General features: G+C 57.3%; 100 protein-coding genes and 9 tRNA genes (2 of these 109 cut by a window edge). 55 read left to right on the top strand and 54 right to left on the bottom strand.

Translation table 11 applies throughout. From position 1 onward, the window contains the following. On the bottom strand, positions 1 to 749 hold the 5' portion of the coding sequence (gdhA, locus tag ACYVB2_RS07810) for an NADP-specific glutamate dehydrogenase (RefSeq protein ID WP_382429862.1). The gene continues 595 nt to the left of window position 1, outside the view; 749 of the gene's 1,344 nt are visible here — the first part of the coding sequence; its start codon is at positions 747 to 749; its stop codon lies off the left edge, out of view. A 125-nt stretch (positions 750 to 874) separates the two neighbouring features. Further along, positions 875 to 2,797 (bottom strand): DNA mismatch repair endonuclease MutL, encoded by a 1,923-nt coding sequence (gene mutL, locus ACYVB2_RS07805; RefSeq protein WP_382429864.1) that lies wholly within the window; start codon positions 2,795 to 2,797, stop codon positions 875 to 877. 88 nt (positions 2,798 to 2,885) lie between these two features. On the opposite strand from mutL, the gene ACYVB2_RS07800 reads away from it, so the two are divergent. After that, entirely contained in the window at positions 2,886 to 3,545 is a 660-nt protein-coding gene (locus tag ACYVB2_RS07800; RefSeq protein WP_382429866.1) for a DedA family protein, read from the top strand. Beyond that, complete coding sequence (locus ACYVB2_RS07795) at positions 3,542 to 4,501, top strand: asparaginase (protein ID WP_382429868.1); 960 nt, start codon at positions 3,542 to 3,544, stop codon at positions 4,499 to 4,501. Before ACYVB2_RS07800 ends, ACYVB2_RS07795 begins: the two co-directional genes overlap by 4 nt. Positions 4,502 to 4,595: 94 nt before the next feature. On the opposite strand, the gene adk is transcribed toward ACYVB2_RS07795, so the two are convergent. From adk to ACYVB2_RS07745, 10 genes are all read right to left on the bottom strand, one after another. Further along, on the bottom strand, positions 4,596 to 5,252 hold the full coding sequence (adk, locus tag ACYVB2_RS07790; RefSeq protein WP_382429870.1) for an adenylate kinase: 657 nt from the start codon (positions 5,250 to 5,252) through the stop codon (positions 4,596 to 4,598). Between the two features lie 108 nt (positions 5,253 to 5,360). Further along, entirely contained in the window at positions 5,361 to 6,164 is an 804-nt protein-coding gene (gene kdsB / locus ACYVB2_RS07785) for a 3-deoxy-manno-octulosonate cytidylyltransferase (RefSeq protein ID WP_382429872.1), read from the bottom strand. Then, complete coding sequence (locus ACYVB2_RS07780; RefSeq protein WP_382429874.1) at positions 6,161 to 6,358, bottom strand: Trm112 family protein; 198 nt, start codon at positions 6,356 to 6,358, stop codon at positions 6,161 to 6,163. Before ACYVB2_RS07780 ends, kdsB begins: the two co-directional genes overlap by 4 nt. Before the next feature lie 13 nt (positions 6,359 to 6,371). Then, positions 6,372 to 7,376, bottom strand: a complete 1,005-nt coding sequence (gene lpxK, locus ACYVB2_RS07775) for a tetraacyldisaccharide 4'-kinase (RefSeq protein ID WP_382429876.1) — start codon at positions 7,374 to 7,376, stop codon at positions 6,372 to 6,374. A gap of 30 nt (positions 7,377 to 7,406) precedes the next feature. Beyond that, positions 7,407 to 7,841 (bottom strand): ExbD/TolR family protein, encoded by a 435-nt coding sequence (locus ACYVB2_RS07770; RefSeq protein WP_382429878.1) that lies wholly within the window; start codon positions 7,839 to 7,841, stop codon positions 7,407 to 7,409. Beyond that, a complete protein-coding gene (locus ACYVB2_RS07765) occupies positions 7,838 to 8,479 on the bottom strand; it encodes a MotA/TolQ/ExbB proton channel family protein (RefSeq protein ID WP_382429880.1) in 642 nt (213 codons plus the stop codon). The genes ACYVB2_RS07770 and ACYVB2_RS07765 overlap by 4 nt, the downstream gene beginning before the upstream one ends. Positions 8,480 to 8,666: 187 nt before the next feature. Continuing rightward, on the bottom strand, positions 8,667 to 9,659 hold the full coding sequence (locus ACYVB2_RS07760; RefSeq protein WP_382429882.1) for a hypothetical protein: 993 nt from the start codon (positions 9,657 to 9,659) through the stop codon (positions 8,667 to 8,669). Then, positions 9,652 to 12,801 (bottom strand): glycosyltransferase, encoded by a 3,150-nt coding sequence (locus ACYVB2_RS07755; protein WP_382429884.1) that lies wholly within the window; start codon positions 12,799 to 12,801, stop codon positions 9,652 to 9,654. Before ACYVB2_RS07755 ends, ACYVB2_RS07760 begins: the two co-directional genes overlap by 8 nt. 13 nt (positions 12,802 to 12,814) lie before the next feature. Then, positions 12,815 to 13,441: a GNAT family N-acetyltransferase gene (locus ACYVB2_RS07750; RefSeq protein ID WP_382429886.1), complete on the bottom strand. Its 627-nt coding sequence runs from the start codon at positions 13,439 to 13,441 to the stop codon at positions 12,815 to 12,817. Positions 13,442 to 13,448: 7 nt separating this feature from the next. Further along, on the bottom strand, positions 13,449 to 14,036 hold the full coding sequence (locus ACYVB2_RS07745; protein WP_382429888.1) for a hypothetical protein: 588 nt from the start codon (positions 14,034 to 14,036) through the stop codon (positions 13,449 to 13,451). Positions 14,037 to 14,222: 186 nt separating this feature from the next. On the opposite strand from ACYVB2_RS07745, the gene ACYVB2_RS07740 reads away from it, so the two are divergent. Beyond that, a complete protein-coding gene (locus ACYVB2_RS07740) occupies positions 14,223 to 14,804 on the top strand; it encodes a Fe-Mn family superoxide dismutase (protein ID WP_382429890.1) in 582 nt (193 codons plus the stop codon). Positions 14,805 to 14,860: 56 nt separating this feature from the next. Here ACYVB2_RS07740 and ACYVB2_RS07735 read toward each other — a convergent pair whose 3' ends face one another. Then, entirely contained in the window at positions 14,861 to 17,443 is a 2,583-nt protein-coding gene (locus tag ACYVB2_RS07735) for a [protein-PII] uridylyltransferase (protein WP_382429892.1), read from the bottom strand. 61 nt (positions 17,444 to 17,504) lie between these two features. Next, complete coding sequence (map, locus tag ACYVB2_RS07730; protein WP_382429894.1) at positions 17,505 to 18,320, bottom strand: type I methionyl aminopeptidase; 816 nt, start codon at positions 18,318 to 18,320, stop codon at positions 17,505 to 17,507. Positions 18,321 to 18,457: 137 nt separating this feature from the next. Between map and purL the strand changes: the two genes are divergently transcribed. The 3 genes from purL (at position 18,458) to ACYVB2_RS07715 (ending at position 23,832) form a co-directional block, all read left to right on the top strand. Next, positions 18,458 to 22,471, top strand: coding sequence for a phosphoribosylformylglycinamidine synthase (gene purL / locus ACYVB2_RS07725; protein ID WP_382429896.1), 4,014 nt, complete (start codon positions 18,458 to 18,460; stop codon positions 22,469 to 22,471). 102 nt (positions 22,472 to 22,573) lie between these two features. Next, positions 22,574 to 23,575, top strand: a complete 1,002-nt coding sequence (locus tag ACYVB2_RS07720) for a DUF808 domain-containing protein (protein ID WP_382429898.1) — start codon at positions 22,574 to 22,576, stop codon at positions 23,573 to 23,575. Positions 23,576 to 23,661: 86 nt separating this feature from the next. Continuing rightward, positions 23,662 to 23,832 carry a hypothetical protein gene (locus ACYVB2_RS07715; RefSeq protein ID WP_382429900.1) on the top strand — a complete coding sequence of 57 codons (171 nt, stop codon included), beginning with the start codon at positions 23,662 to 23,664 and terminating at the stop codon, positions 23,830 to 23,832. Between the two features lie 102 nt (positions 23,833 to 23,934). Here the strand turns inward: ACYVB2_RS07715 and ACYVB2_RS07710 are convergent, their stop codons facing one another. Further along, on the bottom strand, positions 23,935 to 25,218 hold the full coding sequence (locus ACYVB2_RS07710; RefSeq protein WP_382429902.1) for an O-acetylhomoserine aminocarboxypropyltransferase/cysteine synthase family protein: 1,284 nt from the start codon (positions 25,216 to 25,218) through the stop codon (positions 23,935 to 23,937). Between the two features lie 197 nt (positions 25,219 to 25,415). Here ACYVB2_RS07710 and ACYVB2_RS07705 point away from each other — a divergent pair, with 197 nt between their 5' ends. Then, complete coding sequence (locus ACYVB2_RS07705; RefSeq protein WP_382429904.1) at positions 25,416 to 26,666, top strand: Bcr/CflA family multidrug efflux MFS transporter; 1,251 nt, start codon at positions 25,416 to 25,418, stop codon at positions 26,664 to 26,666. Between the two features lie 3 nt (positions 26,667 to 26,669). Here ACYVB2_RS07705 and ACYVB2_RS07700 read toward each other — a convergent pair whose 3' ends face one another. Both ACYVB2_RS07700 and ACYVB2_RS07695 read right to left on the bottom strand, forming a co-directional pair. Then, complete coding sequence (locus tag ACYVB2_RS07700) at positions 26,670 to 29,339, bottom strand: cation-translocating P-type ATPase (RefSeq protein ID WP_382429906.1); 2,670 nt, start codon at positions 29,337 to 29,339, stop codon at positions 26,670 to 26,672. A gap of 21 nt (positions 29,340 to 29,360) precedes the next feature. Continuing rightward, entirely contained in the window at positions 29,361 to 31,355 is a 1,995-nt protein-coding gene (locus ACYVB2_RS07695; RefSeq protein WP_382429908.1) for a peptidase U32 family protein, read from the bottom strand. Between the two features lie 130 nt (positions 31,356 to 31,485). On the opposite strand from ACYVB2_RS07695, the gene ACYVB2_RS07690 reads away from it, so the two are divergent. Further along, complete coding sequence (locus tag ACYVB2_RS07690; RefSeq protein WP_382429910.1) at positions 31,486 to 31,746, top strand: hypothetical protein; 261 nt, start codon at positions 31,486 to 31,488, stop codon at positions 31,744 to 31,746. A gap of 21 nt (positions 31,747 to 31,767) precedes the next feature. Here ACYVB2_RS07690 and asd read toward each other — a convergent pair whose 3' ends face one another. Next, complete coding sequence (gene asd / locus ACYVB2_RS07685; protein WP_382429912.1) at positions 31,768 to 32,625, bottom strand: archaetidylserine decarboxylase; 858 nt, start codon at positions 32,623 to 32,625, stop codon at positions 31,768 to 31,770. Between the two features lie 122 nt (positions 32,626 to 32,747). Between asd and ACYVB2_RS07680 the strand changes: the two genes are divergently transcribed. From ACYVB2_RS07680 to ACYVB2_RS07670, 3 genes are all read left to right on the top strand, one after another. Beyond that, on the top strand, positions 32,748 to 33,926 hold the full coding sequence (locus tag ACYVB2_RS07680; RefSeq protein ID WP_460535945.1) for an HPP family protein: 1,179 nt from the start codon (positions 32,748 to 32,750) through the stop codon (positions 33,924 to 33,926). Between the two features lie 254 nt (positions 33,927 to 34,180). Continuing rightward, positions 34,181 to 34,429, top strand: coding sequence for a translation initiation factor IF-1 (gene infA, locus ACYVB2_RS07675; RefSeq protein WP_382429916.1), 249 nt, complete (start codon positions 34,181 to 34,183; stop codon positions 34,427 to 34,429). Positions 34,430 to 34,502: 73 nt separating this feature from the next. Next, positions 34,503 to 34,579: transfer RNA gene (locus ACYVB2_RS07670), tRNA-Pro, on the top strand. A gap of 112 nt (positions 34,580 to 34,691) precedes the next feature. Here the strand turns inward: ACYVB2_RS07670 and ACYVB2_RS07665 are convergent. Genes ACYVB2_RS07665 through ACYVB2_RS07645 form a run of 5 tightly spaced genes read right to left on the bottom strand, consistent with a single transcriptional unit; the run spans position 34,692 to position 38,268 of the window. After that, positions 34,692 to 35,477: a peptidylprolyl isomerase gene (locus ACYVB2_RS07665; RefSeq protein ID WP_382429918.1), complete on the bottom strand. Its 786-nt coding sequence runs from the start codon at positions 35,475 to 35,477 to the stop codon at positions 34,692 to 34,694. 31 nt (positions 35,478 to 35,508) lie between these two features. Beyond that, entirely contained in the window at positions 35,509 to 35,787 is a 279-nt protein-coding gene (locus ACYVB2_RS07660; RefSeq protein ID WP_382429920.1) for a BolA family protein, read from the bottom strand. Beyond that, positions 35,784 to 36,347 carry a septation protein A gene (locus tag ACYVB2_RS07655; RefSeq protein ID WP_382429922.1) on the bottom strand — a complete coding sequence of 188 codons (564 nt, stop codon included), beginning with the start codon at positions 36,345 to 36,347 and terminating at the stop codon, positions 35,784 to 35,786. Before ACYVB2_RS07655 ends, ACYVB2_RS07660 begins: the two co-directional genes overlap by 4 nt. A gap of 20 nt (positions 36,348 to 36,367) precedes the next feature. Then, the gene (gene msrB, locus ACYVB2_RS07650; protein ID WP_382429924.1) at positions 36,368 to 36,781 is read right to left on the bottom strand and encodes a peptide-methionine (R)-S-oxide reductase MsrB; all 414 of its coding nucleotides are present in this window, start codon (positions 36,779 to 36,781) and stop codon (positions 36,368 to 36,370) included. Beyond that, positions 36,778 to 38,268 carry a protein adenylyltransferase SelO gene (locus ACYVB2_RS07645; RefSeq protein ID WP_382429926.1) on the bottom strand — a complete coding sequence of 497 codons (1,491 nt, stop codon included), beginning with the start codon at positions 38,266 to 38,268 and terminating at the stop codon, positions 36,778 to 36,780. Before ACYVB2_RS07645 ends, msrB begins: the two co-directional genes overlap by 4 nt. A 135-nt stretch (positions 38,269 to 38,403) precedes the next feature. Between ACYVB2_RS07645 and ACYVB2_RS07640 the strand changes: the two genes are divergently transcribed. The 6 genes from ACYVB2_RS07640 to ACYVB2_RS07615 all read left to right on the top strand — a co-directional run bounded on the left by ACYVB2_RS07640 (position 38,404) and on the right by ACYVB2_RS07615 (position 42,949). Next, entirely contained in the window at positions 38,404 to 39,351 is a 948-nt protein-coding gene (locus ACYVB2_RS07640; RefSeq protein WP_382430490.1) for a branched-chain amino acid ABC transporter permease, read from the top strand. A gap of 15 nt (positions 39,352 to 39,366) precedes the next feature. Further along, entirely contained in the window at positions 39,367 to 40,626 is a 1,260-nt protein-coding gene (locus tag ACYVB2_RS07635; RefSeq protein WP_382429928.1) for a branched-chain amino acid ABC transporter permease, read from the top strand. Between the two features lie 11 nt (positions 40,627 to 40,637). Further along, positions 40,638 to 40,711 (top strand) — tRNA-Gly (locus tag ACYVB2_RS07630). Positions 40,712 to 40,953: 242 nt separating this feature from the next. Then, on the top strand, positions 40,954 to 41,766 hold the full coding sequence (locus ACYVB2_RS07625; protein WP_382430492.1) for an ABC transporter ATP-binding protein: 813 nt from the start codon (positions 40,954 to 40,956) through the stop codon (positions 41,764 to 41,766). Between the two features lie 12 nt (positions 41,767 to 41,778). Then, positions 41,779 to 42,474, top strand: a complete 696-nt coding sequence (locus tag ACYVB2_RS07620) for an ABC transporter ATP-binding protein (RefSeq protein ID WP_382429930.1) — start codon at positions 41,779 to 41,781, stop codon at positions 42,472 to 42,474. 43 nt (positions 42,475 to 42,517) lie between these two features. Beyond that, positions 42,518 to 42,949, top strand: coding sequence for a PaaI family thioesterase (locus tag ACYVB2_RS07615; RefSeq protein ID WP_382429932.1), 432 nt, complete (start codon positions 42,518 to 42,520; stop codon positions 42,947 to 42,949). 16 nt (positions 42,950 to 42,965) lie between these two features. On the opposite strand, the gene ACYVB2_RS07610 is transcribed toward ACYVB2_RS07615, so the two are convergent. After that, complete coding sequence (locus ACYVB2_RS07610) at positions 42,966 to 43,439, bottom strand: DUF192 domain-containing protein (RefSeq protein ID WP_382430494.1); 474 nt, start codon at positions 43,437 to 43,439, stop codon at positions 42,966 to 42,968. Between the two features lie 279 nt (positions 43,440 to 43,718). On the opposite strand from ACYVB2_RS07610, the gene ACYVB2_RS07605 reads away from it, so the two are divergent. The 4 genes from ACYVB2_RS07605 (at position 43,719) to miaA (ending at position 49,575) form a co-directional block, all read left to right on the top strand. Next, positions 43,719 to 45,956 (top strand): NADP-dependent isocitrate dehydrogenase, encoded by a 2,238-nt coding sequence (locus ACYVB2_RS07605; RefSeq protein ID WP_382429934.1) that lies wholly within the window; start codon positions 43,719 to 43,721, stop codon positions 45,954 to 45,956. Positions 45,957 to 46,088: 132 nt separating this feature from the next. Further along, entirely contained in the window at positions 46,089 to 47,348 is a 1,260-nt protein-coding gene (gene icd / locus ACYVB2_RS07600; RefSeq protein ID WP_382429936.1) for an NADP-dependent isocitrate dehydrogenase, read from the top strand. A gap of 50 nt (positions 47,349 to 47,398) precedes the next feature. Next, positions 47,399 to 48,589 carry a multidrug effflux MFS transporter gene (locus ACYVB2_RS07595; protein ID WP_382429938.1) on the top strand — a complete coding sequence of 397 codons (1,191 nt, stop codon included), beginning with the start codon at positions 47,399 to 47,401 and terminating at the stop codon, positions 48,587 to 48,589. Beyond that, positions 48,586 to 49,575 (top strand): tRNA (adenosine(37)-N6)-dimethylallyltransferase MiaA, encoded by a 990-nt coding sequence (gene miaA / locus ACYVB2_RS07590; RefSeq protein ID WP_382429940.1) that lies wholly within the window; start codon positions 48,586 to 48,588, stop codon positions 49,573 to 49,575. The genes ACYVB2_RS07595 and miaA overlap by 4 nt, the downstream gene beginning before the upstream one ends. 26 nt (positions 49,576 to 49,601) lie before the next feature. Here the strand turns inward: miaA and ACYVB2_RS07585 are convergent, their stop codons facing one another. Then, positions 49,602 to 50,030 carry an Hsp20/alpha crystallin family protein gene (locus ACYVB2_RS07585; protein ID WP_382429942.1) on the bottom strand — a complete coding sequence of 143 codons (429 nt, stop codon included), beginning with the start codon at positions 50,028 to 50,030 and terminating at the stop codon, positions 49,602 to 49,604. Positions 50,031 to 50,330: 300 nt separating this feature from the next. On the opposite strand from ACYVB2_RS07585, the gene ACYVB2_RS07580 reads away from it, so the two are divergent. Further along, positions 50,331 to 51,977: an NAD+ synthase gene (locus ACYVB2_RS07580; RefSeq protein WP_382429944.1), complete on the top strand. Its 1,647-nt coding sequence runs from the start codon at positions 50,331 to 50,333 to the stop codon at positions 51,975 to 51,977. Positions 51,978 to 52,023: 46 nt separating this feature from the next. Continuing rightward, positions 52,024 to 52,362: a P-II family nitrogen regulator gene (locus tag ACYVB2_RS07575; protein ID WP_382429946.1), complete on the top strand. Its 339-nt coding sequence runs from the start codon at positions 52,024 to 52,026 to the stop codon at positions 52,360 to 52,362. A gap of 41 nt (positions 52,363 to 52,403) precedes the next feature. Here the strand turns inward: ACYVB2_RS07575 and ACYVB2_RS07570 are convergent, their stop codons facing one another. From ACYVB2_RS07570 to ACYVB2_RS07545, 6 genes are read right to left on the bottom strand one after another with little or no spacing between them, the layout of a single operon-like run. Next, positions 52,404 to 52,997 carry an LOG family protein gene (locus tag ACYVB2_RS07570; RefSeq protein WP_382429948.1) on the bottom strand — a complete coding sequence of 198 codons (594 nt, stop codon included), beginning with the start codon at positions 52,995 to 52,997 and terminating at the stop codon, positions 52,404 to 52,406. After that, a complete protein-coding gene (locus tag ACYVB2_RS07565) occupies positions 52,990 to 53,400 on the bottom strand; it encodes a diacylglycerol kinase (protein ID WP_382429950.1) in 411 nt (136 codons plus the stop codon). Before ACYVB2_RS07565 ends, ACYVB2_RS07570 begins: the two co-directional genes overlap by 8 nt. Beyond that, complete coding sequence (locus ACYVB2_RS07560) at positions 53,397 to 53,951, bottom strand: RDD family protein (RefSeq protein WP_382429952.1); 555 nt, start codon at positions 53,949 to 53,951, stop codon at positions 53,397 to 53,399. The genes ACYVB2_RS07565 and ACYVB2_RS07560 overlap by 4 nt, the downstream gene beginning before the upstream one ends. A gap of 7 nt (positions 53,952 to 53,958) precedes the next feature. Continuing rightward, a complete protein-coding gene (locus tag ACYVB2_RS07555; protein WP_382429954.1) occupies positions 53,959 to 54,849 on the bottom strand; it encodes a DUF3106 domain-containing protein in 891 nt (296 codons plus the stop codon). A 32-nt stretch (positions 54,850 to 54,881) separates the two neighbouring features. Then, a complete protein-coding gene (locus tag ACYVB2_RS07550; protein ID WP_382429956.1) occupies positions 54,882 to 55,337 on the bottom strand; it encodes a DUF3619 family protein in 456 nt (151 codons plus the stop codon). Then, entirely contained in the window at positions 55,334 to 55,903 is a 570-nt protein-coding gene (locus ACYVB2_RS07545) for an RNA polymerase sigma factor (protein WP_382429959.1), read from the bottom strand. Before ACYVB2_RS07545 ends, ACYVB2_RS07550 begins: the two co-directional genes overlap by 4 nt. Positions 55,904 to 56,183: 280 nt before the next feature. Between ACYVB2_RS07545 and ACYVB2_RS07540 the strand changes: the two genes are divergently transcribed. From ACYVB2_RS07540 to ACYVB2_RS07515, 6 genes are all read left to right on the top strand, one after another. Next, entirely contained in the window at positions 56,184 to 57,950 is a 1,767-nt protein-coding gene (locus ACYVB2_RS07540; protein WP_382429961.1) for an acetolactate synthase 3 catalytic subunit, read from the top strand. An 88-nt stretch (positions 57,951 to 58,038) separates the two neighbouring features. Continuing rightward, the gene (gene ilvN / locus ACYVB2_RS07535; RefSeq protein ID WP_382429963.1) at positions 58,039 to 58,530 is read left to right on the top strand and encodes an acetolactate synthase small subunit; all 492 of its coding nucleotides are present in this window, start codon (positions 58,039 to 58,041) and stop codon (positions 58,528 to 58,530) included. A 49-nt stretch (positions 58,531 to 58,579) separates the two neighbouring features. Continuing rightward, on the top strand, positions 58,580 to 59,596 hold the full coding sequence (ilvC, locus tag ACYVB2_RS07530) for a ketol-acid reductoisomerase (RefSeq protein ID WP_382429965.1): 1,017 nt from the start codon (positions 58,580 to 58,582) through the stop codon (positions 59,594 to 59,596). A 164-nt stretch (positions 59,597 to 59,760) separates the two neighbouring features. Next, a complete protein-coding gene (gene pssA, locus ACYVB2_RS07525) occupies positions 59,761 to 60,597 on the top strand; it encodes a CDP-diacylglycerol--serine O-phosphatidyltransferase (RefSeq protein WP_382430496.1) in 837 nt (278 codons plus the stop codon). 179 nt (positions 60,598 to 60,776) lie between these two features. Further along, positions 60,777 to 62,315: a 2-isopropylmalate synthase gene (locus tag ACYVB2_RS07520; RefSeq protein WP_382429967.1), complete on the top strand. Its 1,539-nt coding sequence runs from the start codon at positions 60,777 to 60,779 to the stop codon at positions 62,313 to 62,315. Positions 62,316 to 62,467: 152 nt separating this feature from the next. After that, positions 62,468 to 63,658 (top strand): serine hydrolase, encoded by a 1,191-nt coding sequence (locus tag ACYVB2_RS07515; RefSeq protein ID WP_382430498.1) that lies wholly within the window; start codon positions 62,468 to 62,470, stop codon positions 63,656 to 63,658. 9 nt (positions 63,659 to 63,667) lie between these two features. Here ACYVB2_RS07515 and ACYVB2_RS07510 read toward each other — a convergent pair whose 3' ends face one another. From ACYVB2_RS07510 to aat, 3 genes are read right to left on the bottom strand one after another with little or no spacing between them, the layout of a single operon-like run. Next, the gene (locus ACYVB2_RS07510) at positions 63,668 to 64,459 is read right to left on the bottom strand and encodes an IclR family transcriptional regulator (protein WP_382429969.1); all 792 of its coding nucleotides are present in this window, start codon (positions 64,457 to 64,459) and stop codon (positions 63,668 to 63,670) included. 29 nt (positions 64,460 to 64,488) lie between these two features. Then, positions 64,489 to 65,244 (bottom strand): arginyltransferase, encoded by a 756-nt coding sequence (locus ACYVB2_RS07505; protein ID WP_382429971.1) that lies wholly within the window; start codon positions 65,242 to 65,244, stop codon positions 64,489 to 64,491. Further along, positions 65,241 to 65,996, bottom strand: a complete 756-nt coding sequence (aat, locus tag ACYVB2_RS07500; protein ID WP_382429973.1) for a leucyl/phenylalanyl-tRNA--protein transferase — start codon at positions 65,994 to 65,996, stop codon at positions 65,241 to 65,243. The genes ACYVB2_RS07505 and aat overlap by 4 nt, the downstream gene beginning before the upstream one ends. A gap of 165 nt (positions 65,997 to 66,161) precedes the next feature. On the opposite strand from aat, the gene phaR reads away from it, so the two are divergent. Both phaR and rimO read left to right on the top strand, forming a co-directional pair. Then, complete coding sequence (gene phaR, locus ACYVB2_RS07495; RefSeq protein WP_382429975.1) at positions 66,162 to 66,722, top strand: polyhydroxyalkanoate synthesis repressor PhaR; 561 nt, start codon at positions 66,162 to 66,164, stop codon at positions 66,720 to 66,722. 114 nt (positions 66,723 to 66,836) lie between these two features. Then, entirely contained in the window at positions 66,837 to 68,228 is a 1,392-nt protein-coding gene (rimO, locus tag ACYVB2_RS07490) for a 30S ribosomal protein S12 methylthiotransferase RimO (protein ID WP_382429977.1), read from the top strand. Between the two features lie 88 nt (positions 68,229 to 68,316). Here rimO and efp read toward each other — a convergent pair whose 3' ends face one another. The 3 genes from efp to ACYVB2_RS07475 form a co-directional block, all read right to left on the bottom strand. Next, positions 68,317 to 68,871: an elongation factor P gene (gene efp, locus ACYVB2_RS07485; protein WP_382429979.1), complete on the bottom strand. Its 555-nt coding sequence runs from the start codon at positions 68,869 to 68,871 to the stop codon at positions 68,317 to 68,319. A 138-nt stretch (positions 68,872 to 69,009) separates the two neighbouring features. Then, the gene (gene earP, locus ACYVB2_RS07480) at positions 69,010 to 70,101 is read right to left on the bottom strand and encodes an elongation factor P maturation arginine rhamnosyltransferase EarP (RefSeq protein WP_382429981.1); all 1,092 of its coding nucleotides are present in this window, start codon (positions 70,099 to 70,101) and stop codon (positions 69,010 to 69,012) included. Between the two features lie 50 nt (positions 70,102 to 70,151). Then, the gene (locus ACYVB2_RS07475; protein WP_382429983.1) at positions 70,152 to 70,985 is read right to left on the bottom strand and encodes an NADPH-dependent oxidoreductase; all 834 of its coding nucleotides are present in this window, start codon (positions 70,983 to 70,985) and stop codon (positions 70,152 to 70,154) included. 123 nt (positions 70,986 to 71,108) lie between these two features. On the opposite strand from ACYVB2_RS07475, the gene uvrC reads away from it, so the two are divergent. Together uvrC and pgsA are read left to right on the top strand one after the other, a co-directional pair. After that, positions 71,109 to 73,064, top strand: a complete 1,956-nt coding sequence (uvrC, locus tag ACYVB2_RS07470) for an excinuclease ABC subunit UvrC (RefSeq protein WP_382429985.1) — start codon at positions 71,109 to 71,111, stop codon at positions 73,062 to 73,064. 41 nt (positions 73,065 to 73,105) lie between these two features. After that, positions 73,106 to 73,675 (top strand): CDP-diacylglycerol--glycerol-3-phosphate 3-phosphatidyltransferase, encoded by a 570-nt coding sequence (gene pgsA, locus ACYVB2_RS07465; RefSeq protein ID WP_382429987.1) that lies wholly within the window; start codon positions 73,106 to 73,108, stop codon positions 73,673 to 73,675. Positions 73,676 to 73,688: 13 nt separating this feature from the next. Here the strand turns inward: pgsA and ACYVB2_RS07460 are convergent, their stop codons facing one another. The 5 genes from ACYVB2_RS07460 to ACYVB2_RS07440 form a co-directional block, all read right to left on the bottom strand. Further along, positions 73,689 to 74,633 (bottom strand): XdhC family protein, encoded by a 945-nt coding sequence (locus tag ACYVB2_RS07460; protein ID WP_382429989.1) that lies wholly within the window; start codon positions 74,631 to 74,633, stop codon positions 73,689 to 73,691. Continuing rightward, the gene (locus ACYVB2_RS07455; RefSeq protein WP_382429991.1) at positions 74,626 to 75,108 is read right to left on the bottom strand and encodes a hypothetical protein; all 483 of its coding nucleotides are present in this window, start codon (positions 75,106 to 75,108) and stop codon (positions 74,626 to 74,628) included. Before ACYVB2_RS07455 ends, ACYVB2_RS07460 begins: the two co-directional genes overlap by 8 nt. Next, a complete protein-coding gene (locus ACYVB2_RS07450; protein ID WP_382429993.1) occupies positions 75,089 to 77,356 on the bottom strand; it encodes a molybdopterin cofactor-binding domain-containing protein in 2,268 nt (755 codons plus the stop codon). Before ACYVB2_RS07450 ends, ACYVB2_RS07455 begins: the two co-directional genes overlap by 20 nt. Further along, the gene (locus ACYVB2_RS07445) at positions 77,353 to 78,753 is read right to left on the bottom strand and encodes an FAD binding domain-containing protein (protein WP_382429995.1); all 1,401 of its coding nucleotides are present in this window, start codon (positions 78,751 to 78,753) and stop codon (positions 77,353 to 77,355) included. Before ACYVB2_RS07445 ends, ACYVB2_RS07450 begins: the two co-directional genes overlap by 4 nt. 201 nt (positions 78,754 to 78,954) lie before the next feature. Beyond that, positions 78,955 to 79,578 (bottom strand): FMN-dependent NADH-azoreductase, encoded by a 624-nt coding sequence (locus ACYVB2_RS07440; protein WP_382429997.1) that lies wholly within the window; start codon positions 79,576 to 79,578, stop codon positions 78,955 to 78,957. Between the two features lie 127 nt (positions 79,579 to 79,705). On the opposite strand from ACYVB2_RS07440, the gene ACYVB2_RS07435 reads away from it, so the two are divergent. After that, on the top strand, positions 79,706 to 80,620 hold the full coding sequence (locus ACYVB2_RS07435; protein WP_382429999.1) for a LysR family transcriptional regulator: 915 nt from the start codon (positions 79,706 to 79,708) through the stop codon (positions 80,618 to 80,620). 24 nt (positions 80,621 to 80,644) lie between these two features. Here the strand turns inward: ACYVB2_RS07435 and ACYVB2_RS07430 are convergent, their stop codons facing one another. Then, the gene (locus ACYVB2_RS07430; protein ID WP_382430001.1) at positions 80,645 to 82,240 is read right to left on the bottom strand and encodes a methyl-accepting chemotaxis protein; all 1,596 of its coding nucleotides are present in this window, start codon (positions 82,238 to 82,240) and stop codon (positions 80,645 to 80,647) included. A 232-nt stretch (positions 82,241 to 82,472) separates the two neighbouring features. Between ACYVB2_RS07430 and ACYVB2_RS07425 the strand changes: the two genes are divergently transcribed. The 6 genes from ACYVB2_RS07425 (at position 82,473) to ACYVB2_RS07400 (ending at position 87,738) form a co-directional block, all read left to right on the top strand. Continuing rightward, positions 82,473 to 83,072, top strand: a complete 600-nt coding sequence (locus tag ACYVB2_RS07425; protein ID WP_382430003.1) for an RBBP9/YdeN family alpha/beta hydrolase — start codon at positions 82,473 to 82,475, stop codon at positions 83,070 to 83,072. A 140-nt stretch (positions 83,073 to 83,212) separates the two neighbouring features. Further along, complete coding sequence (locus ACYVB2_RS07420; RefSeq protein WP_382430005.1) at positions 83,213 to 84,217, top strand: sulfate ABC transporter substrate-binding protein; 1,005 nt, start codon at positions 83,213 to 83,215, stop codon at positions 84,215 to 84,217. A 3-nt stretch (positions 84,218 to 84,220) separates the two neighbouring features. After that, positions 84,221 to 85,114, top strand: a complete 894-nt coding sequence (cysT, locus tag ACYVB2_RS07415; protein WP_382430007.1) for a sulfate ABC transporter permease subunit CysT — start codon at positions 84,221 to 84,223, stop codon at positions 85,112 to 85,114. Beyond that, entirely contained in the window at positions 85,111 to 86,025 is a 915-nt protein-coding gene (cysW, locus tag ACYVB2_RS07410; protein WP_382430009.1) for a sulfate ABC transporter permease subunit CysW, read from the top strand. The genes cysT and cysW overlap by 4 nt, the downstream gene beginning before the upstream one ends. A gap of 11 nt (positions 86,026 to 86,036) precedes the next feature. Beyond that, positions 86,037 to 87,161 (top strand): sulfate/molybdate ABC transporter ATP-binding protein, encoded by a 1,125-nt coding sequence (locus tag ACYVB2_RS07405; protein ID WP_382430011.1) that lies wholly within the window; start codon positions 86,037 to 86,039, stop codon positions 87,159 to 87,161. A 49-nt stretch (positions 87,162 to 87,210) separates the two neighbouring features. After that, entirely contained in the window at positions 87,211 to 87,738 is a 528-nt protein-coding gene (locus ACYVB2_RS07400) for a disulfide bond formation protein B (RefSeq protein ID WP_382430013.1), read from the top strand. On the opposite strand, the gene argA is transcribed toward ACYVB2_RS07400, so the two are convergent. Then, positions 87,725 to 89,071, bottom strand: a complete 1,347-nt coding sequence (argA, locus tag ACYVB2_RS07395; protein ID WP_382430015.1) for an amino-acid N-acetyltransferase — start codon at positions 89,069 to 89,071, stop codon at positions 87,725 to 87,727. The genes ACYVB2_RS07400 and argA overlap by 14 nt on opposite strands. A 312-nt stretch (positions 89,072 to 89,383) precedes the next feature. Here argA and hrpA point away from each other — a divergent pair, with 312 nt between their 5' ends. Continuing rightward, complete coding sequence (hrpA, locus tag ACYVB2_RS07390; RefSeq protein WP_382430500.1) at positions 89,384 to 93,346, top strand: ATP-dependent RNA helicase HrpA; 3,963 nt, start codon at positions 89,384 to 89,386, stop codon at positions 93,344 to 93,346. A gap of 109 nt (positions 93,347 to 93,455) precedes the next feature. Then, a complete protein-coding gene (locus ACYVB2_RS07385; protein ID WP_382430017.1) occupies positions 93,456 to 94,439 on the top strand; it encodes a Bug family tripartite tricarboxylate transporter substrate binding protein in 984 nt (327 codons plus the stop codon). Positions 94,440 to 94,522: 83 nt separating this feature from the next. Here the strand turns inward: ACYVB2_RS07385 and ACYVB2_RS07380 are convergent, their stop codons facing one another. The 5 genes from ACYVB2_RS07380 to ACYVB2_RS07360 form a co-directional block, all read right to left on the bottom strand. Beyond that, on the bottom strand, positions 94,523 to 96,409 hold the full coding sequence (locus ACYVB2_RS07380) for a GGDEF domain-containing protein (protein ID WP_460535906.1): 1,887 nt from the start codon (positions 96,407 to 96,409) through the stop codon (positions 94,523 to 94,525). An 86-nt stretch (positions 96,410 to 96,495) separates the two neighbouring features. Beyond that, complete coding sequence (gene argG, locus ACYVB2_RS07375) at positions 96,496 to 97,836, bottom strand: argininosuccinate synthase (protein ID WP_382430021.1); 1,341 nt, start codon at positions 97,834 to 97,836, stop codon at positions 96,496 to 96,498. A gap of 28 nt (positions 97,837 to 97,864) precedes the next feature. Then, positions 97,865 to 98,182: a pyrimidine/purine nucleoside phosphorylase gene (ppnP, locus tag ACYVB2_RS07370; RefSeq protein ID WP_382430023.1), complete on the bottom strand. Its 318-nt coding sequence runs from the start codon at positions 98,180 to 98,182 to the stop codon at positions 97,865 to 97,867. A gap of 119 nt (positions 98,183 to 98,301) precedes the next feature. After that, complete coding sequence (locus tag ACYVB2_RS07365) at positions 98,302 to 98,982, bottom strand: glycine zipper 2TM domain-containing protein (RefSeq protein ID WP_382430025.1); 681 nt, start codon at positions 98,980 to 98,982, stop codon at positions 98,302 to 98,304. 119 nt (positions 98,983 to 99,101) lie between these two features. Further along, entirely contained in the window at positions 99,102 to 99,473 is a 372-nt protein-coding gene (locus ACYVB2_RS07360; RefSeq protein ID WP_382430027.1) for an ArsC family reductase, read from the bottom strand. A 46-nt stretch (positions 99,474 to 99,519) separates the two neighbouring features. Between ACYVB2_RS07360 and folC the strand changes: the two genes are divergently transcribed. The 12 genes from folC to ACYVB2_RS07300 all read left to right on the top strand — a co-directional run bounded on the left by folC (position 99,520) and on the right by ACYVB2_RS07300 (position 107,242). Continuing rightward, positions 99,520 to 100,845 carry a bifunctional tetrahydrofolate synthase/dihydrofolate synthase gene (gene folC / locus ACYVB2_RS07355; RefSeq protein ID WP_382430029.1) on the top strand — a complete coding sequence of 442 codons (1,326 nt, stop codon included), beginning with the start codon at positions 99,520 to 99,522 and terminating at the stop codon, positions 100,843 to 100,845. A 24-nt stretch (positions 100,846 to 100,869) separates the two neighbouring features. After that, the gene (locus ACYVB2_RS07350) at positions 100,870 to 101,775 is read left to right on the top strand and encodes an SPOR domain-containing protein (RefSeq protein ID WP_382430031.1); all 906 of its coding nucleotides are present in this window, start codon (positions 100,870 to 100,872) and stop codon (positions 101,773 to 101,775) included. 14 nt (positions 101,776 to 101,789) lie between these two features. Continuing rightward, complete coding sequence (locus ACYVB2_RS07345; RefSeq protein WP_382430033.1) at positions 101,790 to 102,278, top strand: CvpA family protein; 489 nt, start codon at positions 101,790 to 101,792, stop codon at positions 102,276 to 102,278. A 97-nt stretch (positions 102,279 to 102,375) separates the two neighbouring features. Next, the gene (purF, locus tag ACYVB2_RS07340) at positions 102,376 to 103,881 is read left to right on the top strand and encodes an amidophosphoribosyltransferase (protein WP_382430035.1); all 1,506 of its coding nucleotides are present in this window, start codon (positions 102,376 to 102,378) and stop codon (positions 103,879 to 103,881) included. A 36-nt stretch (positions 103,882 to 103,917) separates the two neighbouring features. Next, a complete protein-coding gene (locus ACYVB2_RS07335) occupies positions 103,918 to 105,129 on the top strand; it encodes an O-succinylhomoserine sulfhydrylase (protein ID WP_382430037.1) in 1,212 nt (403 codons plus the stop codon). Continuing rightward, positions 105,126 to 106,553, top strand: coding sequence for a glutamate--tRNA ligase (gltX, locus tag ACYVB2_RS07330; RefSeq protein WP_382430039.1), 1,428 nt, complete (start codon positions 105,126 to 105,128; stop codon positions 106,551 to 106,553). The genes ACYVB2_RS07335 and gltX overlap by 4 nt, the downstream gene beginning before the upstream one ends. A gap of 68 nt (positions 106,554 to 106,621) precedes the next feature. Beyond that, positions 106,622 to 106,697, top strand: a tRNA-Ala gene (locus ACYVB2_RS07325). 31 nt (positions 106,698 to 106,728) lie between these two features. Further along, positions 106,729 to 106,804: transfer RNA gene (locus ACYVB2_RS07320), tRNA-Glu, on the top strand. A 50-nt stretch (positions 106,805 to 106,854) separates the two neighbouring features. Next, positions 106,855 to 106,931: transfer RNA gene (locus tag ACYVB2_RS07315), tRNA-Asp, on the top strand. An 8-nt stretch (positions 106,932 to 106,939) separates the two neighbouring features. Beyond that, positions 106,940 to 107,015 (top strand) — tRNA-Ala (locus tag ACYVB2_RS07310). A 25-nt stretch (positions 107,016 to 107,040) separates the two neighbouring features. Beyond that, a tRNA-Glu gene (locus ACYVB2_RS07305) sits at positions 107,041 to 107,116 on the top strand. 49 nt (positions 107,117 to 107,165) lie between these two features. Continuing rightward, positions 107,166 to 107,242, top strand: a tRNA-Asp gene (locus ACYVB2_RS07300). Positions 107,243 to 107,364: 122 nt separating this feature from the next. On the opposite strand, the gene ACYVB2_RS07295 is transcribed toward ACYVB2_RS07300, so the two are convergent. The 4 genes from ACYVB2_RS07295 to ACYVB2_RS07280 all read right to left on the bottom strand — a co-directional run bounded on the left by ACYVB2_RS07295 (position 107,365) and on the right by ACYVB2_RS07280 (position 109,997). After that, positions 107,365 to 108,126, bottom strand: coding sequence for a 3-hydroxyacyl-CoA dehydrogenase (locus ACYVB2_RS07295; RefSeq protein ID WP_382430041.1), 762 nt, complete (start codon positions 108,124 to 108,126; stop codon positions 107,365 to 107,367). Positions 108,127 to 108,450: 324 nt separating this feature from the next. After that, positions 108,451 to 108,540, bottom strand: a tRNA-Ser gene (locus ACYVB2_RS07290). Positions 108,541 to 108,614: 74 nt separating this feature from the next. Next, positions 108,615 to 109,529 carry an SPFH domain-containing protein gene (locus ACYVB2_RS07285; protein ID WP_382430043.1) on the bottom strand — a complete coding sequence of 305 codons (915 nt, stop codon included), beginning with the start codon at positions 109,527 to 109,529 and terminating at the stop codon, positions 108,615 to 108,617. A gap of 42 nt (positions 109,530 to 109,571) precedes the next feature. After that, complete coding sequence (locus ACYVB2_RS07280) at positions 109,572 to 109,997, bottom strand: NfeD family protein (RefSeq protein WP_382430045.1); 426 nt, start codon at positions 109,995 to 109,997, stop codon at positions 109,572 to 109,574. Positions 109,998 to 110,156: 159 nt separating this feature from the next. On the opposite strand from ACYVB2_RS07280, the gene ACYVB2_RS07275 reads away from it, so the two are divergent. Then, complete coding sequence (locus ACYVB2_RS07275) at positions 110,157 to 112,442, top strand: Orn/Lys/Arg family decarboxylase (protein WP_382430047.1); 2,286 nt, start codon at positions 110,157 to 110,159, stop codon at positions 112,440 to 112,442. Between the two features lie 69 nt (positions 112,443 to 112,511). Here ACYVB2_RS07275 and ACYVB2_RS07270 read toward each other — a convergent pair whose 3' ends face one another. Beyond that, on the bottom strand, positions 112,512 to 114,160 hold the 3' portion of the coding sequence (locus ACYVB2_RS07270; protein WP_382430049.1) for a M14 family metallopeptidase. It continues 49 nt past the right edge of the window; only the last 1,649 of its 1,698 coding nucleotides appear in the window; its start codon lies off the right edge, out of view; the stop codon is at positions 112,512 to 112,514.

Genomic DNA, 114,160 nt, shown 5'->3' with positions numbered 1-114,160 from the left:
GCTTTTTCTACAGCGTATTGCGCCACATTGCCAGAGCCAGATACAGAGACGGTCAAGCCAGTAAAGGACTTGCCACGGGCCTTGAGCATTTCGTTGGCAAAGTAGACGGTGCCGTAGCCGGTGGCTTCGGGGCGAATCAGTGAGCCACCAAAACTTAGACCCTTGCCCGTGAACACACAGTCTGCACGGTTGCTGAGTTTTTTGTACATGCCAGCGATAAAACCAACTTCACGGCCACCTACCCCAATGTCACCTGCCGGTACATCGGTATCAGCTCCGACATGGCGGAACAGTTCGGAGGCAAATGATTGGCAGAAGCGCATGATTTCGCCTTGGCTTTTACCCTTGGGGTCGAAGTCAGAGCCGCCTTTACCGCCACCCATCGGCAGGGTGGTCAGTGCATTTTTAAAGGTTTGTTCAAAAGCCAAGAATTTGAGTACTGACAGATTGACCGAGGGGTGAAAGCGCAAGCCTCCCTTGTAGGGGCCAATTGCCATGTTGTGTTGGATGCGGTAACCCTTGTTGACTTGGACTTGGCCTTGATCATCCATCCAACTGACGCGGAACATGATCACACGTTCTGGTTCGACCAAACGCTCCAACAGGCCAAACTCGGCATATTTGGGGTTCTTTTCGATGAAGGGCCAGAGGCTTTCCATGACCTCGGTCACGGCTTGCAGGAATTCAGGCTGACCAGGATTGCGCTGGGCGATTTGTTCAAGGAATTGGCCTACGGACTGGTACTTCATGTCAAAAACTTTCTTGCAAAAAAGGGTGTTGCATCATTGGAGTGCAACATTATGTCAAAAAGTCATGTTGCCATACCCATATTGGTGCAACATTGGGCAGTTGATAGAAAAAATCCCCTTTTTGGTTATTTGCCGCGCAAAAATAGTGCGTTCAGTTCCCGTAGGGTGAGTTGGTGCCACGTGGGGCGCCCATGATTGCATTGGTCAGAACGTTCGGTGCTTTCCATCTGACGCAGCAGGGCATTCATTTCGTCCAAGCTGAGTATGCGGTTTGCTCGTACCGCACCATGACAGGCCATCGTGGCCAGAATATCGTTGCGCGCGCGCTCTATGGTGGTGCTGACCTCTTGGGAGGCCAATTCGGCCAGAACGCTGCGGGCCAGTTCGATGACATCGCCTTGTGCCAAAGGCGCTGGTACTGCTCTGACAGCCAGTGTTTTGGGGGAGAAAGGCGTGATCTCTAGGCCCAACAAGGCCAATGCCTTGGCTTGCTCTTCGGCTGTAGCCACTTCTTCAGGGGTCGCTGCAAAAGTGGCTGGAATCAGCAACGGTTGGCTGGCCATTTGGTGACCGTGAGCAGTTTGTGCTTTGAGGCGTTCATAAACAATACGCTCGTGAGCGGCATGCATGTCTACCAGCACCAAGCCTTGGGCGTTTTGGGCCAAGATGTAGATGCCATGTAGCTGTGCCAAAGCTTGGCCCAGAGGCCAGGATGTGATGGGGTGGGGCGCTGTGGGTGGGAGTGCAACAGTAAGAGCTTCTTCAGAAGAGGATGTGGCTTGTTGGTTGACAGCAGTAGTGGGGCTCCAGCCATCTGGGTTGCTGCGCTCTGCCACTTGATGGGTTGCTGCACTACCAGAGGGGGCTTCCCACAGCAGTTTTACATCGTGAACACGGTGGCCAGCCCGTTCTTCCAAGGCGATAGCGGCCTGCTTGCGTAGCGGTGCTGGGCTGCGTGTTGCCCCGTCAGGGGCAGGGCGGTGCGTGGTGGTGGGTGGGGCTAGAGCGGGAGCGGGTGTGGCCGCTGGCATCACTCCGGCACGCGGAAGGGCTAAGGCATTCTCTATGGCATGGCGTACGGCCTGATGCACTTCTCGACTGTCACGGAAGCGTACTTCAATCTTTGTGGGGTGTACATTCACATCCACACGGGCCGGATCTATATCGATATAGAGCACATAGACGGGTTGGCGTTGCCCGTGCAGCACGTCTTCGTAGGCGCTGCGCACAGCATGGGTGATGATCTTATCTCGTATAAAACGTCCGTTGACATAAACAAATTGTTGGTCGGGGCGTGTGCGGGCTGCCTCGGGTAGCCCTACCCGTCCTGTGACAGTGACCAGCCCTTGCGTATATTGCACAGCCGTTGACTGTGCCACCCAATCTTGCTTGAGCACATCGCCAAGGCGGCGAGCAAGTGCGTCTTTGCCTTCTTGACCTGGTACCAATGTGGCCCGCCATTGTTCTACAAGCTTGCCTTCATGCCAGATGGCAAAGCCTACATCGGGCCTGGCCAGTGCCTGACGGCGCACAGCTTCGATACAGTGGGCCAGTTCTGTGGCATCAGATTTGAGAAATTTACGCCGTGCGGGTGTTGAGTAGAACAGTTCTTTGACTTCTACGGTGGTGCCTTGGCTGCGTGCCACAGGGCGTACTTCACCACTGCGTGCATCGAGCAAAAAGGCACTGTCTTGCTCTGGGGGCCGTGAGAGCAAGGCGGTTTCTGACACGGCACAGATGGCGGCAAGGGCTTCACCCCGAAAGCCCATTGTGGCTACGGTTTCCAACTCGTGCAGACTGCTGATTTTGCTGGTGGCATGGCGCCGCAAGGCCAGTGCTAGTTCGGTGTGCGGTATGCCGCAACCGTTGTCTTCTACTGCAATCAGGCGCACGCCACCGGCTAATAGCCGTACTGTGATGTGTGTCGCTCCTGCATCGAGGGCATTGTCTAGCAGTTCGCGAACTACGGAGGCTGGACGTTCGACGACTTCGCCTGCTGCAATTTGGCTGATGAGTTCGTCAGGCAAGTCCCGAATGGGGCGGGACATAAGAGGGGAGGGGGCTGTAGGGGCATTCACCACAGGGATTGTAGGCAGGCATGGCGATAATTGCCGCCTGTTGCTGGAACACCCCATCATGGAAGCTATCTCTTTTCTGCTCGATTTTATTCTGCATGTGGACAAGCACATTGAAGCCTTTGTGCTGGCCTATGGTGTCTGGGTCTATGCCCTGCTGTTTCTGATCGTGTTTGTGGAGACAGGTGTTGTGGTGATGCCGTTCCTGCCGGGGGATTCGCTGCTGTTTATTGTGGGGGCGTTGTGTGGTGCGGGGTTGATCGAATTTGCTCCGGCCTGTGCGGTGCTGTTGGCTGCGGCTATTCTGGGTGATCAATGCAATTACACGATAGGTCGTTATTTCGGGCCGAAGGTGTTTCAGTGGGAAGATTCACGCTGGTTCAACCGCCGTGCCTTTGACCAAGCCCATGCGTTTTATGAGCGTTATGGTGGCATCACGATTGTGTTGGCCCGTTTCATACCTTTTATCCGTACCTTTGCTCCATTTGTGGCGGGGGTGGCTGCAATGGGGCGTAGCAAATTTACCGCCTTCAATGTCGTGGGGGCTTTGATTTGGGTGCTGGGCATTTGTACGGCCGGTTACTTTTTTGGCAATTTGCCTTGGGTGCAAGAAAATTTAGACAAGATCATCTGGGGGCTGATTCTGGTGCCAGGTGTGATCGCCCTTCTGGGGGCCTGGCGTGGAGCCCGCAACAGTGCTGTTGAGGGAGGTGCTTTGTGAATGTGGCGGGGGGGCAGCCATGTCTTGTGGTGTTGGGTACGGGGGGGACTATTGCAGGCACGGCCGTCTGCTCTAGTGACAATCTGGGGTATAGCGCAGCACAACGCAGTGTGCAGGTTTTGTTAGATGGCGTGGGCACTGTGCCGGTTGGTATAGACCTAGTGTCAGAGCAGGTGGCACAGGTAGATAGCAAGGACATGGATGCAGCTATTTGGCAGGCGCTGGCTGCTCGTTGCCAACACTATCTGCGTGACCCACAGGTGTGCGGCATGGTCATTACCCACGGCACAGATACGTTGGAAGAGACGGCATGGTTTTTACACAGTGTGTTGCCAGCGAGCAAACCGGTGGTGTTGACTTGTGCGATGCGTCCCGCTACGGCTTTGTTTGCTGATGGCCCACAGAATTTGCGCGATGCGGTGGTGGTGGCTACACAACCTGGTGCCCAAGGTGTGACAGTGGTTTGTGCCGGGCAGATTCATGCGGCCCAACGTGTGCAGAAGGTACACCCCTATCGCTTGAATGCCTTTGACTCAGGTGATGGTGGGGTGCTGGGCTGGGTAGAAGAGGGGCGGGTGCGCATGGCACAGCCGTGGGTGACTGTAGCCCTTGAAGCCGATGTGGAGAAAGCTGTGTTGCCTTCTGCCGCCTGTTGGCCTCGGGTTGAGATTGTCGTGAGCCATGCTGGAGCCAGTGCCGCCACTGTAGACGCTTTGGTGGCCAGTGGTGTACAGGGGCTGGTAGTGGCAGCCACAGGTAATGGCACCATTCATCAGGCCTTGATCCCAGCCTTGGAGCGGGCAGAAGCCATGGGGGTTGCTGTGTTGGTGAGTACCCGTTGTGTGCAGGGGGCGTTGGTTTCGACGCCAAACAGGCCTCCCCGTTGGCCTTGGGCACCGGGTTTAAGCCCGGTGAAGGCACGGATTACGTTGTTGCTGCAGTTGCTCCACCAATAGGCCCAGCAATTGCGCTGAAATACACATAAAAACGCCCCGTGGTTGACGGGGCGTTACAGGTGCTGGCGCAGCACCGGACAGCACGGACAGATGATCAGCTGGCCAATGCTGTAAAAGCGCGGGCAGTGATGTCTTCTACGGTGCCCGTGCCACTGATGGCGCGGTATTTGGGCGCTGCTTCTGGCTCTTGGGTAGCCCACTGGCTATAGTAGTCTACCAACGGACGGGTTTGGGCGCTGTAGACGTCTAAGCGTTTCTTGACGGTTTCTTCTTTGTCGTCATCGCGTTGTACCAGTGGCTCCCCGGTGACGTCATCTTGGCCTTCCACCTTGGGTGGGTTGAACTTGACGTGGTAAGTGCGGCCCGATGCGGGGTGCGAGCGGCGGCCACCCATGCGCTCAATGATGGCGTCAAAGGGCACGTCAATTTCGAGTACATAGTCGAGCTTGACGCCGGCAGCCTTCATGGCATCGGCTTGAGGAATGGTGCGTGGAAAGCCATCGAACAGGAAGCCGTTGGCACAGTCGGGCTGGGTGATACGCTCTTTGACCAAGTTGATGATCAAGTCGTCACTGACCAAGCCGCCAGCATCCATCACGGCCTTGGCTTGAATACCCAGTGGCGTACCTGCCTTGACAGCGGCACGCAACATGTCGCCAGTAGAGATTTGTGGAATGCCATATTTCTGGCAAATGAAAGTGGCTTGCGTGCCTTTTCCAGCGCCGGGTGCGCCGAGCAGAATCAGTCTCATGGAAAGTCCTCTGGATGTGGAAATGGATGGCCGCCGCTGACCGGAAATGTTCTGGGCGCAGCGTTCTTGTCAGCGGGCAAGGATAGCATGCACTGCCTGTGGTCGGGCTTACGCCAGCAAGGCCCGTACCCGCTCTAAGTCTTCGGGGGTGTCTACACCAGGGCCGGGAGCAGTGGCCGTGACATGGACTGCAATGCGGTGTCCATGCCAGAGGGTGCGCAATTGTTCTAGAGCCTCAAGGGCTTCGGTGGGGGCGGGTGCCAGTTGTGGAAACTGGCGCAGAAAGCCTGCCCGATAGCTGTAGAGGCCAATATGGCGCAGTGGTGCAAAGCCTGTCAGGGCGGCGATGTTGGTGTGGCTCTGGGCGGCCCGGCCATCCCACCACGCAGTGCCTGCCAGATCGCGGGCATGGGGAATGGGGGCACGGCTGAAGTACTGTGCCATATGGTGAGCATCTAACACCACCTTGACGATATTGGGGTTGGTGTAGTCGGCCAAGGTGCTAATGGGGTGGGCAGCGGTGCCCATGCTGGCGCTGGGGTGCTGGTGCAGTAGTGCTGCCACGGCAGCAATCAGCAGGGGATCTATTAATGGTTCATCGCCCTGCACATTGACCACCACATCATTTCCGGACAGCTCCAGTAGTGCGCAGGCCTCGGCCAAGCGGTCGCTGCCATTGGCATGATGGGGCTGCGTGAGGATAGATTCGATGCCGTGGTTGGCACAGGCTTGCTGGATGCGGACATCGTCGGTTGCCACCACGGTACGCAGAGCGCCACTTTGTGCTGCACGTTGGGCTACCCGCACGACCATCGGTAGGCCTGCAATATCTGCCAGTGGTTTATTGGGCAGGCGGCTGGAGGCCATCCGTGCCGGAATCAGCACGGTGAAGTCAGTAGTGCCGGACGTCATGCCAAAGATGCCCAGTGTTCTAGTTCGTCATCACTCAGGGGGCGCGACTCGTCTTCCAGCAAGACTGGAATGCCATCGCGTACCGGGTAAGCCAACCGGGCACTGCGCGAGATCAGTTCTTGGTATTCACGGTCGTAGATGAGCGGGCCTTTGGTGACGGGGCAAACCAGCAGTTCAAGCAGTTTCGGGTCCATGGTGGTGCAAGGCTCAATGGCAAGGGGAAGGGCGTGATGATAGTGTGCGGGCCAGATGGGCGTCGAGTGCCATAAAAAATTCGGGGGCTATCTCTACTTGTAATGGCACAGCCAGTGCCTCTGGGTGGTGGCGCCAGAGCTTGATGGCATCTTTTTCTGTACACAGCAGGGGTTGATTAGCCGGAGTGGGACATTGCCAACCCTCGAAGTTGAAATGGTCGGGCAGGGCCACAGTGCGGTTTAGCTGTAGCCCTTGGGTTGCCAGCATGGCAAAAAAATGTTCGGGTCGGGCAATGGCTGCTACTGCTACCAATGGTTGGTCTTGCAACGTGCACAAGGGCACTCGGGTGCCATCAACACGTATGGCCCAAGGAGCCAGTTGGCGTTTCAGGGCAAAGGTGGGGGCATTACTGACGGGAGGAGGCCCAGCATGTACCACCAAATCGACGGCACGGGGCCAAGGTTCGCGCAGGGGGCCAGCTGGGAGCAACCAAGCATTGCCGATTCCGTCTTCGTTGAAAACACAGATCTCGACATCACGCGCTAAAGCCCAGTGTTGTAGCCCGTCATCACAAACGATGATGTTGATCTCGGGGTGATGTGCTCGCAAATGGCGGGCAGCATCTATGCGTTGCGGGGCAACGGCCACTGGCACGTTGCAGGTTTGTGCCAACAGCAGAGGCTCGTCACCCACATCGTCTGGGTGGCTATCAGCTTGGACGCTACGACAGTCATGGCTATGACGGCCATAGCCGCGTGAGACTACACCAGGATGCCAGCCTTGGTTTTGCAGATGGCGGACAACGGCCATGACCACTGGCGTTTTGCCCGCACCCCCAGCAATCACATTACCCACCACAATGACGGGCACCCCCGGATGTTGTGTGGGTAGCCAACGCCAGTGGTAGAGGATTTGTCGCCCACGCGCCAGCAGCCCATAAAGCAGGGACAAGGGCCATAAGAGCCTGGCACCCCAGTGGCGATGGTGCCATAGGCGGCGCAATGCAGCTTCAGACATGATTGAAGGAAGCCTGCCTTTGGGTGTACGTCAGGGATTGGCCGCCCCTGTACTGGCTGACGATTGGGTGGCAAAGGTGATTTGCGTTAGCCCAGCACGGCGTGCTGCCTCCATCACGGTGATGACGGCTTGGTGAGGGGCTGTGGCATCGGCACTGATGACGATAATGCTGCCCGACTGCCCTTTGGCAGCATCGCGCAAGGCGCTAGCCATAGGGTCTACGCCTTTGCCAGTCACGGCCATTTTATTGACAGCATAGCGACCATCAGCGGCTACGGCGACGATGATTTCTTTGGGCCGATCACGCATTTGTTCGGTGTCAGCCACAGGCAGCGTTAGTTGCATCTCGGTGAACTTGCTGTAGGTGGTGGTCAGCATCAGGAAGATGAGAATCACCAGCAGTACGTCGATGAACGGGATCAGGTTGATCTCCGGTTCTTCTTTCTGGCGCGGGCGGAAGTTCATTTGCGCAATTGCATTAGGTGGCGCACAAACTGATCTGCCGACAACTCGAGCGTGAGCAGATAGGCATCCACACGGGCGCGAAAATAGCGCCAGAAAATCAGTGCAGGAATGGCCACGATCAACCCGAAGGCTGTGTTGTACAGAGCCACAGAGATACCATGTGCCAACCGGGCTGGGTTGCCGCTGCTGATGGTTTGTCCGAGTCCGCCTGCATCGACTTGTGAGCCGAAAATTTCGATCATGCCAATGACGGTGCCCAACAGACCCAGCAAGGGAGCTGCTGAGGCAATAGTGGCTAGCGCACTGAGGTATTTTTCTAATCGGTGAGCCACTGCACGGCCGGTGCCTTCCATGGTGGCGCGCAGATCGGTTTCAGTGCAACGAGGATTGGTGTTGATGGCTTGTAGCCCACTGGCCAGCACTTCGCCCAGTGCAGAGTTCTGTGCCAATTGGGCCACCACGTCTGGGCTAGGAACACCGCTGCTAGAGACCGTCATGGCTTCTTGGAGCAATTGTGGGGGGGTGATGCGCGCTGTGCGTAAGGTGACAAAACGCTCAATAATCAGCGCCAGCGCCAGAACGGAACAGGCAATCAAAGGCCAGATGGGCCAGCCTGCGGCTTGTATGATCGACAACAATGTTCTCTCTCCGCTCGGGTAAGGAAACGGCGATTATCTCCTAGCTTGCCTTCATTCTGGCGTGGCCCGTCTGCTGCACTGGGTCATCCACATTCTCTGTGGACAAGGTTGTGGAAAACCTTTACCTGCCACCTTGCTAGCCCGCATCACTGCGTGAAAGTGACAGGTTGATGAAAAAATAGGCAGTTCAATAAAGATCGCTGTCTGCCAGAGTAAAGGGGTAGTCGTTGTCAAAATCCAGTGGCGTGTAGCAGCGGTACACGGGTTGCACAGGCAGTGGCGGGGCCACGGGTGTAAAGCCAAGCAAGGGCAACCATGGGTGTGCGGGGCAGGCTTGTCCGATAAAGGTGTCTAGGTGGGAGATGCCACGGTCTCGTAGCCAGCGGGTTATTTGGAGCCAAGCATCACGCACAGCCTGGGGCGCTTGAGGGAGCACCAGATCCACGAGGATGGCCCGTCCTGGTTCGGTGGGGGTCAGAACCACAAAGCCTACAGGCGCAGCAGAGGTGATAGACCACAATGCAAAACGCCAATAAGGTTGTCCTTGGCGATCATCGAAACGCCAAGCCAAGAATTCACGATCACGTACCAGTGAGATGCGTAGACCCTGACGGTATTGTGCCCACAGAGTGTTCCAGGTCGGTTCGGCAAATTGTGTGGGTAGAACCTGGATGGCATAGCCATGTTCTTGTGGGGATGGAGTTGGTAGAGATTGGCGCCACCAATGGCCCTTGTGGTATGGGGTGCAAACATTCAGTAACGTGCTCAGGCGTGCCCGTCGATCGAGTCCTATCCCCATACACAGGAGTGCCTCTTGAGCACCAGCGGCATGAAACGCCTGTTCTGTGGAAACAAACAGCCCTTGTCGGCTAGCTCCGGAGTGGTGGCGCCATAACGGGTGACTGTAATTGTCGCGTGCTATCAGTAAGGGCTGCTCTTGCCCTTGTATCCAGCAACGATGCACCGTGGCGCCGAAAAAGGCAGCCACGGTGCCATCGGGTGCTTGACTGATCCAGCCCCGCCAGCCTGCCTGATGTGGTTGGTGCCACTGATAACGCCAAGCCCAGACTTGGGGGGGGCGGTGTGTCACAAAGCTGTGCATGAACCCCGCCTGTACCGCAGGCCAGTCGGACTCGGTCATGGCGCGCACTGTGCAACGGGCCAGCGGAGATTTAGTCATGGTTCATCGCAATGATGTGGGTTCCGGCATAGCGCATTTGGTAGTGCAGACGGTAGGTCTCTTGCAAGAAGTCTTTCCATTTATCCCGCAAAAGTTGGGATTCTTGCTGGAGTTGTGTGCGCTGGGCATCGGTGTTCATGACGCCACGGGTGCGTGATTCACGGTGAATGCAGGTGACATCGCTGGCCTGCACCACCCGCCAACCGAGTTGGCGGACATGCAGGTTGAAGTCCACATCGTTGAAAGATACGGCAAATCGTTCATCAAATCCGCCACAGGCATCAAAAACGGTGCGCCGGGTGAGTAGGCAGGCACCCGTGACCGCAGAGACATTGCGCGGAATATTCAGGCCTTTGCCATCGCGTTCATCCACGATATTGCGTGCGCCCCAGCCAACGTCGGTGGCGATGCCATCGTGTTGTAGGCCGCCGCCGTCTTGTGGGTCATATTCCAAACGGGCACCAACAATACCGATGCCTGTGTCTAGGGTTAGATAACGGGCCAGTTGGGTCAGGGTGGTGGGCGCTTTGAGTTCTACATCGTCGTTGAGGAACAGTAGCCAAGGCGTGATGGCATGGCGGGCTGCTGTGTTGTTGAGTGCAGCCCAGTTGAAGGGGCGGTTGTCGTACAGAACGCGCCATCCGGTTTGGTGCTGTGCTAACGCCACCAGTTGTGCGGTGGCGTGGTCATCTGCTGAAACGTTGTTGCATACCAGTAGCACTTGCAGCGAGGGGTAATCTTGCTGCTGTAGCGAAGTCAATAGTCGTGCCAAGTCCTCTGGGTTGTGGTGGGTCAGGATCACGACCGTGAGGGGTTCTAGTGGAGCTTCCCATTGGTGACGCAAGCCCGCACCTTGTTTGGCGGGCTGGCTGTGGACGTGTTGTAAGCCTTGGTTTTGTAGATGGAGCGAAACGCTGCGGCAGGCCGCTTCTAGCACATAGGGTTTGGCCGATACTGCATAGGCTACCGAGGTCTCAGTGGCCCGCCAGTCGTACAGTGGCAGGGCGATGTGTCTGACTTGCAACTGGGGCCGTGCTGCCAGACGCAACCACAAATCCCAGTCCTGACTGCCATCCAAGCCTTCGCGTAGCCCACCTACCTGTGTGAGCACGTCATGGCGTACAGCGGTCAAATGATTGATGTAATTGAGGTGCAGCAGGGTTTCTGGTGCCCAGTCTGGCTTGTGGTAGGTGTGCAGCAATGCGCCGTTGCGGTCGATCATTCTGCTGTCGGTATAAAGGCATTCAAGATCTGGATGGCTGCGGATACAGCCCGCCATTTCCAATAAGGCATCGGGATCGAGCCGGTCGTCGTGATCCAGAAAGGCCACCCAGTCGGCCTGTGCCAAGGCGATGGCTGTTTGCGAGGCCGCCACAATACCCCCCCGTTGGGGACGGTGCTGGATGCGCAGACGTGGATCTTGCGCGGCCAAGTTCTTGAGTTGCTCCAGTAGCGCCAGCACCGGGGGGTGGGTGCTGGCGTCATCAGCGATACAGAGTTGCCAGTGCGGGTACGTTTGTTGCAGTACCGAGTGCACAGCCTCGGTCAAAAATTCGGGGGCCGGATCACAAACTGGCAGGATGATGGCAAAGGTCGGGCCCGCTTGAAAGGCTTGGCCCACCAGACGGCTGAGGCTAGAGCTGGCGATAGACCCAGGCGCTAACAAATCAGCCCAACGGTGCAACTGCGTGAGGGTATTTTGCCCATGCTGCAGTGCTTGCTGGCTGCGCTGGGCTTGGGTGGCGTGCTCTTGGGCGCGTTTTTGGGCAGTGTTTCGTTCTGACTCCAAGGCATCCACCAGATTGACGAGGCGTTCGAGGCTTGCCAATGAGAGACGTTCCACAATTTTGCGCAACACAGCTTGGCGCCAAACCAGATAGCCTTTGCGTTCATGTTGGGTTTGCAGATCTGCTTTTTCACCCGGCTTGGGATATTGGCGGTATTCGCACACCAGCTCCGGAACCCGCCTGAAGGTGCAACCTTCGAGTTCGGCACGAACCAAGAAGTCCCAATCTTCATAGGCCTCTAGTGCTTCATCGAACCTGAGGCGTTGTGCCAGTCGTGTGCGGCAGACATAGCTGTGCAGGGGGATGTGGTTGCCTGCCAGTAGACGGCCTGCCCGCCAATCTTGGCCTAGCGGCTCTCCTGTATCGAGTACTTGCACCTTGCCTTTTTGGTAGTCGCAAGTGGCCAGACGGTAGTCGCCATAGGCCAGATCCAGCAGCGGGGCAGCCTCTAGTTCGGTCACTAGCAGTGCCAGATGGTCTGGGAGCCAGACATCGTCTTGATCGAGAAAGGCGAGATATTCGCCTTGTGCTGCCGCTATGCCTGCATTGAGGTTGGCCGCACGCGGCCCTGGCCCTTGCACCACACGTATCGGTACAGTGGTTGGCCCCTCTGTGGGCCAAGTGCTCCCATGCCAAACCACCACCACTTCTAATTGGTCGTAACTCTGTTCGGCCAGACTGAGCAGGGCTACCGCTAATAGAGCGGGATCATCGGCCCGTACCACGACTGAGACCAAGGGGCGATTTTCAAAAAAATTTTGTTCGCTACCGTCCCACATATAACGGACATAGGCTTCACCATGTGGCGCTGCAATCGCCGCACCACGCAAGGTCGCCAGACCCTGCGTATGGGCTTGGTAGTCATACTGTGCCTGTTGGGAAGCGTGGCAGGCCAGCGCCTGGAGTTTGCGTTCGAGCAGTAAGGGCTCGATGTGGTTGGGGTACGGTAGCGGGCTGGTGGTTTCATAAAACCACAATTCACCCGACCAGTGCTGGGTCAGGGCAGCCACCACCCCTCGTGTCAGGCGACGGTGGTCTGGATGGGATTCACTCGGTGCCGGTAGTGCAATATCGGTGGGGTGATAGGCACTGACCAAGGCGCGGTAACGTTCCTGTATGGCCTGATTCAGGGGTAAGGCACCATCTTGGTGCTCCCAGCATTGCGCTGGGGGGGCTTGCAGTACGGCCAGTCCGGCTTGTAATTCTTGTTGCCGTATTTGCGGATCACCCCCCAACCCGCCATTGGTAATAACGACTACCTTGACCACACCCCCCTGATTGAGGGTGTTCATGATCAGGGCTGCACACCCCAACAACTCGTCATCGGGGTGGGGAGCCAGCACCAGCAAGCGCATACGCAGGTCTCTGTTAGGGGGAGGATCGCAAGGGGGCTAAACGTTGCAGTCGCGATTGGGCCAAACTGCCCAGCCATTCTGGTCGAAGCAGGGCATAACGCCATAAATCAGTGCGTTGGCCATTGGCCGTGCGCAATTCTTCTCGCAACACGGCTTCTCGCGCAATGCCTAGGCCTGCCAGAAACTGGATGGCAGAGCGGTTGCCAGGGTGTACGCAAAACACCAGTTTGTGAAACGGCAAGTCGGTGAAGGCGGTGTGGAGCAGCCAATGCACGGCCTCTAACGCAGGACGGCTGCCTTGACCACGAAAAAACGCCACCGATGCTTCCGCTTTGGCGTTGTAGAGGTCTACTGCACTGAACGCTAGAAAGCCCAGCGGGGTATGGGTGCGCCGATGCAACACCAGTGCTTCGCGCTCTACCGGAGGATCTAGCTGGGCCAACCACTGCAGGCGCTGCACCCAGTCTTGCAGGGGATGTTCTTGGTGTTGGTATGACGGACGGTAAGCGGCCAAGGCCGCCGCCACTTCGGGCCGTGGATAAAGTTGCAGTATGTCTGCTCCTTCCAGTGCCCGCACCAAGCAGGACACACCTTGATAGTGGAACAGGTGGTCTGCTGCGGGGGTAGAAGGAGTTCGCAAGACAGAATCAGTAGGTGGGGCCGCCGTAGGTGCTGGCACAGGTATTGACGCTGATCTGATCAAGTTCGGAGACGCGGGCATTGGCCCACACTGGGAAACCATTTTCATAGCTGCCTTCAGGCAGGACAATGGTTTGCAGATAGAAGGAGTTGCCTCGTGTCAGGGAGTATCCCAAGGCACCCAAATCCAGTGGAATTGTCAGGGCGACCGTACCGTTGGCAGGCGCGGTTACGCCGGTGGCAACAGGCACCTTCAAACCGGCCAGACCCACCTTGATTTTGGCGTTGAGAATTTCATTGCCGCCAGTGTTGGTGGAAGTGACGACATACAGCACATCTTTGTCTTTCAGGCCCGTTACGACCAGAGACAGTGCGTTGGGCACACCTGTATCGTCGCACAGGGTGGCTGCGCCGTGGTAGGTGCTGTTGCCCAAGCTGTCAAGCCGCACTTTGTTCAGGATGGGCAACTCCACCTGCGTGACTTGGGTCGTGACGATATCGGTATAGGTGGGCGTTAGTGCATGGGCCTGTTGCATCAGAAAGGGCAGCGTGGCGGCCTTGCCAGTGAGCAGGAGGGTAGAAAACTTTTTCAGCATGGTGCAGCGATTCCTAAGGGGCAGGAAAAAAAGAGCCACCCAACCGTCTGAGTAAGCCCATAGATTTTGTGCCACTCTAGCATGCTCTCGGCTTGAATAGAGATTCCTTCCTACAATGTGCCGTTGCTGTTGTAGTCCGCACAGGACTGTGCGGCATTGTTTGAACCACCCACGAAGGAAAACCCCATGGAACACACCCTGCCTCCACTGCCTTATGCAATTGATGCCTTGGCTCCCCACTACAGCCAGGAAACCTTGGAGTTCCACCACGGCAAGCACCATAACGCCTATGTGGTCAACCTGAACAATTTGCAAAAGGGCACGGAGTTCGAGAGCCTGACGCTGGAAGAGATCGTCAAGAAGTCTTCAGGAGGTATTTACAACAACGCAGCCCAAATTTGGAACCACACTTTCTTCTGGAACTGCATGGCCCCCAATGGTGGTGGTGAGCCCACCGGCGCGCTGGCCCAAGCCATCCATGCCAAGTGGGGTAGCTATGCTGCCTTCAAGGAAGCCTTTGTGAAATCGGCGGTGGGCAACTTTGGTTCGGGTTGGACGTGGCTGGTGAAGAAAGCCGATGGTTCTGTCGATATCGTCAATACTGGCGCCGCAGGCACTCCCCTGACCACTGAAGACAAAGCCCTGCTGACAGTGGATGTGTGGGAACATGCCTACTACATTGATTACCGCAATCTGCGCCCCAAGTTTGTCGAAACATTCTTGGACAAGTTGGTGAACTGGAAGTTTGCTGAAGCCAATTTTGCGTAACAGCACATTGCACAGAGCATGAAAAAACGGCCTGCGGGCCGTTTTTTCATGGAGTTTCAGTCCGATAGTGCTTGAATGAGTTCGGTCTCAATGGCAATTTGGCGGGCGCTGTGTTGGAGTTCGGGGCCTTCAACCAGAAAGGTGTCTTCTACCCGTTCTCCCAAGGTGCTGACTTTGGCGAGTTGCACATTCAGTTGGTGCCGTGCCAGTACGCGGGCCACCAGATAGAGCAGACCGGCCCTGTCGCTGGCCGAGATGGCCAACAACCAGCGTTGTGCTTTTTCATCAGGGTGCAGCGTAACGCGGGGGGCAATCGGGAAACTTTTGGCGCGGCGTGACAGGCGTCTGCGACCGGGCTCGGGCAGAGGGCCACTGGCCTCCAGGGTGTGGGTCAGGTCGTTTTCTACCATGTGGGTCAACTCCCGGTAGTGACCCGGTAGCGAGGCCGTGACCACTTGGAAGGTGTCGAGTGCGTAGCCATTGCGGGCAGTGTGTACCCGTGCGTCCAGAATGCTAAAACCTGCCCGGTCAAAATAACCGCAAATACGGGCGAACAGGTCGGGCTGGTCTGGTGCATAGACTGCCACTTGCAGCCCCTCACCTGCCAAGGATTGGCGTGCCCGTACTACCGGATGGGCCGTGCCAACGTGGCGTGAGAGGTGTCGGGTATGCCAGGCAATGTCAGAGGCTTCGTGGCGCATGAAGTAGCTCACGTCCAATGTTTCCCAGAGTTTTTTGTGCGATTCAAACGGTTGGGCGACCAAGGCCAGCATGACCAGTGCTTCGCGTTTGCGTGCCTCAATTTCGGCTGCGGCATCGGGTGCCCGTCCACCCAAGGTGCGCAAAGTGGCGCGGTACAAGTCCTCCAGTAGTTTGCCTTTCCAAGCATTCCAGACTTTGGGGCTGGTGCCCCGAATATCTGCCACCGTGAGCAGGTACAGTGCTGTAAGGTAGCGTTCGTTGCCTACGCGCCGCGCAAATGCGGCAATGATGTCGGGGTCGCTCAGATCTTGTTTTTGTGCCACTTGACTCATGGTCAGGTGTTCGCGCACTAAAAACTCAATCAGTTGGGCATCTTCGCGGGCCACGCCGTGTTGGCGGCAAAAGCGCCGTGCTACTACGGCACCAATCTGGGAGTGGTCTCCTCCGCGACCTTTGCCAATGTCATGAAACAATGCCGCCACATAGAGTGTCCAGGGTTTGTCCCAGCCAGCCGCCAATTGTGAACAAAACGGGTATTCGTGGGCATGGTCGGCCATGAAGAAGCGCCGTACATTGCGCAACACCATCAGGATATGCTGGTCTACGGTATAGACATGGAACAGGTCGTGCTGCATTTGCCCAACGATGCGTCGGAACGACCAGAGATAGCGCCCAAGCACGGAGGTTTGGTTCATCAGGCGCATGGCATGGGTGATGCCCTCAGGCTGTTGCAGGATACGCAAAAAAGCCGCCCGGTTGACTGGGTCTCGGCGGAAAGCGCCATCCATGACGCTGCGCGCCCGGTATAGCGCCCGCAAGGTGCGGGCCGACAGGTGCTGCAAACCGGCAGAGGTTTGGTAGAGCAAGAAGGTTTCGAGGATGGCGTGCGGGTCGTGTTGGTACAGGTCGTCGCTGACCACCTCAATCATCCCAGCTTTGTCCAGAAAGCGGTTGTTGATGGGGCGTGGGGCGTGGTCAGAGGGGTTGAGACGTTCTTCGATGTTGAGCAGCAAGATTTGGCACAACTGCGTGACAGCCTTGGCTGCCCAGTAGTAGCGGCGCATCAGGGTTTCGCTGGCGCGCAGTGGCAGGCCACTGCCATCGGGCGCTTCAGAGCGGTAGCCAAACGATTCGGCTACAGCGGTTTGCAGATCAAACACCAGCCGATCTTCGCGCCGCCCAGCAATGGTATGCAGACGTGCTCGCACTAGCGATAGCAGGGCTTCGTTACGCACCAATTGGCGCAGCTCAAATGGCGTTGCCAGCCCGCTACGGGCCAGTTCTTGCCAGCTGTGGCCTAGCCCTGCAGCACGCGCTACCCAGAGCACCGTTTGCAGATCACGCAGGCTGCCGGGCGATTCTTTGCAATTGGGCTCCAGCGCGTACGGTGTGTTGTCGTATTTGTTGTGGCGCTGGCGCATCTCCAGCGTTTTGGCAATCAGAAAGGCTTTGGGGTCGAGGTGGGCGCGGTATTGCTGCTCAAACTCGGTAAACAGTGCCACGTTGCCACACAGTAGCCTGGCCTCCAATAAGGAGGTTTGTACGGTCACATCTTGCGCCGCCTCGGTGGTGCATTCGGCCACCGTGCGCACGCTGGAGCCAATTTCTAGCCCTACATCCCAGCAGCTGCTGATAAAACCTTCAATGGCTTGGCGCTGGGCTATGGCGGTGTGGCTGTCGGGCAGTAACAACAGCACATCCACATCCGAATGCGGAAACAATTCGCCTCTGCCAAAGCCACCCACAGCTATCAAAGCCATGCTTTCGGGCAGGGCGGCCCGTTGCCACAACTGTGAGAGCAAATTGCCTGCAATGCGCGCCAAGGTACGCAGGTGGGCATGGATGCCGCGCGTGGAGGCTTGTGAGGCTGTCAGGGAGGCCAGCAGCTCGGCTTTCTGACGGCGGTAAGTGTCGCGCAGGGCTTGCAGTTCGGTCATGGCAAGTATTCGGGAAGAAACAACAAGGGCCAGACCATGCAAGAACTGTGCGAGGAGGCACTCAGGTGGCCGTGGCCTGAACGAAATGGGGCAGGGCCGGATAGCCTGCGGACAGCGTCAGCACTTCGTAGCCAGTGGGGGTGACGAGCACGGTATGCTCCCATTGTGCCGACAAGCTGCGGTCTTTGGTGATGATCGTCCAGCCATCATTGCCCAGTTCTTTGATGTCACGCTTGCCCGCGTTGAGCATCGGCTCAATGGTGAAAATCATGCCAGGCTTGAGTTCTTCTAGGGTGCCAGGGCGGCCATAGTGCAGCACCTGGGGTTCTTCGTGAAATTTTTGCCCAATGCCGTGGCCGCAAAACTCACGCACTACCGACAGGCCGTGGCTTTCGGCAAATTTCTGGATGGCATGGCCAATGTCGCCCAAACGGGCGCCGGGCTTGACCTGCAAAATGCCCAACCACATGGCCTCGTAGGTCAGGGCGCACAGGCGCTTGGCAGCAATCGAACAATCGCCAATCAGGTACATGCGGCTGCTGTCACCATACCAACCATCATCGGTAATCACGGTCACGTCCACATTCACGATGTCGCCCTTTTTCAGGGGTTTGTCGTTGGGGATACCGTGGCAGACTACATGGTTGACCGAAGTGCACAGCGACGCTGGATAGGCAGGGTAGCCTGGCGGTTGGTAGCCAATGGTGGCTGAGCGCGTGCCTTGGCGGGCCATGCACTCGGCGCCTAGGCGGTCGATTTCAAGTGTGGTGATACCGGGCTGGATATGGGGGGCAATGTAGTCCAGCACTTCGGAGGCCAGACGGCAAGCCCGGCGCATAGCGTCGATTTCCGGGGCCGTTTTAATGGTGATACTCATAGGCCGGTGATTATCCCATTGCCTTTTGCCATTGGTCACAGCGGGGGCTTGGATGGGGGCAGGCCGGTAAAATGGCCCCTTCTGCTGGCGCTGTCCAGCCTCTTTTGCCTCTTATTTTTATCAACTAGGCCGCCAACGTGACCTTGCACATCACCACGCTTGCGGGCGCTAATGCCCTCAGCCCCTTCCGCGCCCAGCAACTTTTGCCTGCGCTCCAAGCCATCCACCCCAAGATTGCCTCGATTGCGGCACGCTTTGTCCATCTGGTGGCCACCGATGTTGCACCAGCGCCAGACACCCTAGAGCGTCTGGCGGCCTTGCTCACCTATGGTGAGCCTTATGCTGGCCCCGCCGAGGGCGCTGCGCTGATTGTCACGCCCCGTTTGGGCACCGTATCGCCTTGGGCCTCTAAAGCCACCGACATTGCCCACAATTGCAGCTTGGCCGTGCGCCGCATTGAGCGCGTGACCGAATACCACCTCACTTTGCAGTCGGGCCTGCTCAGCAAGCCAAGCCTGAATGCCGAGCAGCTGCAGCAAGTGGCGGCCCTGCTGCACGACCGCATGACCGAATCGGTGGTGACGGATTTGAGCGGCGCACAAGCCCTGTTTACCGAGCTGCCCGCCCAGCCAATGGAGCATGTGGATGTGTTGGGCGGTGGCCGGGCTGCACTCATTGCCGCTAACAAGCAATGGGGGCTGGCGCTGGCCGAGGACGAAATCGACTATCTGGTCACTGCCTTCCAAGGTTTGCAGCGCAACCCTACCGATGTCGAGCTGATGATGTTCGCGCAGGCCAACAGCGAACACTGTCGCCACAAAATTTTCAATGCCCAGTTCACCATTGACGGGCGAACCCAAGACAAGAGCCTGTTTGCGATGATTCGCAACACGCACCAATTGGCCCCCCAGCACACGGTGGTGGCCTACGCTGACAACGCTTCCATCATGGAAGGCAGTGTGGTGGAGCGTTTTGTGGCCCGTATGCAAGGTGATGCCAACAGCTACCAAAAAGAACAGGCCACACACCATGTGCTGATGAAGGTAGAAACGCACAACCACCCCACGGCGATTTCGCCCTTCCCCGGTGCTTCTACGGGTGCGGGCGGTGAAATCCGTGACGAGGGCGCTACCGGGCGCGGCTCCAAGCCCAAGGCGGGCCTGACGGGCTTTACCGTGTCCAAACTCTGGGACGGCGCGTCCGACCAAGCTGGCGGCAAACCCGGCCATATCGCTAGCCCGCTGCAAATCATGATTGAAGGCCCGTTGGGCGGCGCGGCCTTTAACAATGAGTTTGGCCGTCCCAACTTGGCTGGTTATTTCCGCGAATACGAGCAAACCGTGGCCGGTGTGCAGCGTGGCTACCACAAACCCATCATGATTGCCGGTGGCTTGGGCGTGATCGATGCGGAGCAAACGAAAAAAATCGAATTTCCCGCCGGTTCGTTGTTGATTCAACTGGGTGGCCCCGGTATGCGCATTGGCATGGGCGGCAGTGCCGCCAGCTCGATGGCCACGGGTACGAATGCCGCTGAACTGGATTTTGACTCGGTGCAACGCGGCAACCCCGAAATTGAACGCCGCGCCCAAGAAGTCATTAACCACTGCTGGGCGCAGGGCGAGAAGAACCCGATTTTGGCGATTCACGATGTGGGTGCGGGTGGCTTGTCCAACGCCTTCCCTGAGCTGACCAACGATGCGGGACGCGGTGCGCGTTTTGACCTGCGTGCGGTGCAGTTGGAAGAGTCGGGCCTGTCGCCCAAAGAAATTTGGAGCAACGAAAGCCAAGAACGCTACGTGCTGGCGATTGCGCCCGAGTCGCTGGAGCAGTTCCGTGCCTTTTGTGAGCGCGAGCGTTGCCCGTTTGCCGTGATTGGCACGGCCACCGAACAACGCCAACTGGTGCTGGAAGACACCGCCGCTACGGCAGCAGACCAGAAATTCCCGGTCGATATGCCCATGTCGGTATTGTTGGGCAAGCCGCCCAAGATGCACCGCGATGTCCAAACCGTGCAGCGTGCCTTCCAGCCGATGGAACTGACCGGTGTCGATTTGCAAAAAGCCATCATTGATGTGCTGAGTCACCCCACCGTGGCTTCCAAGCGTTTCCTCATCACCATTGGCGACCGCGCTGTGGGCGGCCTGACACACCGCGACCAAATGGTCGGGCCGTGGCAGATTCCGGTGGCCGATGTGGCCGTGACGCTGGCCGATTTCAAGGGCTTTGCCGGTGAAGCGATGGCGATGGGTGAGCGCACCCCATTGGCTGCCTTGGATGCCCCGGCTTCGGGCCGCATGGCGATTGCCGAGGCCATTACCAACCTGCTGGCTGCGCCGGTGGAGTTGTCGCGCGTCAAACTGTCGGCCAACTGGATGGCTGCTTGTGGCGAGCCGGGCGAAGATGCCGCCCTGTACGAAACGGTAAAAGCCGTGGGTATGGAGCTGTGCCCAGCCTTGGGTATCTCAATTCCGGTGGGCAAAGACTCGCTGTCCATGCGTACCCAATGGCAGCACGCTGGCGAAAGCCATAAAGTGGTGTCGCCCGTCAGCCTCATCATCACCGCCTTTGCCACCTTGGATGATGTGCGTGGCACGCTCACTCCGCAACTGAACGCCCAAGAAGAAGACACCACGCTGCTGTTGGTCGATTTGGGCAAGGGCCAGCACCGCATGGGCGGCAGCATTCTGGGCCAAGTGCTGAACCAATCGGGCGATGTAGTGCCCGATTTGGACGATGCCCAAGACCTGATGCAATTGGTCAAGGCCATCAACACCTTGCGTGCCCAAGGACAAATTCTGGCCTACCACGACCGCAGCGATGGCGGCTTGCTGGCCGCCGTGGCCGAAATGGCCTTTGCGGGCCATGTGGGTGTGGCCTTGAATGTTGACATGTTGGTCACAGAAGGCGACGGCATCAGCGATAGCCGCATGGACACCGGCGATTCCAAGAACTGGGCACAGCAAGTGAGCGCCCGCCGCGAAGAGCTGACGCTCAAGGCCCTGTTCAGCGAAGAACTGGGCGTGGTGCTGCAAGTACGCACTGCCGAGCGCAACGCCGTGATGCAAACCTTGCGCGAGCATGGCTTGTCCAAGTTCAGCCACTTTGTCGGCAAGACCCGTCCGCTCAGTTCCAGCATCGATGCAGGCAAGGGCCAATTGTCCATCTGGCGCGATGCCAAAGAAGTGTTCAGCGCCCCATTGGCTGACTTGCACCAAGTCTGGGACAGCGTGAGCTGGAAAATCTGCCAGCAGCGCGATAACCCCGCCTGCGCCGATGCCGAACACGCTGCCGCCGGTGACCCCCAAGACCCCGGTATGCACGTCCATCTGACGTTTGACCCGGCAGAGAATGTGGCTGCGCCGTTCCTGAACCTCTCGCGCCCCAAAGTGGCCGTGTTGCGCGAGCAGGGGGTCAATTCGCATGTGGAAATGGCCTATGCCTTTACCGAAGCCGGTTTTGAGGCCGTAGATGTCCACATGACCGACCTGCAAACCGGCCGGGTGCGTTTGCAAGACGTACAAGGCGTGGTGGCCTGCGGTGGCTTCAGCTACGGCGACACCTTGGGCGCAGGCATTGGCTGGGCGCGTTCCATCACTTTCAACCCGGTGCTGGCCGAGCAATTCCAAGGCTTCTTTGCCCGCCCAGACACCTTTGGTTTGGGCGTGTGCAATGGTTGCCAAATGTTTGCCGAATTGGCCGACATCATCCCTGGCGCACAAGATTGGCCGCGCTTCACTACCAACCAAAGCGAACGCTTTGAAGCCCGCCTGAGCATGGTCGAAGTGTTGGAGTCGCCCAGCATCTTCTTGCAGGGCATGGCCGGTAGCCGTTTGCCGATTGCCGTGGCCCACGGCGAGGGCTATGCCAACTTCAAGCACCGGGGCAATGCCGCCCAAGTGCTGGCGGCCATGCGCTTTGTCGATAACACTGGCGCAGCCACGGAGCGTTACCCGTTCAACCCCAACGGCAGCGCGGGTGGCCTGACCGGCGTAACCACCGCTGATGGTCGCTTTACTGCCATGATGCCGCACCCCGAGCGCGTGTTCCGCAACGTGCAAATGAGCTGGACGGACATGGCCGCCAGTGGTGGTGCTAGTGCTGCCAGCCCGTGGTTGCGCCTGTGGCGCAATGCGCGCCGTTGGGTCGCTTGACCGGCACCTGTCGATCAGATCTAGGCCGTATCACAATGCAGCTTTCAGCTTCCGTCATCATCGGGCTGAAAGCTGTTTTTTTATTCTCCCTAAGGAGCTGCTATGGCCGGAGCCAGTTTGTTAACCCTGTTGGATGACATCGCCACCATCCTTGACGATGTGGCTTTGATGACCAAAGTAGCCGCAAAAAAGAGCGTGGCTATGGCCGACGATGTCTCGGTGATGACCAAGGTGGCAGCACAAAAGACGGCTGGAGTGCTGGGGGATGATTTGGCGCTCAATGCGCAACAGGTGGCCGGGGTGCGGGCTGAGCGTGAAATCCCGGTGGTTTGGGCCGTGGCCAAGGGATCACTGCTTAACAAGGCAATTTTGGTGCCTTTGGCGCTGCTGATCAGTGCCTTAGCCCCTTGGGCGGTGACACCCCTGCTGATGGTGGGGGGGGCTTTCCTGTGCTTTGAGGGTTGTGAAAAGCTGGCCCACCATTTTATGCATGGCGCTACCGATGAGGCCGATGGGCACGACAACACCGCTATATTGGCTGGGAGCGAGCCAACCACCGATATGGCAGCGTTCGAGCGAGACAAGGTGAAAGGTGCTGTGCGCACAGACTTTATTCTCTCGGCCGAAATTATTGCCATTACCTTGGGCACGGTAGCGGCCGCGCCTTTTATTCAACAGGTGACGGTGCTGTCTGGCATTGCCGTCCTGATGACGGTGGGGGTCTATGGGTTGGTCGCTGGCATCGTCAAACTCGATGATCTGGGCCTGTGGCTGACCCGCCAAAGCAGCACTTTGGTGCAAGGGCTGGGGCGGGGTATCGTGGGGGCAGCACCTTGGCTCATGAAGGGGCTGTCGGTGGCAGGCACTGCGGCCATGTTTTTGGTCGGTGGAGGTATTTTGGCGCATGGTGTGCCGTGGTTACACCACCATATCGAGGCGGCAGGCACAGCGGCATTGCAATGGCCTGTTGGTGCGTTGTGGCAGGTACTCCTACCCAATGTGCTCAATGCCGTATTGGGGGTATTGGCGGGTGCTGTGGTGTTGGTCGTGGTGCTGTGGGGGCAACGGTTGCGCAGCACAGACCATAGAGGCACCAAGGCGTGAGCAGCCCTCGTTTGCTATGGGCTCCTTCAGGCTGTGGCCTAATGGAGGACTTTTCTTTTTATTTTCACTTTTAACGGAGGCCATTCATGGGCAACAAAATCGTTACGGAAGCAGATCGCAAGCGCACCCCCCGTCCCCAGACTCCCAATGGCGTGACCTTGCCCACCCCTGGCCGTGGTCAGCGCGTGAGCTTGGAGCGCGGCGTGGCAACACGCAGCAAGAAGAACCCCGGCAAACGCTCGAAGAAGGGCGGCTGATTCCGCTGCTACAGAGCGTGCTTTGCTGCGCTCTGCATAAAAAAAGCCCTCTTGACGAGGGCTTTTTTGTGTCTGTATGCCCCAGGGGGGCAGCAACACAACTTATACCTGCTCTAGCGCCTGGGCCAGGTCGGCGCGCAGATCGTCAATGTGCTCAATGCCTACAGACAAGCGCACCATGCCTTCGCTGACGCCTGCTTTGGCCAGTTCTGTGGGGTTGAGCTGGCGGTGGGTTGTGGAGGCGGGATGGGTAGCCAGCGACTTGGCATCGCCGATATTGACCAAACGGGTAAACAATTGCAGTGCGTCCAAGAAGCGCGCTCCAGCAGCGCGCGGGTCGGCCTCTTGGCCCTTGAGGCTGAACGACAAAATCCCCGAAGCCTTGCCACCGAGCTGGCGCTGGACGAGCGCATGGTCGGGGTGGTCAGGCAGACCAGCATAGCGCACCCATTCCACCTTGGGGTGTTGCTGCAGGTATTGGGCCAGAGCTTGGGCGTTATCGCAGATGCGATCCATCCGCAAGGCCAGGGTTTCAATGCCTTGAAGAATCAGGAAAGCATTGAGCGGTGCCAGGGCCGCACCCATATTGCGCAGCGGCACCACACGGGCACGGCCAATAAAGGCTGCAGCACCCAGTGCCTCGGTGTACACCACGCCGTGGTAGCTCACATCGGGCTCGTTCAGGCGTTTAAAACGCTCTTTGTGCTCGGCCCAAGGAAATTTGCCACTATCGACAATCGCACCACCCACGCTGTTGCCGTGGCCACCCAGGTACTTGGTGAGTGAGTGCACCACAATGTCGGCGCCGTGTTCAATCGGGCGCAACAGATAGGGGCTGGGCACGGTGTTGTCCACGATCAGTGGCACACCGTGGGCATGGGCCACATCGGCCAAAGCACGGATGTCGGTGACGTTGCCCAACGGGTTGCCAATCGATTCAATAAAGATGGCCTTGGTGCGGGCATCAATGTGCTGTGCAAAGCTGGCTGGGTCGCGCGGATCGGCAAAGCGCACCTCAATGCCTTGTTGTGGGAAGGTGTGGGCAAACAGGTTGTAGGTGCCGCCATACAAGGTGCTGGCCGAGACAATGTTGTCGCCCGCTTCGGCCAAAGTTTGGATGGCATAGGTAATGGCCGCCATCCCCGAGGCGACTGCCAGCGCCGCAATGCCACCTTCCAAGGCCGCCACACGCTTTTCCAGCACGTCGGTGGTCGGGTTCATGATGCGGGTGTAAATGTTGCCTTGGACTTTCAGGTCGAACAGGTCGGCACCATGTTGAGCACTGTCAAAGGCGTAAGCAACGGTCTGGTAGACAGGCACGGCCACCGATTTGGTCGTGGGGTCAGGGGAGTAACCAGCGTGAACGGCAAGGGTATCAAGATGCATGAAATGTGTTCCTCAAAGGCGAGCCCCGCGCTCGTGCGGAGCTGGCGGGCATTGTTGCATGGGGCACTACAGCACCAGCAATGTTTTGCAGATGTGCTTATGCTTTTTGTGTACCGTGGCCGCCCTGCAAGAAATGGATGTCCACGGGATAATGGTCGGCTTTTGCATGGCCGTTTGCGCTCTGCACAGCGTTGTCCATGCGTTCTTCTTCCTCCTCTGTGTTTGTATCGCCGGAGCCTCTCACCGGCCACCGCTTTATCCTTTGGGTGCTGCTGCTGGGGGGACTGACAGCGGTAGCCCCCTTGTCCATCGATATGTACCTGCCCAGTTTTGGGCAGGTAGAGCAAGATTTGCACGCCCCCGCCGGTAGCATGGAGTGGACACTGTCTACCTTCTTTATTGGCCTGATGTTGGGTCAGTTGATCTACGGCCCTGTCAGTGATCGTTTTGGCCGCAAATGGCCGTTGTATGTGGGTTTTTCCGTGTACACCGTGGCCTCGTTGGGGTGTGCTCTGGCCGACAACATCACGATGCTGTGGGTATGCCGGTTTTTGCAGGGCATGGGGGGATGTGCTGGTTTGGTCATTTCCAGTGCCATCGTGCATGACCGCATGGGTGCCCGCGAATCGGCGCGTATTTTCTCGTTGCTGATGCTGGTCATGGGGCTGGCACCTATTCTGGCGCCCTTGTTGGGGGGCTGGTTACTGCAATGGTGGGGTTGGCGGGCCATTTTTGGCGTCTTGGTGGTGTTTGGGCTCATCTGTTTGTGGGGAGTGCGGCTGGGCTTGCAAGAGAGCCACGACACTACCCAAGAGCCACCATTGCAGTGGGGTACGGTGGCGCGCAATTACCGCAACTTGTTGCGTGACCGCACTTTTATGGGGTTGGTGGTCAGTGCCGGCCTGACCCGTGCCGGCATGTTTGCCTACATAGCAGGTTCACCCTTTGTGCTGATGCAGCTTTATGGTGTCACACCGCAGAACTACGGCTGGTTTTTTGGTGCCAATGCGTTGGGATTGATTGTGGCCAGTCAGCTCAACGCTTATTGGCTTAAAAAGACAGCCGCCACTACCTTGCTGCGCTTGGCCTTATGGCTGCCACCATTGGCTGGGTCTGCACTGGCCGTGTTGGCACTGACGGGCTGGATGTCGCTGGGCTGGTTTGCCGCAGGCTGTTTTGTGTTTATGTCCAGTGTGGGGGTCATTGGCCCTAATGCCAGTGCCACTGCCTTGGCAACCCAAGGGCAGCGGGCTGGCACTGCGGCTGCCTTCAATGGTGCCCTGGCTTTTCTGTTTGCCACGTTGGCAGGCACCTTGGTTGGGGGCTTGCACAACGGCACCAGCGAGCCGTTGGCGTTGGTCATGGCCTTGTGTGGTTGGGGGGCATGGGCCAGCTACTATGGTTTAGTCAGGCACGATGCTGCATCCGCACCCGCCACACCCTGCTGAGGGTCAGGCACCAGCACGGCGTGGACGCTGGCGCCACATTTTTTCCAGTTCTACTGCCACATACATCATCGAGGCCGCACCCAGACAAATCACCAACTCCAGCGTGCTCAGAGGTTGGGTTTTGAAGATAGGGTTGAGCGCCGGTACATAAATCGTTGCCATCTGCAACACAAAGGTCAATGCCACAGCACCCAGCAACGGCAGGTTAGTCCCCAGGCCCAAGCGCCACAGTGGTTCTGTTTCGGAGCGTATGCCCATGATGTGTGCCATCTGACCCAAAATCAGCACCGTAAACACCATCGTCTGCCAATTTTCGTGGCCAGTGTGTATGGCCCACGCCTGCACACCCAAGCACAAAGCCCCCAGCAGCAAGCCAATACCCACAATATGTTGCCACATTCCACCGGCAAACATGCTTTCTGTCGGTGGGCGCGGTGGGCGGCGCATGATGTTGCGTTCGGCTGGTTCGGTGGCCAAAGCCAACCCAGGCAGACCATCGGTAACCAAATTGACCCACAAAATGTGGATGGGCAACAGCGGCATGGGCAGCCCCAGAAGCGGGGCCATGCAGATGGTGATGATCTCGCCAGAGTTGTCGGTCATGGTGTACCGAACAAACTTGCGAATGTTGTCGTAGATGCGCCGCCCTTCTTTCACGGCTGCCACAATGGTAGAAAAATTATCGTCCAGCAGCACCAAGCTCGAAGCCTCACGTGCCACATCTGTGCCGCCCTTACCCATTGATATGCCAATGTCAGCCCGTTTGAGGGCGGGGGCATCATTGACGCCATCGCCTGTCATGGCCACAAAATGGCCTTGGGCTTGCAGTGCTTGCACAATCCTGATTTTCTGCGCTGGATCTACCCGCGCATAGACCTGAACGCCACGCACATGCGTTTGCAAACTCGCATCGTCCATGCTGGCTAGATCGGCGCCTGTCAATACGGGTGCGTCGGCATGGGTGACGATGCCCAACCTGTGGGCAATGGCGCGCGCAGTGGCTGGGTGGTCGCCAGTGATCATCACCGGGACGATACCTGCGGTAATGCAATCGTGTACCGCTGCTTGTGCCTCGGGGCGTGGGGGATCAATCAGGGCGATCAGGCCCAGCAGTTCGAGTTGATTTTCTACGGCTTCTAGGGCGTTGGTGTCTGGCAAACGGGTATGGTTGCGCCGGGCCAGTGCCAATACGCGCAGACCTTGCGCTGCCAGCATCTGGGCTTTGTGCAGCACAGCCTCTGTGTCCAGGGGTTGTGGGCCTTGGGGTGTCCATTGCTGGGTGCAGCGCGGTAGCATAGACTCCGGGGCTCCTTTGGTGTAGGCCACAAAGCCAGTACCCTCCCGGTGGAAGGTGGTCATGCGCTTGCGGTCTGAGTCAAAGGGTTGTTCTTGTACCCGTGGCTGGGCCGCTTCCAAGGTGGTTTTGTCTAACCCGCCCGCATAAGCGGCCAAGACCAGTGCAGTTTCAGTAGGGTCGCCTTGCCATTGATGGCTGGGGCTGGTGGTGGCATGGTCGGCATGGCGGGTTGCATCATTGCACAGAGCCGCGGCGCGCAAAGCCTCGGCATGTACGGGGCTGGGCAAAGCATCACCGGGAATCCAGCGATCTTCCAAGGCCAACAACAATTCCGCGTGCATTCGGTTTTGTGTCAAGGTGCCAGTTTTGTCTGAACAGATGGTGGTGACAGAGCCCAGTGTTTCTACCGATGGCAAGCGCCGCACCAGGGCATGAACTCCCACCATGCGGCGTGCCCCCAATGCCAACAGGATGGTCACTACGGCAGGCAGTGCTTCAGGAATGGCCGCGACGGCCAAGCTGATGGCCGTCAGGGCAATCAGCGCCGGGTCTTCTCCGCGCAACAAACCCGTTAAAAACAAGACGGCACAAATCGCCAATACCACCAACGCCAGTTTTTTGCCAAAAGCCGCCAAGCGCAGTTGCAACGGGGTGCTGCGCTCACCGCTGTCAAGCAAAGTGGCTACTTTGCCCAATTCGGTACGCATTCCGGTGGCTACTACCAAACCACGGGCACGGCCATGTGTGGCCGTAGTGCCCTTGAATGCCATGTTGGTGCGGTCGCCCAAAGCATGGCTGTTTTGGCGCTGCAAAGTAGCGGTTTGTTTGGCGACCGTGACCGATTCGCCAGTCAGCGAGGACTCGTCCACCTGCAACTGTGCAATCTCGATCAGGCGCAAATCGGCCGGAATCTGGTTGCCCGCCTCAAGTAGCACGATGTCGCCCGGCACGAGCACATTGGCGGGTACTACCTGCACTTGGCCGTTGCGCAGCACAGTGGCCTGGGCTGCAGCCAATTGGCGCAGGGCTGCCAGCGCCTTATCAGCCCGCCACGCCTGTACAAAGCCGATTACCGCATTGAGCACCACGATAAACAAAATGACCAGCGTGTCGGTCATTTCTCCTATCAACCCAGAGATGATGGCTGCTCCGAGCAACACCAGCACCATGAAATCCTTGAACTGATCAAGCAACAAAACCCAAGGACTGCGCTGGCTGCCGGTTTCCAATTCATTGGGGCCGTGGGTGTTGGCGCGGCGTTCGGCTTCTGTGCTGGCCAAGCCTTGCTGCACATCCACAGCCTGTGCCTGAGCCAAGGTATCGATATCTTGCAGATGCCATTCGCCCGGTTGGGCGGGAGACTCAGGGGTGGTCATGGGCTTGTCTCCTTGCTTCGTTCAGGTAGGACGGGTACGGTAGAACTGCAAAGGCTGTTCTTGCACCGCTTTTTGCTGCTGTTGCAGCACGGATCGCTTGATTTTGCCCATCACATGCATTTCGCAAGGTTTGCAGTCAAAACGCAACGTCAGTTTTTCTTTGCCATTGATCAGGTGCAGTGGCTCGGCCTTGATCGTACCCTTGACGCCAATGACCCCCTTGGCCTGTTTGGGGCACAAACTCAGTGAGAAACGCACGCAATGTTTGGTGATCATCAGGCTGACTTCGCCTTCTTCCTCGTGGCTTTCGTAGGCAGCGTCAATCACCCGTACCCCATGCTTGGCGTAGAAGTCTCTGGCTTTATGGTTAAACACATTTGCCAGGTAACTGAGCGTGTCTTCTGGATATGGCACGGGGGGCTCCACTGGCTGGGCACGCGGTAGGCGTTGTAGCCCACTGAGGCGAGCGGCTTCCAGGGCTGTTGCGGCTTCGCGGCGCAATGCGTTCAGTACCGAGGCTGGCACAAACCACGGTTGTGACAACGACAGACTGACGTCATGCACCGCAAAAATGGTGGTGCCAAAACGGCCCAGTTGTTCATGCAAACTGGCTTCAGCTTTGCCGGGATCTGTGGCCTGCTGGTGGGCTTGCGCTACTTGAGCCGTTCCTGTAAACCCGTCCTCATCGGTGAGGGTGAGGGCAAAGCCGTTCACTATTTCAGTCAGTTGTACCCACAGGCCAATGCGCCGATCACTGGATTTTTTGTCCAGCGTGCGCACCCAATCCATATCTCGGTTGCGGTTGATCTCTGTGCCTTTGCGCAAATCTTTCAGGTTGGCCAGAGGGTCTTTAGGAAAGACCCGCCATTGCGTTTTATGGCGTGCTGATACAGGTTCGGCCCGGTTGATGGCCAGCCCAACCAGTTCTTTTTGCAGGTCGTAGTAACACAAGCCATCGCCGTTGTGCAGCACAGTTTCGGGGTTGCTCACTTCTAGTTCGACAAAATCTGGCCCCAGTTTGGTTACCCAACCAATGGCCTGACCAGGGTTCTTGGGCGTGTCAAAAGCACCAATGTCTGCTTTGCGACCATTGACAAAATAATCCGTGAACTCACGGTTAAAGTTTTGCAATGGATCTGGTGTGAAGGTAAAGGTGGTCTGGCCGCTGGAGGCGCGTGCCAGTGGCTGCTCAGAGAACTGGCGCTCCTCCAAGATGTCATCGAGCAGTTTGCGGTAGTGCGCCGTGATGTTTTTCACATAGGCTATGTCTTTGTAGCGGCCTTCGATCTTGAAGCTGCGCACGCCGGCATCCACCAAAGCACGCAAGTTTTCGCTTTGGTTGTTGTCTTTCATGCTCAAGACATGTTTGTCGTGGGCTACAAACCGGCCCGTGTCGTCCACCACTTGGTAGGGTAGGCGGCAGGCTTGGCTGCAATCGCCCCGGTTGGCACTGCGGCCTGTGTGGGCATGGCTAATGTTGCACTGGCCGCTATAGGCTACGCACAGTGCACCATGCACAAAAAACTCGATGGCGCAGCGTGCAGGGTCGGTGGCGGCACGCACGGCGGCAATTTGTGGCACCGTCAATTCACGGGCCAGCACAATCTGGCTCAAGCCAGCGTCTTGTAAAAAACGTGCTTTTTCGGGTGTGCGGATATCGGTCTGGGTGCTCGCGTGCAGCTGAATGGGGGGCAAGTCCAGCTCTAGCAACCCCATGTCTTGGATAATCAAGGCATCGGCACCGGCGTGGTACACATCCCATGCCATTTGGCGGGCACCTTCGAGTTCATCGTCGCGCAAAATGGTATTGAGCGTGATAAAGATGCGGCTGTGAAAGCGATGGGCATGGCGGATCAGGCGTTCAATGTCGCGCAAATCGTTGCCGGCTCCGGCGCGGGCGCCAAAGGCAGGGCCGCCGATATAAACAGCATCGGCGCCGTGGTTGATGGCCTCAATGCCGATGTCGGCATCGCGCGCAGGAGAGAGGAGTTCAAGCTGGTAGGGCAGGAGAGACATGCCTGCGATTATCCTGTGCAGCTTACACAGTCCTTGTCATGGCACAGTAAAACAACAATTTCCTTTCAGGGCACCATGTCATCTGGGCTCTGCGTGTAAAGCATGGGTGCAGTACGATAGGATTGAGGAAATGAGTGCAGTTCCATCGGAAGCCAAACAACAACCCCTGAGCCTGACTGCCAGTTCAGTAAATGGCAAGGTCTTTCGCATGCCGTTGTTTCGACCCGGCACGGTGGTGTTGCGTGGTACCAAAAGGCACACAGTTCATTATGTGATGATTCGCCGAGGAGACTTGTGGATCTATCTCAACGGTGTAGAAGCTCCAGTACGACCCGAAACCTTGCGCGTAGCACCGGCTTTGTTTGCAATCGAGCGCCAGTCTGGCCGCTGAGGGCACACCAAGGCGGGCTGTTTATGGCGCTGTGGTTTTGTGTTCTGCCATGGTTTGGCCCAGCCGGACGGGGCGGGCAGGCGCCCAGTGGGTGCTGAAATGCAAGGGGCCTGGTGGAAACAGCAGCACCACGGTCGAGCCGAGTAAAAAGCGGCCCATCTCTTGGCCCTGCTCCAAGTAAATGTTCTGATCGGCATAGTTCCAGCTGCGCAATTGTCCGGTGCGCGGTGGATTGACTTGACCGTGCCAAACGGTGGCCATGCTGCCCACGATAGTGGCACCCACCAGCACCATGGCCATTGGGCCGTAGGTTGTTTCAAACAGGCAGACCACCCGCTCATTGCGGGCAAACAGGCCCGGCACCCCGCGCGCGGTGGTGGGATTGACAGAGAACAAGGCTCCTGGCACATGCACCATGCTGTGCAGTTTGCCAGCACAGGGCATGTGAATGCGGTGGTAGTCGCGCGGGCTGAGGTAGATGGTCGCAAAGTGCCCGTTGGCAAACTGAGCGGCCACAGTAGCGTCACCGCCTAGCAATGCGGTGGCGCTGTAGCGGTGGCCCTTGGCCTGAAAAATCTGCTCCCCCTCAATAGCCCCAAATTGGCTTACTGCCCCATCGACAGGGCAAATCAGGTCGGCTCGGGCCAAAGGCCGAACCCCCGGCTTGAGCGAGCGCGTAAAGAAATCATTGAAACTGGCGTAATTGCGGATGTCGGGGTCGGCTGCCTCGGACATGTCAACGCCATAACGGGCTACAAAACGCCGAATCAGGGTTGTCGTCCAGGCACCAGCCTGTGCGCGAGCCACACGACCGGCCAGAGTGGTCAATGCCCGTTGGGGCAGCAGATATTGTGGCAAGACGGCAAGACGATCGGACACAGGTAGGGCTGTCTGGTAATGGCAGGATAGGGGCATTCTATCGGTACCGATGTTGGCATGGGTGTACGCGGGCAGAATCGGCCTCTCTGGTGCTTTTGTTTTCACCCTACGTTCGGTTGCTTATGTCTTTGCCAGACCCCGTTCCATCGACCCCTCCTGTGCCCAAGTCTTCTTGGCCGGGTAAGGCGTGGTGGGCGCGTTTTCAACCGGGGGTTTTGGGCATTGACCGTGTCGAGGCAGTCCGCGTGGTGGTGGGTATTGCGTTGGGGATCTGGGCGGTGGCTTGGGTGGGGCGTTGGTGGCAGGGCTGGATGCCAACGGCGGGGCCGTGGCTGATTGCTCCCTTGGGCGCCAGTGCGGTGTTGGTGTTTGGGATGCCGTCAAGTCCACTCTCACAGCCGTGGCCTTTGTTAGGTGGCAGCATGGTGTCGATGGGCGCTGGGGCATTGGGCGCAGTGCTATGGCCCGAGCCAGTATGGGCGGCTACCTTTGCCGTGGCTGGGGCTGTGCTGGCCATGTTGTTGTTGCGGTGCCTGCATCCCCCTGGGGCCGCATTGGCTTTGTTCATGGTGCTGAGTCATCAACAGCAGGGACTGATGCCCGATGTTCGTGCCGTGTTGCTCATGCTGTGGGTGTTACTGCTGGTGGGGATGGCCTACAACCACTTGACGGGCCGCAGTTATCCCCATGCACCATCGGCATTACCCGCCAGTTCGCAATCACCAGGGCAATTCACGGCCAGTGATTTGGATACGGCGCTGGCCCATTACAACGGTGTGTTGGATATCAGTCGGGCGGATCTAGAAGGGCTGTTGCACATGGCCGGTCGGGCCGCTTTTCAGCGCACGCTGGGCGATTTGCGCTGTGCAGACATCATGTCCAGTCCGCCGCTGGCAGTGCAAGCGGGTGTATCCCTCTCGCAGGCTTGGGCGTTGATGCAGCAAGAGCAGGTAAAAGCCTTGCCCGTAATGGATGCCCAAGGCAGGGTGTGCGGTATGGTCACTACCACTGACTTCATGCAATTGGCCCGTCCCCCAATGCCAGCTTCTTGGGGACAACGCTTGCGTGCAATGGTGCGTCGCAGCCACAAACCACCCAGTGTGGTCAGCGAGTTGATGTCGGGGCCAGTGCAGGTAGCACAGGCCCAACAATATGCAATGGAGCTGGTGCCCTTGTTTTCGCAGGGCCGTTACCACCACATTCCGATTGTGGATGCAGAGTTGCGGCTGGTGGGCATCGTCACACAAACGGATCTTTTGCGCGCCTTAGCTGCTGCAGTGCAGCCAACGGCGCAGCGTTGATACAGCACTGGTCAGACAGGCGACAAGCGCGTTACAATCGAGACTGCTCATGCACAGCGCGTTCTGCATGCACACTGAAGCCGTATCCTCGGCACTTTCCTGACCTGTCCTACGGGTGCAGCGACTCTCACAGCCCGCCACGCCAAGTGCAGCCCACCCCTACAGGGGGCATGGTTCTTGTGCCGGATGCGCAATGCGCGTCAGCACCAGACCTTGACGATAAACATACCAATTTGCTTTTTACGAGATAGAAAATGGCTAAAGAAGAACTGATTGAAATGCAGGGCAGCGTGACTGAAGTCCTGCCCGACTCGCGTTTTCGCGTGACGCTGGACAATGGGCACCAGTTGATTGCCTACACGGGTGGCAAGATGCGCAAGCACCACATCCGTATTTTGGCGGGTGACAAGGTGTCACTGGAAATGTCCCCTTACGATCTGACCAAGGGTCGCATCACTTTCCGTCATTTGGCAGGCCGTGGCCCTGGCCCAGCCCCCCGTTAATGGTTTGTTGGGCTGATTTTTTTAGCCATTCTCTTCAGAACAGAGATTTTTCCGGTTAGAATACAAGTCTTGTCGGAGCGTAGCGCAGCCTGGTAGCGCATCTGCTTTGGGAGCAGAGGGTCGCGAGTTCGAATCCCGCCGCTCCGACCACCGTTTAAAAGCCTGTTGCATTTTGTGCAACAGGCTTTTTTATTTTTTCTGTGCCTGTCTCACAAAAAACGCGGCCGAAGCCGCGTTGTCTGCAAGGGCAGGGCCAAGGGGTTTATTCCACCTTGGCTTTGGTACGCAAGCCTTCTTGGTATTGCGCCAGCTTTTGTTGCCGCAATTGCTGAGCCACTTGGGGCTTGACCTCTTCTAGCTTGGGCAATTGGGCTTGGCGGGTGTCATCCAGGCGGATAACGTGCCAGCCAAATTGGCTCTTGACCGGGGTTTGGGTCATTTTGCCTTTTTCCAGTTTGATCAGAGCTTCGGTGAATTCGGGTACATAGCTGGCTGGATTGGCCCAGTCCAGGTTGCCACCTTTGGCGCCCGATCCAGGATCTTTGGATTGTTTTTTAGCGATGTCTTCAAACTTGCCACCTTTTTTGATGGAGGCAATGATGGCCTTGGCATCGTCTTCTTTCTCTACCAAGATGTGGCTGGCTTTGTATTCTTTGCCACCATTGGCCGCAACGAACTTGTCGTATTCGGTCTGGATTTCGGCATCAGTGACAGGGTTCTTGGCTTCGTAGTTAGAAAACAGCTCGTTGATCAGCACTTGCTGACGGGCCAGTTCCATCTGTGCTTTGTAGCTGGCCGAAGATTCCAAGCCCAGGCGCTGAGCCTCTTGGGTAAACACTTCGGCTGTGATGATCTGGTCTTTGATCCGTGCTTCGATCTCGGGGGTGACTTTGCGGCCAGAGCGTTCTACCTGATCCTTGATGGTGTTCAGACGCTCTGTGGGCACAGGCTTGCCGTTGACGACGGCCAGGTTTTGGGCGGAAGCAGGCAGGGCCAAGGTGCCCAGCATGGCAGCAGCCATCAAGCTGGACAGAAACTGTTTCTTCATGAGAGAAATCCAAAAAAGGGAAAAAGACTGGTCAGAGAATTTCAATGGCGATGGCATGCACGCCACGGTTTATCCATTCTTGCAGCGCATCATACACAAGGCGATGCTGGCGTACACGGGGCAAATTGGTAAACACCGGTGAGCTTATGCGTACTCGGAAATGGCTGCCAGCACCTGTTGCATTAGCACCCGTATGGCCCGCATGGGCCGCGCTTTCGTCTAGCACTTCCAGCGTGGTAGGAGCCAGTGCCGTGTGCAGGCTGTGTGCCAAGGCCGCCGCAGTGATGGGGGGCTGCTGTTGTGGGGTCATGGCTGTGCATCCTTGCCATTGCCGAGCAACGCTGGCTCTTTCAGGTGGCGCGACAGATAGAGTGCCTGTGCAATGACAAAAGCAAACATCAACCCCATGCCGCCAAAGAGCTTGAAGCTCACCCAGGTGTCAGTATCGAAGGTGTAGGCCACCCACAGGTTGAGTACGCCCATGCTGGCAAAAAATCCGGCCCAAGCCCAATTCAAATGGCTCCAGACTGCATCGGGCAATTCCATCTGCGCTCCCATCAGGCTTTTGATGAAATTTTTGCGCAAGAACAGTTGTCCTAACAACAAGGCTCCACCCATCAGCCAATAAAGTACGGTGGGTTTCCATTTGATAAAAGTTTCACTCTGGGCCAGCAGGGTAGCGCCGCCAAATAGCACGATCACGCCCAGACTGAGCCATTGCATAGGCTCTACCTTGCCGTGCTTGAAGCGCAGATAAGCAATCTGTAGCACGGTAGCGGCAATGGCCACCGCCGTAGCTACATAAATGCCACCGAGCTTGAAGGCGACAAAAAACAAAATGATGGGGAAGAAATCGATCAGGAGTTTCATGGGGCAGTGGAGCTAGAGGGTCAAGGCTGGCTAGAGGTGAAATCTAGCGCGGCTGAATTCATACAGTAGCGCAGGCCGGTGGGGGCGGGGCCATCTTCAAATACATGGCCTAGGTGGGCGCCGCACTGGCTGCACACGGTTTCTACCCGTACTCGGCCCAGACTGTGATCCATGACCTCGGTGATAGCACCGGGCAGAGCTTGCGAAAAACTAGGCCAACCACAACCAGCATCAAACTTGGTGTGGGCACTGAACAAGGTGGCGCCGCAGCAAATACAGTGGTAGCTGCCATCGGTCCACTGCTGGTTGTATTTGCCAGTAAACGGGCGTTCGGTAGCCGCATGGCGTGTCACTTGCAACGCACCGGGCTCTGCCCCCTTGGCTTGTAACAGTGCTTGCCATTCGGCTTCGGTTTTTTGGATGGGGAAGTTCATGATGAGCAACTGATGGAAATGGAAGAGGCCCACGCGGGCGGAAAGTCCGCCCACGCCGCATGATCAGGGTGGGCATCAAAAGGACTGCCCAGCACAGTTTGCAAACGTTGGAGCACAGAAAAGTCGCCAAGTTTCGCCGCTTCGATGGTTTCTTCGGCCAGATGGTTGCGCAACACAAAGCGTGGGTTGGTGTGTTGCATCGTAGCAGCCACTTGCCCCCGGCTTTCTTGGCCCAGCCGCGCCAAGTAACGAGGTAGCCAACTATCAAAATCTACCGGATCGAGCAGTAATTCGCGCACGGGGGTAAAGTGGTCTTCGGCCACAGCAACTGATAGCCGGTGCCAGAAGATGGGGTAATCCACTCGCTGGAGTGCCAGCCATTGCAGTAAATTGCCCACCAGTGCCGTGTCTTGATGGCAAGGAGTGGACAGGCCCAGTTTAGCCCGCATTTGCTGCAAAAACGAATCGCTAAACTGTTGCTGGTAGTCCTCCAAAGCGGCTTCTGCGATGGTTGGTTCACCAATCAGTGGTTGCAGAGCTTGCCCCAGGCGGTAGAGGTTCCAGCGCACGATTTCGGGTTGGCGGTGGAAGGCATAGCGGCCGTGGTGATCGCTGTGGTTGCAGATATGGCCGGGATCGAAGGCATCCAAGAATTGAAAAGGGCCGTAATCGAGTGTCAGGCCCAAAATGCTCATGTTGTCGGTGTTGAGTACGCCATGACAAAAACCGATGGCTTGCCATTGCGCTACCAATTGGGCGCTGCGTTGCGACACCGCATGTAGCAAGGCTGCATAAGTGTTGCCATTAAAACGGTCATTGTGGCGACAGTTTGGATAGTAGTGGTCTATCACGAAATCAGCCAGTTGGCGCAGTTCGGGCCATTGTTGACGGGCTGCAAAGTGTTCAAAATGCCCGAAGCGGATAAAACTGGGTGCGACCCGAGTGACCACGGCAGCGGTTTCTCGGGTTTCGCGGTATACCGGCTCGGGCGAGCCAGTGATGCACAGCGCCCTGGTGGTTGGAATGCCCAGCGCGTGCATGGCCTCACTGCACAGAAATTCACGAATACTGGAGCGCAATACCGCCCGGCCATCGCCACCACGAGAATAGGGGGTGCGTCCACTGCCTTTGAGTTGCAACTCCAGTGGGCCGGTGGGAGTTTGCACCTCGCCTAGCCAGATGGCCCGGCCATCACCCAGCTGTCCAGCCCAATGGCCAAACTGGTGTCCACTGTAGACGCTGGCCAGCGGTGCGCTGCCTACCAAGGGTATATTGCCACTGAAGGCGTGTAGGGCGGCATCAGACGACAACCAGTCGGTTTTTAACCCTAGCAGTTGTGCTGTGCTTGGGCTGATGCCCACCCAGTAAGGGGCTGGTAGGGGGCTGGGAGGCAGCCGGGTAAAGAATGCAGGGCCGAGACTGGCAAAACGGTTGTGCCAGACCCAGCCTGCATCGGCCAGCAGTGGATTATCGGCAGACGGATTCATGGAGCCGATTGTCGTCGGCGGCGTGCAAGCACAAAGGGGGCAGGGTTAAAGCCTGGTGGGTATTTGCCAAGCCGCTAACATGCTGGCACCGCTGGTGCTGGATTTGTTCTTGTGTCCAGCGAAGGAGCACTGCTGATGGGTTTGGAGTTATTGTTGGTGTCCTTGCTCAATGGCATCAGCTATGGGTTGCTGTTGTTCATGCTCAGTGCTGGTCTTACGCTCATCTTTAGCCTGATGGGGGTGCTCAACTTTGCCCATGCCAGCTTTTATATGTTGGGGGCGTATTTGGGCTACAGCTTTTCGGCGTTGTGGGGTTTTTGGTTGGCACTGTGGCTAGCACCCTTGGCGGTAGGAGTGCTGGGGGCGATGTTTGAGCGTTATTGTTTGCGTCGTGTGCATCGCTTCGGTCATGTGCCAGAGTTGCTGGTGACGTTTGGTTTGTCTTATCTGGTGCTGGAGTTGGTGCAATTGCTCTGGGGCCGCTCTACGGTGCCTTACACCCTGCCAGAAGCTTTGCAGGGGCCATTGTTCCACCTGTATGGCGTGCAGTTTCCGAAGTCACGCGCTTTCATTATGCTGGTAGCCTTGCTCATGTTGGCGTCAATCGGGTTATTGCTGGCCTATACCCGTATTGGGCTGGTCATTCAGGCGGCACTGGAGCATCCTGAGATGGTGCAGGCGTTGGGGCATAACGTGCCGCGTGTTTTTATGTGGGTATTTGGCGGCGGTTGTGCATTGGCAGCATTGGCTGGGGCGATTGGTGGCAATACCTATGTGACCGAGCCAAGCATGGCGGCTTCGGTGGGCTCCATCATTTTTGTGGTGGTGGTCGTGGGGGGGATGGGGTCGCTGGTCGGGGCTTTTTTGGCCTCTTTGTTGATTGGCCTATTGCAAACATTGGCAGTGGCTATAGACACCCCAGTGGCCCGTTTTTGGCAAGTGCTGGGCGGCTCGTCGCTGGGTGAGGGTAGCGCATGGGGGCAATTAACGGTGGCGCAACTGGCGCCCATTTTGCCCTATGTGCTGCTGGTGTTGGTGCTGGTGTTGCGCCCCCAAGGGCTGCTGGGCCAGCGCCAAGATTAAAGGATATCGCCTGCGATGACTACAACCACTGCCCAAACCATGCGGCCGCGCTGGGTGATGGGTATGCTGTGGGCCTTGCTTATTCTGCTGCCATTGGTGTTGCCCTTTGTGTGGCGCAGCAGTCTGGCCCTGAGCATGTTCTCGCAGATGGGCTATTTGATCATCATTTGTCTGAGTTACAACATTTTGCTGGGTCAAGGCGGTATGTTGAGCTTTGGTCACGCGGTTTATTCTGGCGTGGGCGCTTTTATGGCGGTGCATGTGATGAACACAGCCAGTCAGGGCGGTTGGCTGGTGCCCTTGGTGCTGGTGCCTTTGGTGGGGGGGGCTGCAGGGTTGGTGTGTTCTGCCTTGTTGGGCTTTGCCGCCACGCGCAAATCGGCCACGGTATTTTCAATGATTACTTTGGGGTTGGGCGAGCTGATGGCCGCTGTGGCTTTGATGTTTCCGCAATGGTTTGGGGGGGAAAGCGGCATCAGTACCAATCGGGTTTATGGCCCTGCATGGGGAGGCATCACCTTTGGTTCTGCTATCGAGGTCTATTATTTGATTGCTGTCTATGGCTTGTTGTGTGCTTTGGCGATGTGGGCGCTGACCCAGACACCTCTGGGCCGTGTTCTGAACGCTGTGCGCGACAACCCCGAGCGAGTGGCATTCATTGGTTACAACCCACAACGTGTGCGCCATATAGCTTTCATGATGGCTGGGTTTTTTGCCGGGGTTGGTGGTGCACTGGCTGCCATTCATCTGGAAATGGTGACGGCAGCCGACAGTTTTAGCATGGTGCGTTCAGGCCATTATTTGCTCTTCACCTTTTTGGGGGGAGCAGCGTTTTTTGCCGGCCCGATTCTGGGGGCCGTGTTGATGGTCTTGACATTGGTGTGGTGGTCTGAGATTTCGGCCGCTTGGCTTTTGTATTTGGGGCTGGTTTTCATTGGCATGGTGATGTATGCCCCCGGTGGGTTGGTCAGTGTGTTGGTGGCTGGGTGGCATTGGCTAGGTGCGTTAAGACAATGGCGTTTGTGCTGGCGCTGGTACCTACTGCAAGCCTTGGCTACGGTGTCAGCGGTGCTGGGCGCTTGTGCTTTGGTAGAGATGGCCTACCATTGGCAACAGCAGGCCACGCTGGGGCCAGAATTGGGGTTTTTGGGTGTTGCGCTCCACACCAATCTGTTTTTGCACTGGGGTGGTGCAGCCGTGCTGTGTTTAGGTGGTGGGTGTGCCAGTATCATGTTGCAACGCTTTGCGAATACAAAGGCGTGCAGCAGCCTATAATGCGAAGGCATGCGGGTGTAGTTCAATGGTAGAACGGCAGCTTCCCAAGCTTCATACGAGGGTTCGATTCCCTTCACCCGCTCCAGTCAAACTGGGCAAACGAGTCGCCTTGTGACAAAGACAGTTGATTTCCCTGCTTCGGCGACTGTGCTTTTTCCTGCAAAATTTCATAGCAAGCGTTCTGCGCCGTTTTGCCCGGGCAGCCTCGTGATTCGTGAGGCATATCAAAGCCAAGCACCGCAACGTGCTATGCCAGATTACCGTACCATCCGCGAACGCCTAGTAGCAGCGGTCTCTGTCCTTAGGGGGAGAGACAAGAGCAATCCAATGCACAGTCCGGTGCCGTATCCCGTTTCCCCTTGGGCGCTTGAGTTGTGTGATGTGCATCAGCGGTTTGGCAAAACCGATGTGTTGCGTGGAGTTAACCTGACGGTAGCCAGTGGTGAGCGTCTGGCTATCATTGGCCCTAACGGTGCGGGCAAGTCCACCTTGTTTCATCTCATCAGCGGGCGCATGCCACCCACTGGCGGGAAGATTTGGTTGCAGGGGCAACGCATTGATGGCAAGCCTGCGTATGAGATTAACCGTCTGGGGCTGTCGCGCAGTTTTCAGATCAGTAATCTCTTTCCTCGCTTAAGTGCGTTTGACAATCTACGTTGCAGTTTGCTGTGGAGTCTAGGCTACCGCTACAGTTTTTGGCATCTGCTCTCTGGCTTGCATGATGCCAATGCCCGCAGTGCTGAACTGCTGGAGTTGCTGCAATTAACCGATAGCCGTGATACCCCAGCCATGCACCTGAGTTATGCACAACAGAGGGCATTGGAATTGGGCATGACCTTGGCCAGTGGTGCCCGTGTGATTTTGCTCGATGAGCCCACCGCAGGCATGAGCCGCAGCGAGACGACACATTTCATCCAGTTGATACGGCAGGCCACACAAGGCCGCACCCTCTTGACGGTGGAGCACGATATGGAGGTGGTATTTGGGTTGGCAGACAAGATCGCTGTGCTGGTGCAGGGGCAGATCGTTGCTTGTGACACCCCAGAAAGGGTGCGTGCCAACCCACAGGTGCAGGCAGCTTATCTGGGCACAACGGTATGGAGTGATGTACCAGTACCAACTGGGTTGGCGCAGGAATAGCGCAGGCCGAAGATGCTCCACGTACAAGACCTCCATGCCTATTATGGCAACAGCCATGTGCTGCAAGGCGTTTGTTTGGATGTGCAGCCGGGTGAGATTGTGGCGCTGCTGGGGCGCAATGGCTCGGGACGTTCCACCACAGCCAAGGCCATCATGGGGTTGGTGCAATGGCATGGCACATTGCAATGGTGCGGTCAGAGTTTGGCAGGGCTGGCTCCCCATGATATAGCCCAACAGGGGCTAGGCTATGTGCCTGAGAGTCGTGACGTGTTTGCCCAGTTGACGGTACAGCAGAACCTATTGTTAGGACAAAAAGATGGACGCTTAGCCAAGCGTTGGTCGTTGGATGATATGTACCAGCTGTTTCCGCAACTGCGCCAGCGCCAACACACACGGGCGGGTGTGCTCTCTGGGGGCGAGCAGCAGATGCTGACGTTGTGTCGCACCCTGATGGGAAACCCAGAGTTGATCCTCATTGACGAGCCCACCGAGGGCTTAGCTCCCCAGTTGGTTGCATTGGTAGGGCAGTTTTTGCATACACTGCGTCAGCACGGCGTGGCTGTGCTGCTGATAGAGCAAAAACTGGCCATTGCATTGGAAGTATCAGATCGGGTGGTGTTGATGGGACAGGGCCGGGTGGTGTTTGAAGGCACGCCTGAGAGTTTGCGCGCCCGCAGTGATGTGCGGCAGGAGTGGCTGCAGGTTTGAACGAACTGCCCTATCCTGCGCATTTTTTGCTCTGAAAGTTGCCATGTTAAGTTTTGGTGTTGATATCCCCTTTGTCAAACTGCTGGGCTTTACCTTGCACCGTATGGAGAATGGCGAGTCCGAACTGCACTACGAAGCCCAGCCCGACCATTTGAACTCCTTTGCCGTTACCCACGGCGGTGCCAGCATGACCTTATTGGATGTAACCATGGCCACGGCTGCTCGCAGTGAGATTCCACACATGGGGGTGGTGACGATCGAGATGAAAACCAGCTTCATGCAACCCGCCCGTGGGCCACTGGTTGCCAAAGGACGGCTGCTCCACCGCACGGCGACCCTGGCCTTCACGGAAGGTACTGTTTTGGATGCTGAAGGCCGCATTTGCAGCCATGCTACTGGCACTTTCAAATACGTGCGTCGTTTGCCAGTGGATGGTCGCAGTATTCATGCACTACAGACCATTGCTACCGACTGAGGCGTTGAAGGGGCTTTCAGGGTTGCCGAAATGGGGTGCCCGTCAGCCGTGCGCCAGCCTTGAGCCCCCGCTGTTTGAACCAGCCTTGGTGCATTTCTAGCACATAGCGCACGGGTTTGCTGGAGCAGTGTGACTCCAGACTCTGGGGTTGCATGTCGACCAAATTGACGATAGTGCCATCATCTGCCAAAAAGGCAGCTGTCAGGGGCAACAGGGTGTTTTTCATCCAGAAACATTGGGTGGCGGCTTGTTCAAACACAAACAGCATGCCTTCATGGCCGGGCATATTCTGGCGGTGCATCAGCCCAATCTGGCGTTCTTCAGGGGCTTGGGCTACTTGCGCGTCAATGCGGTGCATGCCTGTGGTGAGTACGACACGTGGCAGATGCAGTTGGGGTGCGTCTTGGGCGAGGGCGCCAGTAGCCACTGTAGACAAGAGCAGCGCGAGTAGGGAGCGCAACAGCACAAGGGCTGTACTGGGTACAGGCATGCGGCCACGCAAGGCAGACAGGAGCGAAGACATAAGTGGGCAGTACAAAACAAAGACAAACAGAAATGCCAGTTCTACCGCACCGGGGCCGATGGTGGGGTGGTCGATAGAAAAAATTTCTGCGTAGAACGGTAGTAAATTTTGTATTACGCAATTTCAATGCCAAAAACCGGATTTCTACCGATGCTTGGAAACGAAAATCAGGCACCATCGGAGTGCGCCTGTCGGCCTACCGTTACAGTTGCCAGCGTTTCTGAATCTTATTTCTGGAGATAAGCCATGAGTACCCAAGCACCTACCATCATCTATACCCTGACCGATGAAGCGCCACGTCTGGCCACTGCATCGTTCCTGCCTATCGTTCGCGCTTTTGCCAAGTCGGCTGGTATTTCGGTAGAAACCAGTGACATTTCGGTGGCAGGTCGCATTCTGGGCCAGTTTCCTGAGTACCTGAGCGAAGAGCAGCGCGTGACGGACAATCTGGCCGAGCTGGGCAAGCTCACGCTCAAGCCCGAAGCCAACATCATCAAGCTGCCCAATATCAGCGCCTCCGTGTCTCAGCTGTTGGCAGCTATCAAAGAGCTGCAAGCCAAGGGCTACGCCATCCCCGACTTTCCCGAAAATCCCAAAGACGAGAAAGAAAAGGAAATCCGTGCCCGCTACAACAAGTGCATTGGTAGCGCCGTGAACCCTGTTTTGCGTGAGGGCAATTCCGACCGCCGCGCTCCCAAGGCCGTCAAGGAATACGCCCGCAAAAACCCACACAGCATGGCCGAGTGGAGCCAAGCCTCGCGCTCGCACGTCTCGCACATGCACCACGGCGACTTCTACCACGGTGAAAAGTCCATCACCCTAGACCGCGCTCGCGATGTGAAAATGGAGTTGCTCACCAAGAGCGGCCAAACCATCGTGCTCAAACCCAAGGTCTCGCTGCTGGATCGTGAAGTGATCGACAGCATGTTCATGAGCAAAAAAGCACTGGTGGCGTTTTACGAAAAAGAAATCGAAGACGCGCACAAAACAGGTGTCATGTTCTCGCTGCACGTCAAGGCCACGATGATGAAGGTATCGCACCCCATCGTGTTTGGTCACTGCGTGAAGATTTTCTACAAAGATGCCTTTGAAAAGCACGCCAAGCTGTTTGAAGAATTGGGTGTGAATGTCAACAACGGTATGGTGGATCTGTACAACAAGATTGCCACCCTGCCCCAAAGCCAACAAGACGAAATCAAGCGCGACTTGCACGCCTGCCACGAAGGCCGTCCCGAGCTGGCGATGGTGGACTCTGCCAAGGGCATCACTAACTTCCACTCGCCCAACGACATCATTGTCGATGCCTCCATGCCCGCGATGATCCGCAATGGCGGCAAGATGTGGGGTGCGGATGGCCGCCTCAAGGACGTGAAGGCGGTGATGCCCGAATCGACCTTTGCCCGTATCTACCAAGAGATGATCAACTTCTGCAAGTGGCATGGCAACTTCGACCCCAAGACAATGGGCACCGTGCCCAATGTGGGTCTGATGGCCCAGCAGGCAGAAGAATACGGCTCGCACGACAAGACCTTTGAGATTCCTGAAGACGGTATTGCCAACATCACGGACCTGAATACCGGTGAAGTGTTGATGAGCCAGAACGTGGAGCAAGGCGACATCTGGCGCATGTGCCAAGTCAAAGATGCAGCGATTCGCGATTGGGTGAAGCTGGCGGTGAACCGTGCCCGCAACTCCGGTATGCCTGTGGTGTTCTGGCTGGACGCTTACCGTCCGCACGAAGCCCAGCTCATCACCAAGGTCAAGATGTACCTGCACGAGCACGACACCACTGGCCTCGACATCCAAATCATGAGCCAAGTGCGCGCTATGCGCTACACCTTGGAGCGCGTGATCCGTGGTCAAGACACCATCAGCGCCACTGGCAACATTCTGCGCGATTACCTGACCGACCTGTTCCCCATCATGGAACTGGGCACCTCGGCCAAAATGCTGTCCATCGTGCCTTTGATGGCTGGTGGCGGTATGTACGAAACTGGTGCAGGCGGTTCGGCACCCAAGCATGTGCAACAACTGGTGGAAGAAAACCACCTGCGTTGGGATTCGCTGGGTGAGTTCTTGGCCTTGGCGGTGTCGTTGGAAGACTTGGGCATCAAAGAGCACAACGCCAAAGCCAAGCTGCTGGCAAAAACTTTGGATGCAGCCACTGGCAAGCTGTTGGACAACAACAAGAACCCCAGCCCCAAGACAGGCCAGCTCGACAACCGTGGCAGCCAGTTCTACTTGGCGCTGTATTGGGCGCAAGAATTGGCTGCACAAACTGAAGATGCTGCATTGGCTGCCCAGTTTGCCCCCTTGGCCCAACAACTGTCTGCCAACGAACAGCAGATCGTGGAAGAGCTCAATGCCGTTCAGGGTCAGCCCGCTGACATTGGTGGTTACTACCTGCCCGAAGTGCAAAAGCTCGATGCTGTGATGCGTCCAAGCCAAACCTTCAATACCGCACTGGAGAGCCTGCAGGCTTAATCCTGCGGTTGGGCGATAGCTTTTGGAGCCATGTTTGTATGGCTCTGGGGCACCGCTAGAATCAAAAAAGCACACACAGGCTGTGGCATTTGCCCAGCCTGTTGTTTTTTGATCCATAGAGTTTTCACCACCATGACCCATTACCAGCATATTCAGGTACCTACCCAAGGTCAGAAAATTACTGTCCAAAACGATCTGTCGCTGCAGGTGCCAGACCGGCCCATCATTCCGTTCATTGAGGGTGACGGAGTGGGGGTGGACGTGATCCCTGTCATGATGCGGGTGGTCAATGCGGCAGTAGAGCGCGCTTATGCGGGTCAGCGTCAGATTCAGTGGATGGAAGTCTATGCGGGGAGTAAAGCGACCCAGATTTATGGCCCGGATGTGTGCCTACCCGAAGAAACCGTTGCGGCTCTGCGCGATTTTGCGGTGTCTATCAAAGGGCCATTGGCTACTCCGGTGGGGGAAGGTATCCGTTCGCTCAATGTGGCACTGCGCCAGGCACTCGATTTGTATGTCTGCTTACGCCCTGTGCGCTACTTCAAGGGGGTGCCTTCGCCTTTGAGAGAGCCTGAAAAGACCAATATCGCCATCTTCCGTGAAAACTCAGAGGACATCTATGCCGGTATTGAGTTTGAAGCGGGATCGGTGCAGGCCCAAAAACTGATTGACTTCTTGCAGCAGGAATTGGGTACGCAAAAAATTCGCTTCCCAGACACCTCTGGCATTGGCATCAAGCCGGTGTCGCGCGAGGGGACAGAGCGTTTGGTGCGCAAAGCCATCCAATATGCGATTGATCATGACAAGCCTAGCGTCACCTTGGTGCATAAGGGCAACATCATGAAATACACCGAGGGAAGTTTCCGCAATTGGGGCTATGCCTTGGCGCAAAAAGAGTTTGGCGCTCAGCCCGTGGACGGTGGCCCTTGGTGCCACCTGACCAATCCGAGGACGGGCCGAGAAATCACCATCAAGGACAGCATCACAGATGCTTTCTTGCAGCAAATCTTGTTGCGTCCAGCAGAGTATTCGGTGGTAGCTACCCTGAACCTCAATGGGGATTACCTCTCAGATGCATTGGCGGCCCAAGTGGGGGGTATTGGGATTGCCCCAGGCGCCAATCTGTCTGACTCGGTGGCCTGCTTTGAGGCCACGCATGGCACAGCCCCACGTTATGCGGGCAAAGACTATGTGAATCCAGGCTCGGCCATTTTGTCGGCAGAGATGATGTTGCGCCATATCGGGTGGACGGAAGCTGCCGATCGGATGGTGGCGGCACTGGAGCAGGCGATTGCGTCCAAAAAAGTGACTTATGACTTTGCCCGTTTGATGAGTGGTGCCACCCAGGTCAGTTGTTCTGGTTTTGGTCAGGTTGTGGTCTCCTATCTGTGATGGGTATGGCAAAACCAGCACCTCGTAGCAGTTCTAGCTCTACTGTGTCCATGTCTGCAGCCTTGGTGGTGATGATGCTGGCGCTGCTGCTGGGGCTGCAACCTATCACCACCGATTTGTATTTGCCGGCACTGCCTGCCTTGCAAGGGCAGTTGGGGGCAGGTATGGCGCAATCCCAATTGACACTGACGGCCTTGCTGTTGGCTTTTGGGTGCTCGCAGCTGGTCTGGGGGCCGCTGTCAGACCGCTGGGGGCGGCGGCCTATTTTGCTGCTGGGCCTGTCAGCCTATGTGTTGGCCGCCTTGGGTTGTGCGTTGGTGCAATCGGTTGAGGCATTGATTGTCTGGCGTGCGGTGCAGGGTGTGGCAATGGGGGCTGCGGTGATGTCGGCCCGTGCGGTCGTGCGTGATTTGTATGCGCCTGTAGAAGGAGCGCAGGCCATGTCACGTGCCCTGACAGGGCTGGGCGTCATTGCCTGTCTGAGTCCGCCTTTGGGGGGCTGGCTGGCGGGGTATTTGGGTTGGCGGGCAACGATGGGGGCGCTGGCCGCTTTTGGTTGTTTGGCTTTGTTATTGATTGCATTGCGTTTTCAAGAGACATTGCAGCGGCCCAATCCTCAGGCATTGCAGCCCACACATTTGCTGCGTACGTGGGGGCAGATATTGCGCCACCCCACGTTTTTGGCCTTTACAGCCACCACGACCTGTACTTATGCTGGGTTGTTTACCTATTTGGCTACGTCTTCGTTCACCTTCATTCAGGTGCTAGGCTGGAGCAGTACGGCCTACGGCATGTTGTTAGCGTGTAATGCCCTGCTCTATATCACGGGCACGGTGTTGTGCCGCCGTTTGGTGGTGCGTTGGGGCGTACGACGTAGCATGGTGTTGGCTGGGGCTTTGAGCTTGGGTGGCGGTTCGCTCATGGGCGTTTTTGCCTTGCTAGGGGTGCAAAATGGCTGGGCCTACGCTCTGCCATTTTGGCTCTACCAAATCGCCCATGGTATTCATATGCCTTGTAGCCAAAGTGGTGCGGTGGGGCCATTTCCGCAAGCGGCCGGTACCGCGGCAGCACTGAATGGGGTGGTGATGATGGTGGTGGCCTTTGGTATTGGGCACTGGCTGGGCCAGCACATGAATGGCACGGTGTTGCCCCTGGCGCTGGGGGTTTGGTTTTGGGGGGCCTGCGCTGCTACTGCTGCCTGGACGTTGGTACAAAAGTTTGGTGATCCGCAAAAACCATGAATATTGCATTGCCTTGCATTGCTCTGGCAGGCCCGACTGCTGCTGGCAAGACGGCTGGCGCATTGGCTATCGCTGCAGCGTTGGCACAACACCAGCAACCCGTAGAAATCATCAGTGTGGATTCAGCCTTGGTGTATCGGGGCATGGATATCGGCACTGCCAAACCAAGCCCTCAAGAGCGGGCTGCTGTGCCACACCATCTGATCGATATTCGGGATCCCTTACAAGCGTACAGTGCCGCAGAGTTCGTCAGGGATGCCACACATCTGGTGGCTGAGATTCGCACCCGCGGGGCGCTGCCCTTGCTGGTGGGGGGGACGATGCTCTATTTCAAGGCTTTGTTGGAGGGGCTGGACGATATGCCGGGGGCCGATCCAGTGGTGCGTGCCCAGATTGAGGCGCAGGCGCTTGAACGGGGCTGGCCTGCACTCCATGCAGAACTGGCCCAAGTGGATCCGATAACGGCAGCCCGGTTGGCCCCGGCAGACAGCCAACGTATTCAACGGGCGTTGGAGGTTTGGCAGGTGTCAGGGCGACCGCTATCGAGTTTCCACAAGGTTAAACGTGCTGTGGCTGGCGCTGGCGTGGTGGCTCCAGAGCATTTCTTTGCCTTGGAGCCACAAGATCGCTCTTGGTTGCACGAGCGTATTGCCCAACGCTTTGATGCCATGATCGATCTTGGTTTGTTGGAGGAAGTCCAAGCCTTACGACAGCGTGGTGATTTGCATTTGGATTTGCCCTCTATGCGTTGTGTGGGCTATCGGCAAGTTTGGGAGGCGTTGGATGTGCAAGACAGCCAACAGGAGAAAACACCTTTAAACCTGGCTGACCTGCGTGAGCGTGGCATTGCAGCGACCCGTCAGTTGGCTAAACGCCAGATCACTTGGTTGCGCAGCATGCCCCAGCGCCATGTGATTGCTTGCGACCAGCCCCACGCCCTGCAAGCACTGGTGGCTACTGTTTGCAAGGGCTTAGGGCTGGTTTAGACCCAGAGTGTGTGGGCGGGCCTGCTTTATTCGATAGTCAGGCGTTGCGCGTTGCCACCCTGCTTTTTAGGCAGTGTCAGGGTCAGTACGCCGTGGTCGTATTTGGCTTTGGCACGGGAAGTATCGATATCAGCGGGCAGCTGGAAGCTGCGGGCCACTTGACCAAAGTAGCGTTCTGAGCGCAGTACCTTTTCTCCCTCGACTTGTTGATCGAGTTGGCGCACTTCGGCGCGCAAACTCACCACATTGCCTTCAATCGAGACATGGATGTCTTCTTTTGGTACGCCTGGCAGCTCGGCCTGTACGGTGTAGCTATCGTCGGCTTCTGTGACATCCACTTTCATTTGCGATGGTGAAGGCAGGGGATCGCCATGCAGGGGGCGCACATAAAACCCCGGATTGACATCTTTGAAGAACTCGTCCAGCAGACCGCCGCGACCAATCAATGCATTCATGAGGTGCTCCTTCAAAATCAGTGGAAAAAACAGTGGTGCGTTTTAGGCACCCTGCCAAGATAGGTCGATTGCCGTGCAAATTCAAGCGGGACAACACCAAAAAATGATGCTTACCAGCGGATCTGTTGTGCGTGTCGTTCTTCCCTATAAACTGCCCATATTCAAGGCTCCTGTGGCCCATCTCGGCACAATGCAGGTCTGCGGGTGATAATCTGGGCTTCGGCCCTGCGGGCGCTTGCGCCTTGTCACGGTAGATACCCATTTCTCATCATCCGATCTCCCGCCGTCGCTCTTTTATCCATGACGCTTTCCTTTTGCACCGCGCAGCTCAACTTTGTTGTCGGTGATCTGTCCGGCAACGCACAAAAAATCATTGCTGCAGCCCATAAGGCCTATGCAGCCGGTGCCCGTGTGTTGCTCACCCCTGAGTTGGCTTTGTGTGGTTATGCTGCGGAGGATTTGTTCCTGCGCCCAGCCTTTCTGCGGGCCTGTGATGAGGCGGTGCATACCGTAGCCCGCGAAACCGCCGCATTGCATGGATTGGTGATTGTGCTGGGGCATCCCCACCCACAGGCCTCTGGTGGATTGCCGCTCAATGCAGCCAGTGTGTTGTGCAATGGTCAGATAGAGCAAACTTATGCCAAGCAGGCATTGCCCAACTATGGCGTGTTTGATGAACAACGCTATTTCGCCCCCGGCTCCCAGCCTTGCGTGTTTGAGGTCGAAGGAGTGCGTATCGGTTTACTGGTATGTGAAGACGCTTGGTGGCCCGCTGCGGCGCAGGCCGCCGCAGCGGCTGGTGCCCAGTTGTTGGCCGTTATCAATGCTTCCCCGTTTCACGCGGGGAAACCACACGAGCGCGAACAGGTGTTGCGCGCCCGGGCGCAAGAAACCAGTTTGCCTGTGGTGTATGCCCATTTGGTAGGGGGGCAGGATGAACTGGTGTTTGATGGTTATTCTTTTGCCCTGAACGCTGATGGCACGGTGGCCGGACGGGCGGCAGGCTTCCAAGAAACACTGTTTTTTACGCAGGTGCAGTCTACGCCTGTTGGCTTGCAGTGCAGTGCTGCCATAGCCCCCCATGCCAGTGCTGAGGCTGATCTGTGGGATGCCTTGGTGTTGGCTGTGCGCGACTATGTGGGTAAAAACCGTTTTCCAGGTGCCTTGCTGGGGCTGTCGGGGGGCATTGATTCAGCGTTGGTATTGGCTATTGCCGTGGATGCCTTGGGGGCCGACAAAGTCCGTACGGTGATGATGCCATCGCCTTACACCGCAGACATTAGCTGGTTGGATGCCCGTGACATGGCTGCCCGTTTGGGCGTGCGTTACGACGAAATCGCCATTGCTCCGCAGTTTGACAGCTTCCAACAGGCATTGGCTGGAGTGTTTGACGGGCGTCCGCAAGACACCACAGAAGAGAACATCCAAGCCCGTATTCGGGGTACTTTGCTGATGGCGATGTCTAACAAGTTGGGTGCCATCGTCTTGACCACGGGCAACAAGAGTGAGATGGCTACCGGCTATTGCACGTTGTATGGCGATATGGCGGGCGGCTTTGCCGTCATCAAGGATTTGGTCAAAACCACAGTCTATGACTTGGCTCGCTGGCGCAATGCCCATGACCCCTACAGTACAGGACTGAACCCTATTCCCGAGCGCATCATCACCCGTGCGCCCAGTGCTGAGCTGCGCCCAGACCAAACAGATCAAGACAGCCTGCCGCCCTATGAGGTGCTCGATGCCATTGTGGTGCGCTATATGGAACAAGATGAATCCATCGCGGCTTTGGTGGCAGATGGGTTCGCTCCTGCTGATGTGGAGCGTGTCACCCGACTGATACAGCTCAATGAATACAAACGCCGCCAAGCGCCACCCGGCCCGCGTCTGACACGGCGCAGTTTTGGCAAAGACTGGCGCTATCCGATCACGAACCGTTTTCGGGCCTGAGCTGGTATGGGCCTGCCGATTTAACCATTAGAGGAGTGTTATCCCCATGAAAATGATCACCGCCGTCATCAAGCCCTTCAAGCTCGAAGAAGTGCGCGAAGCACTGGCCGAATGTGGCGTCACTGGACTGACTGTCACCGAGGTCAAAGGGTTTGGCCGCCAAAAAGGCCACACAGAGCTGTACCGGGGTGCCGAATATGTGGTCGACTTTTTGCCTAAAGTGAAGGTCGAAGTGGTGGTCAAGTCCGACGACGTCGACCGCTGTGTCGATGCGATCGTCAACGCCGCTCGCACGGGCAAGATTGGCGACGGTAAGATCTTTATCACTGCCGTGGAGCGGGTGGTGCGCATCCGCACAGGCGACATGGACGAAAGCGCAGTGTAAACAACACTGCCCAGAGGGCCATTGATGCCCTCTGGTTATCGTCAGATCACAGATTCTAGAGCGACACCGGCAGCGCGGCAGCTGGCTGTCTGCACCAAGCTGCGCAGTAGCGTGGCGCTGTCGGTGCTGCTGTGCAGCAGATCAAGTTGCCACGATCCCATAAAGTCTTGCGCTGTGCTGTGCCGGACGAAGTCTAATAGACCATCGTAGTAACCGGCCACGTTCAACAAGCCAATCGGTTTTTGGTGGTAGCCCAGTTGGCGCCAAGTCCAGACCTCAAATAATTCTTCAAAGGTGCCGATACCACCGGGCAAGGCCAGAAATGCGTCACTGCGTTCTGCCATCAGCGCCTTGCGTTCGTGCATGGTTTGCACCACATGCAACTCGTCGCAGGCCTCGCGGGCATGTTCTTTGGCTACCAGACTTTCTGGAATCACACCCACTACCCGGCCCCCGGCGGCTTGGGTTGCATCCGCTACCGTGCCCATCAGGCCACTGCGGCCTCCACCATAGACCAGCTGGCCTCCGTGGCTGCCAATCCAATGACCAACCGAGCGTGCTGCCTCGGCAAACTGTGCATCCTTGCCAAGGCGCGAGCCGCAATAGACTGCCAGTGAAAAAGTGGGTTCAGCCATGAAAGAACCTTTGCAAAATGGCCCCTGTCCAGATGCCTATACACAGCAACAAAGTGAGCAGTACCGCCGCACTGCCCATATCCTTGGCCCGTTTGGACAATGGATGCCACTCCGGGCCAATGCGATCAATGGCGGCTTCAATACCTGTGTTGAGCAGTTCAACCACCATCAGTAGTACCACAGACCCCGCCAATAAGGCCATTTCTGTCCAACTCTGGCCCAGCCAGACAGATGCGGGCAACAAGACCAATGCGGCCAAGGCTTCTTGGCGAAACGCTGGCTCGGCCCAACCTGCACGCAGACCGTGTAGCGAGTACCGTGTAGCATGCCAGAGACGGTGCAGACCGGTGCGGGTTTTTTGTGCGTTGACCGGTTCACTCGGGGGGCTGAGAGGCTTTGTCACGGTTTGGGCTTTCGGTGGTGAACAAAGTGGACTAGCCGTGTGCCTGCCAGTGCATCGTGCCAGAACTGTCTTTGTGGGTGCAAGCGGCTCAGTACGGCCCAGATAGTGACCCAACCCAACAGCAGCACCGTGATGGCACCACCCGAGAGGTCAAAGGAGGCTGCTGCCAACAGTGGGGGCAAAAACCATAGCCAGCTCAACACATAGCGTCCTAAAGCGCGTGTTTGTGTCAGTGCTCGCCCGGAGGTGTCAACCACCCGAATATGCCAAGTCTTCATGGCCAGCGTGTGGCCTTTGGCCCAAAACCAAGTGAAATAAATGCCAAACACAATGAACAGAAAACCTTGCAGTGCATGGCGGTTATCAAGCGCATGGCGTGTCTGGCTCAAGGTGCCAAACAGGTAGCCCGCAATAAACACAACGCCAAACATCAACAGGCCTTCGTAAAGCCAGCAGGCCATGCGCCGCCACAAAGCGGGTGCTTGTAAGCGCAAGCCCTCCTCAGTGGGTTCGGGGGATGGTGTGGTGGAGGTAGGGGCAGGAGCGTGCATCGGGAAGTCAGTGCCCGTAAGCAGAAGGGGGCAGAGTAGGCACGGCAGTCTCTGGTGCGGGTGTGCCAGGCGCTGCCGATTCTGCCAAAGGCGGCAGGGCTTGGATCACAGGGCTGTTAGGAACAGAGACAGGTGCTGTCTCTACCACCACTGGGGGGGCTGCCACTGGTGTGCTGCTCTTGTGCTCTTGCGGTGCCACAGTAGGATGTGGGCGTGGCATCGTTTGTGCTGTGGCAGCTTGGGGCGGGATTTTGGGCGGGTTCACGGGGTTGGCGTTGCTGGCGGTGGCCGCGGGCACCTGTACGAGTTTGCGGGCAGGCACTGGGCGCAATGCGGTGGCTGCGCCCTTGGGGCGTGGGGCGGCATTGGCGGCCAAACGGCGTTTTTCCTCTGCGCTCAGGGCTTGATAGGCCTCCCACTGCGCTCGTTTGTTATCGGGGGCTAGTTTGTTAGCCGTTGCGAAATTAAGCCTGGCTTGATTGCGTTGCTGCGCGCTCAGATTGGCCCACTCGGTCATGCGGTTATGCAGTTTGGTCTGCTCTGCGACTGGCAGGGTGGCAAACGTTTGAGCCAATGCCAACCAACGGCGTTTCTGAATCTCGCTCAATAAAGCCCAACGGGCCGCCAATGGTTGCAGGGCATGCTTTTGCCCCGTTTCTAGGTCACTCCATGCAGGCCCAGAGGCTACTACCATCATGGCATCTGCACTGCTGCGCAACTCATTGCCCGTCTGTCCGGGCAGTGCCAGGGCACCCATAGCCAGTACCGTACTGGGTGCCATACGCACCTGTTGCAGTATGTACACACCATAAGCCGCCAGCAAGCACAGCAGGGCCGAGGCCAATACCAGTGGTACACGAACGCGACAGCGTCGCTCAGGGGCAGAAGGGTGCAACATGCAGGCGTGCAGGATTTCGCAAGAAACGTAGCTTAATGGCTTTGCTGGTTGCCGCCGTTTTTCAGAAACTGGACAAAACCGGGATCGGCATAGGCTTCAGGCGGGAGGTCGTCGGTGAGCAGAGCCGCATCTACCTCTGCCACTTCGGCAGTGCCATATTCGTTTTGGGCGGTGTTGATGACGACCAACCCCACCACCAGGGCCATTGCTGGAATGGCCGCCAGTAGCGATTGCCACCAGCCGCCCCCTTCACCACGCCAACCCAAGGCAGCAGCGCCGCCCGAGGGAACGATCAGCGTGGCTGTTTGGGGGGCATGCACCGGCACCGCCTTTTTGCGTCGGGCCAACGCTTGCTCGCGCGAGGCACGCAGGCGCTCAGAAATGTCGTAGGGCAAAGAGCTGGCGTTGTCGTCCAGACGCGCCACCACGCGCCGCGCATAGGCGTGCAGCGCCTGTTCATCAGGGGGCAGGTGTAGATTTGTGTTCATGGCTTGATTCCTTTGGCCCGCAGGGCTTTGCTGAGGGCTTGGATGGCGCGGAAGCAATGGGTTTTGACACTGCCTTCAGAGCAGCCCATAGCCGCTGCGGTTTCCGCCACATCCATCTCTTCCCAATAACGCATTAAGAAGGCTTCTCGTTGACGCGCGGGCAGTGCTTTGATTTCTTGTTCTATGCCGTGCAGGGTTTCGCTGCGCTGCGCCATGTCTTCTGCACTGTGCACCCGCTGGTCGGGGTCGCTGTCACTCCAAGTTTCGAGCAGATCAAAACCCTCGGCATCATCGCCGCCAGAGTCAAAATCACTCAGATCAGAAAACAGGGCGTGGTGCCGTTTTTGGCGTCTGAACCAGTCCAGCGTGCAATTGGACAAGATCCGCTGAAACAGCATTGGCAACTCGTTGGCCGGCTTGTCGCCGTAGTGCTCTGCCAGCTTCATCATGCTGTCTTGCACGATATCGAGCGCGGCTTCCTCATTGCGCACATGGTAGAGCGAACGTTTGAAGGCACGCTTTTCCACGTTTTTGAGGAAATCAGAGAGTTCTTGTTCGGTGGCCAAGAGAGACGGGCTTGCGAGTGGGCGTGGGGCGCACCATGCGCCATGCGCCATGCAAAAGCCTGAGATTATCGCACTGCTGATGCTTTTTTGTCGTGTTGGCAGCGACAGTGATGTTGCAGTGCGATAATCGCTGCTGCATACTAAAAAAGCAAACGGGTCACGGTCCGGCGCGGCAATCATCTCGCCCATGTCCCTGGCCTCAAGTTCCGAGCCGGCTTCACGAGAGTGCGTGCAAGGAGCACCCAAGGTTTTTCGTCAGAGAAATTCACAAAGGTTCATCATGGAAATCAACAAGGCAGACGCCACTACCACCCCTACTACTGAGACTCCCGAATTGATGGGGTCTGAGATCCTTGTTCGTGCCTTGCAGGCCGAAGGCGTACAACAGATCTGGGGCTACCCTGGCGGTGCCGTGCTCTATATCTATGACGCGATCTACAAGCAAAACACCATCCAGCATGTGCTGGTGCGCCATGAGCAGGCGGCGGTGCATGCGGCCGATGGCTTTGCCCGCGCTACCGGCGAAGTCGGCGTAGCATTGGTCACGTCGGGGCCAGGTCTGACCAACGCAGTGACGGGCATTGCGACAGCCTATACCGACAGCATCCCTATGGTGATTATCTCGGGTCAGGTGGGCACAGCCGCCATTGGCTCAGACGCTTTTCAAGAATGCGACACCGTAGGCATTACCCGCCCCATCGTTAAGCACAACTTCTTGGTCAAAGATGTGCGCGATATGGCTGACATCATGAAAAAGGCCTTCCACATTGCCCGCACAGGTCGCCCTGGCCCGGTGGTGGTGGATGTGCCCAAAGATGTCTCGTTCAACAAGACCGCCTACCACGGCTACCCCGAGAGCGTCACCATGCGCTCGTACAACCCAGTGCGCAAGGGCCACGGTGGTCAGATTCGCAAGGCGCTGCAACTGCTGCTCAATGCCAAGCGCCCCTATATTTACACTGGCGGCGGTGTGTTGCTGGGCAACGCCTGCAACGAACTGCGCACGCTGGTCGATATGCTGGGCTACCCGGTGACACATACCCTGATGGGCTTGGGCGCTTACCCAGCTACGAACAAAAAGTTCTTGGGTATGTTGGGTATGCACGGCACGGTCGAGGCCAACTATGCCATGCAGCATTGCGATGTGCTGCTGGCGGTGGGGGCGCGCTTTGATGACCGTGTGATTGGTAACCCTAAACATTTTGCTTCGGTAGAGCGCAAGATCATCCACATTGATATCGACCCGTCCAGCATTGCCAAGCGCGTGAAAGTAGATGTGCCGATCGTGGGCGACGTGAAGGACGTCTTGACCGAATTGATCACGATGATCAAAGAGACGCCACAGCGCCCCGATGCCCAGGCCTTGGGCGCATGGTGGGACACCATCGAGGGCTGGCGCGTCAAGGATTGTCTGGCTTACGACCGTGCCAATACCGAAGTCATCAAACCCCAGCGGGTCATTGAAACCCTGTGGAATATGACCAAGGATGATGACTGCTACATCAGCTCCGATGTGGGTCAGCACCAGATGTTTGCGGCGCAGTTCTATAAATTCAATGAGCCACGTCGCTGGATCAACTCCGGTGGCTTGGGCACGATGGGGGTGGGTCTGCCCTATGCGATGGGCATCAAGCTGGCCAAGCCGCAAGCAGATTGCTGGTGCGTGACGGGCGAAGGCTCCATCCAGATGAACATCCAAGAGTTGTCTACCTGCCAGCAGTACGGCACCCACGTCAAGATCATCTCGCTGAACAACCGCTACCTGGGCATGGTGCGCCAGTGGCAAGAGCTGATCTATCAGGGCCGCTACAGCCATAGCTATATGGATGCGCTGCCTAACTTCGTTAAGTTGGCCGAGGCCTATGGTCATGTGGGGATGCTGATTGAGCGCCCTGAAGACGTGGAGCCAGCCCTGCGCGAAGCCCGTGCCATCAAAGACCGCACCGTGTTCTTGGATTTCCGCACCGACCCGACCGAAAATGTCTGGCCGATGGTGGAAGCGGGCAAAGGCATCACTGAGATGCTGTTGGGCTCTGAAGAACTGTAATCCCCTTTAACTTTTTGGACGAATCTATTGTCCGCCAAGCCTGCGGCTTACCGGCAGCAGGGGAGGGCGGCGAAAAGAGGACTTTCCTATGAAACACATCATTGCCGTTCTGCTAGAAAACGAACCCGGTGCGCTGTCGCGTGTGGTGGGTTTGTTTTCTGCCCGTGGTTACAACATTGAGTCTTTGACAGTGGCGCCGACCGAAGATCCTTCGTTGTCGCGCATGACCATCCAAACCACGGGTTCTGAAGACGTGATTGAACAAATCACCAAGCACCTGAACCGCCTGATCGAAGTAGTCAAGGTCGTGGATTTGACCGAAGGTGCCTATACCGAGCGCGAGCTGATGATGGTCAAGGTGCGGGCGGTGGGCAAAGAGCGCGAAGAGATGAAGCGCATGGCTGACATCTTCCGTGGTCGCATCATCGATGTGACCGATAAGAGCTACACCATCGAACTCACGGGCGATCAGAGCAAAAACGATGCTTTCTTGCAGGCGCTCGATCGCACGGCCATCCTTGAGACTGTGCGTACTGGTGCCAGCGGCATTGGCCGTGGTGAGCGCATCCTGCGCGTCTAAATCTATTCCCTGATTTCATTTATTTCCCCTATTCAACCCTGGAGCCAACATGAAAGTTTTCTACGACAAAGACTGTGACCTGAGCCTGATCAAGGGCAAAACTGTAGCCATCATTGGCTACGGCAGCCAAGGCCACGCACACGCCCAAAACCTGAACGAAAGCGGCGTGAAAGTCGTAGTCGGTCTGCGCAAGGGTGGCGCTTCTTGGGACAAGGTCGCCAAGGCTGGCCTGACCGTGATGGAAGTGGATGATGCCGTCAAGGCTGCCGATCTGGTCATGATCTTGTTGCCCGACGAGAACATCCCTGAGGTCTACAACAACAATGTGGCCCCCAATATCAAGCAAGGCGCCACGTTGGCATTTGCCCACGGTTTCAATGTGCATTACAACCAAGTCGTGCCCCGCGCCGATCTGGACGTGATCATGGTAGCCCCCAAAGGCCCAGGCCATACGGTGCGCTCCGAATACCTCAAGGGCGGCGGCGTGCCTACCCTGATCGCTGTCTACCAAGACAAATCGGGCAAGGCTCGTGATTTGGCCCTGTCTTACGCTTCGGCCAACGGCGGTGGCAAGGGCGGCATCATCGAGACCAACTTCAAAGAAGAAACCGAAACCGACCTGTTTGGCGAACAAGCCGTGCTGTGCGGTGGTGCCGTTGAACTGGTGAAGATGGGTTTTGAAACCCTGACCGAAGCCGGTTACGCTCCTGAAATGGCCTACTTCGAGTGCCTGCATGAGCTCAAGCTGATTGTGGACTTGATGTACGAAGGCGGCATTGCCAACATGAACTATTCCATCTCCAACAATGCGGAGTATGGCGAGTACGTGACTGGCACCGAAGTCATCAACGACAAGTCGCGTGAAGCCATGCGCAACGCCCTCAAGCGCATCCAAACTGGTGAATACGCCAAGATGTTCATTCTGGAAGGCAAGACCAATTATCCTTCCATGACGGCCCGCCGTCGCCTGAATGCCGAGCATTCGATTGAACAAGTGGGCGCCCAACTGCGTGCCATGATGCCTTGGATTGCCAAGAACAAGCTGGTCGATCAGACCCGCAACTGATTCGGGCGCTGATTGCCCTGATCTCCCAAGGCCACTGCGGTGGCCTTTTTCATTGGGGGTACGGGTAAACTGCTATCTTGTCCTGCCCCATCGGGGCGGTAGACGGATACTCTGTTTGGAATAGCTGCTTGCGCACCACGGGGATTGCGCTGGAGGTCAATTTGATGGATGAAGGTACATCGGGTGTGCAAAACCCTGAGTTGCTGGTGCGCAAGCGCCGCAAGGGAATTTACATCCTGCCCAACCTGTTCACGCTAGCGGCGTTGTTTGGTGGCTTTTATGCTGTGGTCATGGCGATGAACGGTCGTTTTGACATGGCGGCCATTGGTGTGTTTTGCGCGATGGTGCTCGATAGTCTGGATGGCCGCATTGCCCGCATGACCAACACCCAGAGCGCGTTTGGCGAGCAGATGGATTCGCTCTCGGACATGGTGTCTTTTGGCGCGGCACCAGCACTCATTGCCTATATTTGGGCACTCAAAGATTTGGGGCGCTGGGGGTGGGTGGCGGCCTTTGTCTACTGTGCCTGTGCTGCACTGCGTTTGGCGCGTTTTAACGTCAATACGGGGGTGGTGGATAAACGCTATTTTCAGGGGCTTCCCTCGCCCGCTGCCGCCGCCTTGGTGATGGGGGTGATCTGGCTGATGACCGAACTGGGTGTGCAGCGTGGTGGCAGTACATTGCTGCTGGGGTGGCACGGCATCACATGGCTGATGTTTGCCTTTACTTTGTATGCAGGCCTGACGATGGTGACCAATGTGCCGTTCTATAGTTTCAAAGACATACAGATGAAGAAGAGCGTGCCTTTTGTGGTCATTGTGCTCATGGCACTGGGGATTGCTGTGATCAACATCCATCCACCTATCGCCTTGTTTGGTGTGTTTGTGCTCTATGGCTTGAGCGGCTATGTGGTCTATGCGTGGCGCAAGGCCAAAGGCTTGCAAACCAGTGTCATCAGCACCTCGACTGACGAGCCTGAGGAACGCGGTTTGCACCAATAGTCTTAACAAGACGGCCACAACTGTGCTACATTGAGCGCCATGAAAACGTTGGCCCTCGCTCTATTGCTACCCTCCACTGGGCGGAGGCAGTAGGCGCGCGCGCACACTTTTTCCTCAAAGGCCCGTATGCATCCGCAGCGGGCCTTTTGTTTTGGCGTTTCAGAAACCAGGAGAAACACATGGCCGATCAATTGATCATTTTTGACACTACTTTGCGCGATGGCGAACAGTCGCCCGGTGCTTCCATGACCAAAGACGAAAAACTGCGTATTGCACGCCAGTTGGAGCGTCTGAAGGTGGATGTGATTGAGGCAGGTTTTGCCGCCAGTTCCAACGGCGACTTTGAAGCGGTGCAGATGATTGCCAATGCCATCAAAGACTCCACCATCTGCTCGCTTTCGCGTGCCAATGACCGCGATATTGCCCGTGCTGCCGAGGCACTGAAGGGGGCCAATCGGGGGCGCATTCACACCTTTATCGCCACGTCGCCGTTGCACATGGAAAAGAAGTTGCGCATGACACCCGAGCAGGTGTTAGAGCAGGCCAAGCAGGCGGTGCGGTTTGCCCGCAACCTCTGTGGTGATATTGAGTTTAGCCCTGAAGATGGCTACCGCAGTGAGATGGATTTCTTGTGCCGTGTCATTGAGACAGTGATTGCCGAGGGGGCGACCACGATCAATGTGCCCGACACCGTGGGTTATGCCATTCCTGAACTGTATGGCAATTTCATCAAAACCCTGCGTGAGCGTGTGCCCAACAGCGATAAGGCGATTTGGTCGGTGCATTGCCACAATGATTTGGGCATGGCTGTTGCCAACTCGCTGGCCGGTGTCAAGATCGGCGGTGCCCGCCAAATCGAATGCACTATCAATGGCTTGGGTGAGCGTGCAGGCAACTGCGCCTTAGAAGAAGTGGTGATGGCCGTTAAAACACGGCGTGACTATTTCAACTTGGATCTGGGCATTGATGCCCAGCACATTGTGGCGGCCAGTCGCATGGTCAGTCAGATCACGGGCTTTGTGGTGCAACCCAATAAGGCGGTGGTGGGGGCCAATGCCTTTGCCCATGCCAGCGGTATTCACCAAGATGGCGTGCTCAAGGCCCGCGATACCTACGAAATCATGCGTGCCGAAGATGTGGGCTGGAGCAACAACAAGATTGTGTTGGGCAAGCTCAGTGGCCGTAATGCCTTTAAGCAACGGTTGCAAGAGTTGGGCGTGAGCTTGGATAGCGAGACGGAGACCAACGCCGCCTTTGCGCGCTTTAAAGAGCTGGCCGATCGCAAGAGCGAGATCTTTGATGAGGACATTTTGGCGTTGGTCAACGACGAGAGTGTCAGCCACGACAATGAGCACTTTGGCTTTGTCTCGCTGGCGCAGCACAGCGAGACGGGTGAGCGCCCCCAGGCCACTGTGGTTTTTACGGTCGATGGTCAAGAGATCAAGGCACAATCGGATGGCAATGGCCCCGTTGATGCTTCGCTCAAAGCGATTGAGTCCCATGTGCAAAGCGGTGCCGAAATGGTGCTGTATTCAGTCAATGCCATCAGTGGCTCCACTGAGAGCCAAGGCGAAGTGACGGTGCGCTTGCAAAGCAGTGGCCGGGTGGTCAATGGTGTGGGTGCCGATCCGGACATTGTGGTGGCATCGGCCAAGGCTTACTTGAGTGCCTTGAACAAGCTCCATAGTAAGACCGAGCGTGTAGCTGCCCAAGGATAAAAGGCATGGCTTTCGAGCCAAAAAGACCCTTCGGTGCAACATCGGCACTTCAATTCTATAATTGAGGCCAAGATACAAAAAGTCACGCAAAATATAACCGTTGCGTGGCTTTTTGTTTTGTACCCTTGTTTTCTGTTTGGAGATGCCTCGTGATCTGCCGTCGTTCACCTACAGCACTGCGCTCCTTGGTTCAGATATTGACTGTTGCTGTCGTGGGAGTGGCAGTGTCTTTGCCGCAGACATGGGCCGCAGAACGCAAGAATGCCCCTGCCAAGAGAGCTGCTAAAGTCAATGTGGTGGCAGCGGCGGCTAAGCCGAGCGGCAAGGCGGTTGCCAAAGTGGCGCCCGCTGCCAACCGCAAGCCCGTGGCTAAACGCGAGGAGCGTGCGCCAGTGTTAGCCCGTGCGGCAGCGGGCAGCCGGGCTCTGGCCCAGTCTCCCAGCCGTGGCAAGACTGCGGGACGTGCTGCAGCAGTGGTGGCTACTGCCGCAGCGGCTACTGCTGTGGCGGCCCAGCCTTCGTTTGGTGAGTTGGCAGGACTGCACCATGCCACTGATCCGCTTGACCTCAAATCCAGTGTCGCTTTGGTCATTGACCAAGACACCCAAGAGGTGCTTTTGCGCAAAAATGACCATGCCGTTTTGCCGATTGCTTCTCTGACCAAATTGATGACCGGGCTGTTGATTTCTGAGGCCCGTTTGCCCATGCATGAGCCCATTACCATCACCCAGGATGACGTGGACACAGAGAAGGGTAGTCGCTCCCGTTTGAGCGTAGGCACAACCCTGACCCGCCAAGAAATGCTCCATCTGGCCTTGATGTCCAGTGAAAATCGGGCGGCCAATGCTTTGGGGCGTACCTACCCCGGTGGCTTGGGGGTGTTTGTGGCAAAGATGAATGCCAAGGCTCGGCAGTTGGGCATGACGGATACCCGCTGCGTGGAGCCCACGGGCCTGTCGAGTAGCAACCAGTCCAGCGCCCGTGATTTGGCGGTGTTGGTCAATGTGACGTACCGTGATCCCTTGTTGCGCGAGTTCTCCACCTCACCGGGCTATGAAGTGGCAGTGGGGCAAAAAACCCTGCAATACAACAACACCAATCGGTTGGTGAAGAACCCAGATTGGGATATTGGGTTGCAAAAAACGGGCTATATCGCCGAGGCGGGCCGTTGTTTGGTGATGCAAACCAAGGTGGCGGGCCGCAAGCTCATCATGGTGTTTTTGGACTCTGCGGGCAAGTTCAGCCGCTTGGGGGATGCGGAGCGCGTGCGCAATTGGGTAGAGGCCCGCCAGCACACGCTGCACTCAGCAGCCACCACGCAGGTGCGTAGTATCAACCGCTGACGCAGGGTTTTATTCGGTGCTGGCTACCTTGTTGTAGCCCAGTGCCGTAGAGATTTTTTGTGCGGTGGCTTGCAGTTTGGACAGCCAGCCTTCGTCCAAACGGTCGGCAGGAGCTGAGATAGACAGGCCTGCAATCAGTTTGCCCTGGTCATCGTAGACCCCGGCTGCCATACAGCGCACGCCCAGCTCCAGTTCTTCGTTGTCGCGGGCCACGCCCGATTGGCGGGCTTTGCTCAGCTCGCGCTCCAACACGGCCAGTTGGGTGATGCTGTTGTGTGTGTGCCCGGGCAAGCCGGTGCGGGTAGCGTAGGTGCGTACATGCTGTGGATCGTCGGCAGCAAGAAACAATTTGCCTGTAGACGTGAGATGCAGTGGTGCGCGGCCCCCAATGGCACGCACTACTTGCATGCCGGAGCGTTCGCTGTAGGCCCGTTCTACATACACGATTTCATCGCCTTGACGCATGCTCAAATTGACGGGTTGTTGGATCAGCTTGTGCAGATCGCGCATGGGGATTAGAGCAGCATCGCGCACGTTCAGGCGCCCTTTGACCAGATTGCCTAGCTCCAACAGGCGCATACCCAGTCGGTAGCTGCCGGACTCTGGGCGATCAACAAATCGGCCTGTAGCCAGATCGTTGAGAATACGGTGCGTGGTGGAGGGGTGCAGGCCGGATTTTTCGCTGATTTCTTTGAGCGAGATGGCTTCCTCGCGCGAGGCCAGAATGTCGATCAGCGTAAACATGCGTTCAATGACCTGAACGCTGGGCTTGGGAGGAAGGGCAGAATCTTTTTTTTTCATGAAGGCGCAACGTACTAGGTGCGCGTATTTTACTTCGTGGAATTTTCTGGGTTTACACGTTCCCAGTGCCGGTTGCGCAGCACTTCATGGGGCAGGTAGAAGGATTTGTAGCTCATCTTGGGGCTGTTGGCGATCCAGTAACCCAGATAGACATAGTCCATCCCTTGCAGGCGAGCTTGCTCAATTTGCCAGAGGATGTTGTAGGTGCCATAGCTGCAGCGGGCTTCGGGTTCGTAAAAGGTGTAAACCGCCGAGAGGCCATCGTCTAGCAGATCCAAGATAGAGACCATTTTGAGCACGCCATCGGGGTGTTGTGCGGAAGGTTCGCGAAACTCTACCAGTCGTGTATCGACACGACTTTGGAGCAGGAACTGGCTGTATTGGTCAATGCTGTCGTGGTCCATGCCACCACCAGCATGGCGGGCTTGTTGGTAGCGCAGGTAGAGCTGGTAGTGTTCGGGCACAAAGCTCGGCCTTAGCACACGCGTTTGCAGCGCAGCATGGCGGGTCAGGGAGCGGCGTTGACTGCGATCCGGGGCAAACTCCTGCACCAGCACCCGCAGGGGCATGCAGTTTTGGCATCCATCGCAGTATGGCCGGTAGGTAAACATGCCACTGCGCCGGAAGCCTTGGCGTACCAGATCCGAAAAGGTATCGCTGCGTACCAGATGGCCTGGTGTGGCTACCTGAGAGCGGGCCTGACGGTCTGCTAGGTAGCTGCATGGGTAGGGTGCAGTGGCGTAAAACTGCAAGGTTTGGGGCGGGAGGTCGTAGGGTTGCGTCATGCTGCGGCAGGGGTGGGCGGCACAAGGGCGTCCCAGTATAGGGGCGTGAATTGCCAGTGCATGGGGGGATGCTGTTGTGCTTGCAGCAAGTGCTGCAAGAACTCTGCCCGTGGTATTTCGTGGGCACCCAAGGAAGCCAAATGGCGGGTGTTCTGTTGGCAGTCAATCAAGCTTGCACCGTGGTGACGGCATAAACCAACCAATGCTGCCAGTGCAATTTTGGAGGCATCGCGTTGGTGGGCAAACATGGATTCACCAAACACAGCCTGTCCGATGGCAACGCAATACAGGCCACCAACCAGACGACCTTCGATCCAGGTCTCTATGCTGTGGGCGTAGCCATTGGTGTGGAGTTGCTGGTAGGCAGTGTGCATGGCGGGCACGATCCAAGAGCCGGATTGGCCGGGGCGTGGGGTGTTGGCGCAGGCCTGCATGACGCTGCTGAAGGCGCTGTCGATGCGTATCTCGCAGTGGGGGTTGGTGCGAAATTTTTCTAAGGTGCGCCGCAGCGAACGGTGCAGACGAAATTTGGCCACAGGCAGCACCATGCGTGGGTCGGGTGTCCACCACAAAATCGGCTGTCCGGCACTGAACCACGGAAAAATGCCATGACGATAAGCACGCAGCAGGTGTGGAACGTCCAGAGCGGCACCGGCTGCCAGCAGGCCAGGGGCTGGAGTGTTTTGGCCCCAGGCTGCATGGGGGGCAGGAAAGGATTCTCCTGGGGCCAGCCAGGGGAGATCAGGGTGCATGGGTGCAAATACGGTGAATGGGCTGGGGATTGTCGTGCCCACTGCGCTGGTGTGCAAGTCTGCAATGCGTGATGGTGCTCGGTGGTGGTGCAGGGGTATCGGCAACGGGTCTGCTGTGGCAGCAGCCTAGAATTGCTTGCAGTGCAATTGAGATAGAGGGGCGTGATGGCCCAAGGAGTCTGCGTAGTGCAAGAAGAGAAAACAGTGTCTGCTGCCCCCAAGCTGGCACAGCGTGTGATTAAAAAATACCCCAATCGACGCCTTTACGACACGGATACCTCGGCCTATATCACGTTGGCAGAGGTGAAACAGTTGGTCATGGAGCACCAGAATTTGGTGGTGCGTGATGCCAAGACGGGTGAGGACATTACCCGCAGCATTTTGTTGCAGATCATTCTGGAAGAGGAGGCGGGTGGCGCACCGCTGTTTACCGAGGCGGTTCTGTCCAACATCATCCGGGTCTATGGTCATGCGATGCAGGGCTTTATGGGCAGCTATTTGGAAAAGAATGTGCAACTCTTTACCGACATGCAGACCAAGCTGGCCGAACAGTCCCAGAGCATTACCCCTGAAATCTGGGCGCAGTTCATGAGCGCACAGTCGCCAATGATGCAGGGGCTGATGGGCAACTATGCCGAGCAGTCGCGCAGCATGTTTACGCAGATGCAGGAAAAGATGCAGCAGCAAACGGAGCAAATGCTGGGTGTGTTGGGCTTGAAGCGTTGAGGTTGGCGGTGTGTCAGCCCCCGGAATGGGGGCTGCTGAAAGCCTGAGGAGCTTTGGGCGGCTTTTACTGACCTTGCTGCGCCTGTTGGGATGCAATGCTGGGACAATACGGGGATGATTGAAGCTTCATCCCCCGCCAAAATTCCAAAAATCGGGTTTGTCAGCTTGGGCTGCCCCAAGGCATTGACCGACTCCGAACTGATCCTCACGCAATTGAGCGCCGAGGGTTACCAGACTTCCAAAACTTTTGATGGGGCCGACTTGGTCATCGTCAATACCTGTGGCTTTATTGACGATGCTGTGAAGGAGAGCTTAGACACCATTGGCGAGGCACTGGCCGAAAACGGTAAGGTTATCGTGACGGGGTGTTTGGGTGCCCGTGCGGGTGACACGGGTGGCAACTTGGTGCGCGAGATGCACCCCAGCGTGCTGGCCGTGACTGGCCCCCATGCGACCCAAGAGGTGATGGACGCTGTGCACCAGAACCTGCCTAAGCCCCACGACCCGTTTGTCGATTTGGTGCCCGGTGGCTTTGGTGTGGCGGGCCTCAAGCTCACGCCCAAGCATTACGCTTACCTGAAAATCAGTGAGGGCTGCAACCACCGTTGTACCTTCTGCATCATCCCGTCGATGCGCGGGGATTTGGTTTCGCGTCCGGTGGGCGATGTGTTGTCGGAGGCCAAGGCGCTGTTTGCTGGTGGCGTGAAAGAGTTGTTGGTGATCAGCCAGGACACATCGGCCTATGGTGTCGATGTCAAGTACCGCACGGGCTTTTGGGATGGTAAGCCGGTCAAGACACGGATGCTGGAGTTGGTGCAAACACTGGGCGAAATTGCCAAGCCGTATGGCGCTTGGGTGCGTTTGCACTATGTTTATCCTTACCCCAGTGTAGATGAGGTCATTCCGCTGATGGCCCAAGGCTTGGTGCTGCCTTATCTGGATGTGCCGTTCCAGCACAGTCACCCAGAGGTGCTCAAGCGCATGAAGCGTCCTGCCAGTGGTGAGAAAAATCTGGAGCGTATCCAACGCTGGCGCGAAGCTTGTCCCGATTTGGTGATTCGCAGCACTTTCATTGCGGGGTTTCCGGGAGAAACCGAAGAGGAGTTCCAGCACCTGCTGGATTTCTTGCGCGAGGCGCAGATCGACCGTGCAGGCTGTTTTGCCTACAGCGATGTGAAGGGCGCTGTAGCCAACGAGTTGCCTGGCATGTTGCCGTTAGAACTGCGCGAGGAGCGCCGGGCGCGGTTTATGGCGGTGGCAGAAGAAGTGTCGATTGCCCGTTTGCAGCGCCGCGTTGGTGCCACCATGCAGGTGTTGGTGGATTCCGCCCCTGCGTTAGGGCGTAAAGGTGGTGTGGGCCGCAGCTATGCCGATGCACCCGAGATTGACGGCACCGTGCAATTGTTGCCTCCCGAAAAGATCAGCAAGCAGCTCAAGGTGGGAGAATTTACCAAGGCGCGTATTGTGGGCGTGCGTGGACACGATTTGGTGGGGCAGCCGTTCTGAGTGCCGTGCATCGCGGAAGCCGTATGTTCCGCCCATGAAAAAAAGGCTTCCCACAGGGAAGCCTTTTTGCTGGGCAGGCCAGTTTGGTTTAAACGCGCTTGCGGTATTCGCCAGTGCGGGTGTCGATTTCGATTTTGTCGCCTTGGCTGACAAACAGTGGCACAGGCACTTCAAAGCCGGTTGCAATCTTGGCAGGCTTGAGCACTTTGCCAGAGGTGTCGCCCTTGACGGCGGGTTCAGTCCAAGTGACTTCACGCACCACGGTGGTGGGCAGTTCGACAGAGATGGCCTTGCCGTCATAGAACACTACTTCAACGGTCATGCCGTCTTCGAGGTAGTTCAACGAGTCGCCCATGTTTTCGGCTTCAACTTCGTACTGGTTGTACTCGGTGTCCATGCAGACGTACATAGGGTCGGCAAAGTAAGAGTAGGTGCACTCTTTCTTGTCCAGAATGACGTTGTCGATCTTGTCGTCGGCCTTGAACACGTTTTCGGTGCCGAAGTTGCCGATCAGGCTCTTGAGCTTCATGCGCACAGTAGCAGCACCACGGCCACCACGGGCGTATTCGGTTTTCAGCACGACCATAGGATCTTTGCCGTGCATGATGACATTGCCAGCGCGGATTTCTTGAGCGATTTTCATAGGAGATTTGCAGGGGTTGGGGCCGCTCTACGCGCGCAAGGGGCGGCTGGCAGGCCGCGCCGGAGCAGGTTCGGCGGCAAGGGTGCGCGGCGCCGGGTACAACAACGTAGCCAGCCCGATTGCGCAAAACCAGAGATTTTAGCGTTGAGCCGTACAAAACCCTAGAAGCTGGGTCAACAAATCCTCTTGTTGCAGGAGTTGTTTGCGGGCGGCCTGCACGCAGGCTGCCCATTCTTCTAGCAGTGCGGTGGTGATAGTTGGCAAGGGCGCGTCGATCAAACCATTCCAGACGGCATGAAATTGGCGCAAGGAGGGCGGTGCATGCAGCCAGTCTAAAAAGGCGTGCAGCTTGGCGTGGTGGGCATTGTCGTGTTGTGGGTAGATGTGCCAGACCAGTGGTTGCCCTGCCCAGAGGGCACGCACCAGCGAGTCTTCGCCGCGCACCAAGTTCAAGTCACAGGCCCAGAGCATTTCATCAAAGGCGGGCTGGGTGACGGGCGCCAGCGTGGTGAGGGTGAGCTGGCCGCTGGCGGGGCAGGCAGACGTTGCCAGGGCCGATTGCACGGCTGTTGTTGCCCGTCCGGGTGTGAGCAGCAGGTGGGTGTGGGAGGGGGCGCTCTGTTGGCATTGGGTCAACAGCGCGGGTAGGCCTGCGGGTTCGTAGCAAAAGAGGCTGATCCAGCGTGCTGGTGCTGGCAGGCCTTGTTGGGGGGTATGGGCTTGGCGCCAAGCCGCCCGGTCAAAACATGCTTGGCGTTGTAGCAGGTCGGGTTCGCGCAACAGGCCGCCAGTGGCAGAAGTAAAGCCAGGGTAAAAAAACCATTTTGTCCAGCCGCTGGCCGGGCCATGCTGCACGGGCGAGGGTAGGCGGTGGCAACGCTCGACGTAGTGCTCGGCAGAGAGGTATTCAAGGTTGATCCATACCGGCGGTGCGTGACCATTGCGTTGGGTCTGTGCTGCCACCTGTGCGATAAAGGGCGTATCGATCTCGCAGCCAAACGCCTCGACCAACACATCGCTGGGGGCGTCACTCGGCAGGAGGCCACTGCCCCACGCACGCACCTGTATGTTGGTATGGCCTTGCGCAGGGGCCATCCAAACCAAGGCGCTGGCATCGTCTGTCCAAAGGCGTACTTGCTGTGCTTGTGTAGCCAGATTGCAGGCCAGACGCCAGCACACGCCAATGTCACCAAAGTTGTCTATGACCTGACAAAAAATATCCCATTGCATTGGTAGGCAGCTCCTTGGTGAGCGATTGTCGCGGCTGTGGCTTGTGTCGTTTAGCGCAAGGACAGACCCGCCCGTTGCAGGGATTGGGACAGTTGGGCGCGGCCATGCAGGGCTGCAGCATCACGTAGCCGTGTGACTACCTGCTGGCTCCACTGGCTGGCGGGCATGCCCTGTGCTGCTTGAAAGGCGGCCAGGCGCTGGTCAAAGTCGCCAATTTCATCTTCAAGGCTTTGCGGTGCTTGGTAGCGTTCGCGGTGCAATACAGCACTTTGTGCCAGCCGGGGTTTGATGGCAGCTGGGCGGGCAGTGGGGTCGGGCTGGCCTACCACCAGACCAAATATTGGAAAGACGCCTGCGGGTGTGCCCAGCAACTGGGCAACGGCCTCGGGCTGATTGCGCAGGCCACCGATATATACCGTGCCCAAACCCAGTGCTTCGGCGGCCAGCACGGCATTTTGTGCTGCCAGCGCGGCATCAATGACGGCAAGCAGTGTGGTGTCGAGGTACTGTACGCCTTCGGCACGTTGTTGTTGGTATTGGGCGATGCGTTCAATGCGTGAAACATCGGCCAGCCAAGCCAAAAACAGCGGCGCTTGGCGCACATGGGCTTGGTGGCCTGCCAGTTCTGCCAGTTGGGCCCGGCGTTCGGGGGCTTCAATCGCAATCACACTCCAAGCCTGTAAATTGGAGGAGGTGGCCGCCGATTGGGCAGCGGCTATCAATGTCTCTAGCGTGCCTTCGGGCAGGGCATCGGGTAGAAAATGGCGGACAGAGCGGTGGCTGAGAATCTGCTCTAGTATGGGCAAGGCTGCATCGGGTGCCTGTAGATCGGGGGCGTGGGCGCCGTAGCGGATGGACAGGTATTGAGGCAACGGGACAGACATGGAAGGAAAACTCCAAGAGTAGGCACAAGCCTCGCACTGTAGCGATATGGGCCAATGCTTGCAGATATAAGCCTATGCCCTGCATAGCGCACAGTCTTACTGTGGCAGGCCACAATAGCGGTTATGTCTGATGATGTTGCTGCTGTGCATCCCCCCGAGTTGTTGGCGCAGGTAGCGGCCTTGCCCGCCTTGCCGGGCGTTTACCGTTATTTTGATGCCCAGGGCGGGCTGCTCTATGTGGGCAAGGCGCTGCACCTCAAGCGCCGTGTAGCCAGCTATTTTCAGAAAAACTGGGACGGCACCCGCATCGGCCACATGGTGGGAAAAATTGCCCGGTTAGAGACCACGGTGGTGCGTTCGGAGGCGGAGGCGTTGTTGCTGGAAAGCAACCTCATCAAGACCTTGCAGCCGCGCTACAACATTTTGTTTCGTGATGACAAGAGTTATCCCTACCTGCAACTGACCGGCGTGACAGCGCACGACGGCCACGGAGAGCCGCCTTGGCAGCGTTTTGCCCGGTTGGCTTACTACCGGGGGGCGGTCGATAACAAGCACCGCTATTTTGGCCCCTATCCCAGCGCATGGGCGGTGAAAGAAACGATTGAGCTGCTGCAAAAGGTGTTCCGGCTGCGCACTTGTGAAGATACGGTGTTTAACCACCGGTCTCGGCCTTGTTTGCTGTTCCAGATTAGGCGTTGCAGTGGCCCGTGCGTAGACAAAATCTCTGCCGAAGATTACGCCCGTGATGTGGCCGATGCCCAAGCCTTGTTGCGTGGTGAGGCCGACACAGTGCTGGCGCAGTTGCAACAACGCATGATGGCCCATGCCGAGCGGCTGGAGTTTGAGCTGGCGGCAGAGTTGCGCAACCAGATTGCGGCGTTGTCGCAGGTGTTGCAGCAGCAGTCGGTCTCTACCACAGATGACCGGGATGTGGATATTTTGGCGGTGCGTGTGCAGGGTGGGCGGGCTTGCGTTAATTTGGCCATGGTGCGTGGGGGCCGCCATTTGGGCGATCGGGCTTATTTTCCCGTGCAGGTACAAGAGGCTACGGCACTGGCTTTGCCAGAGGCAGAGCGGCCTGAGGAGGCTGGTGTGGCGTCTGAGGTGTTGCATGCCTTTATGGCGCAGCATTATTTGGGCGTGCCAGTACCGCCAGTGTTGGTACTGCCCATGCCGCTAGCAGCCCCCTTGTTGCAATTGCTGTCGCAACAAAATGGCCAGCGTGTCCATGCGGTGCATCAGCCGCGTGGTTTGCGCCGTACTTGGCTGGAGATGGCGCAACACAATGCCGAGCTGCAATTGGCTCGGCTGCTGGCTGAAGAAGGCTCGCAACAGGCGCGTACCAGCGCCTTGGCCCAAGTGCTGGATTTGCCGTTGGCCGATGTGGCGCAGTTGCGCATTGAGTGCTTTGACATCTCGCACACGGCGGGCGAGGCAACCCAAGCTTCGTGCGTGGTGTTTCAGGGGCACCAGATGCAGCCCAGCCAATACCGCCGTTACAAAATCGACGGTATTACTGGCGGCGATGACTATGCGGCCATGCGCCAGGTACTCATGCGCCGCTACAGCAAGCTGGCACAAGCCCAGCATGATGAGGCCGATGGCGCCGATACGGCACCCACATCGGCCCGTGTGCCCGATCTGGTGCTGGTAGATGGTGGGCAGGGGCAAGTCAAGGTAGCGCAGGCCGTGTTTGAGGCGCTGGGGCTGGATGTATCGCGCATCGTTGGGGTCGAGAAGGGCGAGGGCCGCAAAGTGGGGCTAGAGGAGCTGGTGTTTGCCGATGGCCGCTCTAAGCTGGCGCTGGCCGCAGATTCTGCGGCCCTGATGTTGGTGGCGCAGATTCGCGATGAGGCACATCGCTTTGCCATCACAGGAATGCGTGCCGCACGCGCCAAGGTGCGCACTGGCGGCAGCCGGTTGGAAGATATTGCTGGTATTGGCCCTAAAAGGCGTGCCCGGTTGTTGCAGCGTTTTGGTGGTGTTCGTGGGGTGGCAGCAGCCAGCGTGCAAGATTTGGCGACGGTGGAGGGTATTTCGCTCGCCTTGGCCGAAACGATTTATCAGGCACTGCGCTGATTGTCCTTGTGGCGACACCTTGGCATGACACAATCGCGGCCATGTTCTGGACTATCCCCACCCTCATGACCTGGACGCGCATTGTCGCGATACCCTTGATCGTCGGGGTGTTTTATGCGCCGTTCGATTTGGCCACGCGCAATTTGCTGGCCACAGTGATGTTTGTGTTGTTTGCAGCCACCGATTGGCTCGATGGCTATTTGGCGCGCAAACTCAACCAAACTTCTTCCTTTGGCGCGTTTCTGGATCCAGTGGCCGACAAGTTTTTGGTGTGCGCCTCTTTGCTGGTGCTGGTGCATTTGCAGCGCGCCGATGTGTTTGTGGCGCTCATCATCATTGGCCGAGAGATTGCGATTTCGGCCTTGCGTGAGTGGATGGCCCAGATCGGTGCCAGCAAGAGTGTGGCGGTGCACATGCTGGGCAAGCTCAAGACAACGGTGCAGATGGTGGCGATTCCGTTCCTGCTCTACGATGGGCAGTTGTTGGGGTTGGTCGATACCGGTGTTTGGGGCACTTGGCTGATTTGGATTTCTGCCGTGCTTACCGTGTGGTCTATGGTGTATTACTTGCAAAAGGCACTGCCAGAAATTCGTGCCAGAGTGCAGCAATAGGCAGTGCAAGCGTTTAGGCCAAACAGTGGCGCAATTGGTGGCGCCGCGAGATCATTTCTGCCGCAATGCTGATGGCAATTTCTGCCGGGGTGTGGCTGCCAATGGGCAGCCCCATGGGGGCATGAAAAAATGCTGGGCGTGGTTTGCGCCCTAGGATGCGGGCAATTTTGGCGGTGCTGCCCAGCAACCCCAGATAGCCCAGCATCTTGCCTTCCAGTGCTGTCAATGCCGCCGCATCGCGCTCCCAAGCGTGGGTCATGATGCCCACAAAAACCAGTGTTCCATCGGGGATGGTGTGGGCCAGTGCCTCGTAAGGCAGGTTGAGCTGGGCGTGGGCATGGTGGTTGGCGGCCAAGGTGGTGATGCCTTGTCGTTCTTCGCAGACCACCACCCGGAAGTTCACCCCCACCAGCAGGGCCGAGAGCGCCAAACTCACATGACCACCACCAACCAGCCAGACTTCGCCTTCGGTGCCACAGTGGTGCGTATAGACCCAATGTGCCGCATCTGTGTCCACCCAGCTAGGCTGGGCATGGGGGGGGGCAGGTGCCCAGCCTTGGGGGGAGAGTTGCCATGCAAAAGGCTGTTGGTCATGGAGCTGGTCGATGAGATGTTGGATGTCCGCCATTTGGTTGGGCTCCAACAGGGCCAGGACGGTCGTTTGGCTGCCGCCGCAAACCATGCCAGAGGTGGATGGCGTGTGCGAGCGGTGTATTTGGTGCAAACGCTGCACGACTGTATGGCCTGTGGTGAGCAGGGGTTGGGCTTGTTGAATGGTGAGGTATTCGGCCTGCCCCCCACCCACAGTGCCAGCCAGCGGCCCATGCCGTCCTATGGCTAGCAGAGCACCTGATTTGCCAGGGGAGCTGCCTTGGCTGTGTACCACGGCAGCTAGCACCACGGGGCGGTGCGCGGCCAGCTCTTGCACAACGGCATGCCAGAGATCGATTTCAGCCAAACCAGACCTCGCTCCAAGCGTAATACACGGCCATCATTGCCGAGAAGACGGCACTACCCACCACGCGGTGCGGTGGTGCAAGGCGGTTTTGTATCAAGTAGTTGGCGGTCAGGGCCAGTGGGGCATTGCAGACAAAAGAAAAAGCACCTGTGAGCAGTACGCCAGTGTGCAAGTCGGCTATCCTCCCTTCCAATAGGCGCAATAGCCAAGTGTGGCGGGCAATCCACAACGGGTTGAACCACAGCCATCCTAACGCAGCACGTTGCCAGCGCCCACAGTGCTGGGGCTGGTGGGCAAAGCGGCGTTCAATCCAAGCAAAATATGCCCGAATTTCTGGGGCATACAACACAGCGCCTACCAAGCCAATGCCCAAAGCACGCAACAGCTGGGGCGTGCCCAAAATGGATGTTGCTGCCAGATCGCCAGCGCCATATACCAGTCCGATACGCAGCCGTTCAAGGGGGGTCATTGCCATGCAATAGGCCAAAAATAGCTTCGGAGGTGAGTGGCGCACGAAACACTGCCGCGGCTTGCGGTTGCCAAGACGTGATGGCATCTTGCAGCGCAAAGTAGGCGGCTAAACCATACACCAGAGGCGGCTCGCCTACGGCCTTGCTGTGCAGTATGCCTGCGGGGCCGCCATTGTGGGGCAGGAATTCGATCTCTATCGGTGGGGAGCTGTCTAAATCGGGAATTTTGTAACTGGCGAGGTTGTCGGTGAGTAGGCGGCCTTGGCTGTCATGACGGATTTCTTCGCTGGTCATCCAGCCCATACCTTGCACGATGGCCCCTTCGATTTGCCCCCGGTCGGTACTGGCGTCTAGACTGTGCCCAATGTCGTGTACCACCCGTACAGCATCAATGCGCCCCGTGCCCAGCAGCACATCCACGGTAGCCTCCATCAGTGCGGTGCCATACACATGGTAGGCAAAGGGCTGGCCTTGGTTGCGCTGCGGGTCAAAGTGCAGGTTGGCGCTGGCGTAGTGGGCCAATGCCGACAAATGGATGCGCTGGCGGTAGGCTTGGGCAATCAGCTCGTTCCATGGCACGCGCGCTTGCTGGGCATGGGCATGGCCTTCCAAAAACATCACCTCTGCTGCTGGGGCGTTCAGCAGCGCAGCAGCCACAGGCCGCAGCCGTTGCAGAATGTCGAGGCAGGCTTGGCGGGCTGCGCCGCCGTTGAGATCGGCACCGGTACTGGCGGCAGTGGGTGAAACATTGGCTACGCGCAGGGTGCTGGTGGGCATCACTTGCACTTGGGCCACAGGCAGGCCCAAAGTCTCGGCCACGATGCGCTGCACTTTGCCATGCACGCCCTGGCCCATCTCTATCGCTCCGGTAGTTACGGCTACCGAGCCATCGGTATAAACATGCACCAGCGCCTGCGCTTGGTTGAGCAGTGTCGCCGTAAAGGCAATGCCAAAACACACTGGCACCACGGCCATCCCTTTGCGGTAGCGGGGTTGGGTGGCATTCCAAGCCGTGATGCGTTGGCGGCAGGTGGCGATGCCATTTTCTCGGGCCAGCATTTGCCAACTGGCCTCGGCCTTGGGTTGCTGGGCACACATGCCATAAGGAAAAACATCGCCATCGCGCAGCAGATTGCGCGCTTGGAGTGTCTCTGGGGGGCAACGCAATTGGTGGGCAGCGGCGCGGATGGCCGACTCCATCACAAAGATGGCCTGTGGTGCTCCAAACCCCCGAAACGCCGTATTGGAGGGTAAATGGGTACGGCAACTGTGGGCCGTGACCCGCACATGGGGGATGGCATAGGCATTGGTGGCGTGGAACAGGGAGCGTTCCAGAATGGCTGGGGATAAGTCGGTACACCAGCCTGCGTTTTGCCACAGTTGGGCCTCGTAGGCCACAAAGCGCCCATTGGCATCCAGTCCCAACTTGAAGTGGGCTTGGTATGGATGGCGTTTGCCAGTGATACGCATGTCGTCGCTGCGGTCGGGCCACAGGCGTACGGGCTGTTGCAGGCGCTGTGCAGCCAAGGCGGCCAAACAGGCCCAGAGTGTGGCTTGCTCCTCTTTGCCACCAAAACCGCCACCCAACCTGCCTGCCACTACCTCAATCGCGTGCATGGGCAGCCCGGTGATGGTGGCTACGGCCTTGTGTACGCCGCTGGGTGACTGGGTGGCGCTGTGCAGCAGCAGCCCACCGTCGTCGCGCGGCAGTGCCAAGGCGCATTGGGTTTCCATATAAAGATGCTCGGCTGAGCCGATTTCTACTGTGCCACTGACCACAATGGCGCAGCAGCCCCACGCTGTATCAACATCGCCTAGCGCAAAGGTGCGGGGTGGTTGTAGCAAGGCTCCAGCAGCCAAGGCCGAAGCCATATCTAGGCAGGCAGGCAGTGGCGTCCAGTCGGCAGTAACCAAGTGGCTACCTTGCCACGCGGCCTCTATGCTGTCGGCCACCACCAGCGCGTAGGGTTCACCGACGCAGTGCACCTCTTGCTCTGCCAGCAGCGGCTCGTCATGGGCCAGGTTGCTGATGTCATTGCGTCTCAAGATGTCGGCGGCGGTAAGGATGGCCCGTACCCCTGGCACTGCCAAAGCGGCGGCACTGTCGATCTGGCTGAAGCGGGCATGGGCATGCGGCGAGGTAGCGGGTAGCGCGTGTAAACAGCCTTGGGGCAGTGACAGGTCGCTGGTAAAGCGGGTTTTGCCTTGGGCCAAATTTTGTAAGCTGGATGGCAAAAGGGGGGCGGTGCTCATGTGAGTTCCTCCCAACGCAGGGTGGGGTGCAACGCTTGCAGGTGATCCAGCAACAGATGGTGCAACAGGCGGCGCTTGTATTGGGTGCTACCGCGCACATCGTCGATGGGGGCGATTTCGGTATCCATGACGGCGAGGGCTGTGTGCAGCGTGTTGGCAGTCAGGGGCTGACCGCTCAAAGCTGCAGCAGTGCGGTGCAGGCACAGTGGATAAGGTGCTACGCCCCCAGCACTGAGCTGCACAGTGCCTAGCTGCCCTTCTGTCCCCGCATCAATTGCCATGCTGCTGTTGACCGACGCAATATCGTCCAGCCAGCGTTTGCTCACTTTGGCACAGTGCAGGCGTCGCCCTGGCTGACGGGGGATGTGGATGTGTGAGATCAGCTCGCCAGCTTGCAAGGCGGTGCGGTGGTATGCCAGATAGAACTGCGCTAGCGGCAGCCGGCGTATCCCGTTGGTGGATTGCAGACTCAATTCTGCCCCCAGTGCTAGCAGCACCACGGCCAGATCGGCAATGGGTGAGGCATTGGCCAGATTGCCCCCGATGGTGGCGCTGCGGCGGATGCTGGGCGAGGCAAAGCGATCCAAAAAAACCGGCAGATTTGGCCACTCTGCGGCAATCAGTGGTTCATGCTGGCATTGCGCTATGGTGACGGCTGCGCCCAGGTGCAACCAATGCCTATCGGCCTGAATTTGTTGCCATTCAACAATTTGCTGCAAGCGCAACCAAGGCTGTACGGTGTTGGCGCGGTGGTGTGCTTGCTGTACGGTATGGTCAGTTTCGCCCGCCACGATGGTGCAGGCTGGTGCAGCGCCGTGGGTGGGTGCGGGGATGGAGGGGTGTGGCTGGAGCCGTTGGCCGGCTTGGGCCACTGCTGGCGATAGCAGACCCCTGTCTGCCAAGGCTGGCAGCTGGCCTGCGGGTGGCCCAGAGAGTGGCTCTAGCCGGGTGCAGGCCCGTCGGATGCCACCATACCCCGTGCACCGGCAAAGATTGCCTGCCACGGCGGCGGCTGGCTGTTCACCGTTGAGCAGGGCTGCGGTGAGGGCCACCACCAGTCCTGGGGTGCAATAGCCGCATTGGATGCCGCCCTCTTCTGCCAGTGCCTGCTGCACCAGTGTGGGTGTGGCGAGGTTCAGCCCCTCTAGCGTGATCAGGTGGCAGCCTGCCACGCGGCCGGTACTGAGCAAACAACTGTTGACGGCTTGGTAATGTGGTTGGGTTTGGCCTGCCGGGATTTCGCCCAGTAGCACCAAGCACGCAGCGCAGTCACCCGTACCACAGGCCAATTTGGTGGCCGTGAGGCCGTGGTGCTGGCGCAGAAAGCTCAGCAGGTTGGTGCCTTCGTCGGTGGGTAACGCAACGGTGGTGGCATTGAGAATCAGGGGTCTGGACATGGAAGCACCTTGACAAGCAGCAGAGGCACTGCATGGAGTGCCCATTCTGATTGTTGTCCAGCCTAGCAGGTGCGGCCTAGAGCAGCCAGAGGGATTGGCCCTGTGTTGGGCATTGTCCGTAGCAAAAACCCGGCGCAAGGCCGGGGTAGAACATGGTGCCTGCGCAGCAGCAGCCGAGCGGTATGGGAGGTGCTGAGGCTTTTAAGCCGCAGATCCTTGGACGGCAGCAGCGATATCGCGGGTGGCAAGCTCCAGTGCCTGTGCTTTGGCGGCATCACCCATCGCCACACCTTCGGCCCGCACGATGCGCACATCGGTCACACCAAAAAAACCCAGTACAGTTTGCAGGTAGCTTTCTTGGTGCTCCATCGCTTGACCAGCTTCGCTGGTTGAGTAAATACCGCCACGGGTCGAGGCGATGATCACGGTTTTGCCCTGAGCCAGCCCTTCGGGGCCGTTGGCGGTATAGCGGAAAGTGCGGCCCGGCTGGGCAATACGATCCACCCAGGCTTTGAGTTGACTGGGAATGCTGAAGTTGTAGAACGGAGCACCAATCACCACCACATCGGCAGCCAGAAACTGGCTGACCAGCCGCTCCGAGACAGCGTTTTCGCGCTGTTGTGTTTCACTCAACCCCTCGGTTTGTCCAGTGCGGGGGGCCATAGCATCCATCGTGAAATGACCAGGCGCGTCTGCCACCAAATCAATGTAACTTACCTCAGTATTGATATGGGCAGTTTTCCAAGCATCCACAATTTGAGCCGTCAATTGGCGCGAAACAGAGCCAGCACCAGTGATAGCGGAATCGATGTGCAGCAATTGCATAGTGTGTCTTTCAATAAGGAGGCCACCAGTGGCAGCGATGGGATGAATTGTCATTGGGTTCTAGTGGCGTGATAAGTAGGCAAAATTGGGTTGATTAGTTCTATTTTTGGAACAGTGAGCCCCATCTATGCAAGACCTCAATGACATGTTGTACTTTGCCGAAGTGGTAGAGCGTGGTGGCTTTGCTGCAGCTGGGCGGGCCTTGGGTATTCCCAAATCACGTTTGTCCCGCCGGGTATCGGAGTTAGAAAACCAATTGGGCGTACGGTTGTTACAGCGCACCACCCGCAAGCTCTCACTGACCGAGGTGGGCGAGGCCTACCTGCGCCATTGCCAGGCGCTGCGCGAAGCAGCCCAAGCGGCCCAAGAGGTGGTGAGCCAAGTGCAAACCGCGCCGCGTGGCACGATCCGTATCAGTTGTCCGGTCACGCTGGCGCAAACCGTGCTGGGAGAGTTAATGCCCGAGTTTCTGGCCCGTCATCCTTTGGTGCGGGTAGAAATGCAAGTCACCAACCGGGCTATCCATTTGATCGAAGAAGGGGTGGATGTGGCGCTGCGCGTACGCTCCTCGCTGGAGGACAGTGGCACTCTGGTCATTAAGCGGTTAGATATGGCCCGGCAGGTACTGGTAGCCAGCCCAGCCCTGCTTCAGCGCCAAGGAACACCCACCACCTTGACAGATTTGCTGCGCATGGACAGCATAGCCATGTCGGCCCCTGACGGTCGTGCCATTTGGCACCTGAGTGGCCCAGAGGGTGCCGACCAAGTGCTGCACCACCATCCCCGCTATGTAGCCGATGATCTGCTAACGCTCAAGTTTGCCGCCTTGGCCGGCACAGGCATTTGCTGGTTGCCCGACTATATGTGCTACGAGGAGATGCGCGATGGCCGTTTGGTGCAGGTGCTGCCTGCATGGGCGCCCACACCGGGCATTGTCCATGCGGTGTTTCCGTCGCGCCGGGGGCTGGCTCCAGCGGTACGCAGTTTTTTGGACTACTTGGAGCAGGGCATCCCCGGGCGTTTGAGGTCGCCCCCTGTGTGAGGGCTGGTTGAGCGCCAGTGTGGTTTAGGCATTTAGGCGCAGGGTGTGGGTGTGTGCCCCATCCACCTTGAACACCGCCACCAGATTGGCCAGTTGCTGGGCTTGGGCCTCTAAGTTGGCAGCAGCCACCGTGCTTTGTTCTACCAGTGCGCCATTTTGTTGCGTCATCTGGTCGAGCTGGCCCACGGCCAGATTGACTTGTGAGATGCCTTCGCTTTGCTCCACAGCCGCTGCACTGATCTCACCAATCATGCCGCTGACGCGCTGTACGCCTTGCACGATCTCGCCCATCGCCGTACCCGCATCGGCGACCAGTTGGGTGCCAGAATTGACTTTCTCGACACTGGCTTGGATCAGCTGTTTGATTTCTTTGGCGGCTGCCGCACTGCGCCCTGCCAGACTGCGCACTTCAGTGGCCACCACTGCAAAGCCGCGGCCTTGTTCGCCGGCGCGTGCTGCCTCTACAGCCGCATTCAGGGCCAGAATGTTGGTTTGGAAGGCAATGCCGTCGATTACGCCAATGATGTCGCCAATTTTCTGGCTGCTGTGGTGGATTTCCTGCATTGTCTCCACCACTTGCTGCATCACCACACCACCTTTGCTGGCGGAGTTGGCGGCGGTGCTGGCCAAGGTGTTGGCCTGCTGGGCCGACTCGGTGCTTTGGCGCACCGTGGCAGTGAGCTGATCCATGCTGTGGGCGGTGGTCTCCAAACTAGAGACCGTCTGTTCGGTGCGGGTGCCCAAGTGTTGGTTGCCACTGGCAATATCGGCACTGGTAGCGCGCAACTGCTGGATGTTGTCACGCACTGCCGCCACCAAGGTATGGATGCGCTGTTGCATGTCACGCACAGCAGCCATCACACTGCTGGTGTCATCGGGGCGCACGGGCACTGCCACTGTGAGGTCGCCATGCTGGATGGCCTGCACTACGGCCCGCACTTCATTGGGTTCGGCACCCAGTTCATGGTTGATGCTACGCGATACCGTGGTCGTTACCCCCACACTGATCAACACTGCCAGTAGCGTGATACCCAACATGATGCCGGTAAATTGCCCTGCCTCATGGTTGGCAAACTGGCTGTTTTGGATGATGCGTTTTTCCTCAAAATCGATCAACCGATTGATGGCTGCCAGCCATTGTGTGTATTGGGGCTTGGCCTCGGCCCAGAGCAGGGCTTCGGCACCGGCACGGTCGCCCGCTTGCATCCGTTCGATGACTTTGCGTGATGTAGCCACCGTGCGCACTTCAATCTCTTTGATGGCTTGCAGCAAAGTGCCCACTTCGGTGGGGATGTCTTTGCCCGCTTGCAGCGCGGTGTCGAGCTGGGTGCTCGAAGCAGCATAAAAGGCCGCCAGTTGCTCAATGGCCTGAAGCTCCTTTTGGCGTGATGCCTCGTCTGGGGCCAGCACTACATCGCGTAGCGCAATGGAGCGGTCGTGCGCCGATCCCCGAAAGTTGATGGCGGCCCGCTGAATGATCACATTTTGGCTGGCGTTGGCACTTAAGGCCGCATCGATGCCACGCGCGATATACACGCTGTAGACCGACATGCCCAACAACACCAGAATGACCAGACCGAAGCCTGCCATCAGGCGCTGGCTGATTTTCCATGTCTGCATAAGTATCTTTCTTGAGTGTGGACGGGTATAGAAGGCAGTGTCGGTGATTTGTTCCGATCTTGCAGCGCAGTTTGGCTATCAGGGGTATTGCAAGGTAGCTATCTGGGCCGGATGCTGCGTTATGGTGCTGCGGCACCTTTATAAGATGTTTTTATTATGAATTAAGAGAAATATATTCTTTTGGGTTTTAAAGCTGGCATCGCAGAATGGCCTTTATGGCAACCTTTCCCGAATGGCAAGCGTGACTTCCCGTATCTCAACCATCATTGTTCCTGGCTGGCGCGACTCTGGCCCCGGCCATTGGCAGACCTTGTGGGCACAGCGTCTGGATGGCGCCTCCCGTGTGGTGCAGGACGACTGGATCACCCCTGCACGCACAGCCTGGGTGGGCCAGTTAGAGAAAACCGTGCTGGCGGCACCACACCCGGTAGTGTTGGTAGCACACAGCTTGGGTTGTATTGCCAGCATTCATATGGGGCCAGAGGCATCAGCACGGGTGCAAGGGGCTTTATTGGTGGCTCCCGCCGATCCAGAACGGCGTGCCATCCTGAGCGATTTTGCGCCGGTACCTTATGCACCGCTGCCCTATCGCAGCATAGTGGTAGCCAGCAGCAACGATCCTTACTGCCCGATTCGTCTAGCGGGCGCCTATGCCCGTGCTTGGGGCAGCGAGTTTGTGCGGCTGCAAAATGCAGGTCATATCAATGTGGAGTCGGGTTATGGCGAATGGCCGCTAGGGATGGCGTTGTTGCAATCACTCACAGGGGCATTGGATTGGGGTGGGACTGCGGTGGCGGCAGATCCCGGTACTGTCAGGGTCTCTGCGGGTTGATGACCAGAAGCCCCTAGACGCCAACAGTAGGCTTCTTTATATTCTTTTTGATAGATAAATTAACAAAAATATGTTCTTTTGGTTTTGAAGATGGTTGCGGCAGAATCCTGCCATCTTTGGCTTCCAATGTGACCTGTACCATGACTTCTTTCCAACTCAAGTCCCTTTTGGCGGCAGCCGCACTGGCAGTCGGTGGCATGGCCTCGGCACAGACAACGCTGCTCAATGCTTCCTATGATGTAGCGCGTGAGTTCTACAAAGATTACAACCCTGCTTTTGTGGCCCACTACAAAAAAACCACGGGCAAGGACGTGAAGATTGACCAAGCCCACGGCGGCTCCAGCGCCCAAGCACGCGCTGTCAATGATGGCTTGGCCGCTGATGTGGTGACCATGAACACCACCACCGATATCGAATTTTTGGCATCCACTGGCGTCGTAGCCAAAGATTGGGCCAAAAAGTTTCCGCACGATGCCTCCCCCACCACTTCCACCATGCTGTTTTTGGTGCGCAATGGCAACCCCAAAAACATCAAAGACTGGGATGATTTGACCAAGCCCGGCGTACAGGTGATTGTGGTCAACCCCAAAACTGGCGGCAATGGCCGCTATGCCTATCTGGCCGCCTGGGGCGCCGTGCGTGAAAAGGGCGGCACCGATGTCCAAGCGGCGGAGTTTGTCAGCAAACTCTACAAAAACGTGCCAGTGTTGGGCAAGGGCGGGCGCGATGCCACGGCTATTTTCTTGCAACGCAACATTGGTGATGTGCTTATCACCTTCGAATCTGAAGTGTTGTCAATTGACCGTGAATTTGGTGCAGGCAAGGTGGATGCGGTCTATCCTTCGGCCAGCATCGTGGCCGAAAACCCAGTGGCCGTGGTTGAGCGTACTGTCGCCAAAAAAGGCACTGCTGACGTGGCTAAAGCCTACCTGAACTATCTCTACTCGGACGAAGCGCAAGAGATTGCCGCCAAACACGCACTGCGCCCGCGTTCTGAAGCCGTGCTCAAAAAGCACGCCGCTACCTTCAAGCCAATCAAACAATTTACGGTAGCCAAGTATTTTGGTTCGTTGGGAGAGGCGCAAAAAGTCCACTTTAACGATGGTGGGCAGTTCGACAAGCTCTACACGCCCGGCGCTAAGTAAGTCATGAGCATTGCCACGTCTCCCGCACCGCTGGGTGCGGCGGGTGCTGCTGCGCCTCGCCGTGCTTCGGGCAAAGCCAAACGGGTGTTGCCCGGCTTTGGCCTGACCTTGGGCTACACGCTGTTTTATCTCAGCATCATTGTGCTGATTCCACTATCGGCGCTGTTGTTCAAAACCTTTTCCCTCACTTGGCCCCAATTTTGGGAGGCCATCAGTTCGCCCCGTGTCGTGGCTTCGTACCAACTCACCTTTGGTGCCTCGCTACTGGCAGCACTGGTCAATCTGGTGTTTGGTTTGCTGATTGCTTGGGTGCTGGTGCGCTATCCGTTTCCGGGCAAAAAAATCGTTGATGCACTGGTCGATCTGCCCTTTGCCCTGCCCACAGCAGTGGCCGGTATTTCGCTCACAGCACTGCTGGCCGGCAATGGCTGGATCGGCCAATATTTGGAGCCGCTGGGTATCCAGTTGGCCTTCAAGCCTGCGGGCATTGTGATTGCCCTGATTTTTATTGGTCTGCCCTTTGTGGTGCGCACGGTGCAGCCGGTGCTGGAAGATGCAGAAAAAGAACTCGAAGAAGCAGCCACTAGCTTGGGTGCAACGCGCTGGCAAATTTTTTACAAAGTGATTTTGCCCACCGTCACTCCAGCCCTGATGACCGGCTTTGCGATGGCCTTTGCCCGTGCGGTGGGGGAGTATGGCTCGGTGATTTTCATTGCAGGCAATATGCCCATGATCTCCGAGATCACGCCGCTCATCATCATTGGTAAGTTGGAGCAGTACGACTATGCTGGGGCCACCGCTGTGGCTGTGGTGATGTTGCTGATCTCCTTTACCTTGCTGCTGATTATCAATGCGCTGCAAGCTTGGCAGCGCCGCCACGCTGGAGCCCCCGCATGAGTGCTGCCCCTACCCGTACTGTGCGCCGCGCCCAAGCGGGCACCACTGAAGCCGCTTGGGTACGCTACACATTGATTGGCGTGGCATTGGCCTTTGTGCTGTTGTTTTTGGTGTTGCCGTTGGCGGCGGTGTTTACCGAGGCGCTGCGCAAGGGCATGGGCGCCTATCTGGCTGGTCTGACCGAGCCTGACGCTTGGTCGGCTATCCAACTGACCTTGATTGCGGCGGCCATTGCCGTGCCGCTCAATTTGGTTTTTGGTGTGGCGGCGGCTTGGTGTATTGCCAAGTATGAATTTAAGGGCAAGGCGTTTTTAACCACGCTGGTCGATCTGCCATTTTCGGTCTCGCCGGTCGTGGCCGGGCTGGTTTATGTGCTGATGTTTGGCGCCCAAGGCTGGGTTGGCCCTTGGTTGCAAGAGCACGACATCAAAATCATTTTTGCTGTGCCTGGCATTGTGTTGGCTACCATTTTTGTAACGTTTCCGTTCATTGCCCGTGAGTTGATCCCGTTGATGCAGGCACAAGGCAACGACGAGGAGCAGGCCGCCATTGTGTTGGGGGCCAGCGGTTGGCAGACCTTTTGGCATGTCACCTTGCCCAATATCAAATGGGGTTTGCTCTATGGCGTCATTTTGTGTAATGCCCGTGCAATGGGCGAGTTTGGTGCGGTGTCGGTCGTGTCGGGCCATATCCGGGGCCAGACCAACACCCTGCCTTTGCACGTAGAGATCTTGTACAACGAGTACCAGTCGGTGGCCGCCTTTGCGGCAGCCTCGCTGTTGGCCCTGCTGGCGCTGATAACGCTGGTGATCAAGTCGGTGGCCGAGTGGCGCAACGAACAGGCGCTAAAAGCAGCAGCAGAGTTGCCCCCTGAGCGCCCCACACCAGCCACAGCCCCCACGGCGCGCTGAAAGAACACACCATGAGCATTCAAATCCGCAATATCAGTAAGCAGTTTGGCACCTTTCAGGCGCTGCGTGATGTCAGTCTGGACATTGATTCTGGCGAGCTGATCGCATTGTTAGGGCCATCGGGCTGCGGCAAGACCACTTTGCTGCGCATCATTGCTGGGCTGGAGACGCCTGATGTGGGCAGCATCCATTTCTCGGGTGAAGACACCACCGATGTCCATGTGCGTGACCGGGGTGTGGGCTTTGTGTTCCAGCACTATGCGTTGTTTCGGCACATGACGGTGTTTGAGAATGTGGCCTTTGGCTTGCGCGTCAAGCCGCGCAATGAGCGCCCCAGCGAAGCCCAGATCAAGAAAAAAGTCACCGACTTGCTCAAGCTGGTGCAACTCGATTGGATTGCCGATCGGTATCCCTCGCAGCTCTCGGGTGGTCAGCGCCAGCGTATTGCCTTGGCCCGTGCCTTGGCGGTTGAACCCAAGGTGCTGCTGTTGGATGAGCCGTTTGGTGCTTTGGATGCCAAAGTGCGCAAAGAATTGCGCCGCTGGTTGCGCCGCCTGCACGATGAGCTGCATGTCACCAGTATTTTCGTTACCCACGACCAAGAAGAAGCCTTGGAAGTGGCCGATCGCGTGGTGGTGATTAACCAGGGCAAGATTGAGCAAAGTGGCTCGCCACAAGAGGTGTGGGAGCATCCAGCCAGCCCATTTGTGTATGGATTTTTGGGTGATGTGAATCTGTTCCATGGCCGTGCCCACGAAGGGCTGGTGCATCTGGAGGGCATGGCGCTGGACTCGCCCGAGCACAGTGCAGCACAAAATGCCAAGGCTTTTGCCTATGTGCGTCCGCACGATTTGGACGTGGAGCGTTACGTTACCGGTGCTGGGTTGGATGCACAGGGGCGCGCACGCGGCATCGTGGCGCAATTGAGCCGTGCCATTGTGGTGGGGCCGATTGCCCGGTTGGAACTTATTGCGCTGGACGATGCCAAACCCGCAGACAATGCAGCCCCCGAAGCCCTGATTGAAGCGCAAATTCCGGCGCAACAGTTCAAGGAGATGGGGCTGCGTGAAGGCGAGACGCTGGTTGTCACACCCCGGCGTGCGCGCGTGTTTTTAGACCACGCTGCCAACATTTAACCGGGCTACCTTGGTGGGTGGCCCCCCTGTGGCAGCCACAAGGATAGATATGGGTTTTTTGAACTGCTTGGCCGGTGTATCGCGCCGGGTGCTGGTTTCTATCGCAGCCATCTGCGTTGCCATGCTGGCTTTTGGCGCTTATCTCCAACATGGGTTGGGGCTGGAGCCTTGTCCCATGTGCATCGTGCAACGCTATGCGCTGGTGCTAGTGGCTGTGACCACTGGCATAGCCAGTTTGCGCGATGGCAGAGGCTGGCAAATGGGTTGGTCGGTGGCGGGCTTGCTGGCCGCCGATTTTGGTGCCTTTACTGCCGCCCGCCAGAGTTGGTTGCAGTGGTATCCCCCCGAGATTGCTACCTGTGGCCGTGATTTTTACGGCATGATTGAGAACTACCCCATTAGCCGCGCATTGCCCATGATCTTCCGTGGGTCGGGCGACTGTACCGTGATCGACTGGACTTTCTTGGGAGGGTCGATTGCCAACTGGTCGTTTGTTGGTTTTGCTGGTTTCAGTATAGTGCTGACGGCGCTGCTTGTGGCTTTGCTGCGCCGCAGCAACCACGTTACAACTTCTTGACCAGCACTTGGCTGCGCCGATCCCAGTTGTACTTGCGTTTGCGTGCTTCGGGCAGCCAGTCGGGGTCTACATTCTGAAAACCGCGCTTGATAAACCAGTGCATGGTGCGGGTGGTCAGCACAAAAATGCTGCTCAGGCCCATTGCACGGGCACGTTGTTCAATGCGCTTGAGCAGCTTTTCACCATCGCCAGTTCCTTGGCTTTGCGGTGATACCGTGACGGCGGCCATCTCGGCGGTTTTGGCTTCGGGATAAGGGTACAGGGCAGCACAGCCAAAAATCACACCATCGTGTTCAATGATGGTGTAGTTTTCAATGTCACGTTCAATTTCTGTGCGGTCACGTTTTACCAATGTGCCATCGCGTTCAAACGGCTCAATCAGTTGCAAGATGCCACCCACATCGTCAGCACTGGCTTCGCGCAGTTCTTCCAACTTTTCATCGACGATCATGGTGCCTATGCCGTCGTGGACGTACACCTCCAGCAGCAGTGCCCCATCGGTAGCAAAGGGCAGGATGTGGCTGCGCTCGACGCCCCCTTTGCAGGCCTTGACGCAGTGCTGTAAGTAAAAGCCAGTATCGGTAGATTGGTGGGCTGGGGGCAGTTGCTTGAGCAGCGCCTGGGCCGTGTCCAGTGGCAATTCGGTATCAATCGGGTTGTCTTCGCTGGCGGGCTGGTCGGGGTGAACGCGGATGCCGGGCACTTCGGTCAGAAAAATCAACTTGTCGGCCTGCAATTCAATCGCCACACTGGTGGCAACCTCTTCCATAGTCAGGTTGAACGCTTCTCCGGTGGGTGAGAAACCAAAGGGCGACAACAACACCATCGCGCCAAAATCCAGCGATTGTGTGATGCTGGCTACATCCACCTTGCGCACCAGCCCCGAGTGCTTAAAGTCCACACCATCAACGATACCCACAGGCCGGGCCGTGATGAAGTTGCCCGAGATCATTCGCACTTTGGAGCCTGCCATGGGCGTATTGGGTAGCCCTTGGCTGAACACCGCTTCAATCTCGTAGCGCAATTGACCAGCGGCTTCTTGGGCGCAGTCTAGCGCCACCTCGTCAGTGATGCGGATGCCGTTGGAATAACGGGCTTCATGGCCTTTGGCGTGGAGTTGCTCATTCACTTGGGGCCGAAAACCATGCACCAGCACGATTTTGACGCCCATGCTTTGAATCAAGGCCAAGTCTTGCGCGATGCTGGGTAGTTTGCCCGCTGCAATCGCTTCGCCTGCCAGGCCGACCACAAAGGTCTTGCCCCGGTGCATGTGGATGTAAGGCGCCACAGACCGGAACCAGGGCACGAAAGTGAAATTGAAGACAGTGGACATGCGGGTTTCAAAAAAGGTCAATCAGGCAAAACCAGCAAGGGGCTGGAATAATGGGCGATTCTCTACGAATTCAGCGGTATGGGCGATGCAACCCAGCGGCCTTTGTCGCGCTGCCGCCATACACCGGTGTGTGCTCGTACCAAATTTGCTACCAAAAGTGAAGATTTGGGCAAACCACCCTTACAGTAAGACAGGCTGGGATAATTGGCGATTCTCTAAAAAGTCGCTGCCTTGACTGCTTCTACCTCTGCTTCCCCCCTCCAAATCACCTTTCCAGAGTCGCTGCCGGTATCGGCCCGGCGCGACGAGATCATGGCTGCTTTGCAGCAGCACCAAGTCATCATTGTTTGTGGTGAGACTGGCTCGGGTAAGACCACCCAACTGCCCAAAATCGCGCTGGCCCTAGGGCGTGGCAAACTGAATGCCGCACCCGGCCAAAAAGGCCAACTCATCGGCCACACCCAGCCACGGCGCATTGCCGCCAGCAGCGTCGCCAAACGCATTGCTGAAGAGTTGAATACGCCATTGGGCGAAGTGGTGGGCTACAAGGTGCGCTTTCAAGACCGCCTGAGCCGCGATGCCTCGGTCAAGCTGATGACCGATGGCATTTTGCTGGCCGAAACCCAAACCGACCCGCTGCTCAAAGCCTACGACACCCTCATCATTGACGAGGCACACGAGCGCAGTTTGAACATTGATTTTCTGCTGGGCTACATTCGGCAAATTTTGCCGCGTCGGCCCGATTTGAAGGTGGTCGTCACCTCGGCCACCATCGATGCCGACCGCTTTGCCCAACACTTTGCCAGCGCCAAAGGGCCAGCGCCGGTCATCATGGTGTCGGGGCGTACCTTTCCAGTAGAGCAACGTTGGCGGCCTTTTGAAGAAAGCCGCGACTACAGCTTGAACGATGCGATTGCCGATGGCGTGGATGAACTGTGGCAGGGCCGTGCAGGCGGCGATATTCTGGTGTTTTTGCCCGGCGAGCGCGAAATCCGCGAAGCTGCCGACCATCTGCGCAAGCATTTGGCCCACCACCCGGTCACGCGCAGCGCCGAGGTGTTGCCGCTGTTTGCCCGCCTGAGCCAAGCCGAGCAAGACCGCATTTTTGACGGCCACACTGGGCGGCGCATTGTGTTGGCCACCAACGTGGCCGAAACCTCGCTGACTGTGCCCGGCATTCGTTACGTGATTGATGCCGGTACGGCGCGGGTGAAACGCTACAGCCTGCGCAGTAAAGTAGAACAATTGCTGGTAGAGCCGATCAGCCAAGCGGCGTCCAACCAACGTGCAGGCCGCTGTGGCCGGGTGGCGAATGGCATTTGCATCCGCTTGTACGATGAGGCAGATTTTGCGGGCCGCCCGCGCTTTACCGACCCTGAAATTTTGCGCAGCTCGCTGGCCGGGGTTATCTTGCGCATGAAGTCTTTGCACCTGGGCGTGGTAGAAGATTTTCCGTTCATTGATGCACCCTCGGGCCGTGCCATTGCCGATGGTTACCAGTTGCTGAACGAACTGGGCGCTGTGGACGAGCGCAATGACTTGACCCCTATCGGGCGCGAGCTGGTCAAACTGCCGCTAGACCCGCGTGTAGGCCGCATGATTTTGGAAGCGCGTGCCAGAGGTGCTTTGAACGAGGTGTTGATTATTGCCAGCGCCTTGAGCCTACAAGATGTGCGCGACCGCCCCCTAGAGGCACAGCAACAGGCCGACCAGCAACACGCCAAGTTTGATGACGACAAGAGCGAATTCAGTGGCTACCTCACGCTGTGGAACTGGCTGCAACAAGCCCGTGGCGGCACGCCACCCACCTTGCCTTCGGCACGAATACAGCAACAGCAAGCGCGGCGCAAAGGGCCATCACAGGCCGTGTTGCCTGTGGCGCAACGTCTGGCGGCCCCAGCACCCATCGCTGCACCCATACCTGCACCTGCCATAGCTACCGCCCCCACGCACAAACTCAGCAACCGCCAATACGAGCAGTTGCTACGGCAAAACTTTATCAACGTGCGCCGGGTGCGTGAGTGGCGCGACGTGCATAGCCAATTGCTCACGGTGGTGGCTGAACACGGTTGGACACTCAACCCACAACCGGCCAGCTACGAGCAATTGCATTTGTCCATGTTGTCGGGCTTGCTGGGCAATATCGGCTTCAAGCCCGAGGAAGAAGATGTGTACCTGGGGGCGCGCGGTATCAAATTCCACCGCCATCCGGGCGCGCATTTACGCAAAAAACCGGGCCGTTGGATAGTGTGTGCCGAGTTGGTCGAAACCACACGCCTGTTTGGTCGCGGCATTGCTGCCATCGAGCCCCAATGGCTAGAAGAAGTGGGCGCACACCTGCTGAAAAAGCAGTTGCTCGACCCGCACTGGGAGAAAAAAGCCGCCGAAGTGGTGGCCTTTGAGCGGGCCACACTTTATGGCATCGTTGTTTACAGCGGGCGGCGCATGGGTTACGACAAAATTGACCCGCACGCCGCCCGCGAGATGTTTATCCGCCAAGCCTTGGTCGCAGGTGAAGTACCGGTAGACTGGGACAAGCGCCTGCCTTTTCTCAAGGCCAATGAAAAACTCATTGCCAAGGTGGAGGAGCTAGAGCACAAATCCCGCCGCCAAGATGTGTTGGTGGATGAAGAACTGATTTTTGCTTTTTACGACCAACAAATTCCGCAAGACCTGTGCAATGGCCGCACTTTTGAGCAGTGGTACAAGAGCGAGAGCAAAAATCGCCCCGATTTACTCAAACTGTCACGCGATGAACTGATGCGCCACGAGGCCGCTGGTATCACCACCAGTGCCTTTCCGCGTGTGGTGCGGCTGGGCGGTGTGGACTGTGCCGCCAGCTACCTGCATGAACCCGGCGATCCACGCGATGGCCTGACTGTCACCGTGCCGTTGTTCGTACTCAACCAAGTGCAGGAGGAACGCTGCGAATGGTTGGTGCCGGGTATGTTGAAAGACAAAATCCAAGCCCTGCTCAAAAGCCTGCCCCAGCGCCCGCGCAGCCGCTTTGTGCCCCTGCCCGAATCAGCCACCCGCCTGGCCGAACTGCTGGGAACGCCCGACCGCATTGGTCATATCGGGCTGGTAGATGCTTTGCTCAAGCAGGTGCGCGACGAAACCTCTTTGGATGTGAAGCGCACCGACTTCAAATTGGATATGTTGCCTGCGCACCTGTTCATGAACTTCCGTGTGGTGGATGAGCATGGACGGCAGTTGGGGCATGGGCGCAATTTGGGGGCGCTCAAGGCAGAACTGGGGGCCAAAGCGCGTGGAGCCTTCCAAGCACTGGCAGGCTTAAAGCTAGCCAGCCAATCAAGCTCTGGCGCCACAGCTACGCCAGAACCAGATGCTTCCCCGCGCCCCCAGATGGCCGCCAAAGCCAAGGCCGCCCCCCAACTGCCAGAAACAGCCACCCCGGCCAATGCAGAACAACGCTACACCGCTTGGACATTTGGTGAACTACCCGAGTTGATGGAAATTGGCCGACGCGGCCAAACTTTGATTGGTTTTCCGGCCCTGATCGATGGCGGCGATGCTGTGACCATTGAAGTGTTTGATGAGCCAGAAGTAGCCGCTGCCAAGCACCGCATGGGCTTGCGCCGCTTGTGTGCGCTGCACATTAAAGATGCGCTCAAATACCTCGAAAAAAATATCCCTGATTTGCAAAAAATGGCCGTGGCCTACATGCCACTGGGTACGCAAGAAGAGCTGCGCCAGCAAATTATTGATATCGCCATCGACCGGGCCTTTTTATTGGAGCCGTTGCCCACCACCGCGGCCGATTTTCAACGCCGCATTGATGAAGGCCGAGGCCGCCTGACTTTGATTGCCAATGAGGTGGCCCGACTGGCAGGCACGGTCTTGGCCGAATACGCTGTGGCGGCCCGCAAAATCAAAGACACCAAAGGTGCCCCTGAAGCTACCGCCGATGCCGCACAACAATTGCAACGTTTGATGCCAAAAAACTTTTTGGCATTGGCACCGTGGCCGCAATTGGCCCACTTTGCACGCTACCTCAAGGCCATCACCTTACGGCTAGACAAGTTCCGCGCCGACCCAGCCCGCGATGCCGCCAAACTGATGGAGTTGCGCCCACAAGAGCAACGCTATTGGCGTTTGGTGGCTGAGCGTAAGGGCCAGGTGGATGCCCGCATGCAAGAGTTGCGCTGGCTGCTAGAAGAGTTGCGCGTGAGTTTTTTTGCCCAAGAGCTGCGCACACCCCAGCCAGTCAGTATCAAGCGGCTAGATAAGCTGTGGGGACAAATCAATAGTTGATTGCACAGGTGATCATGCCCTTTATTATCGGCAGTGGTGTGGGGCTGCACACAATGCAGACCACCACACTCCCCACAATCTCTGTGATCCGGTAAGAGAAGGAACCACTATGCAATCTTCCGTTTGTTCGTTGGCACGCCGTGCCACGGTGTTAGCTTTGGCCTCTTTGGCCTTGGCCCCTGCGGTACAGGCCCAGGATGCTTGGCCCGCCAAACCCATTGTTTTGGTGTCGCCCTATGCCCCAGGCGGCACTACGGATGTGTTGGCGCGTCTGCTGGCCCAGCAACTGCAACAGCGTTTGGGCAAGAGCGTGATTGTGGAGAACCGTGCTGGCGCTGGTGGCAATATCGGTACCGACTTTGTCAGTAAGGCCAAACCGGATGGGCACACCTTTTTGGTGGCCTCTAGTGGCCCTATTGTGATTTCTGGCGCGTTGTACCCTAAGCTGCCTTACAAGCCAGCCACTGATTTCACGCCGGTGGCCCCGTTGGCACGCGCTTCTTTTGTGTTGGCGGTGTACGAAAAATCGGGCCTGAATTCGGTGGCCGATGTGGTTGCCAAGGGCAAGGAAGGCAAGCTCAATTTTGGCTCGGCAGGTTCTGGTACGCCCCAACACATCATTGGCGAAATGTTCAATGCTGCTACGGGCACCAATATCCAGCATATCCCCTACAAAGGGTCTGGCCCGTTGCTGACAGATCTGGTGGGCGGACAGGTGCCCATGGCCTTTGAGAATCCATTGCCGATCATGCCCCAGGTCAAGGCGGGCAAGGTCAAGGTGCTGGCCGTTACCAGCGCCCAGCGTTCGGCAGCGTTCCCACAAGTGCCCACCTTGGCTGAAAGCGGGGTCAAAGGCTTTGATGCCACACCGTGGTACGGCTTGTTGGCGCCTGCTGGGTTGCCCGCAGCCATCACTGCCCGCATGAATACTGAGGTGCAGGCCATCATGAATTCGGCAGAAACCAAAGAAAAACTGGCCGGTTTGGGGGCTGAGCCGATGGCCATGAACCCCGAACAATTCAAGTCCATGATTGCCACCGACATCCAAAAGTGGTCAGCGGCTGTGAAGGCATCGGGAGCCACGGTAGACTGATTTTTTTCTCAGTCAGTGTGGCCCAGCGCCTCTTTGGGCAAGGGGCGCCCTGCTGTCAAAAGCAGATCACGCCCCATGATTTCTTATCCAGCTTGCACCACTTGGTTGCGCCCCGCAGCTTTCGCCTGATAAAGAGCCGCATCCGCCTGTTGGAGCAAATCGCTAGGCTGGTCATTGGGGCGTGGTATGGTGGCTGCCATACCAATACTCACGGTGACGATGCCAAAAGGTGACAGCGGATGCGGCAATTGCAAAGCCCGTACCGCTTGGCACATGGATTGCACCAACGCTTGTGCCTCCTCTGGCGGTGTGTTGGTGATGATCAATACAAACTCCTCGCCACCATAACGGGCCACTACATCACCTGCCCGGTGGGCATGGGCCTGAATGCTGTGGGCTACACGCCGCAGACACTTATCACCGCCTTGATGACCATAATGGTCGTTGTATTTTTTAAACCAATCTACGTCCAACATCGCCAATATGACATAGCTGCCACTGCGAGTGGCATGTTGCCATTCTGCGTGCAGTGCCTCATCAAAGTGGCGCCGGTTGGCCAGTCCGGTCAGGCTGTCGGTCATGCTCAAAGCGGCAAGTTTTTGATTGGCTTCTTCCAAGGCCAACGTGCGTTGTTGCACTGTCGACTCCAAGCGTTCATGGGCCTCGTAAATACGTTCCGACATGCGTGTAAAGTCGCGAGACAACTCGCCAATTTCATCTCCCGATTGCACCGGAAGGTCGTATTTCCCCAGCTCGGCGGTCGCTCCTACCTCGCGGGTGGCCCGCATCAGCCGTTGTAGTGGGCGTGTGACTTGGTTTTGCAAGATGGAGCGCAGGAGAAACACTTCCACCAACAAAGTGACCAGCCCTAGGGTGGCCACCACGGCCAAATTCTGCAAAATGGCCGGTTGCATTAAGGCACGGGGGTAGTGGATGGTTAAGATCGTGGGGGTCTCTGGGATTCGGCCCACAGCCACGATTTCATCCGGGGTGTCCACCAACACTACCTTGCCCGGTTCCAGTTGGCCCCCAGTGTGCAATAAGGGACGATACATTCCAAGATGCAAGGACTCGATGGACGCTTTGCCCTCGGATTGCTGGATGGCCTCCATCTGCTGCGGATGGAACATCAATGTGCCTTCGGTATCGGCCAAAAACAAGGTACTGTAAGCCCCTTCAATCGACGGGCGTGCCAAACGCTCCATCAAGTCATCCAGCAAAATATCGACACAAGCCAGAATCCGGTGTTGGCCACCGGCCTCCACGGTATCGGGTGTCCCCATCGTCGTCATCCACGCATTGTTGGAGGAGTCAAAATACATCCGTGTCAAAAACGTCTCGGACTGGCCAGAGGCAAAACCACGGGAATAAAACTCGTAGGTTTCGAGTTTGAGCGCCTCTGGGCCACGATAGTGGAAGACTTTGGCAATATCGGCGGCTTGGTAGATCGGAAAGCCCTTTTCCGGCACTACGCCGTAAAAATTGAACAAGCGACCTTGGGTGGTAGAGCCGTATTTGTGCGAGAGCAGATAAGACAGAACAAAACGCGCCTTCACGTCATCTGAAGGTGCAATGTCTGGTGCATAGGTGGCCGACATGTTGGCAAAGCGCCTGCCATCGGCCAACGGCTGGCCTTCAAACAGGCCCGGACGTTGGGTATAAGAGCCGTCGTCGTGGCGATAAAAAATATCGTCGAAACTGCGCACCAGTGCTTGGCGTTGCAAGGGGTCGCGGTCTATGGCCCGGAATTCGGCCAGAAAGTTTTGCTGTAGTTCCCGAATCTCCCGAAAGGGCAGTGATTCGCGTTGGATGGTTTTTTCGGTAGACAGCAGCAGTTGTGCGCGCACGGCCTCTTCGATCAAGGAACGGTTGAGCACATAAGAGACCACGCTGGCGCAGACCACCACCATGCTGATGCGCAAGACAGCCAAACGCAGTGTTCGGCCCGCCAAAGAGTGTCTCAAGTCCATATCCGGTCGGGCAAATAGGGCAGTATGGCAAAAAAGCCACCGCAAGGGTGGCTGTTTCTGTCGCAATGGCAGGCCGGACGGGTGGCTTATTTGCTCTCGCTGCTGCCCAGTTGGGCCAACGCAGCATCGCCGCCCAAAGATAACAAACCCGATTGGGCATAAATGCCCAGCTTGCCGCGCGTATCCACAATGTCCAAGTTGCGCATGGTCAGTTGGCCGATACGGTCTAGCGGGCTAAACGGCGCATCTTCTACCTTTTCCATGCTCAGGCGCTCGGGGTGGTAGGTCAGGTTGGGCGATTCGGTGTTGAGAATCGAGTAATCATTGCCCCGGCGCAGTTCCAGCGTGACCGTGCCGGTGATGGCGCGGGCCACCCAGCGTTGTGCAGTTTCGCGCAGCATGATGGCTTGGGGGTCAAACCAGCGGCCTTGGTACAGCAGGCGGCCCAGTTTCAGGCCATTCATGCGGTATTGCTCGATGGTGTCTTCGTTGTGGATGCCGGTGACCAAACGCTCATAAGCAATGTGCAACAGCGCCAAACCGGGGGCTTCGTAGATGCCACGGCTCTTGGCCTCGATGATGCGGTTCTCGATTTGGTCGCTCATGCCTAAACCGTGGCGGCCACCGATGCGGTTGGCTTCCAAAATCAGCTCTACCGGGTCGTTGAACTCGACACCATTGAGCGCCACTGGTTGGCCTTCTTCAAAGCGTACCGACACTTCTTCGGCCTTGACCACCACATCGTCTTTCCAGAACGCCACGCCCATGATCGGGTTGACAATGCGGATGCCGCTGTTCAAAAACTCCAGGTCTTTGGCCTCGTGCGTAGCGCCGAGCATATTACTGTCGGTGCTGTAGGCTTTTTCGGCGCTCATCTTGTAGCCAAAGCCTTCTTTCTGCATAAAGGCCGACATTTCGGCCCGGCCACCCAGCTCGTCAATAAATAATTGATCCAGCCAAGGCTTGTAAATTTTCAACGCCGGATTGGTCAGCAAGCCGTAGCGGTAAAAACGCTCAATGTCGTTGCCCTTGAAGGTGGAGCCATCGCCCCAGATGTGGACATCATCTTCCTTCATGGCTGCCACCAACATGGTGCCCGTGACGGCGCGGCCCAGCGGGGTGGTGTTGAAGTAGGTGATACCAGCAGTGCTGATATGGAAAGCACCGGCTTGCAATGCGGCAATGCCTTCGTGTGCTAGTTGGGTGCGGCAGTCAATCAAGCGGGCTTTTTCTGCGCCATATTCCATCGCCTTGCGCGGAATGGCATCGTAATCGGGCTCGTCCGGCTGGCCCAGATTGGCGGTGTAAGCATAGGGCAGAGCGCCCTTGTTTTTCATCCAGCGCAGTGCAGCACTGGTGTCTAAACCGCCAGAAAAAGCAATACCGACCTTTTGGCCGATAGGAAGGTTTTGGAGAATGGTGGCCATAGGCTCAAATCCTGTCGATAAAAAGGGTTTAGCCGAAATGGCAGATGTAGTGATAAGCCTCAGTGACGCGAATCTCGAAGCTGGAATGGCCCGGCACGCTGAATTGCTGTCCGGCGGTGCTTTGTAGCCAAGTGTCGCTGCCTGCGAGTTTGTATTCGCAGCTGCCTGCCACACACTCCATGATTTCGGGGGCGCCCGTGTTGAAGGTCAAGGTCGAGGGCAGCACCACCCCGACCGATTTTTTTGTGCCATCGGCAAAAGTAATGCCGTGGCTAACGCACTTGCCGTCAAAGTAGACATTGGCTTGGGTGGAAACGGTAACGTTATCGATTTTTTCGGTAGTCATGCGCAGAGAGGATCAGAGGGTAAACCGGCAATTTTAGGCCGCTCACCCACGGCCCAAGATGCTGATGGGTAAAAAAGCCGCACGCCCGGACGGCTGCCTTGCGTGTAACAGCGTGGGGTTTAACGCCAGTCCTCGCGGTGGTGACGATAGTGGGGACGTGGCGGTGGTGGCGGCGGGTAATACTCACGCTGGCGGTTGTATTCAATCACGGTCACAGGGGGTTGGATAACCACGGACTCCAGCGGCATGGGCTCCTCTGGGTAGCTGCGGCTCACCACCCGACCGGGTTGGCTAGGACTGTCTGGCACAGTGGAGTACACCCGCCCGTGGCGCCGGTCGGCCACAGGTTGCACGCTGATCGGAATCCACCCCCCCGGATCGCGTTCGGTACGGGTGGTGTATTGGCGGCCCGCGTATTCATACACCACGGTGTAACCGACAGTGCGGTTTTCATAAAAAGTTTCTGTGCTGCATCGCTGCACGTCTTGGTATGCGGGGCGCCCTTGGCCCTCAATTTGATTGCCCAGCAAAGCGCCACCAATGACGCCAATCGCGGTGGCTGCTGCTCGTCCACTGCCACCGCCAATGGCATTACCAGCGGCACCTCCAGCAATGGCCCCCAACACAGCCCCACCACCACTGGTGCGTGGGCCGGTGTAAACCGTCTCGTCTTGGCACACCTGTTGCGGCACGGCCACTTGTTGCACGATGGGGGTAGATGAAATCACGCGCGCTTGCTCTTGCGCCAGTGCCAATCCAGCCATGCTGAACAGGCTTGCCAGCAGTACCAGTTGTTTCATGAAAATTCCTTTCAGTCCGTTCAGTCTTTTAACGTTCCAAGTACAAGAGTGGTTACTGTGCTTGGTGGTAAAACTGCGTAAAGAAACGCTGGCCTTGGGGCATTGGTGTCACTGCCCGGTCAGACCAGCCGTTGTTCCCATTGCTGGGGATCAAAACCCACCATGATTTCCGTGGTTTCGCCCTGTTGCCATTCAATCACTGGGCGTTTGATGGCGCTGCTGTGTTCCAACAGTAGTGTGCTTGCGCTGGCCGCGTCACCAACGGTGCTTTGGAGTGCAGGATCGAGTTTGCGCCAAGTGGTTCCTTGACGGTTGAGCAGGCGCTCCCAGCCTACGGCAGTCATCCATGCTGAGAGTCGCTCGGCGGGCACGCCCTGTTTCTTGAAATCATGAAACTGGTAGGCCAGACCTTGCATCGCCAGCCAAGCACGGGCCTTTTTGACCGTGTCGCAATGGGCAATGCCATAGAGAGTGATGTCGGTAGTACGCATGACCACATCATGCGCCACTGTAGCCTGGGCGACAATAGCGGTCTGTATGCACACCAAAATCCACACCCTTGAAGGCTGGCTGGCGCATTGCGAGCGCCTGCATCCGCAACATATCGATATGGGCCTGGAGCGCGTGCGGGAAGTCTCCCGCCGCATGGGCCTGCGTTTTGACTGTCCTGTCATCACCGTGGCCGGCACCAACGGCAAAGGCTCCACCTGCGCCATGATGGAAGCCGTTGCCTTGCAGGCAGGTTGGCGCACGGGGGTTTACACCTCGCCACACCTGGTGCATTTTGAGGAGCGTTGCCGTATCCACGGCGACATCGTGCAAGCGGCCGATTTGTTGCCACATTTTGAGGCCGTAGAAAACGCGCGCACGCAAAATGGCAACGAGGTCTCACTCAGCTATTTTGAGTTCACTACGTTGGCTATTTTGCGCTTGATGAGCCACTCATTGCTGGATATTGCCATTCTCGAGGTGGGGCTGGGTGGGCGCTTAGACGCTACCAATATCATCGATGCAGACTGCGCCATCATCACCAGCATCGACATTGATCACACCGAATACCTTGGCCCCGACCGCGAAACCATAGGCCGTGAAAAAGCGGGCATCATGCGTACTGGGCGGCCTGTGGTTGTGAGCGACCCTGTGCCACCGCAAAGCGTTATCGACCACGCCCGTGAAATCGGTGCTGACCTGTGGCGTTTTGGCCATGACTTCAACTATGCTGGCGACAAACAGCAATGGGCTTGGAGTGGGCGTGGGCGCCGTTATGCCGGATTGGCCTATCCGGCCCTGCGCGGGGCTAACCAGCTGGTGAATGCTTCGGGTGCCTTGGCCGCCCTAGAGGCGCTGCGCGACCGCATCCCCGTGACGGCACAGGCAGTGCGCAATGGCTTGTCAATGGTCGGACTGCCAGGGCGTTTTCAGATCGTGCCTGGACAGCCCACGCTGGTGCTGGATGTGGCACACAATCCGCATTCTGTAGCGGCACTCACAGCCAATTTGGATGCGATGGGTTATTTCCCCACTACCCATGCTGTTTTTGGTGCGATGGCTGACAAAGACCTCAATCCAATGTTGGCAAAAGTGGAGCCTCTGATTGACCGTTGGTATTTCACAGACCTGCCCACACCACGCGCCGACTCGGCTGCCAACCTGCAACAAAAGTGGAACGCCTTACAAATTGTGGCCGGTGGACGCCGTGAAGTGCCGACCAGCACCCATGCCAACCCACAGGTTGCACTGAAGGCAGCGGTCGCGGCAGCAGACCCCGCTGATAGAATCGTCGTCTTTGGCTCCTTCTATACGGTCGGTGCTGTTTTGCAAAATGGTACGCCCCGTTTGCAAGCCAAACATCTGGACACTTGATGTCCGCCCCGTGGTTGCTTACTCATGGCATTTTTCAAGTTTCGGTGGCCTACTTCATCTGCTGCCAGTGACACGGCAATGCGGCCCTCGCGCGCTCCCCGTGCCGAGAGCATTGATGTCATGCGTCGGCGTGCCCGACACCGCCTGATTGGTGCAGCCGTCTTGGTGCTGCTGGGCGTGATCGGCTTTCCCATGCTGTTTGACACGCAGCCACGGCCCATTCCTGTCGATATCCCCATCGAGGTGCCAGACCGCAATAAAGTGGCGCCTCTGGTGGTTCCTGCCGATGGCTCCTCTGAAGGCACTACTGTGGCGGCCAACGCGGCTGCTAGCTTAGGTGCGGGCGAACAGGTGTTGAGCGCCAATCCTATGGCGCCTGCACTACCCGGATTGCCCGGAATGGGTGTGCCCGCCAAATCGGCACTCAAACCAGAAACCAAGCCCGAGCCCAAGCCTGACCCCAAACCACCCAAGCCCGAGCCTAAACCCGAGTTGAAGCCCCCTAAACCTGAGCCAAAACCCGAGCCTAAGCCTGAGCCTAAACCACCCAAGCCCGAGCCAAAACCCGAAGCCAAACCAGAACCTAAGCCTGAACCCAAACCCGTACGGGTGGATGAGGCTGCGCGTGCCCGTGCTCTGTTGGAAGGGCGTGCTTTTGAGCCGTCGTCAGCATCTGCTGCCTCTGCACGTGCCGACGAAGGTAAGCGATTTACCATCCAGATCGGTGCTTTTGCCGACAGTGGAAAGGCTCTGGAAGTACGCCAGAAACTGGAAAGTGCTGGGCTCAAGGCTTACACCCAAGTGGTAGATACCAAAGATGGCAAGCGCACACGGGTGCGGGTTGGGCCTTTCACGGGGCGTGCCGATGCTGATAAGGCTGCAGGTCGTATCCGTGGCATGGGCCTGCCTGCTTCTGTTGGCGCCTCCTGACCCTCCATACTGTGATGGCCACACTGGATTGGTACGTATTGGCGGTGCTGCTAGGCTCTATGGCCTTGGGGGCTTGGCGTGGCTTGGTGTTTGAGGTGTTGTCATTGGCGGCTTGGGGGGCTGCGCTTGTGTTGGCACGCCTATTGGCTGCTGATGCTGCGTTGCATTTGCCACTGGGGCCATTGCAAGGCAGCCCCCGTTACGCCGCCAGTTTTGTGGTGGTGTTTGTTGGGGCCGCTTTTCTGTGCGGTTGGGTGGCCGCTTTAGGTCGCCAGTTGGTTCAAGCGGTAGGGTTGCGGCCCATGGACCGCTCTTTGGGGGCGTTGTTTGGTGCTGTACGGGCGGTGTTGCTATTGTTGGTGGGGACGCTGGTGATGGAGCTGTTCCAACTACAGCAGCAGCCTTGGTGGCAAGAGTCGTTCAGCACCCCGTGGCTGTCTATGGCCTTGCGGGCAGTGGCACCAGCACTGCCCATCGAATTGATCCAGAACATGTCCTGGTAAGGAATCAGGTCAAGAAATTCGTGGGGTGGTGGGGCCAATAGCCTGACCACATCCTGAAAGTATGCGGGACAACCCCGCCAAAAGATGAAAGTCAACTATGTGTGGAATCGTCGGCGTCATCAGCAACGCCCCAGTGAACCAATTGATCTATGACGCCCTGCTGCTGTTGCAGCACCGGGGGCAGGATGCAGCAGGTATCGTTACCCAGCAAGAACGCAAGTTCTTCATGCACAAGGCCAAGGGCATGGTCAAGGATGTGTTCCGCACCCGTAACATGCGTGCTTTGCCCGGCAATTGTGGCTTGGGCCAAGTGCGTTACCCCACCGCAGGCAACGCCTTTAGCGAGGAAGAAGCCCAGCCGTTCTACGTTAATGCCCCTTTTGGTATTGTGTTGGTTCACAACGGCAACCTGACCAATGCCCAGGCACTGCGTTCCGACTTGTTTAACACCGATCACCGCCACATCAACACCGAGAGCGACTCCGAGGTGCTGCTCAATGTGTTGGCCGATGAGGTGGACAAAGCCACACGCGGCAAGGCACTGGATGTGCAGGATGTATTTGCCGCTGTGGCAGCGGTGCATAAGCGCATCCGTGGCTCTTATGCAGTCATCGCCTTGATCGCTGGGCATGGTCTGCTGGCTTTCCGCGACCCCTACGGGATTCGTCCCTTGTGCATGGGCCGCAATACCGATGGCACCATCATGTTGGCTAGCGAGTCCGTGGTGCTTGAGGGCTCAGGCCATGTACTCGATCGCGATATTGCCCCCGGCGAAGCCGTGTTTATCGACTTGGCAGGCAACATCAGCAGCCAACAATGTGCCCAAGCCCCCCGTTTGCACCCCTGCATTTTTGAGTTTGTCTATCTGGCCCGACCTGATTCGGTACTCGACGGCATCTCGGTCTACCAAGCCCGCCTCAACTTGGGCGAAACCTTGGCCAAACGCGTGGTCTCTGCGGTGCCACCCAGCCAAATCGATGTGGTTATTCCCATCCCTGAATCCAGCCGCCCCAGTGCCATGCAGTTGGCACAGTTGCTGGGCTTGCCGTACCGCGAAGGCTTTGTCAAAAATCGCTATGTGGGCCGTACCTTCATCATGCCAGGCCAAGGCGTGCGCAAGAAATCAGTGCGACAAAAGCTCAATGTGATTGGCAGCGAGTTCAAGGGCCGCAATGTGCTGCTGGTCGATGACTCCATTGTGCGCGGCACCACCAGCCGCGAAATCGTGCAAATGGCGCGCGAAGCTGGGGCCAACAAGGTTTACATGGCCAGTGCTGCCCCGCCGGTGCGTTATCCCAACGTCTATGGCATCGATATGCCCACCAGCAGCGAACTGGTCGCTCACGACCGCACGATTGAGCAGGTGCGTGAACTCATCGGCTGCGATGCCCTGATTTACCAAGATGTCGATGCCATGAAGCAGGCCGTGGCCTGCCTGCGCGCTGATTTGGACGGTTTTGATGCCTCTTGCTTTGATGGTATTTATGTCACGGGTGACATCACCTTGGCCGATATTGAGCGCCTGAACGACGAGCGTCCCACCACCCAAGAAGATGACGAAGATACCTCGCGTCTGTCGCTGCCCAATGCGCGGCGCACCTAAATTGGCCGCTCCATTTGCTGTCTCAAGGCCCAGACCATGAATCCAGAACTACTGGCTAGCCTGCACCCCGACACCTTGGCCGTGCGCCAAGCGATGCCGCGCAGCGCCTACGGCGAACATTCCGAAGCCCTCTACCTCACCAGCAGCTTTGTGCAGCCCGATGCGGCCACCGCAGCGCGTCGCTTTGCAGGCGAAGAAGAAGGCTATACCTACTCACGCACCTCCAACCCCACTGTCAGCAGCTTCGAGCGCCGTCTGGCTGCTTTAGAAGGCACCGAAAGTGCCATCGGCACCGCCAGTGGCATGTCGGCCATTTTGCTGATGTGCATGGCACTGCTCAAGGCGGGTGACCACGTCATCTGCTCGCAATCCATGTTTGGCTCCACCATCAACCTGATTGGCAAAGAGCTAGCCCGGTTTGGCGTGCAATCGAGCTTCGTCGCCCAAACCGATGCCACCGCCTGGCAAGCGGCGCTGCGGCCCGAAACCCGGCTCATGTTTGCCGAAACCCCCACCAATCCTTTAACGGATTTGTGCGATATCCGGGCTTTGGCCGACATCGCCCATGCTGCCGGGGTGCTGCTGGCGGTGGACAACTGCTTTGCCTCGCCCGCTTTGCAGCAACCGGCCAAGTTGGGGGCTGATCTGGTCATCCATTCCGGCACTAAATTCTTAGATGGTCAAGGCCGCGTCATGGCCGGTGCCGTCTGTGGCCCCCGCGCCTTGATTGATGACAAACTAGCCCCCCTGATTCGCAGTGCGGGCATGAACCTGTCGCCCTTCAATGCTTGGGTAGTGCTCAAAGGCATGGAAACCCTGTCCTTGCGCGTCAAGGCACAAAGCGCCAATGCCTTGGCCTTGGCGCAGTGGTTAGAGCAGCAGCCGCAAGTCGCGCGGGTCTATTACCCCGGTTTGGCTTCGCATCCACAGCACGATTTAGCAATGCGCCAACAATCGGGCTTGGGCGGTGCCGTGTTGTCGTTCGATGTACGTGCTACCAGCCCCGAAGAGGGCCGCACTCGTGCCTTTCATGTGATTGACAGCACCCAAGTGTGCAGTATCACCGCCAATTTGGGCGATACCAAAACCACCATCACCCACCCGGCCAGCACCTCGCATGGCCGCCTGACGGAAGCCCAACGCCAAGCCGCAGGCTTAGGCCAAGGTTTGATTCGCGTGGCCGTGGGTTTAGAACATATTGACGACTTGAAAGCCGACCTTGCGCGCGGCCTGGACACCCTGCCATGACTGAACAGACCCCCTCCACCCCTGCCCGTCGGGTGCGTACCCGCTTTGCCCCCTCGCCCACCGGCTTTATCCATCTGGGCAATATCCGTTCGGCGCTCTACCCTTGGGCTTTTGCCCGCGCCACCGGCGGTGATTTCATTTTGCGCATTGAAGACACCGACCTAGAGCGTTCTACCCAAGCGGCGGTCGATGTCATTCTGGAAGGCATGGACTGGCTCGGCATGAACCCCGACGAAGGCCCGTTCTACCAAATGCAGCGCATGGCGCGCTACAAAGAAGTGCTGGCCCAATTGCAAGCCGCTGGCCATGTTTATCCCTGCTATATGAGCGTGGCCGAACTCGATGCCCTGCGCGAGCGCCAGATGGCCGCCAAAGAAAAGCCGCGTTACAACGGCACTTGGCGGCCCGAGTCGGGCAAAGTGCTGCCCCCCGTGCCTGAAGGTGTGCAACCGGTGTTGCGCTTCAAAAATCCGAAAGACGGCGTAGTGGCTTGGGATGACAAAGTCAAAGGCCGCATCGAAATCCGCAATGACGAGTTGGATGATTTGGTGATTGCCCGCCCCGATGGCACACCCACCTACAACTTCTGCGTCGTGGTCGATGACATCGATATGGCAATTACCCATGTGATTCGGGGCGATGACCATGTCAACAACACCCCGCGCCAAATCAACATCTTCCAAGCCTTAGGCCAAGAGCCGCCGGTCTATGCCCACTTGCCCACCGTGCTGAACGAGCAGGGCGAGAAGATGAGCAAGCGCAACGGGGCTAAACCCGTCACGCAATACCGTGACGAAGGCTACTTGCCCGACGCCATGATCAACTATCTAGCCCGTTTGGGTTGGAGCCACGGCGACGACGAAATTTTTAGCCGCCAGCAATTCCTAGAGTGGTTCGATTTAGACCACCTGGGCCGCAGTGCCGCTCAGTTTGACGAGGCCAAGCTGCGTTGGGTGAATGCCCAACACCTGAAAGCCATGAGCGATGAAGCCTTAGCCGCTTTGGTAGCGCCACAACTGCAAAAGCGCGGTATTGCTGCTGCCGACTTAGCCGATGGCCGTCTGCCACGCATCTGTGCTTTGTTCAAAGACCGCTGCGACACCACGGTGGCTCTGGCCGATTGGGCGTTTGTGTTTTATACCGACACCATTAGTCCTGATGCCCAAGAGCTGCAAAAACATCTCACAGTGGCGATTGAACCGGCGCTAGATGCGTTGGTAACAGCGTTTCAGTCCTGCGATTGGGAAAAATCGGTGATTGCAGGGGTCTTTAAGCAGGTACTGACTGAAAAAGGGCTTAAAATGCCGCACTTGGCCATGCCGGTGCGTGTGTTGACTGTGGGTACTGCCCACACACCATCTGTCGACGCAGTACTCGAATTGGTTGGAAAAGAAAAAGTTTTGGCAAGATTGCAAAGTCGCTAAAAATTGTTCTATAATTCAAGTCTCAGTTAAACGCAGTAAGCAAATAAAAAATGCTTGTTGCAGGTTGTGGGGGTATAGCTCAGCTGGGAGAGCGCTTGCATGGCATGCAAGAGGTCAGCAGTTCGATCCTGCTTATCTCCACCAAGTTTTTCTGATGGATTAGTTCCAAGGTTTTGACCCTATCGTCTAGAGGCCTAGGACATCACCCTTTCACGGTGAGTACCGGGGTTCGAATCCCCGTAGGGTCGCCAAGTTTTAGCACTTGGCTTGTAGCTCAGTTACAAGCAAACGCTAACTGCCAGGAGTGGTAGTTCAGTTGGTTAGAATACCGGCCTGTCACGCCGGGGGTCGCGGGTTCGAGTCCCGTCCACTCCGCCAGTATTTTTGGGGGTATAGCTCAGCTGGGAGAGCGCTTGCATGGCATGCAAGAGGTCAGCAGTTCGATCCTGCTTATCTCCACCAAGTTTTCGGATTAGTTCCAGGTTTTGACCCTATCGTCTAGAGGCCTAGGACATCACCCTTTCACGGTGAGTACCGGGGTTCGAATCCCCGTAGGGTCGCCAAGTTATAGCACTTGGCTTGTAGTAAAAATGCAAGTAAAGCTATCTACCAGGAGTGGTAGTTCAGTTGGTTAGAATACCGGCCTGTCACGCCGGGGGTCGCGGGTTCGAGCCCCGTCCACTCCGCCAAAATTAAAAGCCCTATCAGTTCGCTGGTAGGGCTTTTTGGTTTTTTCAGCTCTGTACCCCACACCATCCTCTGTATAGCAAGCGCACACAGAGGATGATAAAAGAGTCGTTTTGTGGTGGGCTCAACGGGGTGGCATACGAATCGCACCGTCCAAGCGGATCACTTCGCCGTTGAGCATGTCATTTTCCAGAATATGTTGTACCAACTTAGCGTAGTCCTGCGGCGTACCCAACCGGCTAGGAAAGGGGACGCCCGCAGCCAAGCTATCTTGTACCGCTTGGGGCATGCCAAAAATCATGGGAGTGCCAAAAATACCGGGGGCAATGGTCATGTTGCGAATACCATTGCGGGCCAAATCACGGGCAATAGGTAAGGTCATGCCCACAATACCGCCCTTAGAGGCGCTGTAAGCAGCTTGGCCCATTTGTCCATCATAGGCGGCAATGCTGGCGGTGGAGATCAATACGCCACGCTCACCCGTGCTGGCAGTAGGTTCGTTCTGGCACATAGCTTCAGCAGCCAAACGTAGCATGTTAAAGGTGCCAATCAGATTGATTTGGATGGTCTTGTTGAATCCTGCCAGACTGTGCGCGCCTTGTTTGCCCACCATTTTTTCTGCTGGTGCCACACCAGCACAATTGACCAGCCCCGACAAGCGCCCCAGTGCCACAGCTTGGGCCACTACAGCTTGTCCATCGGCTTCTTGGCTCACATCGCAGCGCATAAAAGTAGCACCAATCTCTTGGGCTAACAGTTCACCTTTATCGACCTGAACATCGGCAATTACCACCTTGCCGCCCTGCGCCGCTAGCATTCGGGCGGTACCTTCACCCAACCCTGAAGCTCCTCCGGTCACGATAAAGACATTGTTTTTGATTTCCATTGCTTGTCTCCTTGGTTTAACGTTGACGTAAACGTAAATTATGCCTTGCAGTTACGCAGGACGGGGCATCAGGTCGGTGAAGAACTGATGCGTGTCTGGCATGTGAGAGCCAAAGAGCTACTGGGTTGGAGGCGGTGGATGCTGGAGACGCACGCTTATTGGGTAGGGGTTGAAAAAATACCCCATCGTATGCAAAGCACCCAATCTCCCCAGCTTGATGGCTTGAATAGAATGCAAAAAGACAAAAAACCCCAGTAAGTCAATGACTTACTGGGGTAACTTTGTACTTTAGCGAACAGTGGCGAACCACTGAAAACTTATCTGTGGCGGAGAGGGCGGGATTCGAACCCGCGGTGGGGATTAGCCCACACACGCTTTCCAGGCGTGCGACTTAAACCGCTCATCCACCTCTCCGTGAGCCTCTCATTATAGCGATGAATTTCTACAATTCAGAAGCCATGAGAAATAAATATAAGTTCTGTGGTTTCTTAGGCAGAGCGTTCAACTTGCACCATCTTCATTGCCGAACCAATCAGTGCAGATACCTCAGTCATGTTGCTGGGCACAATCAAGGTGGTGGTGGCATCTTGTGCTACTTTGCCATAGGCCTCCACGGCCTTTTCGGCCACTTTGAGTTGTACGGCCTGCTCGCCACCGGGTTGACGAATGGCGGTTGCCACCCGTTCAATCGCTTGTGCTGAAGCTGACGCCAGTGTCATGATGGCGGTGGCTTCACCTTGGGCTTTGTTAATGACCGCTTGTTTGTCACCTTCTGAGCGGGCAATGGAGGCTTCTCGTTCGCCGGTGGCAATGTTGATCTGTTCTTGGCGTCGGCCTTCAGAGGCAGCGATCAAGGCCCGTTTTTCACGTTCTGCAGTGATTTGGGCCTGCATGGCGTGCAAAATTTCTTTGGGTGGTGTCAGGTCTTTGATTTCGTAGCGCAGCACTTTAACCCCCCAGTTGAGTGCAGCCTCGTCAATCGCTTGCACCACTTGGGCATTGATGATGTCGCGCTCTTCAAAGGTTTTGTCCAGCTCCAGCTTGCCAATCACGCTGCGCAGGCTGGTTTGCGCCAGTTGTGTGACGGCCATGATGTAGTTGGATGAGCCGTAGCTGGCACGCATTGGGTCGGTGACCTGAAAATACAGGATGCCATCCACCTGCAACTGCGTGTTGTCGCGGGTAATGCAGATTTGGCTGGGCACATCCAGCGGAATTTCCTTCAAGCTGTGTTTGTAGGCGACCTTCTCGACAAAAGGCATCAAAAAATTCAGCCCTGGAGTGAGGGTGCCAGCGTACTTGCCCAGCCGTTCTTTCACCCAAGCGTTTTGTTGTGGAACCACTTTCACTGCGTGTGCGGTAAAAATCACGGCAATGACAAACACGATGATGGCGATTTCCATGATAGGCCTTTCTGCGGAGATGGAAAAAAACAGGCACAAGCATTACACCGGATCCACCAACAGGCGGCTGCCCACCAGTTCTGCTACTCGGTGTGCGCCAGTGCGTGGCGTGGTGCCTGGGCGGTGAATGGCTGTCCATTGTGCGCCCCGATAACGCACCAGTGCGGTACCGTCTGCATTCCAGCCTTCAATATGTACCACTTCGCCAATGTCCAGATTGACGCTGCGATCTGAGCGGGGCGATGGATCACCCGGACGCCTGCGCCGGTACCATTGGCACAGCACCACGGCTCCGCCTCCTACTATTGCAGCCGACATGATCTGCACCGCTTGGCCAAGACCCCAATGGGCTGCCAATGCTCCAGCTGTTGCTCCCAACGCCAGCATCAGCAAATAAAAAGTGCCCGTTAGCAATTCGGCTATCACAATGGCACCAGCCAACAGCCACCAGAGTGTGGAATCATCCAAGGTCACAGGGTCCTCGCTTTCAGATCAATCGGCACTACGACATATTCTGGGACATTAACAGTCTGCGTCATGGCACGGACAAAGTTATTCCTTACACTTCGCGCCTATTTTCTTTTTTAGGGCACTGCGCCCTTGAACCCCTACCTACAGAGGTTGCGCATGAAATTTCGCTTTCCCATCATCATCATCGATGAAGACTACCGTTCGGAGAATACTTCGGGTTTGGGCATTCGTGCGCTGGCCCAAGCCATTGAGGCAGAGGGGTTTGATGTTGTGGGTGTGACCAGTTATGGTGATCTGAGTCAGTTTGCCCAGCAGCAGAGCCGTGCCAGTGCCTTCATTTTGTCGATTGACGATGAAGAGTTCACCTTGGGCTCGGGTTTAGACCCGATTGTGCTGAGCTTGCGGACTTTCATTGAGGAGGTGCGACGAAAAAATGCGGATGTGCCCATCTATGTGCATGGTGAGACCAAAACCAGCCGCCACTTGCCCAATGACATTTTGCGTGAGTTGCATGGCTTCATTCACATGTTTGAGGACACCCCTGAATTTGTGGCTAAGCACATTGTGCGTGAAGCCAAGAGCTATCTGGAGGGCATCCAGCCCCCATTCTTCAAGGCGTTGCTCGACTACGCCGAAGACGGCTCTTATTCTTGGCACTGTCCGGGTCACTCAGGGGGCGTTGCCTTTCTGAAAAGCCCGGTGGGCCAGATGTACCACCAGTTTTACGGTGAGAACATGCTGCGCGCCGATGTGTGTAATGCGGTTGAAGAGCTGGGTCAATTGCTCGATCACAATGGTGCGATTGGCGAGAGCGAGCGCAATGCTGCCCGTATTTTTAATGCCGACCATTGCTTTTTTGTGACCAATGGCACGTCCACGTCCAACAAGATTGTCTGGCACCACACGGTGGCCCCCGGCGATGTGGTGGTGGTCGATCGCAATTGCCACAAGTCGGTGTTGCACAGCATCATCATGACGGGGGCTATTCCGGTATTCTTGAAGCCCACACGCAACCACTTTGGCATCATTGGCCCAATTCCGCAAAGCGAATTCGAGCCAGAAACCATCCAGGAAAAAATCCGCGCCAATCCGTTGCTCAAAGGCGTGGATGCCAGCAAAGTCAAGCCACGGGTGCTGACGCTCACACAATCGACCTACGATGGTGTGCTCTACAACACTGAAACCATCAAGACGATGCTAGATGGCTATGTAGACAACCTGCACTTTGACGAAGCTTGGCTACCCCATGCGGCCTTCCACCCCTTCTATGGTACTTACCATGCGATGGGCAAGAAGCGCGCCCGGCCTCAACATTCGGTGGTCTATGCCACCCAGTCTATCCACAAACTGTTGGCTGGTATCAGTCAGGCCAGCCATGTGTTGGTGCAAGAGTCGCAATCCACGCCGCTGGATCGCCATTTGTTCAATGAAGCCTATCTGATGCACACCAGCACCAGCCCGCAGTACAGCATCATTGCCAGTTGCGATGTGGCAGCTGCCATGATGGAGCCGCCTGGCGGCACTGCCTTGGTGGAAGAGAGCATTCTGGAAGCCCTCGACTTCCGCCGGGCTATGCGCAAGGTAGAAGAGGAGTTTGGCAAGAACGACTGGTGGTTCAAGGTCTGGGGGCCAGAAAAGTTGGTGGATGAGGGCGTGGGCCGTGCCGAGAGCTGGATCATCCGCAACGATGGCAAAGGTAAAGGCAAGAAGAACGACAGCAAGTGGCACGGCTTTGGCCCGCTGGCCGATGGCTTCAATATGCTAGACCCGATCAAATCCACCATCGTGACTCCGGGCCTCAATTTGGATGGCGAGTTTGACAAGACGGGGATTCCGGCCTCTATCGTTACCAAATACTTGGCCGAACATGGCGTGGTGGTAGAAAAGACCGGCCTGTATTCGTTCTTTATCATGTTCACCATCGGTATCACCAAGGGCCGCTGGAACACGATGTTGACGGCCTTGCAGCAGTTCAAGGACGATTACGAAAAGAACCAGCCCATGTGGCGCATCTTGCCCGAGTTCTGCCAGCAGCACAAAGTGTATGAACGCATGGGTCTGCGTGATTTGTGCCAGCATGTTCATGAGATGTACGCCAAGTACGACATTGCCCGCTTGACTACCGAGATGTATCTCTCGGATCTCAAACCGGCCATGAAACCTTCGGATGCTTATGCCCACATTGCCCACCGCACCACTGAGCGTGTGGCGATTGATGACTTAGAGGGGCGCATCACGGTAGGCTTGGTCACACCTTATCCACCGGGCATTCCACTCTTGATTCCTGGTGAAGTGTTTAACAAGAAAATCGTGGACTACCTCAAGTTTGCCCGCGAGTTTGCCAAGATTTGTCCCGGTTTTGAGACCGACATTCATGGTCTGGTCGAGGTAGAAGGCAACGATGGGGTTGTGCGTTACTACGCTGATTGCGTGGCGCAATAGAGAGGGGTTGGTTGCCGGAGTGCCTGATGAACAGGCACTCCACAGCCAAGCACCGTTGGTGACTGGTGTTTATTCTGTTTCTTCAAATACCAGGGCAGGCCGGGACATGACTCGGGCCACTTCAGACAGCCCACCAATCAATTGGTGGGTGAAGTAACTGTGGCCTGTATCAGGCTCTAAAGCTGCCGTGACCAGATTGGCCAAGGGTTGACTCAATGAGACGTAATAGCTACCCACGGGCACGTCCAATGCACTGCGCACCAGCACCATTGGTGCTTGGTTGGTTTGCACCGAGGTATTGCCCGAGGCTGTGAAAGTCTCTGCTACCACGCCGCCAGGCTCGGCCACACGCAGCACCTGCACCCCCAGCAGACGTAAACGCTCCACAGCATCTGCGGCACCAGGGGCCAGCCAATAGCCACAAGGCCTTGTTCGCGTCTGTACGGTGCGTGGTTGTAGCGATGACTCCCAAGTGACACGCTGTGTGCGTATAGCCCCGGTGGCAGATTCTAGGAAGGTTACATCACGGCTTTCAGGCACCGTGGCGGTCTCTAGCACCAGTCGATCGCGGCAAGCCTGTGCCATGCTGTCGCGGACGACAAAAGAGCGCACCTGTTCTAAACTGGCCGCACGTTCTGCCGTGGTGCGCAAAGCACTGCTGATGGCTGTGACTTGGGCATGGACACGCCGCTGAAGGTGGGCTCGTCCTAAACCAATGCCACGCGTCACGACAACGGCACTGACCGCCTGTTTGAGTCCGTTGGCATTGCGGCTGGTGTCTGGCGTGGCAGCACCCATGACCAGTCGGGCCTGGCCTTGTTCACCCGAGGGCGTGTGATACCAGTCGCTGCGCAGAGCTTGTGCCTGTAGGGCACTGACCTGTGCTGTGTGATACCACTCACGGGACGCTTTAGATAAGAACTCAGGTGTGCCCGCTGCATTGGCATATTGCAACAGCACATCATTGTGTGCCAGTGCATTGAATTGCGACAAATAACGCCCTGCTGGGTTGTATTCATGGGCATCTAACACCAGGGTGGGGCGAAAGTCACGCACCAACAACGCCAATGCCCGCGCTTCGGGTGTTTGCAACAGCAGGTGATCGTGGTTCAAATCCACACCATTGGCCGTGTTTCTCTGACCAGATTGGGCTCCGTCGGGATTAGCACGCGGTACCAACACGACATTGATTTTGTCCAGCAATGGAGCCAGTTGTCCCGTGGACAACTCCTGTGCCAAAACCAGCAAGGCTTCGCTGCCCGCTGGCTCATCGCCATGTTGCTGTGCCAGTAGCAACACCGTAGGACGCTTACTGGCTATCAGACTGTCTGGGGCGGTGCTGGGTACTCTGGTCAGAAGCAGGGCATAGATGGGCTTGCCCTGCTGTGAGGTGCCAGGCGTTAACAAGACGGCCTGCGTCCCTCCTGGCAGGGGTGCCGTTGCCAATTGGTGCAACCATTGGGCCAGTTCGGGATTGCTGGTGAATGTTTGCCGTTGTGGCGCCAGTCCTGGCGTGAGGTAACTCTGGGCTGGCTCGGGAAAATGTACGGCCAGCGCAGGGGCTCCGAGGCCATTGGTTGCCATCGCCGCAGCAGGTGGCGTTGCCGATGGGGGCAAGGCCGCTGCCACCGTGGCTGCCCCCGAAGGGGGCGGCAATTTGGCTGGGGACGCCTTGAAAGGGTTAGACCATGGTGGCAATGGGGTCGTAGTGGCACAGC

This window comes from Giesbergeria giesbergeri, from assembly GCF_054779375.1.
The sequence above is the reverse complement of the archived record's forward strand: the minus strand, read 5'-3'. Positions and strand labels throughout refer to the sequence as shown.

Coding starts and splice junctions, on each gene's coding strand:
- ACYVB2_RS07570 (WP_382429948.1), bottom strand. CDS start 52,997: ATGGCTGAACCCACTTTTTCACTGGCAGTCTATTGCGGCTCGCGCCTT.
- ACYVB2_RS07435 (WP_382429999.1), top strand. CDS start 79,706: ATGCAAGACCTCAATGACATGTTGTACTTTGCCGAAGTGGTAGAGCGT.
- ilvN (WP_382429963.1), top strand. CDS start 58,039: ATGAAACACATCATTGCCGTTCTGCTAGAAAACGAACCCGGTGCGCTG.
- ACYVB2_RS07680 (WP_460535945.1), top strand. CDS start 32,748: ATGTCTTTGCCAGACCCCGTTCCATCGACCCCTCCTGTGCCCAAGTCT.
- aat (WP_382429973.1), bottom strand. CDS start 65,996: ATGCACCCTGATCTCCCCTGGCTGGCCCCAGGAGAATCCTTTCCTGCC.
- msrB (WP_382429924.1), bottom strand. CDS start 36,781: ATGAACTTCCCCATCCAAAAAACCGAAGCCGAATGGCAAGCACTGTTA.
- ACYVB2_RS07585 (WP_382429942.1), bottom strand. CDS start 50,030: ATGAATGCATTGATTGGTCGCGGCGGTCTGCTGGACGAGTTCTTCAAA.
- purF (WP_382430035.1), top strand. CDS start 102,376: ATGTGTGGAATCGTCGGCGTCATCAGCAACGCCCCAGTGAACCAATTG.
- argG (WP_382430021.1), bottom strand. CDS start 97,836: ATGGCCACCATTCTCCAAAACCTTCCTATCGGCCAAAAGGTCGGTATT.
- adk (WP_382429870.1), bottom strand. CDS start 5,252: ATGAGACTGATTCTGCTCGGCGCACCCGGCGCTGGAAAAGGCACGCAA.
- folC (WP_382430029.1), top strand. CDS start 99,520: ATGCACACCAAAATCCACACCCTTGAAGGCTGGCTGGCGCATTGCGAG.
- map (WP_382429894.1), bottom strand. CDS start 18,320: ATGAGTATCACCATTAAAACGGCCCCGGAAATCGACGCTATGCGCCGG.
- uvrC (WP_382429985.1), top strand. CDS start 71,109: ATGTCTGATGATGTTGCTGCTGTGCATCCCCCCGAGTTGTTGGCGCAG.
- ACYVB2_RS07380 (WP_460535906.1), bottom strand. CDS start 96,409: ATGGACTTGAGACACTCTTTGGCGGGCCGAACACTGCGTTTGGCTGTC.
- hrpA (WP_382430500.1), top strand. CDS start 89,384: ATGGCTGCTTTGCAGCAGCACCAAGTCATCATTGTTTGTGGTGAGACT.
- ACYVB2_RS07615 (WP_382429932.1), top strand. CDS start 42,518: ATGTTAAGTTTTGGTGTTGATATCCCCTTTGTCAAACTGCTGGGCTTT.
- ACYVB2_RS07780 (WP_382429874.1), bottom strand. CDS start 6,358: ATGGACCCGAAACTGCTTGAACTGCTGGTTTGCCCCGTCACCAAAGGC.
- ACYVB2_RS07520 (WP_382429967.1), top strand. CDS start 60,777: ATGGCCGATCAATTGATCATTTTTGACACTACTTTGCGCGATGGCGAA.
- kdsB (WP_382429872.1), bottom strand. CDS start 6,164: ATGACGTCCGGCACTACTGACTTCACCGTGCTGATTCCGGCACGGATG.
- ACYVB2_RS07620 (WP_382429930.1), top strand. CDS start 41,779: ATGCTCCACGTACAAGACCTCCATGCCTATTATGGCAACAGCCATGTG.
- ACYVB2_RS07295 (WP_382430041.1), bottom strand. CDS start 108,126: ATGGAAATCAAAAACAATGTCTTTATCGTGACCGGAGGAGCTTCAGGG.
- miaA (WP_382429940.1), top strand. CDS start 48,586: ATGAATATTGCATTGCCTTGCATTGCTCTGGCAGGCCCGACTGCTGCT.
- ACYVB2_RS07710 (WP_382429902.1), bottom strand. CDS start 25,218: ATGCATCTTGATACCCTTGCCGTTCACGCTGGTTACTCCCCTGACCCC.
- ACYVB2_RS07400 (WP_382430013.1), top strand. CDS start 87,211: ATGGGTTTTTTGAACTGCTTGGCCGGTGTATCGCGCCGGGTGCTGGTT.
- mutL (WP_382429864.1), bottom strand. CDS start 2,797: ATGTCCCGCCCCATTCGGGACTTGCCTGACGAACTCATCAGCCAAATT.
- ACYVB2_RS07610 (WP_382430494.1), bottom strand. CDS start 43,439: ATGCCTGTACCCAGTACAGCCCTTGTGCTGTTGCGCTCCCTACTCGCG.
- ACYVB2_RS07540 (WP_382429961.1), top strand. CDS start 56,184: ATGGAAATCAACAAGGCAGACGCCACTACCACCCCTACTACTGAGACT.
- ACYVB2_RS07475 (WP_382429983.1), bottom strand. CDS start 70,985: ATGTCTGTCCCGTTGCCTCAATACCTGTCCATCCGCTACGGCGCCCAC.
- ACYVB2_RS07425 (WP_382430003.1), top strand. CDS start 82,473: ATGGCAAGCGTGACTTCCCGTATCTCAACCATCATTGTTCCTGGCTGG.
- ACYVB2_RS07445 (WP_382429995.1), bottom strand. CDS start 78,753: ATGTCCAGACCCCTGATTCTCAATGCCACCACCGTTGCGTTACCCACC.
- ACYVB2_RS07755 (WP_382429884.1), bottom strand. CDS start 12,801: ATGCGCTTGCTGGTGCTGGCTCCCCACCCCGATGACGAGTTGTTGGGG.
- ACYVB2_RS07720 (WP_382429898.1), top strand. CDS start 22,574: ATGGCCGGAGCCAGTTTGTTAACCCTGTTGGATGACATCGCCACCATC.
- ACYVB2_RS07580 (WP_382429944.1), top strand. CDS start 50,331: ATGACGCTTTCCTTTTGCACCGCGCAGCTCAACTTTGTTGTCGGTGAT.
- pssA (WP_382430496.1), top strand. CDS start 59,761: ATGGATGAAGGTACATCGGGTGTGCAAAACCCTGAGTTGCTGGTGCGC.
- ACYVB2_RS07635 (WP_382429928.1), top strand. CDS start 39,367: ATGACTACAACCACTGCCCAAACCATGCGGCCGCGCTGGGTGATGGGT.
- cysW (WP_382430009.1), top strand. CDS start 85,111: ATGAGTGCTGCCCCTACCCGTACTGTGCGCCGCGCCCAAGCGGGCACC.
- ACYVB2_RS07655 (WP_382429922.1), bottom strand. CDS start 36,347: ATGAAACTCCTGATCGATTTCTTCCCCATCATTTTGTTTTTTGTCGCC.
- ACYVB2_RS07455 (WP_382429991.1), bottom strand. CDS start 75,108: ATGGCAATGACCCCCCTTGAACGGCTGCGTATCGGACTGGTATATGGC.
- ACYVB2_RS07350 (WP_382430031.1), top strand. CDS start 100,870: ATGGCATTTTTCAAGTTTCGGTGGCCTACTTCATCTGCTGCCAGTGAC.
- ACYVB2_RS07405 (WP_382430011.1), top strand. CDS start 86,037: ATGAGCATTCAAATCCGCAATATCAGTAAGCAGTTTGGCACCTTTCAG.
- ACYVB2_RS07690 (WP_382429910.1), top strand. CDS start 31,486: ATGAGTGCAGTTCCATCGGAAGCCAAACAACAACCCCTGAGCCTGACT.
- ACYVB2_RS07285 (WP_382430043.1), bottom strand. CDS start 109,529: ATGGAAATCGCCATCATCGTGTTTGTCATTGCCGTGATTTTTACCGCA.
- ACYVB2_RS07660 (WP_382429920.1), bottom strand. CDS start 35,787: ATGACCCCACAACAGCAGCCCCCCATCACTGCGGCGGCCTTGGCACAC.
- ACYVB2_RS07595 (WP_382429938.1), top strand. CDS start 47,399: ATGTCTGCAGCCTTGGTGGTGATGATGCTGGCGCTGCTGCTGGGGCTG.
- ACYVB2_RS07605 (WP_382429934.1), top strand. CDS start 43,719: ATGAGTACCCAAGCACCTACCATCATCTATACCCTGACCGATGAAGCG.
- ACYVB2_RS07560 (WP_382429952.1), bottom strand. CDS start 53,951: ATGCACGCTCCTGCCCCTACCTCCACCACACCATCCCCCGAACCCACT.
- ACYVB2_RS07385 (WP_382430017.1), top strand. CDS start 93,456: ATGCAATCTTCCGTTTGTTCGTTGGCACGCCGTGCCACGGTGTTAGCT.
- ACYVB2_RS07705 (WP_382429904.1), top strand. CDS start 25,416: ATGCGTTCTTCTTCCTCCTCTGTGTTTGTATCGCCGGAGCCTCTCACC.
- ACYVB2_RS07735 (WP_382429892.1), bottom strand. CDS start 17,443: ATGACCGAACTGCAAGCCCTGCGCGACACTTACCGCCGTCAGAAAGCC.
- ACYVB2_RS07625 (WP_382430492.1), top strand. CDS start 40,954: ATGCACAGTCCGGTGCCGTATCCCGTTTCCCCTTGGGCGCTTGAGTTG.
- ACYVB2_RS07430 (WP_382430001.1), bottom strand. CDS start 82,240: ATGCAGACATGGAAAATCAGCCAGCGCCTGATGGCAGGCTTCGGTCTG.
- rimO (WP_382429977.1), top strand. CDS start 66,837: ATGATTGAAGCTTCATCCCCCGCCAAAATTCCAAAAATCGGGTTTGTC.
- ACYVB2_RS07510 (WP_382429969.1), bottom strand. CDS start 64,459: ATGAAAAAAAAAGATTCTGCCCTTCCTCCCAAGCCCAGCGTTCAGGTC.
- phaR (WP_382429975.1), top strand. CDS start 66,162: ATGGCCCAAGGAGTCTGCGTAGTGCAAGAAGAGAAAACAGTGTCTGCT.
- infA (WP_382429916.1), top strand. CDS start 34,181: ATGGCTAAAGAAGAACTGATTGAAATGCAGGGCAGCGTGACTGAAGTC.
- ilvC (WP_382429965.1), top strand. CDS start 58,580: ATGAAAGTTTTCTACGACAAAGACTGTGACCTGAGCCTGATCAAGGGC.
- icd (WP_382429936.1), top strand. CDS start 46,089: ATGACCCATTACCAGCATATTCAGGTACCTACCCAAGGTCAGAAAATT.
- ACYVB2_RS07695 (WP_382429908.1), bottom strand. CDS start 31,355: ATGTCTCTCCTGCCCTACCAGCTTGAACTCCTCTCTCCTGCGCGCGAT.
- ACYVB2_RS07420 (WP_382430005.1), top strand. CDS start 83,213: ATGACTTCTTTCCAACTCAAGTCCCTTTTGGCGGCAGCCGCACTGGCA.
- ACYVB2_RS07770 (WP_382429878.1), bottom strand. CDS start 7,841: ATGAACTTCCGCCCGCGCCAGAAAGAAGAACCGGAGATCAACCTGATC.
- ACYVB2_RS07555 (WP_382429954.1), bottom strand. CDS start 54,849: ATGTTGCACCCTTCTGCCCCTGAGCGACGCTGTCGCGTTCGTGTACCA.
- ACYVB2_RS07715 (WP_382429900.1), top strand. CDS start 23,662: ATGGGCAACAAAATCGTTACGGAAGCAGATCGCAAGCGCACCCCCCGT.
- efp (WP_382429979.1), bottom strand. CDS start 68,871: ATGAAAATCGCTCAAGAAATCCGCGCTGGCAATGTCATCATGCACGGC.
- pgsA (WP_382429987.1), top strand. CDS start 73,106: ATGTTCTGGACTATCCCCACCCTCATGACCTGGACGCGCATTGTCGCG.
- ACYVB2_RS07345 (WP_382430033.1), top strand. CDS start 101,790: ATGGCCACACTGGATTGGTACGTATTGGCGGTGCTGCTAGGCTCTATG.
- ACYVB2_RS07365 (WP_382430025.1), bottom strand. CDS start 98,982: ATGAAACAACTGGTACTGCTGGCAAGCCTGTTCAGCATGGCTGGATTG.
- ppnP (WP_382430023.1), bottom strand. CDS start 98,182: ATGACTACCGAAAAAATCGATAACGTTACCGTTTCCACCCAAGCCAAT.
- ACYVB2_RS07360 (WP_382430027.1), bottom strand. CDS start 99,473: ATGCGTACTACCGACATCACTCTCTATGGCATTGCCCATTGCGACACG.
- ACYVB2_RS07740 (WP_382429890.1), top strand. CDS start 14,223: ATGGAACACACCCTGCCTCCACTGCCTTATGCAATTGATGCCTTGGCT.
- gltX (WP_382430039.1), top strand. CDS start 105,126: ATGACTGAACAGACCCCCTCCACCCCTGCCCGTCGGGTGCGTACCCGC.
- ACYVB2_RS07505 (WP_382429971.1), bottom strand. CDS start 65,244: ATGACGCAACCCTACGACCTCCCGCCCCAAACCTTGCAGTTTTACGCC.
- earP (WP_382429981.1), bottom strand. CDS start 70,101: ATGCAATGGGATATTTTTTGTCAGGTCATAGACAACTTTGGTGACATT.
- ACYVB2_RS07440 (WP_382429997.1), bottom strand. CDS start 79,578: ATGCAATTGCTGCACATCGATTCCGCTATCACTGGTGCTGGCTCTGTT.
- argA (WP_382430015.1), bottom strand. CDS start 89,071: ATGTCCACTGTCTTCAATTTCACTTTCGTGCCCTGGTTCCGGTCTGTG.
- ACYVB2_RS07450 (WP_382429993.1), bottom strand. CDS start 77,356: ATGAGCACCGCCCCCCTTTTGCCATCCAGCTTACAAAATTTGGCCCAA.
- ACYVB2_RS07665 (WP_382429918.1), bottom strand. CDS start 35,477: ATGAAGAAACAGTTTCTGTCCAGCTTGATGGCTGCTGCCATGCTGGGC.
- ACYVB2_RS07575 (WP_382429946.1), top strand. CDS start 52,024: ATGAAAATGATCACCGCCGTCATCAAGCCCTTCAAGCTCGAAGAAGTG.
- ACYVB2_RS07745 (WP_382429888.1), bottom strand. CDS start 14,036: ATGCTGAAAAAGTTTTCTACCCTCCTGCTCACTGGCAAGGCCGCCACG.
- ACYVB2_RS07335 (WP_382430037.1), top strand. CDS start 103,918: ATGAATCCAGAACTACTGGCTAGCCTGCACCCCGACACCTTGGCCGTG.
- ACYVB2_RS07275 (WP_382430047.1), top strand. CDS start 110,157: ATGAAATTTCGCTTTCCCATCATCATCATCGATGAAGACTACCGTTCG.
- ACYVB2_RS07800 (WP_382429866.1), top strand. CDS start 2,886: ATGGAAGCTATCTCTTTTCTGCTCGATTTTATTCTGCATGTGGACAAG.
- lpxK (WP_382429876.1), bottom strand. CDS start 7,376: ATGTCTGAAGCTGCATTGCGCCGCCTATGGCACCATCGCCACTGGGGT.
- cysT (WP_382430007.1), top strand. CDS start 84,221: ATGAGCATTGCCACGTCTCCCGCACCGCTGGGTGCGGCGGGTGCTGCT.
- ACYVB2_RS07550 (WP_382429956.1), bottom strand. CDS start 55,337: ATGAACACAAATCTACACCTGCCCCCTGATGAACAGGCGCTGCACGCC.
- ACYVB2_RS07700 (WP_382429906.1), bottom strand. CDS start 29,339: ATGACCACCCCTGAGTCTCCCGCCCAACCGGGCGAATGGCATCTGCAA.
- ACYVB2_RS07645 (WP_382429926.1), bottom strand. CDS start 38,268: ATGAATCCGTCTGCCGATAATCCACTGCTGGCCGATGCAGGCTGGGTC.
- ACYVB2_RS07640 (WP_382430490.1), top strand. CDS start 38,404: ATGGGTTTGGAGTTATTGTTGGTGTCCTTGCTCAATGGCATCAGCTAT.
- ACYVB2_RS07760 (WP_382429882.1), bottom strand. CDS start 9,659: ATGACTAAATCTCCGCTGGCCCGTTGCACAGTGCGCGCCATGACCGAG.